An 86,986-nucleotide genomic window follows, 5' to 3' on the forward strand; every position below is an offset into this window, starting at 1 on the left:
GGCGAAGCGTTGGCCGTCCTCGTGGCTAATCCCGGTCAGCGCGGTGGCCAGGTTCGTCCCGGCGGTGTAGGCGGACTCGCCATAGGCATACGTGCGGGGCGTCGTGATACCGGGATAGGTGACCGAGGACAGACGGCCACTGCTGTCATAGCCGTACTGGTAGATCGCACCGCCGGCGTCGGTGATCTTGTTGATGCGGCGATTGCTGTCGTACTCGAATACCAGGGCGCGACCGTCCTGTGTTTCTACCCGGGTGAGGCGCAGGTCGTTGTCGTTGTTCTCGGTGAGGCCGTTGTTGTAGGTCAGCACGATGGAGGTGCCATCGCTGCGACCGATGCGCACCAGCCGGCCGAGGCTGTCGTACTCCTCGACTTCGCGATTGTCCTGGGGCGCGTAAGTCCAGCCGCCGCTGGTTTGCGTCAGCGTTCCGGTTATGTCGGCATCGGCGCTCCACGCGCTGTTTTGGTAGCGGAATTCGATTGTCCTGCCATCAGGCCGGGAGAGGACGGCCGTCGGGTTGGGCGAGGCGTTGGGCGAATACACCAGCTTGTGGCTATAGGTGTGCGACCACAGCGGTCCCAGGCCGCCTACAGCCACGGACTGGCTGTTGTAGTAGCGACTAAAGCTCAAGCCCGCGGCGATGTCGTGCTCGACCTGGAACTTGTTGCCGGTGGCGACGTTGATCGGGTTGCCGCAGTTGTTACCCGACTTCTCGTCGATGGGAAATATGCCCTGCCCTAGATTCTTCGCAGGGACAAAATCCACGCAGGCCTTGATGCCCTCGTCCCAGGTGGCGCTTCCAGCGCAGCCATAGAAGTCGTATTGAAGCGGAACGATATATCCCGCGTAGTGGGTACCGTTGGCCGCCCACTGCAGATACCAGACGTAGCTGCCTCGGCCCCATGGCGAGAGGGTGACCGTACATGAGGACGACGCGGAATTGATGGGATTGCCGTTGGCAGCGAGCGTAGCCAGTTGCGCCTGGTAATCCGCATTGCACTCGGCATACGCCTGCTGCCGGTCGCACGGGGATACCCAACTGTTAGCCGTCGTCTGGCGACAGAAGGGCGGCTGCGAGGCCTGTGCGGGCGCGGTGCCGTCCACAAACAACAGCGCGATACCCAGCAATCCCAGAAGCAGCGGCACTAGGCCGTATGCACGATGACTCGCCTGGCCGAACGGCGCGGACCGATCCCACATTGCAACGCCCTTCCTTTTCGATCCACGCGAGCCCTACTCCGTGGTTCTCAGGAAAGGCTTCTAACGGACCGATGCAGACAAGGGCATCGTCAAAATTGTGGATGGCACTGCATCAAGGTGATGCGTTGTCTTTTTCCAAACCTGCTGTTGCGTGCCCCCTACTGGACATGCGGGCGGGCGCGACTTACGTGGCTTTGCGATACTGCGCCAGCCAACGATCCAGGTCATTGGCCCGGCGTGCTACGGGACATCAATCCCATGCCCCCTTGCATAGGCCTCTCCTTCAGCAACCGACTGATCAATTCTCGATGCCGTATTCCTCGGCAGATCAACCGTCGGTGCTACCGCCTTAACCATGACCAGGGATGACTGGACCTGTCCTTCCAGAAGAGCTTTCGCATCGACAGATTTTCCCTCGTCGAGAAGCGAAAGGACATCAAGCGCAGTTTGTAGCTCGCCTGCCTTTGTCTCGACCTGAAGTCGGAGCGCAGCTGCTGTTGCCTCGCCCTTCTTAGGACAGAAGTAGGTTCTTCCCAGGGCAAGCCCTAAGACAAACGCAACAAGCAGGAGCGCACCCGTCACCACCTTGGTCATCATCTGCAGGATCTCTTATGACTTGAACTTTTGACTGCGCCGACTTGAATGAATGGCTAGATATACGCCCACGCCAGCAGGCAGCCCAATGGCAGGACCGCGAACCATGCCACGACCCCCAGGCAGCCGGAGCTGGAAGCAGAACCCGGTCGAAAACTCCCCCGCTCCTGCGGCGGGCGCGACTGTAGCCATTTGGCATGGCAGGCCTGGCAAAAGAATCGGGTCTTGCCGCTGCGCCATGCCTCGATGGTGCGGTCATTGTGGGTAGCGCTCGCACCACAGCGGGAGCACTTGAATACCTTTGCCGTTGGCTGGCGCCTGGGTATGAGTTTGGCGACGACGCCGACCACCACCGCGGCAGCCAACGCGATGCCGAACAGAGCTTCCGGTGCCATAGGTTCCCTTCTCTCAACCGCCTGATCGGCCGTCCCCTGGAGGGATCATACAAAGGGCCGGGCGTGCTACCCAATGACAGCGAAAAGGCCGCCCTTGGGCGGCCTCTTCTTAGCGGACATCGATGTAAACCGGCTCAGGCTGGCTTGCCGGAGCGATAAATCAACCTGACCCCTTTACCTCTTCGGCGTCAGCCCGCGGCGCACTACGCCGTACACGGCGCCGGCGATAAAGGCATAGGCCGAAATCAGCACGAGTCCCAATGCAGCCCGGGTCAGATTCACTGGCGGCGGGTTGGTGGTGATCGGTTCGAGATTCAGTCCGTGCACCCACGTAGAGAAGATGTCCAGCACTACGCCGGGAGCCACGAGCATGAGCAAGAGACAGGCGACATAGAGGACCGCGATGGTTAGCGCAAACGCAGTGCCTGTTCGCAGGGGTGAGAGTGGCATGGCAGGGTCCTCCCGTTGATGTCGTAGCCATCCTGGCACGCGGGCCGGAGCGCACCTTGATCGGGATCAAATCGCCCTAGCTGATTCACCTCAGCGGCATACAGGGGGGACGTTTATCCGACACGGCTCATGGACCCATTTGCCACCGCGGAACCACTGAACCCGACCCGCTACTTACGTGGGCCTGCGACGCTGCGCCAACCACCGATCCAGCTCATTAGCGAACGATTGGCGATCCCGCGCATGAAAGGCGGAGGGGCCGCCGGTTTGCACTCCGGCGCCGCGCAACTCTTCCATGAAGTTTCGCATCGACAGGCGCTCTGCCATGTTGTCCGTGGTATGTCGCTCGCCGCGCGGACTTACCGCCGCGCCGCCTTTCGCTATGACGCGTGCGGCCAGCGGGATGTCTTGCGTGACGACAAGGTCGCCGGGGCGCATGCGCTCGACGATCTCGTTGTCGGCCTCATCGAACCCGCCCTGCACCTGGAGCGCACGGACATAGCGCGAAGGTGGGCAGCGCACCCACTGGTTGGCGACGAAGGTGACATGGACCTGCGCGCGCTCGGCGGCGCGGAACAGGATTTCCTTGACCGCGCCGGGGCAGGCATCGCCGTCCACCCAAATCTGCGGCGGGCCGGCGTCGGGGGTACTCATCGATGCCCGGCGGGGGGATCGCGATCCGGCTCGGCGGGCTTGGCGCTTTCGCGTACGGCCTTCTTCTTGGCCTGCTTCTCGTCCTGCTGCTTCTTCTTCGCGATTTCGCGCTGACGCTTCTCAAATGAATAGTTCGGCTTTGCCAAGACAGGCTCTCGTCGGGGATGAGAAAGAAGGGTACCACCAAGGCCTTAGCGAAGGCCCTGATCACCCGGCCACCAGGCGACGCGGACGATGTCGTCCAGGTCATCGGCCAGCCGCTGGAAGCAATTCGTGTCAGCTTTCGACCAAGAGCGGACATGGAGCCAGGATGGCCCCGTGGAGTTGGCGCCACATTCAGCATCACCTTCGAGTGCGGCGCGATGGGCTACGGCACATCCGCTCCCTGGCCATCTAAAGACACCCCCAAATTACACGCGGAATCCACCCGCCCGGGTGATCGACATGGAGCGCGACGACCGCCTGTATATCTCCTATGACCGCCAAGGAGAACTTACCGAGATGTCCGTGGCGGAGACACCGTCCTTCGGCGCCAGCCCAGATACTTCATCCCTGCAATGGAACGCCTCGGTTCGAACTGATCATTGCTCACGAAGCAATACGCGTTGCTCATGAGACGAGATGTGGTCGGTCATATCCTCCGTTAGAGTCTGGCGAAACGTCACCTGGGCCGACACGCACCTGCACCGCGCAGGCCTGTTGCCGGGCTGTTACGAAGCACATTGACAGTACTTCGGCCCATTTCATCTTTCATTGCGCAAGTCGAGGCTGCATCCGGAGCCCCGGCTTCGGATGTTGCCTCCTTGAAGCTTAGACCGATTGGACTCATGCAACTAACTGGCCTCAAGTATTTTGTCGCCGTCGCCGAACACGGCAGCTTTTCAGCCGCTGGTGAATGGCTGGGCGTTTCGGTTTCGACTTTGACCCGAAGCGTGACGACACTGGAGGAAGATCTGGGTCTGAGCCTGTTCGAGAGAAGCAAGCAAGGCGTTGCGCTTACTCCTGCTGCCGGACCGGTACTTACTGAAACCAGACGAATGCTTGCCAGTCTGCAGACAGTGACGGAGGTCGCGGCGGGAGCGGCGCGGGGCACTGCAGGAGAGCTTCGCTTGGGTGTTCGATCGCCTCCATTGGGCGAGCCCCTGCGCGACATGCTCGCGCGCTGGCGCGAGGGTCATCCCGCCGTGCGCTTGGTCGTCCACGAACTGCCGGATCTGGAATTGTTCTCTGAGCTCGTGGCGCGACGTATCGACGTCGCGCTGATACCTAGCTACGCGCCATGGCCGCGCATCGTCATGGAGCCGCTCTATAGCGAGCGAATGGTGGCGGCGGTGCCCAAAGAACATCCGCTCGCCCAACGCACATCGCTGCGCTGGAGCGATTTGCTAGGCGAAAACATTTACGTCCAAGACTGGGCGCAAAGCCACGCCATGCGCGAGTTCTACGCCAGGATGATGGGGCCAGGCATGCCGCTCAATCCCGTTCCTGCTGGAAAGCAAACCATCTTCAGCCTGGTGGCGGCGGGATTCGGCGTGACGCTCGCGCAACAAAGCCAAGCGGAAGTGAGCTTTCCGGGCGTGGCCTTTGTTGCCATCGACGAGCCGAGCGCGCAGGTGGAGTTCTCACTAGCGTGGTCGCCGCATTCGGAGTGCTCAATCATCGGCCGATTCTTGTACTCGATGCGTTCAAGCGCCAGGAGCAAAGGCGCCGCGCCGAGGGACAGATGCGCATTGTGAAAGAAGACTTCGAAAGAAGCCGCTGGCAGCACTCTCGATGCCTCGCGGAGCACCAACACTTCAATCAATCTCTTATAGGAGGTATCAGCAATGCCTACGATCACCACACCGGACGGCGTAAAGATCTTCTACAAGGACTGGGGGTCCGGTCAGCCGATCGTCTTCAGCCATGGCTGGCCCCTGTCGGCCGACGACTGGGACGCCCAGATGATGTTTTTCCTTCACCACGGCTATCGGGTAATCGCCCATGACCGGCGTGGGCACGGTCGGTCCGAGCAAGTCGGCACCGGCAACGACATGGACCACTGGGTCGCCGACCTCGCTGCACTGACCGAACACCTCGACCTCCGCGACGCGATCCACATCGGGCACTCCACCGGCGGCGGCGAGGTGGCCCGCTACGTCGCTCGCCACCAGGAGCGAGTCGCCAAGGCAGTGCTGGTGGCCTCGTTGACGCCGAACATGGTGAAAACCGACGCGAACCCTGCCGGTCAGCCGCCGGAGTTTTTCGACGGGGTCAAGGCAGGCGTGCTTGGCAACCGGTCGGAGTTTTTCCGGGCGGTCCCGGAGGGCCCGTTCTACGGATTCAACCGTCCAGGCGCCAAGCCGTCTGAGGCGGTGATCGCGAACTGGTGGCGCCAGGGCATGGCCGGCGGCGCCCTGGCCCACTACGAGACCGTCTTCTCCTGGCTGGAGGACTACACCGAAGATCTGAAGAAGATCACTGTGCCGGTCCTGGTCATGCATGGCGAAGACGACCAGATCGTCCCGTTCGCCAGCTCGGTGCCGCGCGCCGTCGACCTGCTCGCGAAGGGTTCGCTGAAGGCATACCCCGGCTTCCCGCACGGCATGCTGACCACCCACGCGGACGTCCTCAACCCCGACCTTCTCGAGTTCATCAAATCCTGACGGGACAATTCGAGTGGCGCGCTCCACGGGTGCGCCACTCGACCTACGTGTCCGCTTAGGGTCGGAAGCGGCCTGGCGAAGGCCGCTTTCGTGGGACAAGCTACGTTTCGGTTTGCTCGGCAAGCAGCAGGGCGTCATCCACCTCCACCCCAAGGTAGCGGACGGCACTCTCAATCTTGCTGTGCCCCAGCAACAGCTGGACGGCGCGCAGATTCTTAGTCCGTTGATAGATCAGGGATGCCTTGGTCCGACGCATGGAGTGCGTACCGTAATTCACGGGGTCCAGATCGATACTGGAGACCCAGGCTTTTACTAGACGGGCGTAGTGGCGCGTAGAAAGGTGAGAAGAACCGCCCTGCCTGCCGGGAAAGAGGTGATCGTCCAGCTGGAGTTTCTGACTATCGATCCAAGCAGCTACTGCATCCCTGGTCTGCGGCGTTATTTCGAACTGAACAGGACGCTTGGTCTTCCGCTGGATGACGCATCTTCCGAGCCAATATGCGCGCCAAGTACAACGTCGCGGACGCGGAGTCCAACTAGGTCGCAAGCTCGCAGCTTGCTATCAATTGCCAAATCAAAGAGGACCAACTGGCGCTTATCGCCCCTGAGCTGGAGCCGGACACGAATCGACCATATCCTTTTGCTTTAGAGGTGCCTTCTGTCCGACCAGCTTGCCCTGGTTCCACGCAGGATGTTGCCGCTGAGCGACCTGAACTTCGCTTCATAGCTTCCTCCTATCCCGAGATATGAGGAAAAGGCTCAAGTTGCGTATGTATCGCCGTAGTTAAGCCGTTCGGGGCAGCCTCGCTAGGCTGCTTACGACCCAAAGGCACACCGCATAAATGTACTACTCGATCTTCAATCGATCTGTAGATAGCTTCGCGATCTGCCAGAACAACAATGCGTTGCCCGTAGCCCGTGCCGAGAGCATCGCCCCGTGGATAGAGGCCATGAACATGGCTGCTTCTCTCGCAGGCGCTTCAGTCAGGCGCATAACGCCCTTGGTCGCGCCCTCCGTCATGGTCTGTGCGAGCCAGCTTTGGAGGTCGTTGAAGTGGCCCGTGACCTCTTCCGCGACCTCGGCCGGAATGGCAGGCAGTTCGGCGGCCAGTAGAGCGCAGATGCAGATCGGAGGATTCGACTCCTGTATGCAGTCGGCCCAATAGCGACTGTAGGCGACCAGTCGCGCGTAGGGATCGGGAATCGATTGCTGGAGCGACTGCAGTCCTTGCCGCATGGCGTGCCGGTGTTGGGCGACGGTCGCCTTGACCAGATCCACCTTGGCGGGAAAGTGGTGGTGGATGCTCGCCTTCCTCACATCCACCAGTTCGGCAATGTCGGCATAGCTGAACCCGTTATACCCACCCGAAGCCAGCAGCTCATTGGTCCGCTGCATGATCTCTTGGGCCTTGGCTGAATACTGGGGCCGGGCTTCTGCGGACGACATCAACGGGCTACCTGGTCTCGATGGACGCGCTGCTTATACAGCGCTCGTACCTGCAGCGGGATGCCTACAATCAACGTCAGGAAGAGCACGCCTTGGACGCCCAGCAGCAGCGGGTCCTTCAAGTCTGTCACCAGCGGATCGCCGACAGGAAGCCTGCGTAGGCTTTCACTCACCGTTGGGATCATCAGCAGGAATACGGTGATGCTGAGCGCAACGGTCTGGAGGTACGTCCACAGTCGTTTCGCCGGCCGCCACAGCGCAATGCCATATCCGACCAGGAGAACCACCAGGGTAACGGTAGCGACGATGGAGCTCACCGGCTGGTGCGCGATGGGATAGACCGTGAGTACGCCCAGCAGCATGAACCAGAAGTAGGCGCGCCCTGCTTTGGTCTCAGGGACGATCCGCCCATGCTTGACCAGCATGTAGACCGCGAGCGGGATCGCGGGAAGGCTTCCCAGCGTGTGGAGCCAGCCGATTGGAGAGATGCCCATGAGGTGTTCCTTTCTGAAGTTAGGTGAATTTACCTACCAATAGGTAGATGCGCAACTGTTTGTGGGGTCAAATGTTTGAAGCTCGGCGGAGCGGCGACAGCCCGCCACCCGTTATTCACTCAACAGCGGTCCTGTTCGCATCGATTCGCCCTGCGGACGGGCATCCAGATAGCTCCACACTCGAACTAGTGCTGACCGATGGATCGTCGGCGCTGTGAGAGCCAGCTTCGGGTTTGGCGCCCCTCATCGCGGTGGTAACCGCGAGCCTGCTACTGAGAATCGCGGCCATCGCGATCGCAGTGGCGATCATGAGGCAGGCGACCGCGAAGCCGGATTTGACCTCCTCGGTATTTGCCCCGTCGGGTGCAAGCGAGAAGAAGACGCCGCCGACTAGGGCGACGGAGAGCGCGGCGCCGAGTTGCATCGCGGCGCTGACAGTACCCGCTGCCAAGCCCGCCCAGCGCGGTTCCACCAAATCGACGTTCAGTCGCACCAGCGCCGGTAGGGCAATTCCCTGTCCGGTACCAATAACCAGTAGAGGAACCGGGAGCCAAGACGGTTTGTTGATCGCGGCCACGCCTGCCGCCAAGACCAGGCCGATGGCTTCCAGACTCATGCCAAACGTCGCTGCGCGCGAACCCAGCCATCGCGAGAGCCGGAGGCCGCACGTTGGCCCAAGCAACTGTCCGATACCGAGTGGAAGAATCGCCAGCCCCGCCGCGAGCGCATCGCGACCCAGTCCCGCCTGCTGGTACACAGCGAACGTCAGGAAGAACGCCGCCAGGGCATACAGCAGGACCGCCGCCAGCAAACCAAGAGGTAGCCCACGGGTTGCCGACACGACCGAGGGTGGAACCAGCGCTGACGCACCCGAGCGTTCCCGATGCTTCTCGTAGCGCCAGAAGATGACGAGGAGTGCGGGACTCAGCGTCAGCAAGCCCAGGCTCCACCAAGGCCACCCCTGCTCGCGACCTTCGATCAGTGGAACCACCAGCGCGAGCACGCCCAGCGCCAGCAGGATTGCACCGGTGACATCCACTCCGCCCGCTTCCTCTGCCCTGGTTTCGCGCACCAGTATCAACGCGGCAGGAATGGCCAAGGCGATGACGGGAATGTTGATCAGGAAGACGCTGCGCCAGCCCATATCCCAGAGATCCGCCGACACCAGCAATCCTCCCAGAAGCTGTCCACCGACGGAGGCCAGCCCGAACGTCGCCCCATACAGGCCGAGCGCGCGACCCTTCTCGCTCGTCGGAAACAAGGCATGGATAGACGCCAGCGACTGCGGTGCCATGACGGCAGCCGAGATGCCCTGCAGCAATCTGCCGACGACGAGCACACTTGGTGACGCTGCCAATCCACAGAGGGCCGAAGCCAGCCCAAACCCGAACATGCCCGCCACGAAGGTGCGTCGGCGTCCATAGAGGTCTCCTAGGCGCCCGCCCAGGATGAGGGTGACGGCGTACGCCATCGCATAGACCGACACCACCAACTGTGCGACGTCCGCCGATGCATGCAGATCGGACCGGATGCTGGGCAACGTGACGTTGACGATGAAGAAATCAAGCGGAGGCAACAGCGTGCCGGACAGGAGAACGCCCAGGGCGGCCCAGCGGCGGGAGTCCGTCGCATTCGGATTCGAATTGATGCTCAACAGGTTCATCCTCGGAATGCTGCTGGTCAGCGCATGCCGCCCGAGCCGATGATGTGTTCGCCCGTTACCCAGCCTGCGTCGTCAGACGCGAGGAACGAGACGATCGAAGCAATGTCCGTTACCTGGCCAATCCGGCCGAGGGGCGTCTGTTGCTCGTTCCTGGCCTGGAAGTCCGAGCCCATCACGCCGTTGGCATGCGTACCTTCTGTCTCGATCAGCCCGGGGTTCACAGCGTTGACGCGGATTCCCCGTGGCCCGAGCTCGCGCGAAAGAACGCCCGTAATGGCGTCGATCGCCCCTTTCGTTCCGCTGTAGATCGCGCTTGGGGTTGGCAGAATCCGCGTGACGAAGGAACTGACGTTGATGACGCTGCCGCCTTCGCCCAGAAAGGGCACGGCGGCACCAGTGACGAGGAGCGGGCCGAGAACATTGAGGTCGAACTGCTGGCGATACAGTTCCTCGGTGGTGTCCTCGATCTTTGCGAACTGATAGATGCCTGCGTTATTGACCAAGATATCCAGCCGACCGAAATGGTCGACGGCCGTTTGGACGAGCGATGCGCCCGTTACGAGGGCGACCTTCCCGTTCAACTTGCTCATGTCGTTCGACTCCAGATGAGGCTGACCCGGTATGGGCCAACCCGCCAGGGATGGCTTCCACCCATCCACCAGATCTGCCGGACTTCCGCCGGAGTCGCCCGCGGGTGGAACCGCAGACTGCAGACCATCAGTGCAGGGGCGGGCATGGTGACGTCAACAGGATTGTTTGTGGACTGCCATTCCTGCATATTCCGCGTACAGTTTTGAACGGATACCCGTGGCGTGGAATGGAGTGATATCCGGATATTCCTCGCGGTCGTCCGCGGCAGATCGCTCGGCGAGGCTGCTCGCAGCCTTGGCGTGAGCCACCCCACCATCGGTCGTCGGATAAAGGCGCTCGAGGATGAGGCCGAGCAACCGCTCTTCCGCAGGACGAAAGACGGCCTTGTGCTCACGGATGCCGGAGACGCGGTGCTATCGCTCGCTGAATCCATGGAGGCCTCGGCGCTGTCCATGGAAAGGCGCCTTGCGGGTAACCATGAGAGGCTCGAAGGCATCCTGCGGATATCCTCGGCGGACTGGTTCGCTGCCTATGTCCTGGCGCCCATCTTTGTCGAACTGGGGCGCCTTCATCCTGCCGTAGTGCCCGAGGTCATCGCGAGCTACCGCCTTCTCGACCTCTCCCGTCGCGAGGCCGATGTTGCCTTCCGCATCGTCCCGTTCAGCGAGCCGGACATCGTCCAGCGCCGACTGATGACCATGCCTTACGGTCTTTACGGATCGGCGACGACGGTGCGCGCAGTGAGTAACAACCCCCAGTCGGTGAGCCTGATTCTCATGAACTCAGCCCAGGCTCACTTCCCGGACGTAGCTTGGCTGCTGGACCGATTCCCGCACTCACGGCGCGCCTTCACCAGCACCAGCCGGAGCGTCCAAGCCCAAATGTGCCTTCGAGGACTTGGCGTTGCGGTACTGCCCAGACCCCTTGGTGAGGAAATAGATGGGCTCCATCGCATCGATCTGCTCGGCGAACCTCCCGGTAGGGATGTCTGGGTGGGTTACCACCAGGACCTTCGCCACATGGATCGGCTACGAGCGCTGCTGGATATCACCGACAGGACGCTCCTGCATCCTGCGATGCCTCCTATATAAACCGGCCGACTAGGACGCCGGCCGGATGAGAGGATCTTGAACCCAGCCAGATAGCCACGTCCTTGTTGCTTGTCCAGCGTGGCCCTTTGGCAGCAGTGACTAGCCGTCCGTGGACCGGGTAAGGGGTTCCCAGTAGGCCAGGTCCGTGAGCAAATCGGCGACCTTTTGGCGAACCAGGGTCAGCGCATCGCTTCCCAGCAACAGATGGGCGGGAGGGGCGTCGCTTTCGATCACGTCAAGCATGGCTTTGGCTGCCTTGAGGGGATCCCCCAACTGCTTGCCGCTCGCCTGTTGCCGCTTCTGGCGAATGGGATCGAACACCCCGTCATAGTCACTGATGGAGCGCGGCGATCGCACCATGGAGCGTCCAGCCCAGTCCGTTCGAAAAGAGCCAGGCGCTACTGCAGTTACGTTAATGCCGAGATCGCGTACTTCCTTGCCCAAGGCTTCGCTTATGCCTTCGAGCGCAAACTTGCTACCGCAGTAGTAGGTGATGCCAGGCATCGTGATGAAGCCACCCATCGACGTGACATTGAGGATGTGGCCAGCGCGACGAGCGCGCATGCCAGGCAGCACCGCCTTCATCATGGCCACTGCCCCGAAGACATTGACGTCGAACTGGCGTCGCAGTTCTGTCAGGGGCGACTCTTCCATTACGCCCTCGTGGCCATAGCCGGCATTGTTCACCAGCACGTCGATAGGGCCGACCGTCGCCTCGATCTCACCCACGACCTCCTCGATCCTTCCCGTTTCGGTGACATCAAGCAGGTGGCCATGGGCCCGTGCAGGCGCCAGCCGTTGGAAGGCCTCGGCATCGTCGGGTCGGCGTACCGTCCCCACGACTCGGTGTCCTGCCGCCAATGCCTCGCTCGCCAGTGCACGACCAAAGCCACTGCTTACGCCTGTTATCAAGATCAGTTTGGAATGCCTCACGCCGTGCTCCAGAGGAAAGGTGGGTGCACAATACGAAGGGTCCGCCTTCCTATGAAGGCGAAAAAGCCTCGCAACGTTGCCTATTCCTATGGCGCCACCCAAGCCCGATCACCCCGAATCAGCGAGCCTCGCCTCGCTGGCCCCGCTTGTGCGGGCCTTGGCGCCAGATGAGGGCTACAACCTCACCGCGCTCCCCACCGTTCGGCTGCTCAGATCCAACCGTCCGCTGGCACGCACGCCCGTTCTATACGACCCAGGTATCGTCATCGTGTGTCAGGGCAGCAAGCGGGGTTACTTCGGCGATCGAACCTATGTCTACGATGCGCACCAGTACTTGGCGGTCTCTGTGCCTGTGCCGTTCACGATGGAAACCGATGCAAGCGCCGAAGCACCCTTGCTAGCGTTGTATCTGCATCTGGACTTCCAATTAGCGGCAGAGTTGATGCTGGAGATAGATCGTCACCCCGGCGACAGACACCAAGCTCAGCCCCAGAGCATGATGTCTAGTCCACTGGACGTCACGACGCACTCGTCCGTTCAACGACTCCTGCAGGCGCTGGCGGATCCTTTGGAAGCTGCCGTACTTGGGCCTCAACTACTACGGGAGTTGTACTACCGCGTTCTCACCGGACCGCAGGGCGGAGCCATACGCGCTGCTCTGGGCATGCAGGGCCAGTTCGGAAAGATCGGTAGGTCACTTCAACGCATCCATGCCTGCTATGCAGATAAGCTCGATGTCGCAAAGTTGGCTCGAGAGGCGGGGATGAGTTCGCCCTCGTTCCACAGTCACTTCAAAGCGGTGACGTGCACGTCACCCATGCAATACCTAAAGTCGACGAGATTGCATCAGGCACGTCTGCTCATGGTGCAGGAAGGCATGACGGCTGCTGCCGCCTGCCATTCGGTGGGGTTTGAGAGCACTTCGCAGTTCAATCGAGAGTTCAAGCGCCTATTCGGCCTGACGCCTGCAAAAGAAGTGCGGCGCATGAGAGATAGTTTTGTTCTGCCTCAAAGGCCACCCAACTCCCCCTACGTTTCTTCTCACTGATCGATGCTGGATCGAGACGAAGAGGCTGGTGATGTCCGCTTCCGGCCAAAAGCAGACATCCGCAAACGGCACGGTGGCTTCACCGCGCTACTTCCGGCACGCTCACAGGCCCATGTTCGAGGTCTGGCGTGGCGGCGCATCGACAAGCGCAAACGGTGGGCCGATTACTGCCTCTGCCGTGTTTTCGACATGCAGCGGTCTAGATGAGATCGGGAAGGAAGTCTCGAAGGACATCCGCAGTAGCGTCCCAAAGCACCCGTCGCGAATCGGCATCGTCACCCGGTGAAACGGGAGAGATCGGTGTCGCGCGGCCGACCGAATAGTACTTGCCGGATATGGCTTCGAACTCCGGCGCCTTGGCCAGTTGGACGATGAGTGCGGCACCTCGCGCCGGCGGGCCAATGCGCAAGGTCTTGAGCAAGAGCGCCAAAGGTGTGGCGAAGGGCAACTCCCGCCCCAGTCCGGTGACGTTGAAGCCAGGATCCAGACAGTTCACGGCAACGCCGGTACCGGAAAGCTGCCGCGCCAACTCCATCGAAAACATGATGTTCATCAGCTTCGTTCGGCCGTATACGACCGAGGAGCCTCGCCATGAGAAAGGAGCCGTGTCGACAAGATCGAACTGGGGCCTTATGCCCTGCGCGCGGCGCGATGCCTCGGATGCCACGGTGACGATGCGTGAAGGGCTAGAGGCGACGATGCGGGCACGCAGGAAGGCAGTCAACAACCACGGCGCGAGATAGTTGACGGACATCATCTCCGCAAAACCGTCTCCGGTGACGCGTTGCTCGAACGCATGAAGGCCCGCGTTGTTGATCAGGCAATCGATGCGCTCGTACCTTGCCGCGACCTTAGTCGCGGCCGCTGCCACCGACGCGAGATTGGCAAAGTCGGCGTAGACGAACTCGATCTCGGAGGTGGCGCCGGATTCAAGGATTTCGGCTCGCACTGCCGCGGCCTTTGCTTCGTTACGCACGATCAAAACGACTCGCCCAGCCTGTTTGGCCAGGCTTCTGGCGGCGATCTTTCCGATGCCGTCGGTAGCGCCGGTGATGACGGTAGTAGAGAGGTTGGGCATGGTTGGATTATCCAATTGATAGACAAATATCCATTACAATGCTGGATATATGATGGATAATTGTCAATCAGTCCCCATGAGAGCAGGCGGATGGCAAAAAACACCGACACCGACCGGATCATAGAAGGGGCAGCCAAGAATCGGGCACTGCTGCGGGATCTGGGCACAGAGCTCAATATCCTGATGAGTACGGCCCGGGCATTCGCGGTGCATGCCGCTGCAAGCTTTCAACCCGAGCTTTCAAGTTCGGCTTTCCAGATCCTTCAGTGGCTTCACGCCCGTGGCCCGACGCGAGCGAGCCAGCTCGCGGAAGGGCTCGCGATGGATCGCAGCGTGATCAGCCGCTTGATCAAACAACTTCGGCAGCTCGAGCTTGTCGCTGTGTCGCCAGATGACGGAGATCGCCGTGGCGTGACCGTTTCGATCAGCTCCTCCGCGCAATCTAAAGTCGCCGCAGCCATGACCAGTAAGGGAGAACTGTTCGAGGCTCGCTTTCGCGGATGGTCAGAAGGTGACGTGCGGAAGCTCACCGAGCTTCTCCATCAAGTCAATTCAAAGATCACCTGAGCGAGGTCGCTGCGGCGATCGATTCGCTGCGCAGACAAACGGTTCACGGTCCTGTCGCCAAACGTCCGCCCCCGGCCAGAAGCGGACACTCGGAGCCGTCAGCATCACGCTCTGGAACGTAGCCCTCAGCCGAAGCAACGCGGCGATGGCTCATCGCGACACGCTCACGACGACGATCGACTTCGGCGGTAGTTCGAGTGCCAGCGGCGCCTCCTTCGCTCCCGCACTGTAGGGGGCCGGCACCAGCGCATTCGGCTGCGCAAAGGTATTGTGTGCATCCATCGCGCCGGCGGTCAGGATCCGGCCCCGCACCGCACCGTTGAGGTTGGTCTGCACGCGCGCGGATCGCTTCGGGTCGAGGTTGACGAGTGCGAGCACTGTGCTGCCGTCCGCCGCTCGCGCCACCGAAACATCCACGGCCGGCAACTCGACTTCGCCCTCATGCCAGCGCGGGGTTTCGAGTGTCGCCCTCAGCGGGACCGCACCGCGGAACGGCTTGTAGAGATCGAACACATGATAGGTCGGCGTGAGCGCCATGCGCGGCCCATCCGTCAGCGCCATGGCCTGCAGCACGTTGACCATCTGCGCGATGTTGGCCATCTTCACCCGCTCGGTGTGGCGGTGGAATACGTTGAACGTGAGCGCGGCGACCAGTGCGTCATACAGCGAGTTCTGCTGCTGCAGGAAGCCCGGGTTGGAGCCCGGCTCCGGTGCGTGCCAGGTGCCCCATTCGTCGACGTAGAGCGCGACTCGCCGCTTCGGATCGTGCTTGTCCATGATGTTGGATACCGCGGCGATGCGCTTCTCGATGCCCAGCGCGGACTCCAGCCCCTTCGCCCAGCGGTCGGCGCCGAAACCGGTGGCCGGCCCCTTGTCCTCCCATTCGCCGGCGGTGGTGTAGTAGTGCAAGGTGAACGCATCCATGTGGGCGCCGGCGCGTTCCATCAGCACTTTGACCAGATGATCGTCCTGCTGACCGTCGCCGGAAGCTACGCGCAGCGTGCCCTGAAGGTAGGTGGCGTACCGGTTATGCAGGTCGGCCTGGTATTCGGGGCGCATGTTGCCGCCGCAACCCCAGCTCTCGTTGCCGACGCCTACGTACTTCACCTTCCAGGGCCGGTCGCGCCCGTTGCGGCGGCGTTCCTCGGCGAGCGACGACTTGCTGTCCGAGGTCATGTATTCCAGCCATTGACTGGCATCCCGCGGCGACATCGAGCCCATGTTCGCGGCGATGTAGGCCTGGCTACCGAGCATTTCGACCAGGTCCATGAACTCGTGCGTGCCGACGCGGTTGGTCTCGGGCACCCCGCCCCACCAACGGTTCAGCCGCACCGGCCGCTTCGCCGGATCGCCGATGCCGTCGCGCCAGTCGTAGTCGTCGGCGAAGCAGCCGCCGGGCCAGCGGATCACCGGTACCTCGATGCGGCGCAACGCCTCGACCACGTCGTTGCGCCAGCCGCGTATGTTCGGAATCCTCGATTCCGGCCCCACCCACAACCCCCCGTAGACGCCGGTGCCGAGATGTTCGACGAAGTGGCCGTAGACCTCGGGCTCGATGCGCGGGCCAGCGGCTTCAGTCGAAATCGTCAGGCGTACGTCGGCGGGTTCGGCGGCGATGGCCGCGGAGCTCACGGACAGTGCCAAGGCTGCAGCGTGCAGCAGATGCTTCATCTTCACGTTCATCGGGTCGCCCGTCGTCAGTCAGTGTTTTTCAGTTCGTCCGCGGCATGGGCCACGCCCTTGGGCTGTTCCATGTCGCGAGCGTCAGCGACCGCCCGCCTCCGGCGTCAGCGTCACCAGCACGACATCGTTGCTGCGCATCGGAAACTCCAACCTGTACTCGCCAGCAGGTCCGATTTCGATCCGGCGATCGGTCTCCGGCAAGTCGCGCGTCAGTTCGCGCAGCCTGTCGAGCTGACTGCCGCTCAGGGAAGCGGGAGCTCCCATCTCGATGTAGGCCGAGTACGCGTCGTTGGCGCGAAACCCGGTACGCCTGACTTCAAGCCGGTACACGCCCGCCGCGAGGTGTTTGAACGCGAGCTTCGCCGCCGGCACCGGCGAGGCGGGAACGAGCCTGGTGTAGAACGGTCGATTGCTGACGTTCTGCTGGGGAGAAGTCCAATTCCAGATCAATGCGGAAGTTCGGGAGCCATCCGTCGCCAGCAGCGACTCGGCATCGGAGGATGGAATCTCCTTGCCGCGGAGGGCATGCAGATACTTGTAGGCGAAGAACGCCGGCTTGCGGACGCCTTCGCGATTGATCAGCCCGAAGCCGCCATGAAACGGGGTCGGCGGCGGACCCGGTTCCTCGAACAGATCGGTGTAGGTCCAGTAGCTCATGCCCTGCACCATCCCCTGCGTCGCCTTGAGCTTGCTGAGGATGTACGGCGCACTGACATACGAGTCGTGCACGGCGTCGCGCGGCGTATAGCTGGTGCTCCATTCCGTGAAGTACAGCGGCAGCGACGGGAACGGCGATGCGCCGATCTGTTCCCTGACCCTGCGCACATCGCCGACGATGGCGTCCGGCGACGGCGAAAGCTTGGTGTCGGCTTCGCCTTTCTCGTCCAGGAAACCGCCGTCCACGCCGTAGCTGTGAGTGGTCACGAAATCCACCGGCACGCCGTTCCTGTGTGCGTATTCGAGGAATTCCGGAACCCATGCAGCGCCCGCAGTGGCGGGGCCTCCGACTTGCAGCGTGGGATCGATCGCCTTGATCGTTCTGGCAGTGACATCGTAGAGCCGGAAATAGGCCTGCTGGTCGGCCCGCTCCCAGAATCCGTCGAGATTCGGTTCGTTCCAGACCTCGAAGTACCAGTGCCGTACTTCCGCCACGCCGTAGCGGTCGCGCAGGTGGCGAACGAACGCGTCGACGAGATCGCGCCACGGCTCCAGCCTCGGATGCGACGTATTGCCTTTCCAGTAGAAGATGGTCTGCTCGGACGTGGCCATCGCCGTGGGTGCGAATCCCAGTTCGATGAAGGGCTTGATCCCTTTCGACAGCAGATCGTCGTAGAGCCGGTCGATCCTGGTCCAGTCGTACACGGTGCGCCCGTCGACGACCCGCACGGTGCCCAGTACGTCGTGAAAGATGTCGTGGAATCGGATGTAGCGGAAGCCCAACTCATCGACGGCGAGCTTCAGGTGCGCCTGACTGTCCGGCCGTATCAAAGTGCCCGGAAAATCCGAACCGATCGACAGGTCGAAGAATCGTTCCAGCGGACGTTCGGCTCGCGCAAGGTCGATGGTGATTTCGCGCGGTGGAGCTTCGGCGGCGATGGCCACGGTGCATACGAATAGCGCCAGGGCTACGCCATGCAGCAGATGCCGTGACTTCATTTTCCATCCCATGCAGTTGTTCGTCGTCGTTCGTGCCAGTTCGGTTCAGCCCAGTGCCGCCATGGCCTGCTGCCAACCGCTGCCCGGCGCGACGCGGGCGAAGCGGTAGGCGATACGGCGCACGTACTTCTGGCCCGGAGGCAGGATCGCGTTGGGAAACCCGCGACGGTTCGGCGCATCGGGGAACCCCTGCGGCTCCAGGCACACGCCTCGGCCGAGGTGGGGATGGTGCGCGTCGAGGATCTGGCCTTCGTAAAACACCACCGCCGGAGCGTCGCTCGATACGCGCATTGCCACGCCGCTATGCGGCGAGTACAGCTCCGCGCTGCAGTCGGCGCCGTCGGCCAGCACGAGGCAGTGGTCGTAGCCCTTGCCCATCAGGATCTGCGGATGCGCCGGGTCGGCGTTCCGGGCCGGCGTCACCGGGCGACGAAAATCGAACGGTGTGCCGCCCACGCGGGCCGTTTCCCCCAGTGGGATCAGTTCGGCATCCACCGGCAGATAGCGGTCGGCCGGCACCCGCAACAGTTGCTCGGCCGCCGGCACGGCGGGATCACCGGCCAGATTGAAGTAGGGATGATGGGTCGGGTCGAACGGCGTGGCCGCATCACAGTGCGCCATGTACTCGAGTTGCAGGGTCGTGCCCTGCAGGCGAAATTCGGCGCTCACTTCCAAGCGGCCCGGATAGCCGTCTTCGCCGTGTTCGAACGTACAGGTCAACCGTGCGCGCCTGGCATCCTGCTCGACCACGCGCCACAGGCGCTGGCCGAATCCTCCCATGCCGCCATGCAGGTGATGGCGACCATCGTTCACGCTGAGCGGGTACATGGTGCCATCGTGCTCATAACGGCCGTGCGCGATCCGGCCGCCGCAACGGCCGATGAGCCTGCCCAGGTTGACGCTGTCGGCCAGGTACGCGGGCAGGTCGTCCAGACCCAGCACCAGCGGCACGGGCCTGCCGCCCGCGTCCAGGCGCAGCGCGCGCAGAATGCCGCCATAGGTCAGCACTTCTGCTTCCAGCCCTCCCTCGCTGCGCAGGGTGAGCAAGTGGACGCTTCGTCGGTCGGGCAGCATCCCGAAATTGCGTTTCATCAAAGCACCGGCGTGATCCGCAGCATGATCACGCCGTGCGGGGCGACCGTGCCGCCGTAACTGCCGCGCACGTTCTTCGAGATCTTCTTGCTCCACAAGTCCTTTACGTCGGCCTTCTGGCCGGCAGGCAGTTCGAGCTGATTCCAGCCCACCTTCATGTCGGACGGCTCCTTGCCGCGGTTGAACAGCACCACCGCGCGCCCACCGCCTTCGAGCGGGCGCGCCCAGATCTCGATATCGCCCTCCTTCCAGATGCGCCGCGCCTGCTGACCCAACGGGTCCCGGTCAACGGCGATGACGTCGGTGTTGGTGAGGATGCGGCGGGTGTCCGCGTCCATCGTCGACAGGTCGTTGCCGGCGATCAGCGGTGCCGCCAGCATTGCCCACAACGAGAAGTGCGACTCGTACTCGGTGGTCGTCATGCCGCCGTTGCCCACTTCCAGCATGTCGGGATCGTTCCAGGCGTTGGGCCCGGCGTCGCGCCAGCGCTCGACCTGCATGTCGAGGATGTTCGTCATGCCGTGCAACCAATCCTTCTTGCCTTCCCAGGCGTCGTAGATGTCGCCGGTGGTGCGCCACAGATGGCCGACCGTGGGACCCCAGCGCTCGGGCTGGTTGGTGCCCCATTCGCAGATGGACAGCACGATGTCGCGCCCCGACTCGCGCAGGGCCTTGGCCATGATGGTGTAGGCAGCCTCCGCGTTGCGGGGGCCGGTATAGCACCAGTCGTATTTCAGGTAGTCCACGCCCCACTTCGCGTATTGGCGCGCGTCCTGGAATTCGTGGCCGGCGCTGCCGGGGCGGCCGCCGCAGGTGAGCGCGCCGGCGTCGGAATAGAGGCCGAACTTCAGCCCCTTCGAATGCACGTAGTCGACCAGCGCCTTGATGCCGCCGGGGAAGCGTTCGGGGTCCGCGACGATGTTGCCGTCGGCGTCACGGCTCTTCTGCCAGCAGTCGTCGATGACGATGTACCGGTAACCGGCATCCTTCATGCCGGACGCCACCATCGCGTCGGCTTGCTTGCGCACCAGTCCTTCGGTGATGTTGCAGGCGAACTTGTTCCACGAGTTCCAGCCCATGGGCGGCGTGGGTGCGAGCGGCGGTTTGGGTGCTTCGAGCTTGAGCGTCTCGTGGGCGTATGCAGGTGCCGCGGCGATGAAGCCGAGCACGGTGACGGCCAGCAAAGCGTGTCGGACAAGGTGGAGCATGCGGAGGACCTTCCAGGGTGATGTCTGATGGGTTCGATTCATTGCCGACTGCTCACCGGGGGCTTCATGGGGCGGGTTCCAGGATGACGGCAGCGCCGCTCGGCGATGCGACGGTTTGCGTGCCGGCGACGGCCGATCCCGTCGTGACGGTCCAGGACCGCGCGACGATCACCGCGAACAGCCTCTTGTGCATCTTCATGGAGTGACCTTCATTTTCTTCATGGAGTGAAGCGAAGTTCGATCGGCTCGCCGTCGAAGTGCACGGTTTTTGTCTGGATGCGACTACCGGGACGCGACGGCATCAGACGTACCTTCAGCGTGCGCTGCTTGGCCATGCCGCGGAAACCACCCTCGCGCGCACCGATGCGCAGCGTGCGCCGCGCCTCGTCCCACGCGAGCGCGACCGTGGCGTACTCGCCCTTCTCGTAGCGATAGGTCTCGCCGTCGTCGTCGTACAACGTGAAGCCGCCGTCGGCGCCGGAATAGACGCGGATCTCGCAGGGCGCATCGGGCTGCTCGTCGGCGTACTGGACCACCGGGCCCAGTGGCACGATCGAGCCCGCACGCACGAAGAGCGGGAACTCATCGATCGCATAGTGCCGCGTGGTACTGGCGCCGCCCGCGTGGCGCTGGCCCGTCCAGAAGTCGTACCAATAGGTGCCCGCCGGCAGCAACGTAGCCTGCCGCAGATCGAGCCGCCGCTGGCGCTCGGCGAGCTCGCTGCGTTCGTGCGGCGTGCGCCAGGCCAGCCGCATCAGCCGGCCGCCGCCCTTCTGGAAGTAGTCGATGCGCACGCGCACCGCCTGCCCCTTGCGCAGCACGACACGCGCTCCTGCGAAACGCGCGCCGGATTCCTTCCATTCGTCGACGACGAGCTTGTCGTCGAACCAGACGCGGAAGCCGTCGTCGCCTTCGACGCCGATCTCGTGCTCGCCGTCTTCGGCGGCAACGATCTGGCCTTGCCAGCGCACCGAGAAATTCTGCAGTCCGTCGAGGCCGGGCGGCACGCTGCCCAGCGGCGGGTCGGGCCAGTGATGTTCGGCCTGCGTGTCGACCGTGCGGCTGGCGAGCCGCTCGAAGTTCATGCCGCGGTAGTACTCGAGCTCGAGGCCCGGTTGACCGCCTGGCGTGCGCAGCTGCGCCGCCGGCACCGTGGGCGGCGGCGGCAGTTCGGCGTTGAACATCGGCTTCGTGATCGGTTGCACCAGGAACGCCGGGCCGAACATGTAAGTGTCGTCCACGTCACGCAGTGCCAGTTGGTCCGGGAAATCCATCGCCAGACCGCGCATCATCGTGTAGCCGTCGTGCGTGCTGGCCCAGGCCAGACTGTAGATATAGGGGAGCAGGCGATAGCGCAGCTCGGCGGCGCGGCGGATCGAGCGGTAGACCGCCGGGTCGAGTGCCTTGAACGTCCACGGCTCACGCTCGATCGAAGTGCCGTGGATGCGGTAGATCGGATTGAAGATGCCGAACTGGTTCCAGCGTGCGAACAGTTCGCGGTAGGCCGGGTCTCGTTCGCCGCCGGGCGCGTTGACGAAGAAGCCGCCGGTATCCTGGGTCCAGTACGGCAGCCCGGCCATCGAGACGTTCAGTCCGCCGGCGATCTGTGCGCGCAGTGCGGCCCAGCTGGCTGTGGTGTCGCCAGACCATGGCATTGCGGCATAGCGCTGCTGCCCGGCCCAGGCGGAACGGGTGAGCGTGACGACGCGCTTGTCACCGAGGTCGGCGCTCGCGCGCTGGCCTTCGTAGACGCCGCGCGTCGTCAGCAGACTGTAGACGTTGAGGTAGCGCCCGAAGTCGCCCATTGCATTGCGGCCCAGACGCTTGATGTCGGCCTCCACCTCGGCCGGGTCGTGGGCGGCACCGCCCACTTCCACCTCGGTGCCGTCCATCCACAGCGCGTCGACGCCGACGTCGAGCAAGCCCTTCTTCACGTGCTTGAAGTAGATGGCTCGGCCTTCGTCACTGAAGGCGTCGTAGATGCGTGCCCGCTTGGAAATCCAGTGCAGCGGCTCGAAGCGCAATCCGCTGGCATCGAGTTCGCTCGCCAGCGCTGTGTCGTTGCCGATCGATGGCCAGATCGACACCATCAGCCGGGTGTGCAGATCATCGTGCAGAGTGCGCGCCATGCTGGCGGGGTCCGGGTAGCGCTGGCGGTCCCAGACCATGCCGCTCCAGTTGCCGTCCCACTGGCCGTTTTTCTCTCCGCCCCAGTACTGCCAGTCCTGCACGATGACGTCCAGCGGGAAGCGCTCACGGCGAAAGCGCCGCGCCACTTCCAGCAGGCGCTGCTGCGTGGCATAGCGCTCCTTGCTCATGAAGAGCCCGAACGCGTATTTCGGGAACATCGGCGCGGCGCCGGTGAGGTGGCGGTAGCCGGCGATCACCTCGTCCATCGTGTCGCTGGCCACGAGGTAGTAGTCGACCCCGGCGGGCGCGCTTTCGGAACGCAAAGCCATGCCTTGCGGGCCGTCGGAGAACGTGGTCTTCGAATACGTGTCCCACAGCAGGCCATAGCGGCGCGTCGACACCAAGAACGGCACGACGATGCCGATGTTGGTCTGCACCATCAACACGTCGCGGCCGCGGTAGTCCATGTACGGCTCGTTGTACTGGCCCAGGCCGTAGAGCGATTCATCGGCCGCCAGCGCGAAGCGCTGCTCGACGGCGTAGGTCGCGGTTCCCGACGGTTCGGTACTGGGCGTGAGTACAGGCGCCTCCTGCTCGCGGACCAGCGGGGTGCCATCGCCTCGTTGGAAAGCGATGGTCCCGCTTCGCTTGTCGATGACGACGCGCAGTCCGGGCGCGGCGATGGTGAGCGCGTCGGCGGACTCCGCAATGTCCAGTTGCGGCGCCTGCGGCGACGCCACCACGACCAGGCTGGGCTGCCGGGTGTACGTTTCGCCTTTGTGCGCCGAGACGCGCACGACGCCGTCGCCGTAGAAGAGCACGCTCTTGGTGGTGCCGTTCACCTGGAACACGACGCCGCCCGTCGCACGCACCCATCCGAAGCCGGCATGGACCTCGACAGGCAGCCGTTGCAGTTGTCCCGCGGCGTCGAGCGCGCTGGGCAGCTCTGCAGCGCGTGCCATCCCGGCGCCGGCCAGCGCGACACCGACGAGGATTCCGACGAACGTGCGGCGAGCGAGCGCGCGGATCATCCTCGAAACGCCTCGGCCGATGCTCATGCGAGCCCTGGCCCCCTCAACTTCAGCGCGATCGCCGCTTGTCCGGCGAGACCGGACGGCAACCTGATTTCTAGGCCCGTGCGGCTGCGCGTGAACGACAGGCTGTCAGTCGACCCGAGCGCCTCGACCCGTTCGATGACACCCGGCGCCAACGCCGATTCCTCCGCCAGCGACGCGATGCGCAGCACTCCGTCGCGCGGCCAGCCCATAGCGATGGCATGGAGCGCGCCATCCTTGGTGGTGAAGCGGATGTCTTCGGCAGTGAACGCCTGCGACTGGCCCTCGCTGAACATGCCACCGGCCACGCGCGTGGGCCCCTCGCCGAACGTGCGCCAGGGCCGCGTGCCGTGGATGGCCTCACCGTTGCGTCCCATCCACTCGGCGATCTCGTCCAGGATCTTACGCTCGTCCGAATCGATGGTGCCGTCGCCGCGCAGCGGCACCGATAGCAGCAGGTTGCCGTTCTTGGAGACGATGTCGCACAGGCGGTGGATCACCGTCGTCGCCGACTTGTAGTAGTGGTTGTCGAAGGTGGAGCGGTTGTAGTGCCAGTCGCCCAGGCAGGTGTCGGTCTGCCATGGCAGCGGCTCGATCCCTTCGCGGAAGCCGCGTTCCACGTCTTCCACCACGCCGGCGCGGCGCTCGGGCGGCAACACCTTGGCGTTGACCACCGCCTCCAGCTTGCCGCCGTGCCAGGCCATGCTGGCGTTGTAGTAATGGGCTGTGATGTCCAGGCCCGCCTGCCCCAACGGCAGGCCGGAGTTGTCGAAGTACACGAGGTCGGGGCGGTAGCTGTCGATCAGATCGCGGCAGCGCAGGAACCATTGACGCACGAACGCCGGATTCTGCAGCGGCGGCTTCTCGTCCCAGAAGCGCGTGTTCTCCTCGTGCCAGGCGCTGGCGGCGCGGGCGGTCCTGAAGCCATCGGGCATCACGATGTTGCGTCCGGTGTAGAGCTGCTGCGGATCCAGCCCTTCCCACCATTTGCCGCGGCCATCGGCCTTGGTCAGCGTGTACGCGTCGTAGCGCTGGCCGGCATGCGGGCCCTCGGGGTCGTAGCCGTAGGCCGTCTGGTACCAATGCCAGGCATGCGCCGAGTGATTGCTCACGCCGAACCGCAGGCCGCGCGCGCGCGCCGCCTTCGCCCAGATGCCGATGAGGTCGCGCTTGGGACCCACGCGCATGCTGTTCCAGCCGTGGTACCTGGAGTTGTAGTTGTCGAGGTTGTCGTGGTGATTGGCGAGCGCGACGAAATACTTCGCGCCGGCCTTCACGTACAGGTCGAGCAGCGCGTCGGGATCCCAGTTCTCGGCCTTCCAGCGGTTCTGCATCTCCATGAAGCCGACCTTCGTTGGATGGCCGTAGGTCTTCAGGTGATGCTCGTACTGCCAGTTGCCCTGGATGTACATGTGGCGCGCGTACCAGTCGCCCATCTCGGGCACGCATTGCGCGCTCCAGTGCGCCCAGATGCCGAACTTGGCATCGCGGAACCAGTCGGGCGCGCGGTAGCCGTCGACCAGCGAATCCCAGGTCGGCGCGAACGCGGCCGCAGAGGTCGCTGCTCTCGCTCCCAACCAGGGAAGCGATGCGACTGCGGCTGCGGACTGGATAAATGATCGACGGGATAGATTCGTGGACACGGGAATGGCGGATTGTCCGAAGAGGTCCGTTGCAAGGCGCAAGGGGCGCTCCGCTTGCGCGAGTACGACGAGCGGCCCTTCCATCGCCACCAGTGAGCGGCAGCAGGAGCGTGTCTATGCCTCCCTTTGAAAGTGCGGTCGCCGCGGGCGGCAACTTCCTTAATCCTGCAGGCTGCGCGGGTATGCCACAAATGCATTAATAACAATCATCTATATACAAATCGATATAGATACAGCCGTGCTGAACTGGCACGTGATGGCATCGCCTACGTGCCATTTTTCCCGCTCGGCGGGTCTCGCCGCTGCAGTCGTCCACCCTGACCGACGTCGCCGCGCAGGTAGACGCGACGCCGATGCAAGTTGCTCTCGCCTGCCTGTTGCGGCGTTCGCCGAATGTCCTGCTGACTCCGGGTACCTCGTCGGTGAAGCACCTGCACGAGCACCTCGCAGCCGTGGATCTGGTTCTGTCCGATGACGCGGTGACCGCACTTGACGGAATTGCTGCGCAGTAGCGACTCCCCGACGATAGGGTAGTTGGAGGGCGCGAGGCTCGGTACTGTCGATTTTCGACCTGCCCAGCGGTGTTTTCACACCTGATCGCATTGCCGCGATCCGTGAGGCGCGGCAATAGCCTGGCGATCTTCGGACGTGGCGGCAGCCACCCCCTGTTTCTCGGACGGCCTTGCAGAGGCCGGCTAGTATTCAGTCTATTTACGCAGTGCTTTGGATTGCATCAGCGTTAGCGATGTCTGCTTTGGGTCGGAAGCGGACATTGCCCGGCGCTGATCGGCGGCGGGCAGATGATCGCCCTGGGTCGATCTGGCCGATCAATCTCATCAGTGGACGACGCGCTGACCGTGACCCTGGGCTACTACCATCCCAAGGCGGTTCCTGACATCACCGTCACCCGCACGTTTACCTGCAAAGGTGGTGTGATCACTGAGGTCGTGAACAGTGATGTCACGAACAAGTTCGAGGCCGACCGCTCGGATTGGGAGGAGTTCCCCCTCAAGGCGCTGGAAGGGCAAATGGCCGACGCCGACATCACCTTTGGATACCGTGACGACGGACGGCTGAAGTCGATTAATTCCACCTCGACCGGCCAAGGTGGGGAGATCCTGAAATCAGTCATCACCATGGTCACCTCCTTGAAGGCCTCGGTCTTCAGAGACGGGAGGGAAGTGCCCGATGTGAAGAAGACGGCAGACGCCTGCGCTGAGATCCAGAACCTCAACGAAGGCAAGGCAGTGACGATTGGCTATTCGGACAAGCTCACGCTGGATGGCAAGCCGCAAACACTCTCGGTTAATCGGGAGAGTGAAGTAGCAGCAGCCACGCTTTCTGACTACATCGGAGAGGTAGAGGTCAGGTCCCAGTCGTGCCTCGGCGAGCTGGTAGGCATTCACTATATTGATGTTCCCCAGTTCGGAACTGAGTACCCATTACCCATTCCGGTTGCCAGGGTGTTTGGAAAGCAAACGTTCGCTCTGGAACTTGCCGAGTCGGGAATGATTACCAAGCTGCAATACGCCACCGAGAAAGGAACCAATCAAGCCATGGGTGTCGCCAATGCCGCAATCCCGAAGGAGAGCAGCGCCGCCGAGCGTGCCAAGTCTGCCAATGACCAAGCGGACGAAATTGCCGCCAACATTCGATTGGCGAAGTGCCTGGCGGACCCTCCTAAGTGCGAGTAGGCAGCGGACAACCACGACCCGGGCCGATCATCTGGCGCTGCTGATCAGTGGCACTCAGGCAATGTCCGCTTCCGGCCACTTGTTGCCACTCGATCAAATGCTGAGCAGTTTTCATAGGGCGCATTAGCCGCAGGCGTAATGCGCCGGATGCGATCGCCTCATCGCAGCCATGCGACGCACTACATTGCACCCGACGGCCCTGCAACACGCCGATGTGCCCTTCACTGGCGGCCGGGCCGCGCGCGTCTTCCATCGTTGCGTTGCGCAGTCGCGCGACTGTGCGCGAACTCCGGGAAAGTCTCCGTTAACGGCGCCGCTTCCGGCAGGATGTAGAACACCCCGCCCCGCTCGAACGTCGGCTGGATGATCTGCTCGTAAAACTCGGGCGCGACGTTGATGCAGCCATGAGTGATGCGGTTGTCCTTCGGCGAAGGCGATGCAAGGCGTTCGGCACGTCTCTCGGCCGGGATGCCAGTAGCGGTGGGGTGTATGGAGACAGCGGAGTCGTAGTCCACCCACAGCACACGCCCAGCGTCGATTGACGGGCCGAAACCGCCCACAAAGCGACCCGCAGGTGTCGTGCGATCCCGGCCCGGAATCTCGCGAAGCGCGAGACCGGCGATGCCGGGGGCCGCGTGATCGCCAATCGCCGATCCAAACAGTCCCGGTGCTGCGCCGCGAAGCCGGCCGTCGCCGCCGAACACCAGGATCTGTGCAGCGGCCTTGTCCATGATCGCGAACGGATAGCCTTGGCTGTCCCTGGTTGCGACAACCCAGCCCGCGAGCTCAATCACCGTATCGGAAACCTTTTGGCGTGGCGGAAGCTGGTCGACGGCGGCTGCCTGCGCGGCGGCATCCCCGGCGCTCGCCACGCCGAAGCTCGCAAACGCCAGCACCAACGTCATCGCCCTGATCGCAGGGTGTATGTACGTACGTATGGGACGGTTCCTCAGATCGAAGACTGGGGTGAAGAGACCGGTGGCCAGCAAAGGTCCACCGGTCCGGTTCAGGCCGTTTGTCGCGAATCGCGCAAGAGCCACTAACCGCGCGGCTTGCGGCGCGGCGCAGCTTCGAGCTGCTGGACGCGGCCTTCAATCTGATCCAGCCGTTGGTTGGCCTGCTGCGCAGACTGATTGGCGGATTCGGCACTTTGGGCCGCGCCCTGCACCTTTGCGTCGAGTTGATCGAGGCGTGAGTTGATCGTTGCAAACTCGTCTTTATAGGTGGCGCAGGCGCCAAGGCCCAAGGCAACGATCGCCACGCCGAGCGTACGCGTCATCACCCATTGTTGTCTCGTGAGAAACATTTCCAATCCTCCTTCGTCTGGGGTATTGGGACTATAGCGGCCATTTGCCCGAGTCATGAATCCGAATTCAGGTGAAGTTGGAATACGTAGATGGATTGTGAAGATGTGGAGTTGCAGCTTGAATCCATCGGTCTCCACGCAAGCATTTGATCAGCCTCCAATGGCCTAGGCCGGTCGATACAGTCTCTCCACAACAATCACTTGCACCGCGCGCGGTGTCCGCTTCGGGTCGAAAGCAGCCCGTTGCGTTGCAACCGGCCTTATCCGCCCGGCCACCAGGCGACGCGGACGATGTCGTCCAGGTCATCGGCCAGCCGCTGGAAGCAATTCGTCAGCGCGAGGGGCGAGATCGGTAGATCCTGGTCGTCGGCGAAGTTGCGCGGTTCGGTCAGGCGGGCGAGCAGACGCAGGTGGTCGCGGGCTCGCTGCAGGGCGCGGTATTCCTCTTCGGGCAATTGGTACGCCATTGCGGCGGCTGGCTTGCGGCGCATCAGGAATCCTTTCGGCGGGCGCGATCGCGCCAGAGGACACCGCGGAGTTTGGATGCTCGCCATGTGGGCGGGCCACGGCCTATAGGCACGTCCTGATCGTCGATCTAATCCCAGCGCGTGGCGTTCTTTGGAAATCCAGGCCGCTGAACTCGAACGACGCAGAAGCGCTGCCCAGTCGGAGCCTGCATCACGACCCAGCGTTCCAGGCGGTCAACCACCTGGGCACCCAACGCTTCCAGACGTGCGACCTCCGCAGGTATATCGTCGGTTTCGATGTCGATGTGGACACGACTCTCATGCTCGACGCGCTGGATCTGGACGATGGGCTCATCGGGAGGCGTTTCCAGCATGCGGTAATTGCCGCGAGTGCCGGGATGATCGAGATCTACCTCGCGGCCCAGCGCATCGGCCCAGAACTTGGCCGCCTGATCGACATCGGACACCTGGCAATCAATCAAAAGTGCGCAAAGACGGGAGTGGTGCATTGCAGGCTCCTTGCAAATCTGAGGAAAGTCGACCCTGACCCCTGTTTGCCCCACCCTGACCTCGGAGACAAGGGAGACGGCTTTTTGGTCTCGCTGAACGACCGTCAATTTGTGACAACCGCAAAAAGCCCCGCCCTTGGCCCGGGGCAATTACGCTTGCCTTGAAAGAGCCCGAAATAATCCAAGCAAATTCAGCAAGTTACAAAATCTTGTTCAGCAAACTAGCCTGAACAGATGTGACCAAAGTTCACCGCTCTTACGGAAAAAACTTGCTATAAAGGACGCGTGGATTGGACTGGCCGAACTTCAAGGCTCTTTTTCGTGTCAATCCATGAGGCAACGCAGCGTTCTTTTTTGCTGAGTCTGCTGAGGGCATTACGGCGTAGAATTTCGCCGCAAATTAGGGGTGACCATTTATGAAGACTGGTGCAGAAGAATAAGCTGGCAAGCAAAAAAGGGCCCCCGAAAAGGGGCCCTTTGCTTTGGGGGGAAGCCAAATGGAACGGATTTTTACGGACCTGAAAGAGGGTCCATTGTGGGCTTGGTTTGCGGCACTCGCCTCCTTTGGGCTTGTGCTTTCACTCGTGCTCTACAGTGGCTACACGCCGCTCTGGCAATCAATCGTAGCCTTTGCTGCGTTTGCCGCGTTGTGCCTATTCCTGGGGCCCACAATCATTCAGAGTGGCAAAAAGGGCCACAAGCATGTGCCGACGGTATGTGCGTGGGTAGTGGTCTTGTTACTGGCATTCGTAGTTGCCTTTTACTACTGGTACTTCCGCTGGGTTGCGCCGGGAACTGATCAGCCACACGATCGCATTCTCAATGTTGTTCCCGTTCTAACAGCGGTCGTTGCTGCAGGGCTTGGCTGGTTTGTCCATTACCAGTACTCCAGCAAGGCACACCGAACGAACAACGCCTTTTCCATGGTGATGGAAATGCGGAAGAGTTCCGAATTCCTGAAACGCCAAGAGATCGTCGTCAAGCATTTCCCTGTCACCCTAGATGACATCCCTGCGGCCTACGAGCCATATTTCAGCGGCGGCTCGCTCCGTAAATTGCGCACGGAAATTGGTGGCGGAGAACCCACTGCAGAGCAAAAGGAAGCGCTTGAGCATGCAGAGGCTATTTCTGCTCTGAAGTACCTGCTCAATTACTATGAATTCATGTCCGCAGGCGTTAAGGCCAATGATCTTGACAAAGATCTTTTGCTTGACACGGTGAGCGAAATCGTAATTGGCACATACAAGCGATCACAAAAGCTTGTCAAATTCGTCAACGATCCAAAGCCGACGGGCCAGGGCCAACCCTTGGCTTATCAGTGCCTAAAAGAAATAGTCGCTGACTGGGATGACATCATCACTCAACGCGAAGCGGACTGTAAGAAAGGAAACGGCAAGCGGTAAACTGATTGCCGTGAGCCGCAAAGCAAAAGCCCTGCGAAATGCAGGGCTTTTTTGCTAGGAGTAGGGGCCACGATGTCACGTCGCTTGAACGCGGCTCATCTATGCGCCCAGCCTCATTCTGCAAGTACAGGTCGACCGAAAGAAACAAGGGTCAAGAAACAAGGGTCAGAGTCGACTTTTTTCCCCGGCGCAATCTAGGCAAACGGTGAAAGACGACTCTGACCCCTGTTTTCACAGTGCATCGGCCCAGAACCTGGCCGCCTGATCGACATCGGACACCTGGCAATCAATCAAAAGTGCGCAAAGACGGGAGTGGTGCATCGCAGGGTCCTTGCAAGGCTTGGTTACTGCCCCCCCTGTTTCATTCCCCTTTGAGCTCAGAAATGGTTCTCAGGCCAAAATCTCTCAGGGAGATATCTGCGGATCATGTCCGCCTGTGATTGATATCCCCGCACCTCAAGCTCTCGAACGAAGTGCGGCCAGGGCGGGATGCTACTCATGTAGGGGTTAGAGTCCGCGCCCGTGTACATGCCGCCCCCCACGCCGGTGTACAGGCCACCACCTACTCCAGTGTAAAGACCGCCGCCGACACCCGTGTAAAGACCTCCCCCAACACCGGTGTACATACCGCCACCAACGCCGGTGTAGAGACCGCCTCCAACACCGGTGTACATGCCACCACCGACACCCGTGTAGAGCCCGCCTCCTACGCCGGTGTATGCACCGCCACCGACGCCCGTATACATGCCGCCACCAACTCCGGTATAGGCCCCGCCGCCAACACCGGTGTACTGGTTTCGTGGCCATTTGTTTTTTGTCACTTCGCACCTCCTGATTGGCGTGAACATGCCCAGGGCAAGACCGCAGGGCGCATCGCGGAGTCGATCACGCGGAGTTACACGAAAAAAATGGGGTCAGGTTCATTTATCAACGAAGTGAAGCTTGAGCCCTTTGAGGATCGCCCTGCTTATGGCACCGTCTGCGCGTCGATAGCAATCATCCAGCGGATGAAGCCCGCACCCGAGGTAAGGAATTGAACCGTTAGGCCGGCCGGCGCATGAACTTCATCATCGGCGTCTTGGCCGTGGCGATACTGATGACTTGCATTAACCCACTCTGCGAGGGCCTTCAACATCAAGGCCGCCGCGTTTGTCGCTACTTCGTCACCTTGATAAGCCGCCTCAATCTTTGGACGCAAGAAACGCTGCACTTCGACTGGACCGAGACGCGCCATCCCGTTAGCAGCAACGACTTTCGCACAAGATTCAACAGCTGCGGCAATAGCGCGGACAGCCCCATTTGTATCTTGCGTTTCACCATCCATTGCCGCGAACGCGCGCTCAAATTCAGCGCGACATGCACCCCATTTGTCCGCCTGCAGTCCAGCCAAGGTTGCCTTCCTGCTGGTTGCATACTGCTCATCGACTGCAAATCTGACTTGGCAGCGATCATCGACGACGTAAGTCGTATGTTCTTCCGCAAACACACGGGCTACAAAGGATTGCCATTCTCGTGGGCGAGGCCACCCACTGTACCCGTCCCTAGTTTTTTCAAAAAGAATATTGAAAACATGGGTTACGGAATCTAAGACATCCCTCAATTCCGCATTCTTGTAGAACTTTCGCCAATCACGCCCCGACCCCATCCAAGGAACGCTCACTCCGCACTCGATTTCGATTCTCTGTGCAATCTCGTGATGAGATTGGAAGCCCGCAACAAAAGTCCCCAGACGAAACCTGAGCCGTTCGCTGTCCTTGTTGGCGGAATCAGGGACGCAATAGACGCGAGAAAATGGGCCAGACATTAAATGTCGATCACCCGCACTTGCTGTAACCGCAGTTGAGACAAGTAGCACACCCATCCATGATCACCACCGCCTTGGTGGAGCACTTGTGGCACATGGTGGCCGACGGCGGGAAGGACGCGCCGTCGCCGGTGACTTCGATGACTTCTTCGGTGCGGCTCATGGCGCCGCCCATTTCCCCGGCGACGCTTATTTCAGCGTTTTTTTTTGCGCGGTCTTCGTACACCTTGCGCTTCTCGGCGATGAGGGCGCGGGTGGCGTCGCTCATTTCGGGGTCGTGCATCAGGCCGATGGACTTGAGGTGCTCTTCGACCACGGCGCCGATTTCGGCGACCAGGGACGGCATGTACACGCCGCCGGCCTTGAAGTAGCCGCCGCGCGGGTCGAACACGGCGCGCATCTCGTCGACCAGGAAGGTGACGTCGCCGCCCTTGCGGAACACGGCGGACATGATGCGGGTCAGGGCGACGATCCACTGGAAGTGGTCCATCGACTTGGAATTGATGAAGACCTCGAACGGGCGGCGCAGTTCGTGCTCGGTGCCCGGGTTGAGGACGATGTCGTTGATCGTCACGTACATGGCGTGTTCGACCAGCGGCGTCTTGATCTTGTAGGTGGAGCCGATCAGCACTTCGGGGCGCTCGACGCGCTCGTGCATCTGGATGACGTCGGCCACCGGCAGCTCGGCCTGGGCGGCGGCGCGGGTGACGGATTCGGCCTTGATGGCTTCCTTGGCCTTGTCGTCGGCGGTGACGACAGCGTAGCCCTTGATCTTCTTGTTGATTTTGACGGTCATCGCCTGGGTCTCTTGGTGTTGCTTCAGTGCTAAATGTCGGTGCTAGGTGAAGCAGTGCGGTCACCGCGCCCGCGGGGGGCGCGGTGACCAATCGGGGCTTTCTATTCTGGTTACTGCTTTTACTGCTTCTGTACTGCTTACTTGCGAGCGGCCTTCTTCGCTGCCTTCTTCGCCGGGCGGCGGGTGGCCGTCTTTTTTACTGCTTTCTTTGCTGCTTTCTTTACTGCTTTCGCCGCCTTGCGGACGGTTTTCTTCGCGGCCTTGCGGGCCGGTGCCTTGCGCGTGGCGGCTTTCTTGGTCGCCTTGCGTGCGGTCTTCTTGGCGGCCTTCTTCGCTGCCTTCTTGGTCGCCTTCTTCGCAGCCTTCTCGGCGGTCTTCTTGGCCGCCTTGCGGGTCGCCTTCTTGCCGGTGACCTTGGCGCGCAGGGCGGTGGCTTCCTTCTTGGCGGCGGCGGAGACCGAAGCGAGCTTCTTCTTCGCCTTGCTCACGGCCTTGGTCGCGGCCTTGCGGGCCTTGGTCGCGCGCTTCTTGACGGCTTTCACTGCGCCTTCGGCCGTGCTGGCCACGGCGCTGGCGGCGTTGCTGGCGGCTTCCTTCGCCGTTTCGGCGGCCTGCGACAAGGTCGCGGTCACTCCATTCCCGTTGCTCATGTGCCCTCCTCGCGGGCGCTATGCCTGGTTGGTTCTTATCGGGACAAACAAACTGGTGAACAAACTGGTCAACCGGGGTGTTGCGATTCGATCCTATACCTGTGCGGCGTCGAAAACATCGTGAATCAGACGCCGCTCAGGCTGAATCGTTTTGAAGCGATAGGGTCGCGCTTCGCGCTCGCCCCTCATCCGCCCTTCGGGCACCTTCTCCCCGCTGCGCAGGGAGAAGGGAGAATCGTTAGAACTTGCCGTAATAGCCTTCCTTGAGCGCGTCGAAGAGGTTGGCGGCGGTGTGCATTTCGCCGTCGTATTCGATCTGCTCGTTGCCCTTGACCTCGACCACGCTGCCGTCTTCCAGCTCGAAGCGGTAGGTGGTGTTTTCCAGGTCGGCTTCCTTCACCAGCACGCCCTGGAAGGCGGCGGGGTTGAAGCGGAACGTGGTGCAGCCCTTCAGGCCCTGCTCGTGGGCGTAGCGGTAGATGTCCTTGAAGTCTTCGTACGGGTAGTCCGTGGGGACGTTCGCGGTCTTGGAGATCGAGGAGTCCACCCACTTCTGCGCGGCGGCCTGGACGTCGACGTGTTCCTTCGGGGTGATGTCGTCGGCGGCGATGAAGTAGTCGGGCAGGCGGGCGTCGGCCTCTTCGCTGAAGGGCATGGCCTTGGTGTTGACCAGCTCGCGGTAGGCCAGCAGTTCGTACGAGTAGACGTCGACCTTTTCCTTGGTCTTCTTGCCCTCGCGGATCACGTTGCGGCTGTAGTGGTGGGCGAACGACGGCTCGATGCCGTTGGACGCGTTGTTGGCCAGCGACAGCGAGATGGTGCCGGTCGGGGCGATCGAGCTGTGGTGGGTGAAGCGGGCGCCGACTTCGGCCAGCTCGTCCACCAGCTCCGGCGCGACGGACGCAATCCGCTGCATGTAGCGGCTGTAGCGCGCGTGCAGGGTGCGGCCTTCGATTTCCTGGCCGATCTTCCAGCCGTCCTTCACCATTTCCGGACGCTTGCGCAGCATTTCGGCGGTGACGCTGAAGCGCTCGTCCATGATCGGGGCCGGGCCCTTCTCCTTGGCGAGCGACAGGCCCATTTCCCAGCCGGCCACGGCCATTTCGCGGGCGATGCGCTCGGTGAATTCGCACGACTCCTTGGAGCCGTACTTCATCTTCAGCATGGTCACGGTGGAACCCAGGCCGAGGAAGCCCATGCCGTGGCGGCGCTTGCGCATGATTTCGTTGCGCTGCTGTTCCAGCGGCAGGCCGTTCACTTCGACGACGTTGTCGAGCATGCGGGTGAACACGCGCACGACTTCCTTGTATTCCTCCCAGTCGAAGCTGGCTTCATCCGTGAAGGGCTTGCGCACGAACTTGGTGAGGTTCACCGAGCCCAGCAGGCAGGCGCCGTACGGCGGCAGCGGCTGCTCGCCGCAGGGGTTGGTCGCGCGGATGGACTCGCACCACCAGTTGTTGTTCATCTCGTTGACGCGGTCGATCAGGATGAAGCCCGGCTCGGCGTAGTCGTACGTCGAGACCATGATCATGTCCCACAGATGACGGGCACGGATGTGGCCGTAGATCTTGCAGGCGACCAGGCCGTCGTCGCGGGTGATGTAGTTGCGGTGGCTCGGCCATTCGCGCCAGACGACCTGCTCGGCGTCGGCCAGGTCGATGCCGTCGCGTTCCTTCTCGTTGACGGGGAAGACTAGCGGCCAGTCGGCGTCGGTCTTGACCGCGTCCATGAAGCCGTCGGTGATCAGCAAGGACAGGTTGAACTGGCGCAGGCGGCCGTCTTCGCGCTTGGCGCGGATGAAGTCCTTCACGTCCGGGTGCGACACGTCGAAGGTGCCCATCTGCGCGCCGCGGCGGCCACCGGCCGAGGACACGGTGAAGCACATCTTGTCGTAGATATCCATGAAGGACATCGGGCCGGAGGTGTACGCACCGGCGCCGGCGACGAAGGCGCCGCGCGGACGCAGCGTCGAGAATTCGTAGCCGATGCCGCAGCCGGCCTTCAGGGTCAGGCCGGCTTCGTGGACCTTTTCGAGGATGCCGTCCATCGAGTCTTCGATGGTGCCCGAGACGGTGCAGTTGATCGTCGAGGTGGCGGGCTTGTGCTCCAGCGCACCGGCGTTGGACGTGATGCGGCCGGCGGGGATCGCACCGCGGCGCAGCGCCCAGACGAAGCGCTCGTACCAGTAGGCCTGCTTCTCGGAGTTCGGCTCGGCATCGGCCAGGGCCTTGGCGACGCGCTGGTAGGTGCCGTCGATGTCGGCGTCCACGGCGGCGCCGGACTTGGTCTTCAACCGGTACTTCTTGTCCCAGATGTCCTGGGACGCCGGCTGCATCGGGATTTCCTGTTCGGCCATGGGGGTCTTGACTGCCTCGAGGCGTACCGTGCTCATGCCTGTCCTGTCTCCTTTCTATCGGGGACCGGTTCGGGCACCGGCCGCCCATGCTGTTCTTATGGTTGTGTGCTGCCTGTCACATCACCCCACTCCACCGACGACGCAGCGCGCGATCGCATGTCCTGAAAGGCTCCTTTGGAGTTCCGGATCGCGTCGCGCTGGTTCTTCGGTTGTGTGTGGGTCCTCGGGTCGGTGCCGTTGAAATACGTCTTGGAAGTGATGCTTCTCAAGCGCCCTTTCGAATACAGCCCCGACCCGGTCTATTCCCGCCGGTACACGCCCATCCCTGCGTCTACTAGCCTGGTCCGACCATCCAAGCCTACCCCTAAGCTTGGGCTCTTCCCGCCAAACCAACCACAAGATGTTGTGGCCGTGCGGGAGCCAAACCTAAACCCGGCCCTACCCCAAGTCAACCTGTTTTTTGTGAATTGCGATGGCCTGTGAAGTGCCTCATCGCGCAAGCCCAGGCGCCATGCGGCTTGGCGTGCAACTTGCGTTCAAACTTCGGTTGGCGGGCACGCAACGGCGAAACTTCATGGACGGTTGGGCGCACTGCGCGGACACTCAACCGGTCCTCGGCTTAGCGCAGCCTTTCGGAAGCCTCAGCTCCGCAAGGCCTTGAAACCGCGCTCGCCGCCGCGATCCTTTCGTCCACTTGTTCACGCCTGCCCGACCCATGCGCCTGTCGAATTCCCACAAGACCCTGATCGCTCTATCCGCCGCCGCGGCCTTCGGCGCTTTCGCCGCGACCGCGATGCGCGATGTCTTCGATACGCCGGCCGAAGCCGCGCCGCTGGCCGCCGCCCCCGCCGTGCCCACGACCGCCGCCCTGCCGGCCGCGGTGGGCACCACGCCCGTGCCCTCGCTGGCGCCGATGCTGGCGCGGGTGACGCCCGCGGTGGTGAGCGTGCACACCAAGCAGCGCGTGCAGGTGGGCGTGGGGCCGTTCGCCAACGATCCGGTGTTCCGCCGCATGTTTCCGCAGCTCACCCAGGAGCGGATCAACGAGTCGCTGGGCTCGGGCGTGATCGTCGATGCGGCGCGCGGGCTGATCCTCACCAACCACCACGTGATCGAAGGCGCCGACGAGGTCTCGGTGACCCTGTCCGACGAGCGCACGTTCAAGGCCGAATTCGTCGGCTCCGATCCCGACACCGACGTGGCGGTGATGCGGATCAAGGCGAGCAACTTGAGCGCGCTGCCGCTGGCGGACTCCTCGCAGCTCAAGGTCGGCGACTTCGTGGTCGCGGTGGGCAATCCGTTCGGCATCGGCCAGACGGTCACCTCCGGCATCGTCTCCGCGGTCGGGCGCAGCGGCCTGCGCGGGCTGGGCTACCAGAACTTCATCCAGACCGACGCCTCGATCAATCCGGGCAACTCCGGCGGCGCGCTGGTCAACCTCAACGGCGAGCTGGTCGGCATCAACACCGCCAGCTTCAATCCGCGCGGCTCGATGGCGGGCAACATTGGCCTGGGCTTCGCGATTCCGATGAGCATCGCGCGCGGGGTGATGGACCAGCTGGTCGCCACCGGCGAGGTGCGCCGCGGCACGCTGGGCGTGGAGACGCAGGACGTCGATCCGCGCCTGGCCGCCGGCCTGAAGCTGGGCGAGGCGCGCGGCGCGGTGGTGACGCGCGTGTTCGCCAATTCGGCGGCCGCCGCGGCCGGGCTGAAGGCGGGCGACGTGATCGTCGGCGCCAACGGCCAGCACATCGACGACCGCAATTCGCTGCGCAACTTCGAAGGTCTGCAGTCCGTCGGCAGCCGCGCCTCGCTCGAGGTGATCCGCGACGGCAAGCCCCTGCAGCTCACCGCCAGCCTGCGCGAACAGCCGCGCGCGCTGGCCGGTGCCGAGATCGATCCGCGCCTGACCGGCGCCACCTTCGCCGAACTGCCCGCCTCGCTGCGCCAGTCCGGCGCCGGCGGCGTGCTGGTCGAGGACGTTGCCCGCGGCAGCCGCGCCGCCCGCAACGGCCTGCAGAAGGGCGACGTGGTGGTGGCCGCGACCAGCGGCGACTTCGACGACCTGCCCGGCTTCCGCGCCAGCTTCACGCGGTCACCTGCAAGGTTGGTGTTCCGCGTGATCCGTGGTGGCGATCGCGGCGAGATCGAGATGCAGTGACCCCGCCCCCTGCTGCGACCGCTTCGCCCAACCTCAAGGAGAACGAGCATGTCCCCGACCCACACTGATGGCATGAAGTCCAACCTCGGCGAAGCCGGCAGCCACATCAAGCAGGCCGCGCTCGATACCGGCGATGCCTTGCGCAACGCCGCCGGTGCCGCCGCCGACGAACTGCGCTTGGGCAAGGCGAACGTCAAGGCCGATCTGGCCGATGGCGCCTACGCCGGGCTGAGCGCCGCCGAGCAGGCCGGCGGTGCCGCGCGCGAACAGATGGACGTGCTGATGGACAAGGGCCGCGATCTGATCGACAGCGCGGCCGAGCTGATCCGCGAGCGTCCGCTGGCGTCGTTCGGCATCGCCTTCGCGGCGGGCTGGATCATCGCCAAGCTCGCCCGCGGCGGCGGCGACAAGTAAGCCTTCGCATGTAGCCCGGGCGAGGCCGGCGACCCGTCGCGAAGGGACGTTGTCGGGAACGTCCTCGCGCAGGCCGCGCTTGCCCGGGCTACTCTTCGCGCATCCCCTCCCGACACCGGCTCGCCTGACGATGGACGAACCGCGCAGCGACGACACCTCTCTCCCGCCCGGCGGCAAGCCTGCGCCGAACGGCGAGCCTCGCGCTGCGCCGCAGGGGCCCGCGCCGGATCTGGCCGAATCGCTGCGCGAGATCCGCGACGCAGGACGCGCCGGGCTGAGCGCGGCGAACGATGCGGCCAAAGCGCTGCGCATCCTCATCAGCGCCGATCTGTCGCTGGCGCGCAGTGCGTTCGGCCGTGCGCTGGCTTACACCGGCGTGGCGGTGGCCTTCGGCGGCTCGGCCTGGATGCTGCTGATGGCCGCGCTGACGGCGGTGCTGCACGATGCGCTGGGCTGGTCGTGGACGCTGTCGCTGGCGATCTGTGCGTTGCTGAGCATCGCGGTTACCGCGTTCGGCGTGTGGCGGGCGATCCACTACTTCGAACACACGCGCATGCAGGCGACGCGGCGACAGCTGGCGCGGCTGGGGATCGGCGAGCTGGCCGACTTCATGCCCGATCCGGGTTCGCACAAGTCGACCGAGCAGGTGGCCGAACGCGTGGCCGATGCGACCGACGAAGACAAGCCGCCGAAGAAGGGGCTGGGCGTGGACGTCACTCCGCCCTGACACGCGACAACCGATACACGAGGCAGCGGGAGGAAAGCGTGGCGACACGGGAAGAACTGGTCGAACACTTGTGGCAGTCGGTGATCAATCCGCTGCGCGAGCCGCAGTGCCTGGAGAACATCATCGAGAACTGCCGGCGCGCGCCGGACAGCGGCTTCGGCGATGTCGGCCCGGCGATCGAACGCGCGCTCGCCTCCGGCGTGACCGCGCGGGATCTGTGCGCGCTGATGCACATGACCGCGTACGAGGCCGTGTTCGGCACGCTGTACGCGCTGGGTGATCCGGGTGTGGATGGCGACGACGTGTTTGGGCTGTACGAAGACATGGCGACCGCGTCGAACGCGGACTTCGGTCCGTCGGCGTAGCCACCGCAGGAATTCCATGGGCTTCAAGCAACTGCAGACGAAGGTGCAACAGGCCGAGGCCGCGCTGGAAGCGCGCGAGCGCCGCGTGTCCGCGCAGTGGCAGCACCTGAAGTCGACGTGGCAACAGGCGTGGACGCCGGGGCGCGTCGTCATTGCGGGGCTGGTCAGCGGCTTCCTGGTCGGCCGCGCGCAGCCGCTGAAGGCGGTGGCGCGCAGTGGACAGTGGATGCAGCTGGTGACGATGCTGTCGGGGCTGTTCGCCGGCGGTAGCGCGCAAGTCGCCGCGGCCCAAGCCGAAGAAGCCGCGGAGACGGCCGAAACCGTCGCCGATGTGGTGGCGCCGGGGGCGGTGCCATCGCCTTCACCGGACGCTGCGTCCACACCTTCTTCAACCTCGTCTTCCGCGCCTACTGCCAGGTCCTGATCCGTGCCGCTTCCCGAATCCGCTTCCGAATCCGATCCCGACGGCCCCGGCGCCGACTCGGATCACACTGCCGACGACACGCAATTCCCCAATGCGCCGCCGGCTGCCCCGCGGCCGCGTGCCTCCGCCGCCGCGGTGGTGATCGCCACCGTGCTCATCGGCACGGTGTTGTGGGCGGCGCAGGACCTGATCCTGCCGGTCCTGCTGTCGATGTTCTTCGCCCTGATCGGCAACCCGATCATCCGCGTGCTGCAGCGCGTGTGGATTCCACGCTACCTCGGCGCGTTGATCGTATTGGTCGGCGGCCTGGTGCTGGCCGGCGCGCTCGGCAACCAGCTGGTCGAGCCGGCCGGCGAATGGGTGCGCCAGGCGCCGCGTGAACTCAAGCAGCTCGCGCCCAAGCTGCGCGAGATGGTGAAGCCGGTGCAGGAGGCGAACCGCGCCGCGGAGAACTTCGCCCGCGCCGCGGGCGGCGAATCCAAACCGGTGCAGGTGGTGCGCACCGAGATCAACGATCCCTACCGTGTGTTCACCACCACGCCGCGCAAGCTGGCGGCGGTGCTGGCGGTGGTGCTGCTGACGTTCTTCTTCATGGTTTATGGCGAGACGCTGCAGCGCAACGCGATCGCGCTGCTGCACAGCCGCCAGCAGAAGAAGCTCACCGTCGACATCCTGCAATCGATCGAGGCCGAGCTGTCGCGCTACGTGCTGACGATCAGCCTGATCAACGGGGTGGTCGGCCTGGTGTACGCGATCGCGTTGAACCTGATCGGCCTGCCGCTGCCGGAAGCCCTGCTATGGGGCACGATGGCCGCGCTGCTCAACTACGCGCCCTACGTCGGCCCGCTGATCGGCATCGCGGTGATGCTGCTGATCGGGTTGACCGAATTCGACGGCCTGAAGGCGCTGCTACCGGCGGGCATCTATCTGCTGCTGCATACGCTGGAAGGACAGCTGGTCACGCCGATCGTGCTCGGCCGGCGGATGCGCTTGTCGCCGCTGGTGCTGATCCTGGCGTTGATGGTGTTCGGCGCGCTGTGGGGGATCATCGGCCTGTTGCTCGCCGTGCCGCTGCTGGTGTGCGTGAAGCTGATCCTGGCGCGCACCGAAGGGATGGAGGGGTGGGCGCGGTTGCTGGAGTAGTCGGCAGCACGAATCTGTACCAGTCAGATAGCTGACTAGGGCAAACCCAGGCCCTACGCCGACACCGTTAGAATGGGCGCCGTGAATCCGTTTCCCGTCCGCGCCATCACCCTCGACCTCGACGATACGCTCTGGCCGTTCGCGCCGATCGGCGCGCGCATCGAGCACACCCTGCACGCGTGGATGGAAGCGCACAGTCCGCAGACCGCGGCGCGCTTCCCGATCCAGGAAATGCGCGCATTGCGCGAGCGTGTGGTCGCCGAGCATCCGCAGCACGCGCACGACCTGAGCCTGCTGCGCCGGCTGACCATCGAGCGCGCGCTGCGCGACAGCGGCGGCGATGTCGAATTGGCCGAGGCGGCGTACGCGATCTTCTTCGCCGAGCGCAACCGCGTCGACTTCTATCCCGATGCGCTCGACGCGCTGCAACGCATCGCCGCGCGCGTGCCGATCGCGGCGGTGAGCAACGGCAATGCCGATCTCGGCGCGATCGGCATCGACCAGCACTTCCGCTTCGCCCTGGGCGCGCGCGAACACGGCGCGGGCAAGCCCGACGCCGGCATCTTCCACGCCGCCTGCGCGCGCCTGGAGGTGCCGCCCGCGCAGGTGCTGCACGTCGGCGACGATATCGAGCTGGATGTGGTCGGCGCCGCGCGCGCGGGCCTGCGCACCTGCTGGGTCAACCGCCTCGACCTGGAGTGGCCGCACACCGATGTGCGGCCCGATCTGCATTTCGATTCGCTCGCCGCGCTGGCCGATTGGCTGGAAGCGCAACCACCGTCCGTACAGGAAGACGTCGCCGCATGAGCTTGCCTGCTGGTCTCACCCTCGACTCCACCGATGCCCTGCCGCTGCATGTCGTCACCCGCGCGGATTTCGCCGAATGGCGCGCGGCGCAGCCCGGGCCGGTGGGTACGTGGCTGGACGCGCAGAACTTCGACGGCAGCGCGTACACCGCACTGCTGGTGCCGGACACCGACGGCCGCATCGCCGCCGGCGTGATCGGCGTGGCCGACCGCCTCGACCCGGCCGCGTACGGCCACGCGCCCTTCGCCCTGCCGGCATGCAGCTGGCGCCTGGTCGATCCGCTCGACTCCGCCGAGACCGCCGCGCTGCGCCTGGGCTGGGGTTTGGGCAGCTATCGCTTCAGCCGCTACAAGCAGCCGCTGCGCGCGCCGGCGACGCTGGCGATCGACGGCGACACCGACGCGCTGCTGGCCGAACTGGCCGCGTGCCTGCGCGTGCGCGATCTGATCAACACGCCGACCGAGCACATGGGCCCGGACCAGCTCGAACAGGTCTGCTGCGAATTGGCGGAGCGTCATGGCGCGCACATCGATGTGGTCAGCGGCGACGATCTGCTGACGAAGAATTTCCCGGCGATCCACGCCGTCGGCCGCGCCTCGCATCGCGCGCCGCGGCTGATCACGCTGCGCTGGGGCAACGTGGCGCACCCGCATATCGCGATCTGCGGCAAGGGCGTGTGCTTCGACACCGGCGGTCTGGACCTCAAGCCGGCCGACGGCATGCGCAACATGAAGAAGGACATGGGCGGCGCGGCGCACGCGATCGCTCTGGCCGAATGGATCATGTCGAACGAGCTGCCGCTGCGGATCAGTCTGTTCGTACCGGCGGTGGAAAATGCGATCGGCCCGAACGCCTTCCGCCCGGGCGAAGTGATCGCCACGCGTGCCGGCCTCAGTGTCGAGATCGACAATACCGACGCGGAAGGCCGCGTCGTGTTGTGCGATGCGCTCGTCTATGCGGCGGAAGATCAGCCGGAACTGCTGCTCGACTTCGCCACGCTCACCGGCGCGGCGCGCATTGCGCTGGGGCCTGATCTTCCGGCGGTGTATTCCAACGACGACGCGGTCGCCGGCGCCTGGCTCGACGCCGGCACGCGCCTGCGCGATCCGCTGTGGCGGATGCCGCTGTGGCGTCCGTACTGGCGCTATCTGACCAGCAACGTCGCCGACATCGCCAACGCCGGTCCGTCGCGAATGGCTGGCAGCGTCACCGCGGCGCTGTACCTGGAGCGCTTCGTCCCGGCGCAGCAGAAGTGGGCGCACCTGGACGTCTACGCCTGGAACGACAGCGACCGCCCGGGCAAGCCGACCGGCGGCGAGGCGCAGGGCCTGCGCGCGGCGTATGCGATGTTGAAGGCTCGCATCAACGGCTGAAGCCAAAGGCCAAAGCCCAAAGCGGCTTGCAGGCATTGCGGGCGGGCAGGCGGCGCCGGTGGGTAGGCGCGACACGCCGTGAATCCATCCATGGAGGCTTGGTCAGCGGCATCCATGCCGCTGACAGTCGCGCCTACCCACCAGCACCGCCTGCCCTCCACACATCTCGGGTGCGGTAGCAAAAGCATTCGGGCGCTCACCGCAGCAATAGCTGCTTCAGCACACACGCTCTTCTTCTCCCCGCATGCGGGGAGAAGATGCCCGAAGGGCAGATGAGGGGAGCGAGCGCAGCGAGTTGCCTTCGCTTTTTCGCCAACGAGCCAGAGATGTCTGGAGGGGCCGGCGGTGCCGGTGGGCCTGCGTGACTGTCAGCGGATGGATGCCGCTGACAAGCCTCCATGGACGGATTCACGGCGTGTCACGCAGACCCACCGGCGCCGCCGGCCCCACTAGTAACAACAGGCGCCCAGCGCTTTACCCCCGTCACCCGCGAGAAACTTACTTCCGGCAGGTTGGCGCCGGGACCCGCCAACGTCCACACTGGCGCCCGCTTTGCCGATCCGGTCGAATCGCACGTCGAATACGGCCGCTCCCGCTCGTCGTAACACATAGCGCGGCAACACAAACGGGCCCCGCCCGCCCCATCAAGGACTTAAGGAAGAAGGCTGTCCGGATGAACAACTCCGATCTGCTCAAGGAACTCCGCATCGACCGCAGCGCCCCGCCGCCGGCGCCTTCGCGCACCGGCCTGTGGATTGGCCTGGGCGTGGCGGGCGCCGTTCTCGTGCTGGCGCTGGTGGCCTGGGCCGTGTTCGGCCGCGACAAGGCCATCGAAGTCCAGACCGCCGACGTCGTCGCGCTCGACAGCGCCGGCGGCAGCGCCTCGGTGCTCGACGCGACCGGCTACGTCGTCGCACGGCGCATGGCGACGGTGTCCGCCAAGATCACCGGCAAGGTGCGCGAAGTGCTGATCGAAGAAGGCCAGCGCGTCGAAGCCGGACAGATCATGGCTACGCTCGATCCGATCGACGCCGACGCCCAGCGCGACCTCGCCGCCTCCCAGCTCTCCGCCGCACGCAGCGAGATCACGGCGGTGCAGGCACAGCTCAAGGAAGCCGAAGCCAACGCCAACCGCCTCAGCAGCCTGACCCAACAACAGCTGGTGTCGAAGTCGCAGTACGACCAGGCCATCGCCCAGCGCGACGCACTGCGCGCGCGCCTGCAGACCGCGCAACGCAACGCCCAGGTCGCCAACGGCGGCCTGCGCATCGCCTCGCAGGGCGTGGACAACACGATCGTGCGCGCGCCCTTCGCCGGCGTGGTGATCGCCAAGGCCGCGCAGCCGGGCGAGATCGTCTCCCCGCTGTCGGCCGGCGGCGGCTTCACCCGTACCGGCATCGGCACCATCGTCGACATGGATTCGCTGGAAGTCGAAGTCGACGTCTCCGAGGCCTACATCGGCCGCGTGCTGCCCAAGATGCCGGTCGAAGCCGTGCTCAACGCCTATCCGGACTGGCGCATCCCCGCCGAGGTGATCGCGATCATTCCGACCGCCGATCGCGCCAAGGCCACGGTGAAGGTGCGCATCGCACTGAAGTCGAAGGACACCCGCATCGTCCCCGACATGGGCGTACGCGTGTCGTTCCTGGAGCCGGAAGACAAGAAAGCGAGCGCCGTGGCCCAGGCCGCGCCACGCATGCAGGTGCCGGCCGCCGCGCTGCGCAAGGACGGCGATCAGGACATCGTCTTCGTCATGCGCGACGACAAGGCCGAACGCCGCGCCGTGAAGCTGGGCGGCACCATCGGCGACAGCCGCCAGGTACTGGCCGGGGTGAGCGCGGGCGAACGCGTAATCACCGAAGCACCGGCGACATTGAAGGACGGCGACAAGGTACGGCTCGCCGAAGACAAGTAACCCGACATCCAACCCGTATGCCGCGTCAGGAAAGACGCCGGCCTGCGAACAACGCATAACCCGTCGAAAGGATCGAGGCAGGCAATGAACGACATGAGCAAGCACGACGACACGATGATCCGGATCCGCAACGTCACCAAGTCGTACGAACGCGGCAAGCAGAAGGTCGAGGTACTGCACGGCCTGAACATCGACGTGCCGCGCGGCGATTTCGTCGCCCTGATGGGCCCGTCGGGCTCTGGCAAGACCACCCTGCTCAACCTGATCGGCGGCCTGGATACGCCTAGCGCCGGCGAGATCAGCGTCGACGGCCAGCGCATCGACCAGCTCCGCGGCGGCCAGCTTGCGCGCTGGCGCAGCCACAACGTCGGCTTCGTGTTCCAGTTCTACAACCTGATGCCGGTGCTCACCGCCGAAGGCAACGTGGAACTGCCGCTGCTGCTGACCAAGCTGTCCTCGGCGCAGCGCAAGAAGTCGGTGGAGATCGCGCTGAAGGTGGTCGGCCTGGCCGATCGTGCCAAGCACAAGCCGCGCGAACTGTCCGGCGGTCAGGAGCAGCGCGTCGCGATCGCCCGCGCGATCGTCTCCGATCCCAACCTGCTGGTCTGCGACGAACCCACCGGCGATCTCGACCGCGCCACCGCCGACGAGATCCTCAAGCTGCTGCAGGCGCTCAACCGCGAACACGGCAAGACGATCGTGATGGTCACCCACGACCCGCTCGCGGCCGAATACGCCAATCGCACCCTGCACCTCGACAAGGGCCGCCTCGCCGAACAGGCTGTGGGCGCGTGATGCGCATGCCTAACCGGAGGAATGCATCATGACCAAGACCGGATTCGTCATCGCCAACCTGTTCCGCAAGAAGACCCGCACGACGCTGACTTTGCTGTCGGTGATCATGGCCTTCCTGCTGTTCGGCCTGTTGCAGTCGGTGAACCACATCTTCGACGCGGGCGCGGACTTTATCGGCGCTACCCGCCTGGTGACGCAGGCGCGCGTTTCCTTCACCCAGCCGATCCCGCTGAGCATGCTGCCCAAGCTGGAATCGGTGCCGGGCGTGGAACGCGTCGCCCACATGCAATGGTTCGGCGGCGTATGGCAGGAGAACACGCCGCTGTTCGTCTTCGCGGTCGACCCGATGCGCCAGCACGAGGTCTACCCGGAGTGGGTGATGCCCGACGCGCAGTGGAAGGCGTTCGCCACCACCCGCACCGCGATGATCGCGGGCCGCAACGTCGCCAACCAGTACGGCTGGAAGGTCGGGCAGAAGATCCCGATCCGCTCCAACATCTATCCGCAGAAGAACGGCAGCAAGGCCTGGGCCTTCGACCTGGTCGGCATCTACGACGGCAGCGATGAGAACTGGCAGAAGCAGACCAACACGGTCTTCATCAGCCACGACTACTTCGACGAGGCCAACCAGTTCAGCAGCGGCCGCACCAACTTCTTCATGCTGAAGCTGGGCAAGGGCGCTGACGGCGCGAAGATCAGCGCGACCGTCGACAAGATGTTCGAGAACTCGCCGGACGAAACCAAGACGCAGACCGAGAAGGATTTCAACGTTGGTTTCATCAAGCAGATCGGCGACATCGGCATGATCGTGCGCTGGATCCTGTTCGCCGTGTTCTTCACCCTGCTGCTGGTGGTGGGCAACACCATGGCGCAGAGCGTGCGCGAGCGCATCCCGGAGCTGGCCGTGCTCAAGACGCTGGGCTTTTCCGACGGCACCGTGCTGGGCTTCGTCCTGGCCGAGGCGACGGCGCTGGTGTTCTTCGGCGGCGTGATCGGCATGTCCATCGCCACGCTGTTCGGCGCCCTGATCGAGAAGGGCACGGGCGGTCAGTTCGCGTTGAGCGTGAATGGCTGGGTGTGGTCGACGGGTCTGATCGCGATTGCGCTGATGAGCCTGGCGGTCGGTCTGCTGCCGGCATTGCGGGCACGCCGTCTGAAGATCGTCGACGCGCTGGCCGGACGCTAAGGAGAACAAACATGCTGAGTCAAATCACCGCCATCACTGGGCTGAACCTCAAGAGCATTCCCGAGCGTTGGGCCTCCTCGCTGGTGATCGTCGTCGGCCTGGCCGGCGTGGTCGCCGTGTTCACCGCGTTGCTCGCGATGGCCGCCGGCTTCGACAAGACGCTGGCGGCCACGGGCCGCACCGACAACGCGATCATCCTGCGCGGCGGCTCCGATGCCGAACTCAACTCGGGCCTGGGCCGCGATTCGGCCACGCTGATCAAGCAAGCCCCCGGCATCCGCAAGGGTGTCGACGGCAAGCCGCTGGCCTCCGGCGAGATGATCGTGATCGCCGAACTGGTGCGTCAGGGCGACCAGAAGAACGGTGCCAACATCACCGTGCGCGGCGTCGAGTCCAATGCGTTCGCGCTGCGTCCGCAACTGAAGATCGTCGCCGGCCGGATGTTCCGCACGGGCTTGCGCGAATTGATCGTCGGCCGCGGCGTCACCCGCCAGTTCCAGGGCGCCGAGCTGGGCAAGACTCTGCGCATGCGCGGTTCGGACTGGACTGTGGTGGGCATCTTCGAATCCGGCGATGCCTACGACAGCGAACTGTGGACCGACGCGGAAGTGGCGCAGACCACGTTCAACCGTCGCGGCTACAGCTCGGTGCTGGTCGGCCTGGACGGCGCCAACGGCCTGAAGACGCTGCAGGACAATCTGAAGACCGATCCGCGCCTGGAAGTGGACGTGAAGAGCCAGCAGGAGTACTTCAGCGGGCAGACCAAGAACTTCCGCAAGCAGATCGGATTCCTTGCCAGCGTGGTGACCTTGATCATGGCGTTGGGCGCGATCTTCGCGGCACTCAACACCATGTATGCGGCCGTGGCGACGCGAGCGAAGGAAATCGCCACGCTGCGTGCGATCGGTTTCGGCGGCCTGCCGGTGCTGATGTCGGTGATGATCGAGTCGCTGGTGCTGGCCTTCGCCGGCGGCGTCCTCGGCGCGATCATCGCCTACCTGCTGTTCAACAACTTCTCGGTGTCGACGCTGGGCGAGAACTTCACCCAGGTGGTGTTCGCCTTCAAGGTCACGCCGCCGCTGGTAGTCACCGGCCTGGTCATCGCGCTGGTGATCGGTTTCATCGGCGGCCTGTTGCCGGCGTGGCGTGCGGCGCGGATGCCGGTGACGACGGCCTTGCGCGCGGCGTAAGCCTCAGGCGATTTCGTCGGATGGATCGAGCAGGCCGCGAGCGATCGCGGCCTGTTCGTTTTCAGGTGTGTCGATATCGTATTGCAGCTCGTCCGCGGCCAGGCGCCATACCGCGCCCGCGGGCATCGCACTCAGGTGTCGGCCGAAGCCTTGTTCGCCTTCGAGCTCGTGCGCGTGCTGAAGCAGGTCCGCAGTCACGACCGCAGGCAGGCCCAGGTGCGCGTCGTGAATGGTGGCGGCGCAGCGGGATGCGACGCTTGCCGCGCCTGCCAGCAGTTCGCGCAGATGTGCGACTTCGAGCGCCGGCTGATCGCAGCCGAGTATCAGGACGGGACCGGCATGCGCGCGCAGCGCTTCCGCACCGCACTGCAGGCTCGTCGACCGGCCCACGGTCCAGTGCGGATTGACCGCCGTTTGCGCGTCGAAGTCGGCGATGGCCCCCGCCATCGTTTGTGCGTAACCACCCAGGACGACGACGATGCGTGACGGCAGCGTTTCCTGGGCCAGGCGCACTGCGCGATGCAGCAGGGTTTCTCCATTTCGCATCAGCAGTTGTTTCGGTCGCCCGAGGCGACGGCTACCGCCTGCGGCCAGCACGATTGCCGCGTGTTCGTTCATGGCGAATGGCGGTACGCGTGCAGCTGCGCGGCGATGCTCAACGCGATCGCTTCGGGACCGTGTCCACCCAGATCCAGGCCCACCGGCGAATGCAGGCGGCTCGCCAGCGATTCGCGCTCGTTTGGCGACAGCACGCGGAACAGATCATCGCGGCGGCGTGTCGGTCCGAGCAGGCCGATGAAGCCGATGTCGGTGCCGGCGAGTGCGGCGAGCGCCTCTCGATCGAGTTCGAAGTGGTGGTGCATCACCAGGGCGGCGTCGAAGCGTGCCTGGGGCCACGCTGCGATCGCGGTCTGTGGCGACGCCGCGATGGCGTCGTCCGCTGCTGCAGCCAGCGGTGCCCAGCGCGGACGCTGTTCGATCAGCGTCGCGATCCAGCCCAGGCCACGCAGCGCCGGCAGCAAGGACGGCGTTTCCGGTCCTGCGCCGAAAATCGCCACCGTCGGCGGCGATGCGACTTCCAGCGACCACGCGCCCGCTTGCGTCACACTCTCGTCCAAGACCGCCAGCTGCCAGCGCTGCTGCAGCAGACCGACTTCGGCGCGAACGTCGCCGCCGGCGGCGAGGTCGATGCGCAACGGCGCTTCGGCGCGCCGCCAGGCTTGCATCAGCTCACTCCATCGGGGCATTGACCGCAGCGGCAGCAGCGCCATGCGCAATTTCCCGCGGCAACCGAGCGCGGAGCCGGAGAACAGATCCTCGTCGTCGCGCGTGTCGACTTCGAACCAGCTCATCTTCCCCGACGCCGCGACCTCGCGGGCGTGGCGTTCGATCTCCGGCTCCAGGCAACCACCGCTGAGCCAGCCGACCTGTCCCGCATCGCGCGTGAAGAGCGCCATCGCGCCGGGCCGGACGTAGGTCGATCCTTCTGTCGCCACCACCAGCGCGAGCACGGCGGCGACGTCCTCCGACGCCTGTGCGGAAGCCTCCAGCACGGCGCGCGTGCCGCCGGGAGGTGAACGGGTGACCGCGACCTGGATGTCCATGACGACACAATCCGGAAGCATTCGACACGCAGAGTCTATGCCTGGTTACCCCCGCCGTGCCCCTGCTGCGGCGTGCCATGCACACCGGCGGGCGCAGGAGTAGGCTCGGCCTTCCCCAACCGGGAGAGCGCGCCATGAAGCTGCACGTCAATGGCACGGAGCATGAAGTGGCCGCACCGGCCGACATGCCCCTGCTTTGGGTATTGCGCGATCTGATGGGCATGACCGGCACCAAGTTCGGCTGCGGCGTCGCGCAGTGCGGCGCTTGCACCGTGCATGTGGACGGCATTCCGCGGCGTTCGTGCGTGACGCCGGTGGAGAGCGTGGTCGGTAAGCAGATCACCACGATCGAAGGCCTGTCGAAGGACGGCAGCCATCCGGTGCAGCGCGCGTGGGCGGAACTCGATGTCGTGCAATGCGGCTATTGCCAGTCCGGCCAGGTGATGGCAGCGGCCGCGCTGCTGGCGAAGGTGCCGCAGCCCAGCGACACCGATATCGATCAGGCGATGTCCGGCAACATCTGCCGCTGCGGCACGTATCCGCGGATTCGCGCGGCGGTGCATCGGGCCGCGGAACTCGCCAAAGCTTGAACGTTCTTCTCTAGCGCCGCCTCTCGGCGCGTCGTGTTGTGTTGCGCAGTGCATCGGAGGTTCCCGTGAACGCCGTGCCCCGTAAGCTTTCCCGTCGCGACTTCCTCAAGACCGGCGCCGTCATGGGCGGCGGCCTGGTCGTCGCCTTCGTCATTCCCGGTGCGCATCGGCTCGCTTCCGCCGCATCCATGCCGACCGCTGCGGCCTTCACGCCCAACGCGTTCCTGCGCGTGGGCAACGACGACAGCGTGACCGTGCTGATCGCGCATTCGGAAATGGGCCAGGGCATCTGGACGGCGCTGCCAATGCTGATCGCCGAGGAACTCGACGCCGACTGGTCGAAGATCCGCGTCGAACACGCGCCAGCTGCACCTGCTTACGCGCACACGCAGTTCGGCATGCAGATGACGGGCGGGTCGACTTCGACCTGGTCCGAGTTCGACCGCTACCGCCAAGCCGGCGCCGCGGCGCGAATGATGCTGATGCAGGCGGCTGCCACGCGTTTCAGCGTGCCGCTGGAGCAGGTTAGAACCGAGAACGGCGAAGTGATCGCCGGGAGCAAGCGCCTGCGCTACGGCGCGCTCGCCGACGACGCCGGCAAGCTCAAGACGCCCGATCCGGCCACGCTCAAGCTCAAGGACCCGAAGGACTGGAAGTTCATCGGCAAGCCCACGCGGCGACTGGATACGCCGGAGAAGATCACCGGCCGCGCGAAGTTCGGCATGGACGTGCAGTTTCCCGGGCTGCTCAGCGCCGTCGTTGCGCGCGCGCCGGTGTTCGGCGCGAAGGTGAAGTCGTTCGATGCCGACGCGGCCAAGCAGGTCGAAGGCGTGCGCAAAGTGGTGCAGGTTCCCACCGGCGTCGCCGTGGTCGCCGATCACTACTGGGCGGCCAAGCGCGGCCGCGACGCGTTGAAGATCGACTGGGACCTCGGCGAAGGCGCGGCGATGGACAGCGGCGCCATGCGCGCCGAGCTTTCCAGACTCGCCGCTACCGCGGGCATGCCCGCGGCGCAGGCCGGCGATGTCGATGCCGCCCTGCCGAAGGCGAAGAAAACCGTGGCCGCGGTGTATGCCCTGCCCTATCTCGCGCACGCCCCGATGGAGCCGCTCAATTGTTCTGTGAAGGTCGGCGCCGACGGTTGCGAGATCTGGACCGGCACGCAGTTCCAGACGCTCGACCAGACCGTCGCTTCGAAGATCCTCGGCCTGAAGCCGGAGCAGGTGCAGATCCACACCACCTTCCTCGGCGGCGGCTTCGGCCGACGCGCTACACCGACCTCGGACTTCGTCAGCGAAGCGGTGCACGTGGCGAAGGCCGCGGGCGTGCCGGTGAAGACGGTGTGGTCGCGCGAGGACGATATCCGCGGCGGCTACTACCGCCCCGCCTACGTGCACGACGCACGCATCGGCGTCGATGCGAACGGCATGCCGACCGCGTGGCGGCACGGCATCGCCGGGCAATCGATCCTCGCCGGCTCGCCCTTCGAAGCGGTGCTGGTGAAGAACGGCATCGACGGCACCTCGGTCGAGGGCGTCGCCGATTCGCCCTACCTCAAGGACATCGCCGATCATCGCGTCGACCTGCACTCGCCGCGCACGGCGGTGCCGGTGCTGTGGTGGCGTTCGGTGGGGCATAGCCACAGCGGTTTCGTCATGGAGAGCCTGATCGACGAACTCGCGCATTCGGCCGGGAAGGATCCGCTGGCGTACCGGCGTGCGCTGCTGCAGAAGCATCCGCGCCATCTGGGCGCGCTGAATCTCGCCGCCGAGAAAGCCGGTTGGGGCAAGCCCTTGCCCAAAGGCCATGCGCGCGGCATCGCCGTGCACGAATCGTTCGGCAGCTACGTCGCGCAGGTGGCGGAGATCTCGATGGAGAAATCGGCGCAGGGCGAGCCGCACATCCGCGTGCATCGCGTGGTCTGCGCGATCGATTGCGGCATCGCGGTGAATCCGGAAACCATCCGCGCGCAGATGGAATCCGGCGTCGCCTTCGGCCTGAGCGCGGCGCTGCACAGCCGCCTGAGCTTCCGCGACGGGCGCGTGGAGCAGTCGAACTTCCACGACTACCCGGTGCTGCGCCTCGCCGAGATGCCGAAGGTGGACGTGCACATCGTCCCGAGCACGGAGAAATCCGGGGGCGTCGGCGAAACCGGCGTGCCGCCGATCGCGCCGGCCGTCGCCAACGCGGTGTTCGCGCTGACCGGCGAACGCCTGCGCGAACTGCCGCTGCAACCCTCGGCCGAACGGCCGGCCCGCGCCTGAGGTGATGCCATGCGAATCCTTGCTTCGATCGAATCGGGCTTTGGCTGGCGAATCGGATCGCTCGACCTGCGCCTCGTGGTCGCGCTATGCGGCGTGTTGTTCGTCGCCGGCTGCGAAACGCAGGCGGCGCCGGAACGGCAACAGGCCGGAAAGGCGGCGTTCGCGACCATCCACAGCGTGTTCCAGCATCCGCGCTGCGCCAATTGCCACATCCCCGGCGACGGACCATTGGTGACCGATGCAGCCGTGCCGCATCCGATGGGCGTGGTGCGCGGCCCGGAAGGCCATGGCGCCGTCGGCCTGCCCTGCGCGAGCTGCCATGGCGACAGGAATTCGCCCGCGAGCTACGGACCGCATGCACCTCCGGGTGCGCCGCATTGGGGCTTGCCGCCGCCGAATCGGAAGATGGCGTGGATCGGCCTGTCGCCCAAGGCGACCTGCGAGATGATCAAAGACAAGAAGAGCAACGGCAACCGCGATCTGGCCGCGCTGCTCAAGCATGTCAGCGATGACAAGCTGGTGCTGTGGGGTTGGGAGCCGGGCGGCGAACGCGCGCCGGTGTCGGTGCCGCACGATGAGTTGGTGGCGGCGTTCAAGACTTGGGTGGATGCGGGTGGGCCGTGTCCTGATGCATGACGGCCCCTCACCCTGAGTCGTTGCGCGACTCTGTCCCTCTCCCCGCAAGCGGGGCGAGGGGTAGACACCCTCTTCTCCCCGCTTGCGGGGAGAAGATGCCCGAAGGGCAGATGAGGGGGAGCGAGCGCAGCGAGCTGCTTGTGCTTAGCGGGAGTCAGTCGAGCTCCGCGCGAAAGTGAAAGCACTCGATTCCGAATCCCTCGCGGAAGTAGAACCGATGCGCACCTTCGCGCTTCACGTGGGAGATCAGCTGGATCTGGCTGCAGCCGCGGGCGCGCGCTTCTTCCTTCAAACGCGCGATCAGGCGTGAACCGCAGCCGCGCGAGCGTCCGCCTTCGTCGGTAACCAAGTCGTCGACGTACAACAGCCGGCCGCAATAGAGCATGTTCATCACCCGGAACGTCGCCACCGCGCGCACTGTGCCGCCATCGCGCAGGGCCAGCAGCTGCAGGCCGTCGCTGTCGTGCAGCGCGCGCATCGTCGCCACGTAATCCTCGCGGCGCAGATGCGGGCGCAGCTGGTTCATGACCACGAAAGTCGCGGCGATCTCGTCGTCGCTTTGCGCCAGCGCGATCTCGACGCCGGCCATCACGCGCTCCGTGCGGCGGTAGCCGCGATGGCAGCGATCTGGCGCCGCGCCCGCAGCGCGCCATCGAGCGCGAAGATCGCCAGTCCGATCCAGATGAAGACGAAGCCGATCAGGCGATTGCGGTCGAACGCCTCATGGAAGACGAACACGCCGGTGAGGAACTGCAAGGTCGGCGCGATGTACTGCAGCAGACCGACGACCGACAGCGGCACGCGCCGCACGGCAAAGGCGAAGCCGATCAGCGGCAAGGCCGTGAGCGCGCCGCCGAAGATGAGCAGCGCATCGACGCCGAGGCCCCAGCCGGGTGCGCCATCCGCCGGCAGAAAGCCGCCCTGCCCATGCGACGCGCCCCACAGCATCACCGCGAGCGCCGGCAGGAACAGGTACACGCTCTCCACGCCCAGCCCCGCCACCGCATCGATCGCCAGCAGCTTGCGCAGCAGGCCATACAGCGCGAACGACAAGGCCAGGCAGATCGCGATCCACGGCGGCTGGCCGAACTGGATCGTCAGCCACAACACGCCGGCGGCGGCCAGGGCCACGGCGGCCCACTGCGAGCGCGACAGGCGCTCGTGCAGAAAGGCGACGCCCAGCACCACGTTCAACAAGGGATTGATGAAGTAACCCAGGCTGCTTTCGACCACATGGCCGGCGTTGACCGCCCAGATGTACAGGCTCCAGTTGAAGCCGATCAGCGCGCCGCTCAAGCCCAGCATCCAGGCCGCGCGTGGACGCGCCAGCGCCGCTCGCAGCCAGCCGCGGCCCTGCTTCCACAACAGCCACGCGACCACCAGCAGCGTGCTCCATATCACGCGGTGCGCGACGATCTGCAGCGACGGCACCACCTTGAGCAGATGCCAGTACAGCGGCATCAGCCCCCACAGCACGAACGAGGCGATCGCGACCCACAGGCCGGCGCGGTTTTCACTGTGCGGATTCATGCGGCGGGCTCGCTGCTGGAGGCGTTGGCAATGGGGGCCGCAGCGGGTGCCGACGATCGCGTCTTCGCCAGCGTGATGATCACCACGCCGACCAGGATCACCGCCATTGCACCCAGGTCGTGCGCGGTGAAGCTCTCGCCGCCGAGCATGAAGCCGAAGAACACCGCGATCGGAGGATTGACGTAGGCATAGCTCGTCGCCAGCGCCGGGCGCACGTGATGCAACAGCCAGATGTAGGCGGTGAAGCCGAAGATCGAGCCGGCGACGACGAGGTAGAGCATCGCCGCGGTGGCTTCCATGGTCGGCACGTGTGCGAAGCGCTCGCCGGTGACCAGCGCCGCGGCCAGCATCCACAGACTGCCGACCAGCATCTGTCCGGCGGCCATCATGAAGGGCTCGGGCAGATCCAGGTCGCGGCTCCAGATCGAGCCCCAGGCCCAGGCGATCGCCGCGATCGCAAGGCACACGCCGCCCAGCAGCGACGACGACAGTTCGCTGCCCGCGTTGAGCCAGATCACGCCGAGGAAACCGATGATCGTGCCGACCCATTCGATCTTGCTCGGATGGCGCCCGCGCAACATCGCGAACACGCCGGCGAACAGCGGCATCGACGCCACCGCGATCGCGGCGAGGCCGGAGCCGACCTGGGTCTCCGCCAGATTCACCAGGCCGTTGGACAACAGCACCATGAAGAGGGACAGCACGCCGAGCGTGCGCCATTGCTTCCTGGTCGGCGCCTTGGCACCGCGCCAGCGCAGCACCGCGAACATCAGTGCGCCGGCGATCGCCATGCGGATCGCGCCGAGCAGGAACGGCGGATAGCTCTCCAGCGCAAAGCGGATGGCCAGATAGGTCGATCCCCACAGCACGTACACCGACGCCAGCGCGAAGGCGATGGCGAGCGCCGAAGTGCGGTGAGAGGTGGCAGCGATGGCGGTCATGGGGGAGGAGGCGTGAGGTCGTTAGGAAGCGGGAGAGTGGGCGCGCGAGGCTTCGATCTGGCCGAGCAGCCATTGCAGGCCCGCCAGATGCTGCTGGTCGTGGCTGCACAGATAGTGCATCAGGCCGCGCACGGTGACCGGGCCGTAGCCTTCGAACTCCGCCGTGCGCGCGAGAGCGTCAGCTTGCAACGTCGACAACAGCGCAACGGTACGCGCCCGTGCAACGCGGAATTCCACCAGCGCTTTGTCTGCGTCGTCGTCGCTGGCGTAGCCGCGTTCGGCGGCCAGCGCATAGCTGTCGATGTCGGCGAGCAGCGGCCGCTCTTCCTGCAGGGTGCGTGCGAATCGCACGTGATATCCCTCCAGCTCGATGTCGCGCACGTGCAGGATCTGTTCCAGCGGCGTGAAGCGCTCGCTGGGTATGCCCTCCCAGGATGGCGGCGCCCAGCGCGCGAAGCCGGCGGGCACGGTCGCGTAGTGGGCTTCCAGTTGCGCCGGGAACGCGGCCAGCGCCTGCAAGGTGGTGGCGATCGCCGGATCGTGAGCAGCGGCGGTATTCGTCAACAGCGATGGCTCGAGCAAGGTCATGGCTCGCATCGTCAACGTGGGGATGGGAACAGCGTATCGGCGCGCCAAGCATCGCGCTTGAAAATACATGCGCGTTGGCGCAAAAATTTTGCATGCCCGCCGCACCCCTCCCCCTCGACGAATTCGACCATCGACTGCTCGACTTGCTGCAGCGCGATGCCGGTCTCACTTTGACGGCCCTCGGGGAAACCGTCGGCCTGTCGGCCAGCGCGGTGCAGCGACGGATCAAGCGTTATCGCGAAAGCGGGTTGATGCGTACCGTGGCGGTGTTGAATCCGGCGCAGCTCGCCAACGTAACCCTCGCGACCGTGCTGGTCGCGCTGGAGCGCGAGTCGGCGCGCCACCACGCGACCCTGCACGCGCGCCTGCGTTCGGCGCCGGAGGTGCAGCAGTGCTACGTGCTCGCCGGCGAGTGGGACTATCTGGTCGTGCTGGCGACCAACGGCCTGGCGCACACGCGTGAAGTCGCCGAGCGTCTGTTCGGCGGCGACGAGAACGAGTACCTCAAGCGCTACGAAACCCGCATGGTCTTCGAAGTGGTGAAGCAGGGACTCGCGCTGCCGACGCGGTTGCCGGGGCGGCGCAAACGCTGAGGCGTCGCGCCGTCTCGACCGTCACAGCGTGACCGGTTACATGCCAGGCAAGGGCAGGCACTCCATGACCTCGACGCCGTCGCCGGGGAAGATCGTGAAATGCGGGTGCTTCTCGAACAGGCGCGCGGCCGCCTCCTGCGATTCCGCCTCGACCACCGTGTAGGCGGCCAGGTTGTTGCGGGTATCGGTGATGCCCGCGCTGGTGATGCGCTTGGTCCTACCCAGCGGTGCGCCTTGGTCGACGATGACCTGGGCATTGGCTTCGGCCCACTGTTTCCAGGCCTGCATGCCTTCGCTCTCGCGGCGCTGGCGTTCGGCGGCGTCGAGTGCTTGCCAAGCGGCCATGGACTCGGGGGCTCCGGTGAAGACAGCCATGAACTTTTTCATTCGATTCTCCTGGTAGCGGCAGTGAGGCCTCGTTGGCCTTACCTGGACGACGAATCGGGAGCGTTGAATTCGACACTACGCCCCGGGCCGCGCAGGAAGCGTAAGCACAACAGCGTCGGCTTCGTTGCGGCGCGCTACCCGACGCGATGGGGGTGCTCCGCCCCTCCGGACGGCATCCCTGCCTTTAGTCGGGGCCGCGGACCATCCTGGTCCGCTCTCCGCACCCCCATCCCATCGGGCAGCGCTTACCGCGAGCGTTGTGATCGCCGCTTCGGCATCAATGCTCTTCTTCTCCCCGCGTGCGGGGAGAAGATGCCCAAAGGGCAGATGAGGGGAGGCGAGCGCAGCGAGTTGCTTTTGACGCGCCCGAGACGCGTGGGAGGGCACGCGGTGCCGGTGGGCAGGCGCGACTGTCAGCGGCATGGATGCCGCTGACCAAGCCTCCATGGACGGATTCACGGCGTGTCGCGACTGCCCACCGGTGCCGACTGCCCGGGCCGGGATAGCTACCGCCGACACCTCCCCTCACCCTGCTTCGCTGCGCGAAGCTGTCCCTCTCCCCGCAGGCGGGGCGAGGGATGGTTCAGGCGGCGCGTTCGCGCTGCAGCACCTTTTCCTTCAAAGGAAGTCCCCAGCGGTAACCACCGAGCGAGCCGTCGCCGCGAACCACACGATGGCACGGCACGACGATCGCCACGCGGTTGTGCGCGCAGGCGCTCGCCACCGCGCGCGCACCGCGCGGTGCGCCTAACTGCGCGGCGACTTCCGCGTAGCTGCGGGTTTCGCCGCGCGGGATGCGCATCAACGCGTCCCACACCTTTTTCTGGAAGGCGGTACCGATCAGATCGATGTCCACCTGAGCCTGCTTGCCAGCCAGCGCATCGGCCACCGCGCGCAGCCGCGGCGCGAGGAAATCATCGCGGCCGGCGTCGACCCGTTCGAGCGATGCGCGCGGGAATTCGCTGCGCAACTTCGCCTCGAGGAGCGCGGCGTCCTCGCCCAATTCGATCATGCAAATGCCACGCTGCGTGGTCGCGACCAGCGCCGTGCCCAGCGCGGTGTCGAGCAAGCTCCAGCGGATCTGCTCGCCGTCGCCGCCGGCGCGGTAGCGCGCCGGGGTCATGCCCAACTTCGCCGCACCCAGCTCGTAGACGCGCGAAGGCGAACCATAGCCCGCGTCATAGAGCGCGGCGCTGACGTCGCGGCCCTCGCGCAGTGCGGATTTGAGCGTGCCGAGTTTGCGCTGGGCGAGGTATTCGGCCGGGCTCAGGCCGTAGCATGCAGTGAAGCGGCGCTGCAGGTGCGAGGGGCTTAAGCCGACGGCTTCCGCCAGTTCCGTGAGCGAAGGCTCACCGGCATCGAGCAGCGTGCGCACGTGCTCGAGCTTGTCGCGGGAGGCGCTGTCCCGGGGCGGGAAGGCCTGGCTGGGGAATTTTTTGACCATGGCGTTCATGGCCTCAAGGGTAGGAGCACTGGAAGGTACTCGCTATCCGGATCTTGCGGTGACGGCCCCTCACCCTGCGTCGCTAGCGCGACGCGGTCCCTCTCCCCGCAGGCGGGGAGAGGGAGAAAACACGTCAGTCGGCCCAATGCCCCGGCTTCGCCGCCTGCGGCAGCACCTGCACGGATAGCTGCTTGTCGCCGTTGAGCAGTTGCACGGCGTCGGCGAGGATCGCCGCCGATTCGCGCAGCAGCGGGTCCGGGCGCTGATCGGCCAGCTTCTCGCGCGCGGCGTCCTTGGCGATGTCGCGTTCGCTCGAGGCCAGGCCGTCGTCGGCGATGTCGTCCGCCAGCGGATCGATGGCGAGGCCCAGCGCCTTGCGCTGTTCCTGACGTTGCTTGCGCTTGGTGTCGTCGCGGTCGCGCTCGGCACGGCGCTCGGCCTCATTCAACGACACCGACTTCTTGGCGCGCTCCTCGCGGAACTGCGCCACGTCTTCGCTCCACCACTGGAATTCCTTGTCCTTGGAGATGCGCGCGGTGTGCATGCTTTCCAGCTTCGGCAGCAGCGGGGCGAAGTTGCCGTAGCGGGTGTGCGGAACGCCAGCGATGCGCGTCCACGGCAGCGCGTTGTCGTAGGTGCTTTCGCCGAATTCGCTGGCGTCGACCGAGACCGGGAAGGCGATGTCCGGCACCACGCCCTTGTTCTGCGTGCTGCCGCCGCTGACGCGGAAGAACTGCGCGATGGTCAGCTTGACCTGGCCGAAGCGCGCGGTCTCGTTGGCCGGCCAGCGGTCGAGGTCGACCAGGTTCTGCACCGTGCCCTTGCCGAAGCTGGTCTCGCCGATGACGAGGCCGCGGCCGTAGTCCTGGATCGCGCCGGCGAAGATTTCCGACGCCGACGCCGAGCCACGATTGATCAGCACGGCCAAGGGGCCTTCCCAGGCGATGCCGGAATCCTCATCGCCATACACCTGCACGCGGCCGCCGGATTCGCGCTGCTGCACGACCGGACCGCGATCGATGAACAGACCGGTGAGGTCGATCGCTTCGTCGAGCGAACCACCGCCGTTGTTGCGCAGGTCGAGCACGACGCCTTCGACCTTTTCGCCGCGCAGCTTGGTCAGCAGCTTGGCGACGTCGCGCGTGGCCGAGGCGTAGTCGCCATCGTTGCGGCGGCGGCCTTCGAAGTCCTGATAGAAGCCGGGCAGCTTGATCACGCCGACGCGGCGCGCGGGCGCACCGTTCGCGGCAGGCAGGGTGATGATTTCCGACTTCGCGGCCTGGTCTTCCAGGCGCACCTTGTCGCGCACCAGCACGAGACGGTTGGGATGGCTGTCGAGGCCGGCTTCGGCCGGGATCACGTCCAGACGCACCTTGGTGCCCTTGGCGCCGCGGATCTTGCCGACGACGTCGTCGATGCGCCAGCCGATCACGTCTTCCATCAGGCCGCTGTCGCCCTGGCCGACCGCGACGATGCGATCGCCCGGCTTGAGCTTCTGCGACTTGCCGGCCGGGCCGCCGGGCACGATCTCGCGGATCGCGACCACGTCGTCCTGCTTCTGCAGCACCGCGCCGATGCCCTCGAGCGAGAGCGACATCGTCATGTTGAAGTTGTCGGCCGAACGCGGAGTGAAGTAGTCGGTGTGCGGATCGATCGAATTGGCGTAGCTGTTGAGGAAGGTCTGGAACACGTCCTCGCCCTTCAGCTCGGCCACGCCCTTGGACATGTTCGCGTAGCGCTTGTCGAGCGTCTTGCGGATGTCTTCGGGCTTCTTGCCGGCGAGCTTCAGGCGCAGCCAGTCGTTGCGCACGGTCTGCTTCCACAGCGTGTCGAGCGCGGCTTCATCGCTCGCCCACGGCGCCTTCTCGCGGTCGTATTCGAAGCGGTCGTCGCCGGTGAAGGTGAAGATGTCCTGCTTGAGCAGGTTGCGCGCATACGCGACGCGCTGATCGAAGCGCTGGCGGTACGCGCCGAAGATCGCGTAGGCGGGATCGAGCTTGCCGTTCTTGATCGCGTCGTCGAACTGGAACTTGAACGCGTCGAACCGGGCGATGTCCTGCGCGGTGAAGAACTGCTTGTTGCCGTCCAGCGCTTCGAGGTAGCGCTTGTACATGTCCGCCGACAGCGTGTCGTCGAGCGGACGCGGACGGTACGCGTAGCGACTGTCGGACAGCAGACCGTAGACGAGCTTGGCGGCGGTGGTCTGGTCGGTGGTAGGCGCGTTGGGCAGCGTCTTCGCATCGACCGACTTCAGCAGCACCTTGTCGCTTTGCGGCGGCTGCGGCAACTGCGCGGTCTTGGAACCATCGGCCGCCAGCAGCGCCAGAGGTGCGGTGAGCAGGAAAGCGGCCAGCACAGTGGCGCGTGGAGTCTTGATTTTCATCGCGGGGTCTTCGCGGACCGTTGTGGTCCGGGGCAAGGATGTCGCGGGATTCGACCGGTCCACAGTGCCGGAAGTTGCAGCCCCTGTCGACTGCGTGCAACACGCCAAAGTGTGCCGATTACCCGATTAATCGAGGATCGCCGCGCACCCTCGGGGAAAGGTTCAGTTTGGTGAGCGGTGTCTCACGGCGACGGCCGTAGGCACGCGTATTGCGTAGCCGCCGGGTTCGGCGGCGGCCTGAACAGTGCTCAGGCCGCGACGAATCCCGCTTCGGCGGCGGAACGGTCGGCGTGGTACGACGAGCGCACCAGCGGGCCGGAGGCGACGTGGTTGAAGCCCAGCTCGTAACCGTAGGTTTCCAGCTGCTTGAACTCGTCCGGCGTCCAATAGCGCAGGACCGGATGGTGGTGCGCGGTCGGCTGCAGGTACTGGCCGATCGTGACCATGTCGACGTCGTGCGCGCGCAGGTCGCGCAGCGTCGCCTGTACCTGCTCCATGGTTTCGCCCAGGCCGAGCATGATGCCGCTCTTGGTCGGCAGCTCCGGATGCTGTTGCTTGAACTTCTGCAGCAGGGTCAGCGACCACTGGTAGTCGGCACCCGGGCGCACGTTGGTGTACAGGTCCGGCACCGTCTCGATGTTGTGGTTGAACACGTCCGGCGGATTGACCTTGAGGATCTCCAGCGCGCGTTCCATGCGGCCCTTGCCGCGGAAGTCGGGGGTGAGGATCTCGATCTTGGTGCGCGGGCTGAACTCGCGGATCGCGGCGATGCAGTCGACGAAATGGGACGCGCCGCCGTCACGCAGGTCGTCGCGATCGACCGAGGTCACCACGACGTACTTCAGGGCCATGTCCTTGATCGTCTGCGCCAGATGCAGCGGCTCGGCCGGATCGGGCGGCTTGGGCCGGCCGTGGGCGACGTCGCAGAACGAGCAGCGGCGCGTGCAGACCTCGCCGAGGATCATGAAGGTCGCGGTGCCGTGGCTGAAGCACTCGTGGATGTTCGGGCAGCTGGCTTCCTCGCACACCGTGACCAGGCGGTTCTCGCGCAGCTTGGCCTTGAGCTGCTGCACGGAATTGCCCGATGGGATGCGCACGCGGATCCAGGACGGCTTGCGCAGCACCGGCGCGTCGGCGAACTGCACCGGCGAACGGCCGATCTTGTCGCCGCCGAGCTGTTTCACCCCGGGTTGCAGCGCCGCGGGCGCGTCGCCGGCCACGACCTCGAGGGGAATGGTCTTGGGGGAATCGGATGCGGACGACATGGGCGACTCAGGCGACGACAGGGAGTTCAGGGGCAACGGCGGGCTGCACCGACAACCCGAACAAACGGGCGATGTGCTGCACGAGCACCGGCTTGACCGCATCCAGGCTGGAAGGGCCGCCCAAGTCTAGCATCGAGGTCACCTGCAACCCCGCGTATCCGCAAGGATTTATCCGCATGAAGGGCTCCAGGTCCATGGCGATGTTGAAGGCCAGGCCGTGGAAGGTGCAGCCGTGGCGGACGCGGATGCCCAGGGCGCCGATCTTGGCCCCGTTCACGTAGACGCCGGGGGCGCCGTCCTTGCGCGCGGCATGGATGTTCCAGTCCGCGAGGGTGTCGATCATCGCCTGCTCGATCTTGCAGACGTATTCCTTCACGCCGACCTTTAGCCGGCGCAGGTCGAGCAGCGGGTACAGCACGATCTGGCCGGGACCGTGATAGGTCACCTGGCCGCCGCGATCGACGTGGATCACCGGGATGTCGCCCGGCATCAGCACGTGCTCGTCCTTGCCGGCCTGGCCCAGGGTGAAGACGGGATCGTGTTCGACCAGCCACAGCTCGTCGGGCGTGGCGTCGTCGCGCGCGTCGGTGAAGGCCTGCATCGCGCGCCAGACGGGTTCGTAGGGCTGGCGGCCGAGGTCGCGCAACAGCGCCGGACTCGCCGTCGTTGCGTCCGCCGCGGACGAGACGCAGGCCGGATCGCCTGCCGAAACGGTTACAGCGTCCACTTCACAGCGTCCACTTCACTTCTGGATGATCGCGCAGCACCTGGTGGGCGCGGTCGTACTGCTCGCGGTTTTCGGCGCGAAAGCTGATCCGGACCGAGACGTACTTGCCGTTGGACGAGTGCTTCCACTGCACGGTCTCGGTTTCCACCTCGATACCGGCGTCGAGCAGGCGTTGCGGCAATTCACGCTCGAGGCCCGCATCGGCGGCGCCCATGGCGCTGAGTTCGAAGCTGCCGGGGAACTGGAAGCCGTGTTCGGGGTTGTCGGACTTGATTTCCATGGCCGGGAAAATGGGGACGGGGCCGGATAACCCAAGGGAGCGTAGGATGCGCCCAATCCCGCCGCCGGACCACTTCGATGGATGTCGCCGCACTGTTCTGCGGAGTGTTGTTCAGCTCCATCGGGCTGGGCTTCTTCATTTATGGCAAGCGCCAGAGCGCCCCGGTCCCGCTCGTCTGCGGGCTCGTGCTGATGGTGTTTCCCTATTTCGTATCGACCGTCTGGATCATGGTGCTGCTGGGCGCGGCGCTGATGGCGATTCCGTATTTCCTGCGGATCTAGTGACAGTGGCCTAGTCGTCGCCCCGAATAATTGCACCGAAACAAAAAGGGCTGCCGATGGCAGCCCTTTTGCTTGGTGTCGTGCGCGCGGCGCTTACTTGGACAGCCCCAGCAGGGTCGACGAGACCCAGCCCTTGTTGCCCAGCTCGTCCTCGACTTCCCACATCACGCCCTGCTTGGTGCCGGTCGGGTACAGCATCATGCCGACGTCGAGCGAGCGGACCGCCTTCTTGCCATCCGGGCCGGTGAACAAGCGCGCCGGCTTGTTCACGGTCACCGCCTGCTGGGCGTTGGCCGCGGAGGCGTTCTCCGGCAGCCCGCCAAGCTGGGCGACGACGTCGTTGTAGGCCTGCAGGTAGGCCATGGTGATGACCTGGCCGATCTCGGTGTTGGCATAACCGCCGACGCCCGCGCCGCCCAGGCCGCTGCCGCCCCATAGGCCGGCGCCCGCGCCGAAGCCGATATCGGTCTTCTTCGCGCTGCCTTCGGCCATCGCCACCTGTTCGGACGAACGCACGTCGGTGATGGTCAGCACCACGTCGGCGGTCTTCTTCTTGAAGTTGAGCGCACCGCCCAGCGCGGCGCCGCGGCTGCCGCCCAGCAGTCCGCCGACCAGCGCGCCCACGCCGGTGCCGCCGGCGTTGCTGTTCTGCGCGACGAGGTCGGGAACCATCACGTAATCGGCCGCCTTGATCTGGCCCTTGCCGACATTCGAACGACCGCGCAATTCACCGCCGTAGGAGAGCTCGCGCTCGCGCATCGCCGCGTCCATGCCAGCGCCGCGATCGACCAGAGTGAAGCACTTGGACTTGTTGACGAAGACCTTGATCAGCTTGGACGGCGCGGGAAGCTGCTGGCCGGTCCACCAGTTGGTGGCGTCTTCCGGTTCGAGCACCGAAATCGTGCCGAGCTTCTTCGCGCAGACCGGGATCTGCTGCATCTGATCCTTGCGCATGTCCTGCGCGCTCTGGCGTTGCGCCAGCGCGGGGCTTGCGGCCATCGCCAATGCGGTGCCGATAAGGCAGAGACGGAAAAGCGTGCGATGGGGGCTGGTGTTTTTCATGTGCGTTCCTTGTGGTGAGCTCAAAAAACGCGATGGCCGGCTTGGTGCTCGCCGGCCATCGGTTCGATGCCACTAGGAACGGGAATGCGGATGCATTCCGGACAAGCAAGCTCGCTTCGCTCGCCGCCCCTCATCTGCCCTTCGGGCATCTTCTCCCCGCTATGCGGGGAGAAGAGCACTTAATCAGTTCGACTCCCACCACATCCAGAATTCATCCCACAGGCGCTTGAAGAAACCGCCCTCTTCCACTGCGTTGATCGCCACCATCGGACGCTGCGCGATCACCTTGCCGTCGAGCACGACCTTCACCGTGCCGATCTTCTGGCCCTTGGTGATCGGTGCCACCAGCGTCTTGGGCACGTCCATCGACGGCTTGAGCTGGGCGTAGCGGCCGCGCGGCACGGTGACCAGCAGCGGCTCGGCGACGCCGAGGTTCACTTCGGCGGTCGCGCCCTTCCATACCTTCTGCTTGGCGATCGACTTGCCGGCGTCGTAGAGCTTGTGGGTCTCGAAGAAACGGAAGCCCCAGTTGAGCAGCGCCTGGCTGTCGCTGGTGCGCTGATCGTCGGAGGTCGAACCCATCACCACGCTGATCAGGCGCTGGTCGCCGCGCTTGGCCGAAGCCATCAGGCAGTAGCCGGCGCCGGAGTGGTGGCCGGTCTTGATGCCGTCGACGGTCGGATCCAGCCACAGCAGGCGGTTGCGGTTGGGCTGGGTGATCGGACCGACGGTGAATTCCTTGACCTTGTTGTAGGCGTAGGTACCGGGGAAGTCGCGGATGAAGGCGCGGCCGAGCAGCGCCAGATCGTGCGCGGTCGAAAAGTGCCCTTGCGCCGACAGGCCGGTCGCATTGACGAAGTGCGAGTTCTTCATGCCGATGCGTGCGGCGTAGGCGTTCATCAGCGAGGCGAAAGCGTCTTCGCTGCCGGCGACGTGCTCGGCCAGTGCGATCGCGGCATCGTTGCCCGACTGGATCGCCATGCCCTTTTCCATCTGCTCCAGCGGCGCGGTCTTGTTGACCTCGAAGCCGCTGTAGCTGCCGTCGGTGCCGGCGCCACCGGTGCGCCAAGCGTTCTCGGACATCATCACCTGATCATCGGCCTTGACCTTGCCGCCGGCGACTTCCGCGGCGATCACGTAGCTGGTCATGACCTTGGTGATGCTCGCCGGCTCCAGCTGGGTGTCGTAGTTGTCGCCGGCCAGGACGTTGCCGCTGGCGGCGTCCATCAGCACCCAGGCGGTCCCGGTCACCTTCGGCGGCGGCGGTACCGGCAGCGCGTCGCTGGCGGGCGGCAATGCGGGCTTGGGGGCGGGCGTCTGCGCCAGGGCGAGGCCGAGCGTCGACGTGAGCAGGAGGGCGGCGAGGGCGAAACGGGATTTCATTGCGGGAGTGGCTCCGGCGGCCGGGGTCTGGCCTATGTGCTGCGGAAGGAAAAACGTCGACGACTAAGAAAAGTCGGAAAAACTGGGCGAATCGTAGTGCAGTGTGGCGTTCGGCTCCACGTCCGATGTGAAGACGGGCCGGATCGGGGGTTCTACAACAGCCTGTCGCTTGCCTTTCTCGGCCGCGGGCGCGGCATCACCCTTACCGTGTCTCCAGGTCTACCGCGGGCCCCCGCACGCGTTTTGGCGCGCCGAAGCCCAGGCCGGCGATCCGTGCCGCCAGTTCCGGGGCGACGCCGGCCGCCAGCGGTCCCACGCGCAGGCGCCAGACCTTCTGCCCGTTGGCCTCGCCGTCGGCCAGCGAGGCCGTGTCGATGCCGGCCCCCTGCAGCACGGCCAGGGCGCGGTCGGCGTTGGCGCGGGCGGAGAACGAAGCCACTTGAAGGAAGACGCGCTCGCCGCGCGGCTCGGGCGCGGCCGCGCCGGCCTTCACAACCTCGGCCGAAGCGATGGAGCTCTTGTTCGTATCTGCCGCGGCGATCGGAGCCTTCACCGTATCGGGCACGCCCGGCTTGCCGGTCGCGATGCGCACCTGCCGCGACTTCATCCACGCGTCGAATTCGGCCGCGCTCATCGTCCGGCCATCTTGACGCATGTCGAAGCGTTGCTCGGTATTGGCTTGCGCACCGCCGCGTTCCGCGGCGGCGACCGTGGCGACGGGCATCGCGGCCACCAGGCGGTCGATGGCGCTGGGCGCGGCCTCATGCTTTGCGGGTTCCGGCTTTTGTCGGGATTCTCGTCCCGCCATCGCGCGCTCGTCCTGCATGTCGCGCGGTGTCAGCGCGCGCACTTCGACGCGCGCCGTACCGCGGCCGACATAACCGAGCTTGGTCGCTGCTGCGTAGCTCAGGTCGATCAGCCGGCCTTCGTGGAAGGGCCCGCGATCGTTCACGCGCACGATCACCGACTTGCCGTTGTCCAGGTTGGTCACGCGCGCGAAGCTGGGCAGCGGCAGCGTCTTATGCGCCGCGGTGAAGGCATACATGTCGTACACCTCGAGGTTCGAGGTGCGGCGGCCATGGAACTTCTTGCCGTAGAACGAGGCGATGCCGGTTTCGACGTATCCCTGCGGGTCGTCCAGCACTTCGTATTTCTTGCCCAGTACCGAATAGGTCTTGCGGTTGCCCACGGACGAACGCGGTTCGTCGGTGATTTCGGGCTCGGGAATCGCGTCGACGTCGGGAATGTCGTCGGGCACGCTGTCGCGCTCGCCGGGCGCATACAGTCCGCCGGCTACGTAGTTGCCGCGCTTGCTCGGATCTTCCTGCGCCGCGGCGTAGGGCGATTTCTTGCGCGACGACTGCGAGGCTTCGCTCTGCGCTTTCGCTTCCGCCCGCGCCGTTGCCGGCGGGGGTGCGGATTTCTTCGGTGCGCCCGCGCAAGCCGCGAGGGCCAGTGCCAGGACTGCGGTGAGCCAGGCCTTCATGCGCCGGGCTGTCCGTTCGGGTTGTCGGCTGGCGCCACCGGCGGTGGCGTCACTTCCGCGGGCTGCGCGATCAGTTGCGCGAGTTGGTACACGGCGGTCGCGTAGCGAATGGAGTTGTTGTAGCTCCAGATCGCGCGGAAATTGCGGAACGTCAGCCAGTATTCGTCGCTGTCGCCGTCGAGCATGATCGGCGCGCCGGTGATGGCGGGCGGTACCGGCTCGAGCGGTTTGTAGCCGGCCTGTTCCAGCGTCGCCCGTGTGTGGATCGGATCGCCGTTGGAATCGGGCAGCGCGATCGCGCCCGGCGTGTAGCTCGCGCGCACCATGATCGGTTCGCCGCGAACCCAGCCGCCTTTCTTCACGAAGTAGTTGGCGACCGAGGCGAAGACGTCGTCGAGATCGTTGAACAGATCGCGCATGCCGTCGCCATCGCCATCCACGGCGTAGGCGCGATAGCTGGAAGGCATGAACTGGCCCCAGCCCATCGCGCCGGCGTAGCTGCCGGTGAGCGTGGTGACGTCGAAGCCGGTTTCCTTGCCCAGCTTCATCAGCTGCGCGAGTTCGTCGCGGAAGAAGGCTTCGCGCTGGTTCTCGCGCTCGATGCGGTCGGGGGCGTTGGTACGCGGGTAGTTGAAGGCGAGCGTGTACAGGGCATCGAGTACGGGCGCCTTGCCGGTGTTGCCGCCCCAGTTGGTCTCGACGCCGAGGATGGCGACGATAACTTCGCCGGGTACGCCGTACTGCGCTTCGACGCGCGCGAGTTGCTCGCGATGTTCGGCGATGAAGGCGCGGCCGCCGTCGATGCGCTGTTGGGTGATGAAGATGGGGCGGTAGTCGCGCCAGGGTTTGGTCTCCGCCGGGCGGGCCATCGCGGCGACGGTGCTTTCGCGGATCTGTGCCTTGGCCAGGACGGATTCGATGTATGCCGGATCCAGGCCGTACTTGGTCGCGGTTTCCGCCACGAAGGCCGCGCGTACTTCATCGCTCGGGGGTTGCGGCGGCGGCAAGGACGCGGTGATCGCGTCGGCGGCGGTCATGCCGGGTGCTGCAGGCGTCGCGGACGCCGTCGCAGCGGCCCGCTTGTGCTTAGGCGCGGTGGTTGGGGACGTCGGCGCCTGGGTGGCGCAGGCAGCAAGTGCGAGGGTCAGCGCGCTGGCCAGTGCGAGTCGCACCGGTTCGATCCACGCGCTGCCAGGGGACGGGCATCGGGTCATCGCGGCCGAGGGTAGCAGCGAAGCCGTGATTCGTGAATCGTGCGGCGAAATTCGTTCAGTCATTACTACGGCCTTTTCTAACCTCCCTCGCCCCGCTTGCGGGGAGAGGGACAGCTTCGCGCAGCGAAGCAGGGTGAGGGGATGTGCGCTTTCGGCGGCAGCGATCCCGGCACCGCCTGCCCTCCCACTCATCTCGGCGCTTTGATAAGAGCGAAGGCAACTCGCTGCGCTCGCTCCCCCTCATCTGCCCTTTGGGCATCTTCTCCCCGCAAGCGGGGAGAAGAAGAGCATTGACGCCGAAGCGGCGGTCTGCACGCTCGCGATAAGCGCTGCCCGATGGGATGGGGGTGCGGAGAGCGGACCAGGATGGTCCGCGGCCCCGACTAAAGGCAGGGATGCCGTCCGGAGGGGCGGAGCACCCGCGTCCCATCGGGCAGCGCGTCCTACCGAAGCCGGCCGCTCTTAAACCCACGGAGATAAAGCCAAAGTCGCTGGATCCCCGCCTTCGCGGGGATGACGAGCAGATGACGAGCAAAGGCGTCAGCGCGCGTGCACCGGTCGGTGCGCGTGCACCGCCATCACTACGCCGAGGCCGGCCAGCAGCGATACCGCCGAGGTTCCGCCATAGCTGAGCAACGGCATCGGCACGCCTACGACCGGCAACAGGCCCGCGATCATGCCGCCGTTGACGATCACGTACACGCAGAAGGCCAGGCCCAATGCGCCCGCGACCAGACGCGAGTAGCCGTCGCGGGCGCCGGAGGCGATCCACAGGCAGCGTCCGATCACGAACAGGTACAGCGTCAGCACCAACAACACGCCGAGCCAACCGAACTCCTCGCTCAACACCGCGAAGATGAAGTCGGTGGTGTGCTCCGGAATGTAGTTGAGGTGCGACTGCGACCCCTCGCCCCAACCCTTGCCCGTGAAGCCACCGGCGCCGATCGCGATCTTCGACTGGATGATGTTCCAGCCGGTGCCCAGTGGATCGGATTCGGGATTGAGGAAGGTGAGGATGCGGTCCTTCTGGTACGGCCGCAGCAGCCAGAACCACGCCGCCGGCGCGATCGCCGCGATCGCGCTGAACGCGGCGCCGAACCACCACCACGGCAGGCCAGCGAGATACAGCACGAAGGCGCCGCTGATGCCGACCAGCATCGCGGTGCCGAAGTCCGGCTGCAGCAGGATCAGTCCGGTCGGCACGCCGATGATGACCGCCGCCATCAGCACGACGCCAAAGCGCGGCGGCAAAGGCCGGCGATTGAGATACCAGGCCACCATCATCGGCAGGCTCAGCTTGAGCACTTCGGCCGGCTGGAAATAGAAGACGCCCAGGTTGATCCACAGATTGCCGTGCTTGCCCTGCCCGATCGCCAACACGATCAGCAGCGGAATGATCGACAGCCCGTACACCCACGGCGTCCAGTTGCGCAGCTGCGTCGGCGGCAGGCGCGATAGCGCCCACATCACGCCCAGGCCCATGGCGAAACGCGAACCCTGCGCGATCACCAAGCGCATCGACTGATCGCCGGCGCTGTAGAGCACGGCCAGGCCGATCGCCATCAGCGCCAACAAAGCTCCCAGCAACGGCAGGTCCACCGTGCGCAGGAAGCGCATCAGCAGTTCGAACAGCCAGCGCAGCAGGAACTTCATCGCGTCGGCTCCGTTTGTTGCGGTGCCGGCGGCGTCGGCGGGACGTCTTGCTCGGGAGCGGCCTCTGGCGGGGGCGTCGGCTCGCTGGGCGCAGGTCCACTCTGCTTCGGAGCGGTTTGCTTCAAGGCGGGTTGTGCCGGACGGATTTGCGGCGCCGCGCTCGGCTGGCCAGGCGCAGGAGTCGTCGCGCTATTCGCCGCACCCGCCGGCTGCAGCGGTTGCACCGGCGGCGGCGGCGCGCGGCCGGCCATCAGCACACCGCCCTGCGGCGAACGCGTCACGCCTTCGACCGGTTCCGGCATCTTGCCGAGCAGCCAGGCATCGAACAGCTTGCGCGCGATCGGCGCCGCAGCGGTGCCGCCGAAACCACCGTGTTCGACCGAAATGGCGACGGCGATCGTCGGGTTGTCCGCGGGCGCGTAGCCCACGAACAGCGCCTGGTGGCGCAGGTTGTACGGCAGCGAATGCGGATCGAAGCTCTGGTTGCCCTTGCGGCTGATCTTCTGCGCGGTGCCGGTCTTGCCCGCCATCATGTAAGGCGCGCCGTGGGCCATCGCCGCACCGGTGCCGCCGCCGTGGATGGTCGCGATCATGCCTTCCTGCACCGCGCGCAGGTTGCTCATGTTCTCGGTGATGCGCACGGGCGTGCCTTGCGGCAACGGCGTCCACGGCCGGTCGTAGCCATCGCGCCGGTCGTCGACCAGATGCAGCCGGTTGAGCGAACCGCCATTGGCGATCGCACCGGTGCCGCGCACCAGCTGCAGCACGGTCGCGACCCAATAGCCCTGACCGATGCCGGCGTTCACCGTCTCACCGGGATACCAGCCTTCCTTCGAACGCTTGCGCTTCCACTCCGGCGAAGGCACCACGCCGATGTTCTCGCCGGCCAGGTCGATGCCCGTCTTCGCGCCGAAGCCGTACTTGTACATGTACTCGTCGAAGCGCTGGATGCCCATCTCGTAGGCGAGCTTGTAGTAGTAGAAGTTCACCGACTGCGCGATCGACTTGCGCAGGTCGGTCCAGCCCGCCGCGCCGTGCGCGTCGCGCCAGCCGCGGCGCTGCCCCGGAATGTAGAACGTACCGGTGGAGAACACCTTGTACTCGGGCGTGCGCAGCCCGCTGTCGAGGCCGGCCAGCGCGATCAGCGGCTTCACCGTCGAACCCGGCGGACCGCCGCCCAGCACGTTGCGGTTGAACAGCGGCCGCGACGGGTCGTCCATCAGCGCGCGGTAGTCGTTGTGCGTGATGCCGTTGACGAAGAGGTTGGTGTCGTACGCCGGCAGGCTCACCATCGCCAGGATCTCGCCGGTGCGCGGATCGATCGCCACCGCCGAACCGTCCATGTCGCCGAACGCCGTCACCATCGCCTGTTGCAGGTCGAGGTCGATGCTCAGGCGCAGATCCGCACCGGGCTGCGCCGGCACGCGTCCGGCCGAGTACATGGGACGGCCGTCAACGTTCGTCACGATCTTCTCGTAACCGACTTTGCCGCGCAGATCCTGCTCGTAATAGCGCTCCAGGCCGGTCTTGCCGACGTGGCTCAGCGCCGCGTCGCTCTCGCTCATCGTCTTCAGATCGTTGGCGTCGACGCGACCGACGTAGCCGATCACGTGCGAAAGCAATTCGGCATAGAGATAGCGGCGATTGAGATAGGACTGCAGCTCGATACCGGGAAAACGCCAGCGGTCGACGGCGAAGCGCGCGGCTTCCTCCTCGGTGAGACGCAGCTTCAGCGTCACCGGCTTGTAGCCGCGCGCGACGTGGCGGTTGGCCTCGTAGCTGGCGATGTCCTCGGGCGAGAGCGACACGATCTTCGCCAGCTCCGGCAGCCACTTCTTGCTGTCGCCGGCGTCCTTCGGCGTCACGTCGAGGCGGAACGCCGGCACGTTGTCGGCGAGAATGCGCCCCTTGCGGTCGTAGATCAGGCCGCGCGCCGGCACCACCGGACGCAGCTTGATGCGGTTCTCTTCCGAGCGGGTGACGTATTCGCTGTGCTGCCAGACCTGCAGGCGGAAGTACCACAGCGCCAGGCTGCTCAGGGCGAGCAACACCCCGGCGAAAGCGAGGAAGGCGCGGCGGCGGAACTGGTCGGCCTCCAGCGCGGCATTCTTCAGCACACGGCGGCGCGGGCGGAAACTCATCGCCTCCGCCAGCCGCCCATGCGCAGCCCGTCGAGCAGCATGAACACCGGAATCCACAGCAGCATGCCCACCAGCGGCGAGAGCCACGAGGTCGACATCGGCGTCGGCTCACCGACGGCCAGGTGCACGGCCGTCGTCACGATGCGGTCGTTGAGCAGCAGCGCACCGATCGCCAGCGCCTGCTGCGACATCGGGAAGAAGCGCAGGCGCGCGCGGAAGCGCTGCAGGATGAAGGTGATGACCACCAGCCGCAGCGCCTGTTCGCCGAACAGGCTGCCGATCACCAGATCGGCCGCCAGCCCGACCAGGAAGGCGAAGCCCAGGCCCACGCGATCCGGATCCTCGATCACCCAATAAGCCATCGCCAGCGCCAGCCAGTAAGGACGCAGCGTCTGCAGCACCGGCGGCATCGGCAGCAAGGCCAGCAGCAATGCGACGAGCAGGCTGACGGGCAGAATCCAAGGCGAACGCGAGCGCATCAGCGTTGCTCCTGCTCGGGCGGCGTGGCCGGTACGCGCGGCGGATTGGCGGGCGTAGCCTCGTCTTGCTTGGGTTCGGGTTTGCGCTCGTCCGTCCGGGTGCCGGTCAGCGGTGCGGCACGCGAAGGCGACGGCTTGGGTGCCGTGCTCTTAGGCGGCGTCGTACCCGATTTCGCGCCGGCAGCCGTCGCCGCTTTCTTCGCGTCGGTGGTTGCCGCGGCCGTTTCTGTCGTCGACGGAACCGTCTGCGGCAGACCGCCGATCACGGGCCGCACCGGCAAGGTACGCAGCAACAAAACGTCGCGGCCGCGATCGAGCTGCGCGGCCGGCTTCACGTCGCCGACCAGGAAGGCGCGGCTTTCGTCCGGGCGCAGGGCGGTGACCGTGCCGACCGGGAACCCGGCGGCGAAGCGGCCGCCCAGGCCCGACGTGACCAGCATGTCGCCGACCTTCACGTCGCTGGACAGCGGCACGCTCGCCAGCGCAAGCCGGTCGGCGCGACCGGTGCCATAGGCGACCAGGCGCACCCCGTTGCGCGCGACGGCGACGGGAAGGGCGTGATCCGGATCGGTCAGCAGCAGCACGGTCGACTGCAGTTGCGCGACTTCGATGATCTGCCCGACCACACCACCTGCATCGATGACGGTCTGTCCGACCTGCACGCCGTCGCCGCTGCCCGCGCGCAGCACCAGGCGCTGGCGCGTGGGATCCAGGTCGATGTCGAGCACCGGCGCCAGCTGCACGTCGAGGCTGCCCTGCTCGGACGCGCCGAGCAGGCCGCGCAGGCGCGCGTTGTCGGCATTCACCGTGGCCAGGCGCGCCATGCGGGCACGGGTGACGAGCAACTCGTTGCGCAGGCGGCGGTTCTCGGTGGTGAGCTGGCTGAGCGTGCCGGCGTCGTTGGAGACGGCGTGGACCACGCGCCCCGGCAGGCCGGCGACTGCACGCACCGGCTGGATCATCACCTGCGCCTGTTGGCGTGCGCGCGCGAGCCAGCCGCCGCGGTGGTCGAGCACGATCAGGACGACGGCCAGGGCGAGATACGCCAGCAGCCGCAGGGTCTCGGCGATGTCTCCAGAGCGGTTTGCGGAAGGACCGGCGTAGGGAGGCACGTCAGGGGCCGAAGGAAAAAGCGCAAATAGGGAAAGGGAAATGGGGAACGAGGGTTCCCGCACGTCGCGCCGGACTGCACCGGCGCGCCGGAAAAAACGGACTATCCGCCAAGTCGGCCGAAGCTGCTGGAAGCGGCATCACAGGACGCATCGAGAGACGTTCGCTCCCCCTTCCTGTGTCCGCTCCCCGCTACCTTCAGGTGTACTCCGGCGCGAAGAACTCGTTGCCGTGCATGTCGACCAGTTCCAGCGCACGACCGCCGCCGCGCGCCACGCAGGTCAGCGGATCGTCCGCGACCTGCACGTGCAGGCCGGTCTCTTCGCTGATCAGGCGGTCCAGATCGCGCAGCAGCGCGCCGCCGCCGGTGAGCACGATGCCGCGCTCGGCCACGTCGGCACACAGTTCCGGCGGGGTCTGTTCCAGCGCCAGCTTGATCGCGGCGACGATGCCAGCGAGCGGTTCGCGCAGGGCCTCGTACACCTCGTTCGAGTTGATCTTCACCATCTTCGGCACGCCTTCGGCGAGGTTGCGGCCGGAGACCTCCATCGAGCGCGGGTCCTTCTGCGGCACGGCGCAGCCGATCTCGAGCTTGATGCGCTCGGCGGTGGTTTCGCCGATCAGGGTGCCGTAGGTGCGGCGGACGTAGCTGATGATGGCTTCGTCGAAGCGGTCGCCGCCGATGCGCACCGACTGCGAGTAGACGATGCCGTTCAGGGCGATGACCGCGACTTCGGTGGTGCCGCCGCCGATGTCCACGACCATCGAGCCGCGGGCCTCGGTCACCGGCATGCCGGCGCCGATGGCGGCGGCCATGGGTTCTTCGATCAGGTAGACCTCGCGGGCGCCGGCCTCTTCGGCCGACTCCTTGATCGCGCGGCGCTCGACCTGGGTCGAGCCGCAGGGCACGCAGACCAGCACGCGCGGGCTGGGGCGCAGGAAGCGCGACTTGTGCACCTTGCGGATGAAGTACTTGAGCATTTCCTCGGTGTAGGTGAAGTCGGCGATGACGCCATCCTTCATCGGCCGGATCGTGTTGATGTGGCCGGGGGTACGGCCGAGCATCTGCTTGGCCTCGGACCCGACCGCCGCGACCGAGCGGTTGCCGCCGACCAGGCGGTCCTGGCGCACTGCGACCACGGAAGGCTCGTTCAGGACGATCCCCTGCCCGCGGACATAGATGAGGGTATTGGCCGTGCCCAGGTCGATGGACAGGTCATTGGAGAACATCCCGCGGAACTTCTTGAACATCAGGAAATCAGCCGTTTTGCCGAATGGGGGAAGGGGCACAGAGAGCCCGGTAGACTACGCCCAGGCCCTTGTCCAGACAAGGAAATATTGCCCAAAAAGCACTTAGGCGCTGGCCGGTCGCGGGTCCAGCGGCTACCCTACGCGCCGCGCGGCTCCCAGCCGCCTCCGGGCAGGCCCCAGGCACGCCCGCTTCGGTTCCCAGTTCACATTCCAAATTTCGGCCCCGGCCCCGGGGCTCACGACTCAGGACGACTTCCCCGATGGCAGCCTTGATCTGCGGCTCGCTGGCCTACGACACCATCATGGTGTTCCCGGACCAGTTCAAGAACCACATCCTTCCGGACAAGGTGCACATCCTCAACGTGTCGTTCCTGGTCCCGCGCATGCGCCGCGAGTTCGGCGGCTGCGCGGGCAACATCGCCTACAACCTCAAGCTGCTGGGCGGCGAACCGATCCCGATGGCGACGGTCGGCCAGGACTTCGGCCCGTACCGCGAGCACTTCGAGCAGATGGGCGTGCGCATGGACCGCATCAAGGTGATCGACGAGTTGTTCACGCCGCAGGCCTTCATCACCACCGATCACGACAACAACCAGATCACCGCCTTCCATCCGGGCGCGATGATGCGGTCGTACGAGAACCATGTGACGGACGTGCCGGGTGTCACCTTCGGCATCGTCAGCCCCGACGGCCGCGAAGGCATGCTGCAGAACGCGAAGGAATTCGCCGAGACCGGCATTCCCTTCATCTTCGACCCGGGCCAGGCGATGCCGCTGTTCAACGGCGCCGAGCTGCGCGACTTCATCGAGCTGGCGGACTATGTCACCGTCAACGACTACGAGTCCAACCTGTTGCAGGAACGCACCGGTTGGAGCGAGAAGGACATCGTCTCGCGAGTGAAGGCCTACATATGCACGCGCGGCCCCAAGGGCGCGGAGATCCACACGGTGGAGCAGAAGTTCGACGTGCCGCCGGCGCACGAGCGCCGCGTCACCGACCCGACCGGCTGTGGCGACGCCTTCCGCGCGGGTCTCATCTTCGGCATCGAGAAGGGCTACGACTGGATGACCATCGGCCGCATCGGCAACCTGATGGGCGCGCTGAAGGTGGAGCATCCGGGCACGCAGAATCAGCGCTTCGATTACGAAGAATTCGCGGAGCAGTTCAAGCAGCAGTTCGGGTACGCGCTTTGAGCTTGCCTCTTGTTTGACTTGCGAAGAAGGCCGCCGAAAGGCGGCCTCTCTTTTTGTCTTTCGCTGTTGCTCGTCATCCCCGCTTAGGCGTGGATCCAGCGACTTTGCATTTGTTTCTGCAGGTTGAAGAGCGGTCGGCTTCGGTAGGACGCGCTACCCGACGGGACGGGGGTGCTCCGCCCCTCCGGACGGCATCCCTGCCTTTAGTCGGGGCCGCGGACCATCCTGGTCCGCTCTCCGCACCCCCATCCCGCCGGGCAGCGCTCACCGCAAACGTGCAGACCGCCGCTTCGGTCGCGCGCTCTACTTGCTCCTTCTTCTCCCCGCGTGCGGGGAGAAGATGCCCGAAGGGCAGATGAGGGGGGCGAGCGCAGCGAGTTGCTTTCGCTCTTTTGCCAACGCGCCCGAGATGTATGGAGGGCAGGCGGTGCCGGTGGGTAGGCGCGACTGTCAGCGGCATGGATGCCGCTGACCAAGCCTCCATGGATGGATTCACGGCGTGTCGCGACTGCCCACCGGCACCGCCTGCCCTGCTGATAGCAACGACGAGCCGCTCGCAAAGAAAAACAAAAGTCAAAATGGACACCAGCTTGCGCTGAGATGACGGGCAAGGTCCTTCAGTGCGATCCTGATAGGCGAAGCGCGCGCGAGGCTCCTATGCACGACATGACCCAAGGCTCCATCCCCAAGCACCTGATGCGGATGGCCATACCGATCGCGATCGGCATGCTGTTCCAGACTCTCTACGTGCTGATCGACCTGTACTTCGTCGCCCACCTCGGCGACGCCGCCATCGCCGGCGTCAGCACCGCCGGCAACCTGCAGTTCATCGTCATGGGCCTGACCCAGGTGCTCGGCGTCGGCACCATGGCGCTGATCGCGCAGGCCGTCGGCCGCAAGGATCAGGCCGATGCCAACCTGGTGTTCAATCAAAGCCTCCTGCTGTCGGCCGTCTGCGGCGTCGTGGTGCTGCTCGGCGGCTATGCGTTCGCCGCGGCATTCATGCGCAAACTCGGCGCCGATGCCGCGACCACGGCCGCGGGCATCACCTACCTCTACTGGTTCCTGCCCGCGCTGGGATTGCAGTTCGCATTGATCTCGATGGGCTCCGCGCTGCGCGGCACCGGTATCGCCAAGCCGAGCATGCTGGTGCAGGTGGTGACGGTCGTGCTCAACGCGATTCTCGCGCCGGTGCTGATCGCCGGTTGGGGCACGGGCCGGCCGATGGGCGTGGCCGGTGCCGCTTTGGCCTCCTCGCTGGCGATCGGCGTCGGCGTGATTTTGATGACGCTGTACTTCCTGCGCCTGGAGCACTACGTCGGTTTCGATCGCAGCCAGTGGCGCGTTCGCCTCGACGTGTGGCGGCGCATCCTGCGGATCGGCTTGCCGCCCGGCGGCGAATTCGTCCTGGTGTTCCTCTACCTGGGCGTCATCTACTGGGTAATCCGCGATTTCGGCGCAGCGGCGCAAGCCGGGTTCGGTATCGGTTCGCGCGTCATGCAGGCGATTTTCCTGCCGGTGATGGCGATCGCGTTCGCCGCTTCGCCGGTGGCCGGACAGAACGTCGGCGCCGGGCATGCCCAGCGGGTGCGGGATACGTTCAAGTACGCCGCGCTGTACGGCGGTGCGATCATGCTGACGCTCACGCTGCTATGCCAGTGGCGACCGGAACTGCTGGTACGCGGCTTCACCCAGGACACCGCGGTGATCGCGATAGCAGGCGAATTCCTCGGCTACATCTCCTGGAATTTCCTTGCCTCCGGCTTGGTCTTCACCTGCTCGGGCATGTTCCAGGCATTGGGCAATACGTGGCCTGCGCTGGCCAGCACCGCGACGCGGCTGCTGACCTTCGCGCTGCCCGCACTGTGGCTGTCGACGCGGCCCGGCTTCCAACTGCGACAGATTTGGATGCTGTCGATCGCCACGGTCGCGTTCCAGGCGATCGTCAGCCTGCTGTTGCTGCGGCGCGAGTTCCGCCGGCGGCTGGCGACGCCGGCCGCGCCGGTAACGGCGACGCCGCAGCCAGCGGACTGACTACGCTCCGGACGCGCCGCCCCGTGCGGCGCTACGGCGTGTATGTGAACCGGCTGATGATCACCTCGACCGGCTTCTTGTTCGACGGCACCGCGATCAACCACAGATTTATGTGCACCGGCATCGCCGAATGCGCGATGCGCTTGGCGTAGTCGGCAGGGGCGAACGTCCAGTCCGCGATCGGGAAGCGGTTGTCGTCGTAGTGCCCGTGCGTCGATTGGAAGCGAATGAACGTGGGCTGCCAGATGAAGCGATGCGTGCTCCAGTCGCCGCTGAGCGCGAGCGGAAACGTATTGCCCCATGGCCCCAGGGAAGACTGCACCGGCCACGCGGTGTAGTTGAGCATGTCGGCGCGTGCATCGCCCCACTTGGCGAATTCGATGTCGATCTCGTTGGTGCCGTCGGCTCCGACGTCGGCCGTCGGATAGTTGAACAGCCCCAGCACCACATTGCGATCCAGCAGATCGACGCGGCTCTTGAGCTGGAACTGATACGTGCCGTAAGCCATCCGCGTGTCGCTGACGATCTCCGCCGCGCACCATTTGCCCTTCGAATAGGTGATCCGCAAATGCAGGTCGCCGATCGCATCGACGTAGGCGTTGTTCTCGCACCAGTTGTTGTTGCGCGGGCCGCCCTGCCCGTTCGGACGTACCGTCCAGGTCATGCCGGAAAACAGCAGCGTCTTGGCTTCGCATACCGATGCGGTGGCCAGTCCCGCGGCGCCGATCAGCGCGGGTGCAATCCAGTCTCTGAGTACACGGTCCATCGTTTGCTCCTTAGTTCTGTGCAGCTATTTCCCTCGGGTCGAAAGGCACAAAAAAACTGCGCGCGCTGCGCATCCCAGCCACCGGATCGGCGGCAAGCTTCATCACCTCGGACGATACGCCGACGGGAGAGCGCGAGCGGCTCCCCCGCAGCGTCCGCTCACATCACATGCGCGAGCCAGAGCAGTTCCGGTTGCGCCAGCTTCTCGAATTCCTCGTATGGCATCCGCACCGCATCAGTGTGGGAGCCGGCGTTGAAGGCGATCTCCGGCTGCTGCGCCAGGCGCGAATCGACATACACCGGCATGCCGTAGAGATGGCCGAACGGCGGCATCGCGCCGACCTCGCAATCGGCGAAGGCGTCCTTGAATTCGGTTTCGCTGGCGAGTTCGACCATGTCGCCGCCGAGCGCGCGCGACAAACGCGTGAGATCGACGCGATAGGCCGCCGGCATCACCATCATCGCCAGCTTGCCGTCGACCTTGAGCATCACCGTCTTGGCGAACTGCTGTTGCAGGACGTGGGAAGCGGCGGCGGTCTCGTGCGCTGTGACGGTGCGGTCGTGGACGAGGGTCTGGTAGGGCGAATGGTGCTCGTCGAGCAGGTTGTGCAGGCGTGGGGACAACATGACTCCCTCCGCGAGGCATCCGCCTATTGTCCAATACGGCGGCGCCGCTGGTGGACGCGGCGCGCGCATCCTGCGGCGCCGGCCGGGCACCGCTGGCCTGCAGGCTTCGGGCGCCGTCGCGGTTGAGCTTACTCCGCTCGCAGCCGCGCGGCGTGAAACGCTCGTTGGAGCGCTCGTTGGAGCCGTCGCCGAATCACCACTTGGGCAACTTGCCCTTGTCCAACCCACCGACTTCGAACACCGCGGTGCGCTTGCCGCCCATCTTGACCGGGAATTCGATGGTCATCGTCTTCGCGCCGCTGCCGGCCATGCGCCACAGCACGCGCTCGTCCTCGATGAACATCGCGATCGCCTCGTCGGTCTTGGGACGCGACGCCGCCATCGGTTTCGGCGCCTTGTCATCGAGCGTCACCTGCACCTTGCAACCGCCGTAGCAGTCGAAATCGCCGTTCGCCAGGACCAGGTAGCTGCTGCGTCCCCACGATGGGTGATCGCGGAAGATCAGGCGCACCGGCTGCGCAGTGCCCACGCCGGTGTCTACCGGCTTCTTCGAATAGATCGCGGCGGAAAGCTGGTGGCCGCCCTTGACCTCGACGCTCTGGTATTCCCACAGCGCGACCATGCGCTGCTGCTCGCGCGCTTGCTCGGCCTTGGCCTTGGCTTCCTCGTATTGCGCTCGGATGCGCGCGGTGACCGGGCTGTCGGGGTACATGACTACCAGTTCTTCGCCATGCGCGCGGGCCAGCACCCAGTTGTGCTGCGCGTACTGGGTGTCGAACTGCTTGCCCAGCTCCTGCGCCTTCTGTTCCTTGGCGGCGGCCTGCGCGGTGGCGGCGGCTTGCGCGGCGGCCTTCTGCTGTTCGGCGGAGTCGCAGGCGGCGAGGGTCAGGGCGGAGGCGAGGATCAGGGCGAGTCGGTTCGGTTTCATCGCTTCGATGCTTTGGAGGTAAGGGGTGTCTGGATCAACGCCTCTACCGCGGTCGCGACCGCATCGGGACGTTCCATGAGAGACATGTGGCCGCAGCCGTCGAGCATCACCTGCTCCGCCTGCGGGATGCGCGCAGCGTACAGCCCAAGCGCGCTGGGATCGATCACGGCGTCCTGCCGGCACCACAGCAACAAGGCCGGCTGATGGATCTGCGCGGCTTCCTCCCCCGGCAGGAAGCGCTCGAGGCCGCGACCGATGTGGTCGAGCACGGACTGCTCGAAACCCGCATCGCCGCGGCGGCGCTCGATCAGGCCGACGGACGCGGGCCAGGGAACGGCGGGCTTGACCCGCGCGTCGTAGTAGACCGTGTCGAGGTAGCGTTGCAGCGATGCAGCGTCGGTGACGGCGAACGGATTTTCTCCCGCCAGCACTTCGCGGCCGAAGCGGTTGTCCTGGAAGCGGACGCCCGCGGCATCCAATAGCGCAACGCGCGCGATGTCCTCGGGATGACGCGCCGCGGTGAGCGCAGCGATGCCGCCGCCCATCGAATGCCCGAGCAGGACTACCGGCCCCTTTGGGGACAACGCGCGCACGAACGCATCCACGCGTTCGCTCTGCGCGATGAAGCCGTAATCCTCGCCCGGCCTGCGCTGGCTTTCGCCCCAGCCGGGCAGATCGGGAATCAGCAGCCGGTAGCGGCCGCGCAGACGCTCGGCCAGCGGATACCAATTTTCCTTCATGCCGGTGAAGCCGTGGATCATCACGACGACCGGCGCATCGGCGGGCGCATCGTCGCTGTAGGCGTAGACCCAGCGGTGGCCGGCGACGTCGATCTGGCCGCGCGACAGCCCCGCGTCGAGTCGTTGGCGAATGAATTCCGCGCGCACCAGCCGGTACGGATCGAGCGCGATCGCGACCGCCATGATCGCGATCAGTGACGCAAGCAATACGGCCGCCACCAGGGCGGCCGTACGTGCTGGACGACGCAGGCGCATCGCTTAGTGCTTGCCGGCCTTGGCCTCGGCAATGGTCGCTTCCACCGAGCCCGTGGTGATCGGGTGATAGCCCGGCTTCGCCTTGGCCAGCACCTCTTCGGCAAGCTTCAGCCCTTCCGGCGTTTTCACCAGCTCCTTGTAGGTCGGCATGATCAGCTTGCGGCGGCCGACGCGCTGCAGGAACTTCGCGATCTCGGCATTCGCCTGGGTGTAGCCGCTACGCACCGCCAGCGGGTACCAGCGCTGCGCGATCTCGCCATTGGGCGTGCCGGTGAAGTGGAACGCGGCATCCAGAGCAGCCAGCTGTTCGGGCTTGAGCGTTTCCGGCATGCCTTCGATGAAGTGCACCCATTCCTGCGTCGTCCACTGTTTGGTGGCGTCCGCGGCAGGCAGCGCGCCGCTGTCGAGGAAGGCCTTGCGCGCCGCATCCACCGCGTCGAAGCGCGCCGAGGTGACCTGCGGCGCCGTGGCCGGGATACCCGGCTGGTGCAGCCACTCATCGAACTCGGCCTGCGTCACCTTGCCCGGATACTTGTCGAGCAGGTTGGCCTTGGCGTAGTCGGCGAACTGCTGCGAGGAGATCGACTGGAACGCGAAGTGGTCGAAGTAGCCGCGCAGGAACGCGTCGAAGTCGGCACGGCCAAAACGCTGCTCGAGGAACGACATGAACCACGCGCCCTTGGTGTAGACGGTCGACGTCAGGTTGTCGTCCGGATCCTTGAGTTCGCCTGGCTTGCCGGCGAGCACCTGCAGCGGCTTGTTCTCCTCGGTGAACTCCTGCTTCAGCTCATTGATGGCGATCACGCGCTCCATGTCGGCGCGGTCCTTGCCGTACAGCTCTTCGTCGATGCGGCCTTCGACGTAGGAGGTGACGCCTTCGTTGAGCCACGCATCCTTGGCGGTGGAGAAGGTGACCAGGTTGCCCGACCAGCTGTGCGCCAGTTCGTGCGCGATCAGCGAGACCAGCGACTTGTCGCCGACGATCGCGGTCGGCGTCAGGAAGGTCATGCGCGGATTCTCCATGCCGCCGTACGGGAACGACGGCGGCAGCAGCAGCATGTCGTAGCGTTCCCAGCGGTACGGGCCGTACAGCTTCTCCGCGGTCTGGATCATCTTCTCGGTGTCCGAGAACTCGTTGGCGGCACGGCCGACCGCGGCCGGCTCGGCCCATACGCCGCTGCGCTGGCTGATCGGCTTGAACACCAGGTCGCCGACGCCGATCGCGAGCAGGTACGAAGGGATCGGATTCGACATCTTGAACGTGTAGTCGCCGTCACGCTTGTCGCCGCTGGCGTCGTTGCCGGGCTCCATCGCGGCGCTCATCACCACCATCGTGTCGGAGGGCGCGAGCACGTGCGCGGTGTACGTAAAGCGCACGCTGGGCGTGTCCTGCAGCGGCACCCACGAACGCGCATGGATCTGCTGCGACTGGCTGAACATGAAGGGCGTCTTCTTGCCCTCGGTCATCGCCGCGGTCAGCCACTGCAGGCCGGAGGCGTTGGGCGAGGTGGTGTAGGTGATGCGCACGCGCGGATTGCGCGTGGGCGTTTCGATGGTGAGCTTGCTGCCGAGGATCTTGTCGGCCGGCGCCAGCGTGAACTTCAGGTCGTCCCACTTGCCGTCGCTGCGCTCGCCCACGATCTTGCTGATGTTGAGATCGCGCGAGTCGAGGTTGAGTTGCGTGGCGTTCTTGTCCAGCCAGTCCAGCGTCAGGGTCGCGGCGCCGTCGATGACCTTCTTGTCGAAGTCGACCTTGAGTTCGAGGGCGAGGTCCTTGACCTTGACCTTGTCCGGTTCGGCATAGGAATGCTCGTCGATCATCTGCGCGGCGGCCGTGGGTGCGGTGGCGGTAGCGGCCGGGGCATTGCCGGCCGGGGCGGCGTCGCGCTGGCAGCCGGCGGCAGCGGCCAGCACGGCCGCCAGGGACAAGGTGAGAAGGGTGTGGCGCATCGAACGGGGCCTGCGGTTGTCGGAATTCGCGGAGTGTAGCGCCACGCCAGCAAGCCCTCCCCGGCCACCCCCCGGACTTTCGACAGGGTCGGCAAAATCGCCAGTCCTGGACAATAGCCGGATGCATCCGACCCGATTCCTTGGCGGCCTGCTCGCGCTGGCTGCCCTCCCCGCTTTTGCGTCCGCTCCCCTCAGCATTCCCCGCATCGATGGCGACATCGTGGTCGACGGCAAGCTCGACGACGCGCTGTGGGCGCAGGCGGCGCCCGTGGATATCGCCTACGAGGTCTCGCCCGGCGACAACCTGCCTGCGGCGGTGAAGACCACTGCGCGCATCGCCTATACCGACGACGCGGTGCTGATCGCCTTCCATGCAGAAGACCCGGACCCGACGCGGATCCAGGCGTTCCTGCGCGATCGCGATGCGCTGTACAGCGACGACTTCGCCGGGATCATGCTCGACACCTTCGACGACCAGCGTCGCGCCTACGAGTTCTTCGTCAATCCGCTGGGCGTGCAGGCCGACCTGATCAAGGAGGAGGCCACCGGCAACGAGGACGATTCCTGGGACGGGCTGTGGTCCAGCGCGGCGCAGATCACCGATAGCGGCTACGACGTGGAGATGCGCATTCCGTTCGCGACGCTGCGCTTCGCCGCGACCGACGGCCCGCGCCGCTGGGGCATTACCTTCCTGCGCATCCGTCCGCGCGAATTCCGCTATCAGTACTTCAGCAATCGGGTTCCGCGCGGTTCGCGCTGCCTGACCTGCACCTTCGACAAGGCCGAGGGCTTCGCCGGGGTGAAGCAGGGCCGCAATCTGGAAATCGTTCCGACGCTGACGATGGTCCACGCGGAGCATCGCGACGGGCCGGATGCGCCGTGGACCAGCGAGGGCACGGACATCGAGCCTGGCCTCGACGTGGCCTGGGCGCCCAGCCCCAACCTCACGCTCAACGGCACGCTCAATCCGGATTTCTCGCAGGTCGAGACGGATGAGGCGCAGCTCGATCTCAACACCAGCTTCGCGCTGTTCTTCCCGGAGAAGCGGCCCTTCTTCATGGAGGGTGCGGACTACTTCACCACGCCGCTGCAGGTGCTCTATACGCGCCAGATCGCCGATCCCGATGTCGGTCTGCGTGTCACCGGTCGCAACGGTCAGCAGGCTTATGGTGTGATCGCCGCGCGCGATGCGACCACGCAACTGCTGGTGCCGGGGGTGCTGGGCTCGTCGTTCCGGGATCTGGACCAATCCGTCGATGATTTCGTCGGCCGCTATCGCTACGACGTCGATGCCCACACCAGCATCGGTGGGGTCGCGACCTGGCGCGGCGGCGGCGATTACCGCAATGCGCTGGCCGGCGTCGACGCGCGCTGGCAGAAGGACGAGCACACGTTGCGCGGGCAGTGGTTGCGCAGCGATTCGCATTATCCGGATGGCTTCAACCTGGCCGACACCGCGCCGGCGGGGAATGCGCTGTATCTCAACTACAGCTATGGCAGCCGCAATTGGCGCGGCAATGTGGGGCACTACGACATCGATCCGGGCTTCCGTTCCGACTTGGGTTTCATTACCCAGGTCGGCTACCGCAAGTCGGTGATCGGCGGCGGCCACACCTGGTTCCGTCCGAACGGTTCGGCGATCAGCCGCATCGAGTTCAACGGCGACTGGGACATCACGCATCGTTTCGACGGCCGATTGCTCGAACGCGAGCTGGAGGGTTATCTGAGTGCGCGTGCTTCGCGCCAGGGGTACTACGAACTCGGTGGTCTCACTCGCGTGCGCTTCTGGAACGGGCAGATGTTCGATGAGCGCTGGGGCACGTTGTACGGGGAGATCGTGCCGGTGTCGGGGCTGAAGCTGATGTCGTTCGTGCGCGTGGGCCAGCAGCTCGATCTGTTGGCGTCGCAGACGGGCGATGTCGTGGAATGGGAGCCGTCGCTGCAGTGGGACGTGGGCACTGGCGTCAACATCAATCTCAACTACACGCGGCAGCGTCTGCGCCGCGGCGGTGGGACTGCGTTCGTCGCGCAGGTGCTCGATGGGCGCTTGAGTTGGCAGTTCGATCCGCGCCAGCGTTTGCGGCTTTCGCTGCAGGGCAGCCACATCGAGCGCGATCAGTCGCTGTATACGCGCAGCGTCGATGAGGACTTCCGCGATATCGCTGCGCAGTTGCTGTATTCGTACAAGCTCAATCCGCGTAGTGCTTTGTATGCGGGTTACTCGCAGGGTGGGTACTCGGATGACGAGTTCCAGCAGCTCTTCAGTAGTGATCGCAGTTTGTTTTTGAAGCTTAGTTACGCCTGGCAGCCGGGGGCTTGACCATCGGCGTCCCCTCGCCCCGCTTGCGGGGAGAGGGAAAGCGTCGCGCTAGCGACGCAGGGTGAGGGGGCGTCGCGTCA

Annotated in this window: 82 protein-coding genes and 1 pseudogene; 28 read left to right on the forward strand and 55 right to left on the reverse strand. The window is 65.0% G+C overall.

The genetic code is table 11. The features are described from left to right. The 6 genes from ACYVJ8_RS16510 to ACYVJ8_RS16535 form a co-directional block, all read right to left on the reverse strand. Positions 1 to 1,200 (reverse strand): DUF6531 domain-containing protein (locus tag ACYVJ8_RS16510; protein ID WP_460714439.1); only part of this gene is annotated, 1,200 nt, incomplete at its 3' end. 240 nt (positions 1,201 to 1,440) lie between these two features. Continuing rightward, complete coding sequence (locus ACYVJ8_RS16515) at positions 1,441 to 1,794, reverse strand: hypothetical protein (protein WP_460714441.1); 354 nt, start codon at positions 1,792 to 1,794, stop codon at positions 1,441 to 1,443. A 56-nt stretch (positions 1,795 to 1,850) separates the two neighbouring features. Further along, positions 1,851 to 2,189 carry a hypothetical protein gene (locus tag ACYVJ8_RS16520; RefSeq protein ID WP_460714443.1) on the reverse strand — a complete coding sequence of 113 codons (339 nt, stop codon included), beginning with the start codon at positions 2,187 to 2,189 and terminating at the stop codon, positions 1,851 to 1,853. A 174-nt stretch (positions 2,190 to 2,363) separates the two neighbouring features. Next, positions 2,364 to 2,639, reverse strand: coding sequence for a DUF5676 family membrane protein (locus tag ACYVJ8_RS16525; RefSeq protein WP_460714445.1), 276 nt, complete (start codon positions 2,637 to 2,639; stop codon positions 2,364 to 2,366). Between the two features lie 174 nt (positions 2,640 to 2,813). Beyond that, positions 2,814 to 3,293 carry a YaiI/YqxD family protein gene (locus tag ACYVJ8_RS16530; RefSeq protein ID WP_460714447.1) on the reverse strand — a complete coding sequence of 160 codons (480 nt, stop codon included), beginning with the start codon at positions 3,291 to 3,293 and terminating at the stop codon, positions 2,814 to 2,816. Beyond that, positions 3,290 to 3,439, reverse strand: a complete 150-nt coding sequence (locus ACYVJ8_RS16535; RefSeq protein ID WP_460714449.1) for a hypothetical protein — start codon at positions 3,437 to 3,439, stop codon at positions 3,290 to 3,292. The genes ACYVJ8_RS16530 and ACYVJ8_RS16535 overlap by 4 nt, the downstream gene beginning before the upstream one ends. Positions 3,440 to 4,120: 681 nt before the next feature. Here ACYVJ8_RS16535 and ACYVJ8_RS16540 point away from each other — a divergent pair. Together ACYVJ8_RS16540 and ACYVJ8_RS16545 are read left to right on the forward strand one after the other, a co-directional pair. Further along, positions 4,121 to 5,029, forward strand: a complete 909-nt coding sequence (locus ACYVJ8_RS16540) for a LysR family transcriptional regulator (protein ID WP_460714451.1) — start codon at positions 4,121 to 4,123, stop codon at positions 5,027 to 5,029. Positions 5,030 to 5,119: 90 nt separating this feature from the next. Continuing rightward, entirely contained in the window at positions 5,120 to 5,938 is an 819-nt protein-coding gene (locus ACYVJ8_RS16545; RefSeq protein ID WP_460714453.1) for an alpha/beta fold hydrolase, read from the forward strand. A 100-nt stretch (positions 5,939 to 6,038) separates the two neighbouring features. Here ACYVJ8_RS16545 and ACYVJ8_RS16550 read toward each other — a convergent pair whose 3' ends face one another. From ACYVJ8_RS16550 to ACYVJ8_RS16570, 5 genes are all read right to left on the reverse strand, one after another. Beyond that, entirely contained in the window at positions 6,039 to 6,485 is a 447-nt protein-coding gene (locus ACYVJ8_RS16550) for a tyrosine-type recombinase/integrase (RefSeq protein ID WP_460714455.1), read from the reverse strand. Positions 6,486 to 6,785: 300 nt separating this feature from the next. Continuing rightward, positions 6,786 to 7,385 (reverse strand): TetR/AcrR family transcriptional regulator, encoded by a 600-nt coding sequence (locus ACYVJ8_RS16555; RefSeq protein ID WP_460714457.1) that lies wholly within the window; start codon positions 7,383 to 7,385, stop codon positions 6,786 to 6,788. Next, complete coding sequence (locus ACYVJ8_RS16560) at positions 7,385 to 7,879, reverse strand: hypothetical protein (protein ID WP_460714459.1); 495 nt, start codon at positions 7,877 to 7,879, stop codon at positions 7,385 to 7,387. Before ACYVJ8_RS16560 ends, ACYVJ8_RS16555 begins: the two co-directional genes overlap by 1 nt. 115 nt (positions 7,880 to 7,994) lie before the next feature. Beyond that, entirely contained in the window at positions 7,995 to 9,542 is a 1,548-nt protein-coding gene (locus ACYVJ8_RS16565; RefSeq protein ID WP_460714461.1) for an MFS transporter, read from the reverse strand. 17 nt (positions 9,543 to 9,559) lie between these two features. Beyond that, positions 9,560 to 10,132, reverse strand: coding sequence for an SDR family NAD(P)-dependent oxidoreductase (locus ACYVJ8_RS16570; protein ID WP_460714463.1), 573 nt, complete (start codon positions 10,130 to 10,132; stop codon positions 9,560 to 9,562). Positions 10,133 to 10,354: 222 nt separating this feature from the next. Here ACYVJ8_RS16570 and ACYVJ8_RS16575 point away from each other — a divergent pair, with 222 nt between their 5' ends. After that, entirely contained in the window at positions 10,355 to 11,224 is an 870-nt protein-coding gene (locus ACYVJ8_RS16575) for a LysR family transcriptional regulator (RefSeq protein WP_460714465.1), read from the forward strand. A 99-nt stretch (positions 11,225 to 11,323) separates the two neighbouring features. Here the strand turns inward: ACYVJ8_RS16575 and ACYVJ8_RS16580 are convergent, their stop codons facing one another. Beyond that, positions 11,324 to 12,157 (reverse strand): oxidoreductase, encoded by an 834-nt coding sequence (locus ACYVJ8_RS16580; RefSeq protein WP_460714467.1) that lies wholly within the window; start codon positions 12,155 to 12,157, stop codon positions 11,324 to 11,326. Between the two features lie 88 nt (positions 12,158 to 12,245). Between ACYVJ8_RS16580 and ACYVJ8_RS16585 the strand changes: the two genes are divergently transcribed. Then, positions 12,246 to 13,205, forward strand: coding sequence for an AraC family transcriptional regulator (locus tag ACYVJ8_RS16585; protein WP_460714469.1), 960 nt, complete (start codon positions 12,246 to 12,248; stop codon positions 13,203 to 13,205). Between the two features lie 199 nt (positions 13,206 to 13,404). Here the strand turns inward: ACYVJ8_RS16585 and ACYVJ8_RS16590 are convergent, their stop codons facing one another. Next, entirely contained in the window at positions 13,405 to 14,283 is an 879-nt protein-coding gene (locus ACYVJ8_RS16590; protein WP_460714472.1) for an SDR family NAD(P)-dependent oxidoreductase, read from the reverse strand. A 90-nt stretch (positions 14,284 to 14,373) separates the two neighbouring features. On the opposite strand from ACYVJ8_RS16590, the gene ACYVJ8_RS16595 reads away from it, so the two are divergent. After that, positions 14,374 to 14,850 (forward strand): MarR family winged helix-turn-helix transcriptional regulator, encoded by a 477-nt coding sequence (locus tag ACYVJ8_RS16595; protein WP_460714474.1) that lies wholly within the window; start codon positions 14,374 to 14,376, stop codon positions 14,848 to 14,850. A 150-nt stretch (positions 14,851 to 15,000) separates the two neighbouring features. Here ACYVJ8_RS16595 and ACYVJ8_RS16600 read toward each other — a convergent pair whose 3' ends face one another. The 7 genes from ACYVJ8_RS16600 to ACYVJ8_RS16630 all read right to left on the reverse strand — a co-directional run bounded on the left by ACYVJ8_RS16600 (position 15,001) and on the right by ACYVJ8_RS16630 (position 25,251). Then, positions 15,001 to 16,533: an alpha-N-arabinofuranosidase gene (locus tag ACYVJ8_RS16600; protein WP_460714476.1), complete on the reverse strand. Its 1,533-nt coding sequence runs from the start codon at positions 16,531 to 16,533 to the stop codon at positions 15,001 to 15,003. Positions 16,534 to 16,614: 81 nt separating this feature from the next. Next, positions 16,615 to 18,189 (reverse strand): GH39 family glycosyl hydrolase, encoded by a 1,575-nt coding sequence (locus ACYVJ8_RS16605; protein WP_460714478.1) that lies wholly within the window; start codon positions 18,187 to 18,189, stop codon positions 16,615 to 16,617. Positions 18,190 to 18,234: 45 nt separating this feature from the next. After that, the gene (locus ACYVJ8_RS16610; protein WP_460714480.1) at positions 18,235 to 19,281 is read right to left on the reverse strand and encodes an aldose epimerase family protein; all 1,047 of its coding nucleotides are present in this window, start codon (positions 19,279 to 19,281) and stop codon (positions 18,235 to 18,237) included. Then, the gene (locus ACYVJ8_RS16615) at positions 19,281 to 20,489 is read right to left on the reverse strand and encodes a glycoside hydrolase family 27 protein (RefSeq protein ID WP_460714482.1); all 1,209 of its coding nucleotides are present in this window, start codon (positions 20,487 to 20,489) and stop codon (positions 19,281 to 19,283) included. Before ACYVJ8_RS16615 ends, ACYVJ8_RS16610 begins: the two co-directional genes overlap by 1 nt. Positions 20,490 to 20,553: 64 nt before the next feature. Next, positions 20,554 to 20,688: a hypothetical protein gene (locus ACYVJ8_RS16620; RefSeq protein WP_460714484.1), complete on the reverse strand. Its 135-nt coding sequence runs from the start codon at positions 20,686 to 20,688 to the stop codon at positions 20,554 to 20,556. A 19-nt stretch (positions 20,689 to 20,707) separates the two neighbouring features. Beyond that, positions 20,708 to 23,650 (reverse strand): glycoside hydrolase family 31 protein, encoded by a 2,943-nt coding sequence (locus tag ACYVJ8_RS16625; RefSeq protein ID WP_460714486.1) that lies wholly within the window; start codon positions 23,648 to 23,650, stop codon positions 20,708 to 20,710. 23 nt (positions 23,651 to 23,673) lie between these two features. Further along, complete coding sequence (locus tag ACYVJ8_RS16630) at positions 23,674 to 25,251, reverse strand: alpha-L-fucosidase (RefSeq protein ID WP_460714488.1); 1,578 nt, start codon at positions 25,249 to 25,251, stop codon at positions 23,674 to 23,676. 309 nt (positions 25,252 to 25,560) lie between these two features. Between ACYVJ8_RS16630 and ACYVJ8_RS16635 the strand changes: the two are divergent. Beyond that, positions 25,561 to 25,829, forward strand: a pseudogene (locus ACYVJ8_RS16635) (aldo/keto reductase); the annotation flags it as partial. A 327-nt stretch (positions 25,830 to 26,156) separates the two neighbouring features. After that, complete coding sequence (locus ACYVJ8_RS16640) at positions 26,157 to 27,011, forward strand: hypothetical protein (protein WP_460714490.1); 855 nt, start codon at positions 26,157 to 26,159, stop codon at positions 27,009 to 27,011. A gap of 221 nt (positions 27,012 to 27,232) precedes the next feature. Here ACYVJ8_RS16640 and ACYVJ8_RS16645 read toward each other — a convergent pair whose 3' ends face one another. The 4 genes from ACYVJ8_RS16645 to ACYVJ8_RS16660 all read right to left on the reverse strand — a co-directional run bounded on the left by ACYVJ8_RS16645 (position 27,233) and on the right by ACYVJ8_RS16660 (position 29,293). Continuing rightward, complete coding sequence (locus ACYVJ8_RS16645) at positions 27,233 to 27,910, reverse strand: hypothetical protein (RefSeq protein ID WP_460714593.1); 678 nt, start codon at positions 27,908 to 27,910, stop codon at positions 27,233 to 27,235. Positions 27,911 to 28,050: 140 nt separating this feature from the next. Then, positions 28,051 to 28,317 carry a hypothetical protein gene (locus ACYVJ8_RS16650; protein ID WP_460714595.1) on the reverse strand — a complete coding sequence of 89 codons (267 nt, stop codon included), beginning with the start codon at positions 28,315 to 28,317 and terminating at the stop codon, positions 28,051 to 28,053. Positions 28,318 to 28,577: 260 nt separating this feature from the next. Further along, positions 28,578 to 28,808, reverse strand: coding sequence for an XAC0095 family protein (locus ACYVJ8_RS16655; protein ID WP_460714492.1), 231 nt, complete (start codon positions 28,806 to 28,808; stop codon positions 28,578 to 28,580). A gap of 104 nt (positions 28,809 to 28,912) precedes the next feature. Next, complete coding sequence (locus ACYVJ8_RS16660; protein ID WP_460714494.1) at positions 28,913 to 29,293, reverse strand: VOC family protein; 381 nt, start codon at positions 29,291 to 29,293, stop codon at positions 28,913 to 28,915. Positions 29,294 to 29,790: 497 nt separating this feature from the next. Between ACYVJ8_RS16660 and ACYVJ8_RS16665 the strand changes: the two genes are divergently transcribed. Continuing rightward, positions 29,791 to 30,696 (forward strand): DUF4760 domain-containing protein, encoded by a 906-nt coding sequence (locus tag ACYVJ8_RS16665; RefSeq protein WP_460714496.1) that lies wholly within the window; start codon positions 29,791 to 29,793, stop codon positions 30,694 to 30,696. Positions 30,697 to 31,073: 377 nt separating this feature from the next. Here ACYVJ8_RS16665 and ACYVJ8_RS16670 read toward each other — a convergent pair whose 3' ends face one another. The 5 genes from ACYVJ8_RS16670 to ACYVJ8_RS16690 all read right to left on the reverse strand — a co-directional run bounded on the left by ACYVJ8_RS16670 (position 31,074) and on the right by ACYVJ8_RS16690 (position 36,338). Continuing rightward, positions 31,074 to 31,544: a hypothetical protein gene (locus tag ACYVJ8_RS16670; protein WP_460714498.1), complete on the reverse strand. Its 471-nt coding sequence runs from the start codon at positions 31,542 to 31,544 to the stop codon at positions 31,074 to 31,076. A gap of 119 nt (positions 31,545 to 31,663) precedes the next feature. Then, positions 31,664 to 32,500 carry a hypothetical protein gene (locus ACYVJ8_RS16675; RefSeq protein WP_460714500.1) on the reverse strand — a complete coding sequence of 279 codons (837 nt, stop codon included), beginning with the start codon at positions 32,498 to 32,500 and terminating at the stop codon, positions 31,664 to 31,666. 10 nt (positions 32,501 to 32,510) lie between these two features. Beyond that, on the reverse strand, positions 32,511 to 33,296 hold the full coding sequence (locus ACYVJ8_RS16680) for a TSCPD domain-containing protein (protein WP_460714502.1): 786 nt from the start codon (positions 33,294 to 33,296) through the stop codon (positions 32,511 to 32,513). 137 nt (positions 33,297 to 33,433) lie between these two features. Next, a complete protein-coding gene (locus ACYVJ8_RS16685) occupies positions 33,434 to 33,946 on the reverse strand; it encodes a hypothetical protein (RefSeq protein ID WP_460714504.1) in 513 nt (170 codons plus the stop codon). Between the two features lie 238 nt (positions 33,947 to 34,184). After that, positions 34,185 to 36,338 carry an adenosylcobalamin-dependent ribonucleoside-diphosphate reductase gene (locus ACYVJ8_RS16690; RefSeq protein ID WP_460714506.1) on the reverse strand — a complete coding sequence of 718 codons (2,154 nt, stop codon included), beginning with the start codon at positions 36,336 to 36,338 and terminating at the stop codon, positions 34,185 to 34,187. Positions 36,339 to 37,017: 679 nt separating this feature from the next. On the opposite strand from ACYVJ8_RS16690, the gene ACYVJ8_RS16695 reads away from it, so the two are divergent. From ACYVJ8_RS16695 to ACYVJ8_RS16750, 12 genes are all read left to right on the forward strand, one after another. Next, complete coding sequence (locus ACYVJ8_RS16695; protein ID WP_460714508.1) at positions 37,018 to 38,463, forward strand: Do family serine endopeptidase; 1,446 nt, start codon at positions 37,018 to 37,020, stop codon at positions 38,461 to 38,463. Between the two features lie 48 nt (positions 38,464 to 38,511). Continuing rightward, a complete protein-coding gene (locus ACYVJ8_RS16700) occupies positions 38,512 to 38,877 on the forward strand; it encodes a hypothetical protein (RefSeq protein WP_460714510.1) in 366 nt (121 codons plus the stop codon). Between the two features lie 130 nt (positions 38,878 to 39,007). Then, positions 39,008 to 39,604 carry a phage holin family protein gene (locus ACYVJ8_RS16705; protein WP_460714512.1) on the forward strand — a complete coding sequence of 199 codons (597 nt, stop codon included), beginning with the start codon at positions 39,008 to 39,010 and terminating at the stop codon, positions 39,602 to 39,604. A gap of 38 nt (positions 39,605 to 39,642) precedes the next feature. Continuing rightward, positions 39,643 to 39,969, forward strand: coding sequence for a hypothetical protein (locus tag ACYVJ8_RS16710; protein ID WP_460714514.1), 327 nt, complete (start codon positions 39,643 to 39,645; stop codon positions 39,967 to 39,969). Between the two features lie 16 nt (positions 39,970 to 39,985). Continuing rightward, the gene (locus ACYVJ8_RS16715) at positions 39,986 to 40,393 is read left to right on the forward strand and encodes a hypothetical protein (RefSeq protein ID WP_460714516.1); all 408 of its coding nucleotides are present in this window, start codon (positions 39,986 to 39,988) and stop codon (positions 40,391 to 40,393) included. Between the two features lie 3 nt (positions 40,394 to 40,396). Then, positions 40,397 to 41,536: an AI-2E family transporter gene (locus ACYVJ8_RS16720; RefSeq protein WP_460714518.1), complete on the forward strand. Its 1,140-nt coding sequence runs from the start codon at positions 40,397 to 40,399 to the stop codon at positions 41,534 to 41,536. An 81-nt stretch (positions 41,537 to 41,617) separates the two neighbouring features. Then, positions 41,618 to 42,343, forward strand: coding sequence for an HAD family hydrolase (locus ACYVJ8_RS16725; protein ID WP_460714520.1), 726 nt, complete (start codon positions 41,618 to 41,620; stop codon positions 42,341 to 42,343). Continuing rightward, complete coding sequence (locus ACYVJ8_RS16730; RefSeq protein WP_460714522.1) at positions 42,340 to 43,716, forward strand: leucyl aminopeptidase family protein; 1,377 nt, start codon at positions 42,340 to 42,342, stop codon at positions 43,714 to 43,716. Before ACYVJ8_RS16725 ends, ACYVJ8_RS16730 begins: the two co-directional genes overlap by 4 nt. Positions 43,717 to 44,389: 673 nt before the next feature. Beyond that, on the forward strand, positions 44,390 to 45,631 hold the full coding sequence (locus ACYVJ8_RS16735) for an efflux RND transporter periplasmic adaptor subunit (protein ID WP_460714524.1): 1,242 nt from the start codon (positions 44,390 to 44,392) through the stop codon (positions 45,629 to 45,631). A 93-nt stretch (positions 45,632 to 45,724) separates the two neighbouring features. Beyond that, complete coding sequence (locus tag ACYVJ8_RS16740; RefSeq protein ID WP_460714597.1) at positions 45,725 to 46,426, forward strand: ABC transporter ATP-binding protein; 702 nt, start codon at positions 45,725 to 45,727, stop codon at positions 46,424 to 46,426. 28 nt (positions 46,427 to 46,454) lie between these two features. Continuing rightward, positions 46,455 to 47,612, forward strand: a complete 1,158-nt coding sequence (locus ACYVJ8_RS16745) for an ABC transporter permease (RefSeq protein ID WP_460714526.1) — start codon at positions 46,455 to 46,457, stop codon at positions 47,610 to 47,612. An 11-nt stretch (positions 47,613 to 47,623) separates the two neighbouring features. After that, entirely contained in the window at positions 47,624 to 48,802 is a 1,179-nt protein-coding gene (locus ACYVJ8_RS16750; RefSeq protein WP_460714528.1) for an ABC transporter permease, read from the forward strand. 3 nt (positions 48,803 to 48,805) lie between these two features. Here ACYVJ8_RS16750 and ACYVJ8_RS16755 read toward each other — a convergent pair whose 3' ends face one another. Both ACYVJ8_RS16755 and ACYVJ8_RS16760 read right to left on the reverse strand, forming a co-directional pair. Continuing rightward, positions 48,806 to 49,420, reverse strand: a complete 615-nt coding sequence (locus ACYVJ8_RS16755) for a nucleotidyltransferase family protein (protein ID WP_460714530.1) — start codon at positions 49,418 to 49,420, stop codon at positions 48,806 to 48,808. Beyond that, entirely contained in the window at positions 49,417 to 50,406 is a 990-nt protein-coding gene (locus ACYVJ8_RS16760) for an XdhC family protein (protein ID WP_460714532.1), read from the reverse strand. The genes ACYVJ8_RS16755 and ACYVJ8_RS16760 overlap by 4 nt, the downstream gene beginning before the upstream one ends. Before the next feature lie 134 nt (positions 50,407 to 50,540). On the opposite strand from ACYVJ8_RS16760, the gene ACYVJ8_RS16765 reads away from it, so the two are divergent. The 3 genes from ACYVJ8_RS16765 (at position 50,541) to ACYVJ8_RS16775 (ending at position 53,896) form a co-directional block, all read left to right on the forward strand. Beyond that, positions 50,541 to 50,996: a (2Fe-2S)-binding protein gene (locus ACYVJ8_RS16765; protein ID WP_460714534.1), complete on the forward strand. Its 456-nt coding sequence runs from the start codon at positions 50,541 to 50,543 to the stop codon at positions 50,994 to 50,996. Between the two features lie 65 nt (positions 50,997 to 51,061). Then, entirely contained in the window at positions 51,062 to 53,260 is a 2,199-nt protein-coding gene (locus ACYVJ8_RS16770) for a xanthine dehydrogenase family protein molybdopterin-binding subunit (RefSeq protein WP_460714536.1), read from the forward strand. Positions 53,261 to 53,269: 9 nt separating this feature from the next. Continuing rightward, entirely contained in the window at positions 53,270 to 53,896 is a 627-nt protein-coding gene (locus tag ACYVJ8_RS16775; RefSeq protein ID WP_460714538.1) for a hypothetical protein, read from the forward strand. Between the two features lie 154 nt (positions 53,897 to 54,050). Here the strand turns inward: ACYVJ8_RS16775 and ACYVJ8_RS16780 are convergent, their stop codons facing one another. From ACYVJ8_RS16780 to ACYVJ8_RS16795, 4 genes are read right to left on the reverse strand one after another with little or no spacing between them, the layout of a single operon-like run. After that, entirely contained in the window at positions 54,051 to 54,485 is a 435-nt protein-coding gene (locus tag ACYVJ8_RS16780) for a GNAT family N-acetyltransferase (RefSeq protein WP_460714540.1), read from the reverse strand. After that, complete coding sequence (rarD, locus tag ACYVJ8_RS16785) at positions 54,485 to 55,426, reverse strand: EamA family transporter RarD (protein WP_460714542.1); 942 nt, start codon at positions 55,424 to 55,426, stop codon at positions 54,485 to 54,487. The genes ACYVJ8_RS16780 and rarD overlap by 1 nt, the downstream gene beginning before the upstream one ends. Continuing rightward, positions 55,423 to 56,367 (reverse strand): drug/metabolite exporter YedA, encoded by a 945-nt coding sequence (gene yedA, locus ACYVJ8_RS16790; protein WP_460714544.1) that lies wholly within the window; start codon positions 56,365 to 56,367, stop codon positions 55,423 to 55,425. The genes rarD and yedA overlap by 4 nt, the downstream gene beginning before the upstream one ends. Positions 56,368 to 56,388: 21 nt before the next feature. Further along, on the reverse strand, positions 56,389 to 56,955 hold the full coding sequence (locus tag ACYVJ8_RS16795; protein WP_460714546.1) for a DinB family protein: 567 nt from the start codon (positions 56,953 to 56,955) through the stop codon (positions 56,389 to 56,391). Positions 56,956 to 57,047: 92 nt separating this feature from the next. Between ACYVJ8_RS16795 and ACYVJ8_RS16800 the strand changes: the two genes are divergently transcribed. Further along, positions 57,048 to 57,548: an Lrp/AsnC family transcriptional regulator gene (locus ACYVJ8_RS16800; protein WP_460714548.1), complete on the forward strand. Its 501-nt coding sequence runs from the start codon at positions 57,048 to 57,050 to the stop codon at positions 57,546 to 57,548. 36 nt (positions 57,549 to 57,584) lie between these two features. Here the strand turns inward: ACYVJ8_RS16800 and ACYVJ8_RS16805 are convergent, their stop codons facing one another. The 6 genes from ACYVJ8_RS16805 to ACYVJ8_RS16830 all read right to left on the reverse strand — a co-directional run bounded on the left by ACYVJ8_RS16805 (position 57,585) and on the right by ACYVJ8_RS16830 (position 64,034). Further along, positions 57,585 to 57,935: a YciI family protein gene (locus tag ACYVJ8_RS16805; protein ID WP_460714550.1), complete on the reverse strand. Its 351-nt coding sequence runs from the start codon at positions 57,933 to 57,935 to the stop codon at positions 57,585 to 57,587. 583 nt (positions 57,936 to 58,518) lie between these two features. Next, positions 58,519 to 59,388, reverse strand: a complete 870-nt coding sequence (locus ACYVJ8_RS16810; protein ID WP_460714552.1) for a methylated-DNA--[protein]-cysteine S-methyltransferase — start codon at positions 59,386 to 59,388, stop codon at positions 58,519 to 58,521. A gap of 124 nt (positions 59,389 to 59,512) precedes the next feature. Next, entirely contained in the window at positions 59,513 to 61,762 is a 2,250-nt protein-coding gene (locus ACYVJ8_RS16815) for a carboxy terminal-processing peptidase (protein WP_460714554.1), read from the reverse strand. Positions 61,763 to 62,010: 248 nt separating this feature from the next. Then, positions 62,011 to 63,027 (reverse strand): lipoyl synthase, encoded by a 1,017-nt coding sequence (gene lipA / locus ACYVJ8_RS16820; RefSeq protein WP_460714556.1) that lies wholly within the window; start codon positions 63,025 to 63,027, stop codon positions 62,011 to 62,013. Between the two features lie 7 nt (positions 63,028 to 63,034). Beyond that, positions 63,035 to 63,676, reverse strand: a complete 642-nt coding sequence (lipB, locus tag ACYVJ8_RS16825; RefSeq protein WP_460714599.1) for a lipoyl(octanoyl) transferase LipB — start codon at positions 63,674 to 63,676, stop codon at positions 63,035 to 63,037. A 79-nt stretch (positions 63,677 to 63,755) separates the two neighbouring features. Further along, positions 63,756 to 64,034 carry a DUF493 family protein gene (locus ACYVJ8_RS16830; protein ID WP_460714558.1) on the reverse strand — a complete coding sequence of 93 codons (279 nt, stop codon included), beginning with the start codon at positions 64,032 to 64,034 and terminating at the stop codon, positions 63,756 to 63,758. 77 nt (positions 64,035 to 64,111) lie between these two features. Here ACYVJ8_RS16830 and ACYVJ8_RS16835 point away from each other — a divergent pair, with 77 nt between their 5' ends. Then, positions 64,112 to 64,315: a hypothetical protein gene (locus ACYVJ8_RS16835; RefSeq protein WP_460714560.1), complete on the forward strand. Its 204-nt coding sequence runs from the start codon at positions 64,112 to 64,114 to the stop codon at positions 64,313 to 64,315. Positions 64,316 to 64,408: 93 nt separating this feature from the next. Here ACYVJ8_RS16835 and ACYVJ8_RS16840 read toward each other — a convergent pair whose 3' ends face one another. From ACYVJ8_RS16840 to ACYVJ8_RS16880, 9 genes are all read right to left on the reverse strand, one after another. After that, positions 64,409 to 65,377, reverse strand: coding sequence for a CsgG/HfaB family protein (locus tag ACYVJ8_RS16840; RefSeq protein WP_460714562.1), 969 nt, complete (start codon positions 65,375 to 65,377; stop codon positions 64,409 to 64,411). A gap of 183 nt (positions 65,378 to 65,560) precedes the next feature. After that, positions 65,561 to 66,760, reverse strand: coding sequence for a D-alanyl-D-alanine carboxypeptidase family protein (locus tag ACYVJ8_RS16845; protein WP_460714564.1), 1,200 nt, complete (start codon positions 66,758 to 66,760; stop codon positions 65,561 to 65,563). Positions 66,761 to 66,962: 202 nt separating this feature from the next. Next, on the reverse strand, positions 66,963 to 68,246 hold the full coding sequence (locus ACYVJ8_RS16850) for a septal ring lytic transglycosylase RlpA family protein (protein ID WP_460714566.1): 1,284 nt from the start codon (positions 68,244 to 68,246) through the stop codon (positions 66,963 to 66,965). Next, on the reverse strand, positions 68,243 to 69,460 hold the full coding sequence (gene mltB / locus ACYVJ8_RS16855; protein ID WP_460714601.1) for a lytic murein transglycosylase B: 1,218 nt from the start codon (positions 69,458 to 69,460) through the stop codon (positions 68,243 to 68,245). Before mltB ends, ACYVJ8_RS16850 begins: the two co-directional genes overlap by 4 nt. A gap of 540 nt (positions 69,461 to 70,000) precedes the next feature. Beyond that, entirely contained in the window at positions 70,001 to 71,113 is a 1,113-nt protein-coding gene (gene rodA / locus ACYVJ8_RS16860) for a rod shape-determining protein RodA (protein WP_460714568.1), read from the reverse strand. Next, positions 71,110 to 73,254: a penicillin-binding protein 2 gene (mrdA, locus tag ACYVJ8_RS16865; RefSeq protein ID WP_460714570.1), complete on the reverse strand. Its 2,145-nt coding sequence runs from the start codon at positions 73,252 to 73,254 to the stop codon at positions 71,110 to 71,112. Before mrdA ends, rodA begins: the two co-directional genes overlap by 4 nt. Then, a complete protein-coding gene (mreD, locus tag ACYVJ8_RS16870) occupies positions 73,251 to 73,736 on the reverse strand; it encodes a rod shape-determining protein MreD (protein WP_460714603.1) in 486 nt (161 codons plus the stop codon). Before mreD ends, mrdA begins: the two co-directional genes overlap by 4 nt. After that, a complete protein-coding gene (gene mreC, locus ACYVJ8_RS16875; protein WP_460714572.1) occupies positions 73,733 to 74,845 on the reverse strand; it encodes a rod shape-determining protein MreC in 1,113 nt (370 codons plus the stop codon). Before mreC ends, mreD begins: the two co-directional genes overlap by 4 nt. 196 nt (positions 74,846 to 75,041) lie before the next feature. After that, positions 75,042 to 76,094, reverse strand: a complete 1,053-nt coding sequence (locus ACYVJ8_RS16880) for a rod shape-determining protein (protein ID WP_460714574.1) — start codon at positions 76,092 to 76,094, stop codon at positions 75,042 to 75,044. A gap of 260 nt (positions 76,095 to 76,354) precedes the next feature. On the opposite strand from ACYVJ8_RS16880, the gene ACYVJ8_RS16885 reads away from it, so the two are divergent. Next, entirely contained in the window at positions 76,355 to 77,287 is a 933-nt protein-coding gene (locus ACYVJ8_RS16885; RefSeq protein ID WP_460714576.1) for a carbohydrate kinase family protein, read from the forward strand. Between the two features lie 666 nt (positions 77,288 to 77,953). Next, the gene (locus ACYVJ8_RS16890) at positions 77,954 to 79,321 is read left to right on the forward strand and encodes an MATE family efflux transporter (protein ID WP_460714579.1); all 1,368 of its coding nucleotides are present in this window, start codon (positions 77,954 to 77,956) and stop codon (positions 79,319 to 79,321) included. Positions 79,322 to 79,352: 31 nt separating this feature from the next. Here the strand turns inward: ACYVJ8_RS16890 and ACYVJ8_RS16895 are convergent, their stop codons facing one another. From ACYVJ8_RS16895 to ACYVJ8_RS16915, 5 genes are all read right to left on the reverse strand, one after another. After that, positions 79,353 to 80,087, reverse strand: a complete 735-nt coding sequence (locus ACYVJ8_RS16895) for a glycoside hydrolase family 16 protein (protein ID WP_460714581.1) — start codon at positions 80,085 to 80,087, stop codon at positions 79,353 to 79,355. A 158-nt stretch (positions 80,088 to 80,245) separates the two neighbouring features. Next, a complete protein-coding gene (locus ACYVJ8_RS16900) occupies positions 80,246 to 80,713 on the reverse strand; it encodes an aminoacyl-tRNA deacylase (protein WP_460714583.1) in 468 nt (155 codons plus the stop codon). Between the two features lie 193 nt (positions 80,714 to 80,906). Continuing rightward, positions 80,907 to 81,641: a hypothetical protein gene (locus tag ACYVJ8_RS16905; protein ID WP_460714585.1), complete on the reverse strand. Its 735-nt coding sequence runs from the start codon at positions 81,639 to 81,641 to the stop codon at positions 80,907 to 80,909. Continuing rightward, positions 81,638 to 82,636 carry an alpha/beta fold hydrolase gene (locus ACYVJ8_RS16910; protein ID WP_460714587.1) on the reverse strand — a complete coding sequence of 333 codons (999 nt, stop codon included), beginning with the start codon at positions 82,634 to 82,636 and terminating at the stop codon, positions 81,638 to 81,640. The genes ACYVJ8_RS16905 and ACYVJ8_RS16910 overlap by 4 nt, the downstream gene beginning before the upstream one ends. 3 nt (positions 82,637 to 82,639) lie before the next feature. Further along, on the reverse strand, positions 82,640 to 84,586 hold the full coding sequence (locus tag ACYVJ8_RS16915; RefSeq protein WP_460714589.1) for a M1 family metallopeptidase: 1,947 nt from the start codon (positions 84,584 to 84,586) through the stop codon (positions 82,640 to 82,642). 121 nt (positions 84,587 to 84,707) lie between these two features. Between ACYVJ8_RS16915 and ACYVJ8_RS16920 the strand changes: the two genes are divergently transcribed. Further along, positions 84,708 to 86,906 carry a carbohydrate binding family 9 domain-containing protein gene (locus ACYVJ8_RS16920; protein WP_460714591.1) on the forward strand — a complete coding sequence of 733 codons (2,199 nt, stop codon included), beginning with the start codon at positions 84,708 to 84,710 and terminating at the stop codon, positions 86,904 to 86,906. The last annotated feature ends 80 nt before the right edge of the window (positions 86,907 to 86,986 follow it).

The sequence above is a fragment of the Lysobacter terrae genome (assembly GCF_054782215.1).

Bases quoted from the DNA above. Each gene is read 5' to 3' on its own strand.
- ACYVJ8_RS16735 (WP_460714524.1), top strand. From the start codon at position 44,390: ATGAACAACTCCGATCTGCTCAAGGAACTCCGCATCGACCGCAGCGCC.
- mrdA (WP_460714570.1), bottom strand. From the start codon at position 73,254: ATGAGTTTCCGCCCGCGCCGCCGTGTGCTGAAGAATGCCGCGCTGGAG.
- ACYVJ8_RS16815 (WP_460714554.1), bottom strand. From the start codon at position 61,762: ATGAAAATCAAGACTCCACGCGCCACTGTGCTGGCCGCTTTCCTGCTC.
- ACYVJ8_RS16910 (WP_460714587.1), bottom strand. From the start codon at position 82,636: ATGCGCCTGCGTCGTCCAGCACGTACGGCCGCCCTGGTGGCGGCCGTA.
- mltB (WP_460714601.1), bottom strand. From the start codon at position 69,460: ATGACCCGATGCCCGTCCCCTGGCAGCGCGTGGATCGAACCGGTGCGA.
- ACYVJ8_RS16830 (WP_460714558.1), bottom strand. From the start codon at position 64,034: ATGGAAATCAAGTCCGACAACCCCGAACACGGCTTCCAGTTCCCCGGC.
- ACYVJ8_RS16890 (WP_460714579.1), top strand. From the start codon at position 77,954: ATGACCCAAGGCTCCATCCCCAAGCACCTGATGCGGATGGCCATACCG.
- ACYVJ8_RS16595 (WP_460714474.1), top strand. From the start codon at position 14,374: ATGGCAAAAAACACCGACACCGACCGGATCATAGAAGGGGCAGCCAAG.
- ACYVJ8_RS16895 (WP_460714581.1), bottom strand. From the start codon at position 80,087: ATGGACCGTGTACTCAGAGACTGGATTGCACCCGCGCTGATCGGCGCC.
- lipA (WP_460714556.1), bottom strand. From the start codon at position 63,027: ATGTCGTCCGCATCCGATTCCCCCAAGACCATTCCCCTCGAGGTCGTG.
- ACYVJ8_RS16525 (WP_460714445.1), bottom strand. From the start codon at position 2,639: ATGCCACTCTCACCCCTGCGAACAGGCACTGCGTTTGCGCTAACCATC.
- ACYVJ8_RS16835 (WP_460714560.1), top strand. From the start codon at position 64,112: ATGGATGTCGCCGCACTGTTCTGCGGAGTGTTGTTCAGCTCCATCGGG.
- ACYVJ8_RS16660 (WP_460714494.1), bottom strand. From the start codon at position 29,293: ATGCACCACTCCCGTCTTTGCGCACTTTTGATTGATTGCCAGGTGTCC.
- ACYVJ8_RS16685 (WP_460714504.1), bottom strand. From the start codon at position 33,946: ATGAGCAACGGGAATGGAGTGACCGCGACCTTGTCGCAGGCCGCCGAA.
- ACYVJ8_RS16730 (WP_460714522.1), top strand. From the start codon at position 42,340: ATGAGCTTGCCTGCTGGTCTCACCCTCGACTCCACCGATGCCCTGCCG.
- ACYVJ8_RS16590 (WP_460714472.1), bottom strand. From the start codon at position 14,283: ATGCCCAACCTCTCTACTACCGTCATCACCGGCGCTACCGACGGCATC.
- ACYVJ8_RS16675 (WP_460714500.1), bottom strand. From the start codon at position 32,500: ATGTCTGGCCCATTTTCTCGCGTCTATTGCGTCCCTGATTCCGCCAAC.
- ACYVJ8_RS16805 (WP_460714550.1), bottom strand. From the start codon at position 57,935: ATGAAAAAGTTCATGGCTGTCTTCACCGGAGCCCCCGAGTCCATGGCC.
- ACYVJ8_RS16810 (WP_460714552.1), bottom strand. From the start codon at position 59,388: ATGAACGCCATGGTCAAAAAATTCCCCAGCCAGGCCTTCCCGCCCCGG.
- ACYVJ8_RS16610 (WP_460714480.1), bottom strand. From the start codon at position 19,281: ATGAAACGCAATTTCGGGATGCTGCCCGACCGACGAAGCGTCCACTTG.
- ACYVJ8_RS16920 (WP_460714591.1), top strand. From the start codon at position 84,708: ATGCATCCGACCCGATTCCTTGGCGGCCTGCTCGCGCTGGCTGCCCTC.
- ACYVJ8_RS16690 (WP_460714506.1), bottom strand. From the start codon at position 36,338: ATGAGCACGGTACGCCTCGAGGCAGTCAAGACCCCCATGGCCGAACAG.
- ACYVJ8_RS16880 (WP_460714574.1), bottom strand. From the start codon at position 76,094: ATGTTCAAGAAGTTCCGCGGGATGTTCTCCAATGACCTGTCCATCGAC.
- ACYVJ8_RS16555 (WP_460714457.1), bottom strand. From the start codon at position 7,385: ATGTCGTCCGCAGAAGCCCGGCCCCAGTATTCAGCCAAGGCCCAAGAG.
- ACYVJ8_RS16900 (WP_460714583.1), bottom strand. From the start codon at position 80,713: ATGTTGTCCCCACGCCTGCACAACCTGCTCGACGAGCACCATTCGCCC.
- ACYVJ8_RS16620 (WP_460714484.1), bottom strand. From the start codon at position 20,688: ATGAAGATGCACAAGAGGCTGTTCGCGGTGATCGTCGCGCGGTCCTGG.
- ACYVJ8_RS16545 (WP_460714453.1), top strand. From the start codon at position 5,120: ATGCCTACGATCACCACACCGGACGGCGTAAAGATCTTCTACAAGGAC.
- ACYVJ8_RS16515 (WP_460714441.1), bottom strand. From the start codon at position 1,794: ATGACCAAGGTGGTGACGGGTGCGCTCCTGCTTGTTGCGTTTGTCTTA.
- ACYVJ8_RS16655 (WP_460714492.1), bottom strand. From the start codon at position 28,808: ATGCGCCGCAAGCCAGCCGCCGCAATGGCGTACCAATTGCCCGAAGAG.
- ACYVJ8_RS16530 (WP_460714447.1), bottom strand. From the start codon at position 3,293: ATGAGTACCCCCGACGCCGGCCCGCCGCAGATTTGGGTGGACGGCGAT.
- ACYVJ8_RS16745 (WP_460714526.1), top strand. From the start codon at position 46,455: ATGACCAAGACCGGATTCGTCATCGCCAACCTGTTCCGCAAGAAGACC.
- ACYVJ8_RS16650 (WP_460714595.1), bottom strand. From the start codon at position 28,317: ATGTTTCTCACGAGACAACAATGGGTGATGACGCGTACGCTCGGCGTG.
- yedA (WP_460714544.1), bottom strand. From the start codon at position 56,367: ATGACCGCCATCGCTGCCACCTCTCACCGCACTTCGGCGCTCGCCATC.
- ACYVJ8_RS16915 (WP_460714589.1), bottom strand. From the start codon at position 84,586: ATGCGCCACACCCTTCTCACCTTGTCCCTGGCGGCCGTGCTGGCCGCT.
- ACYVJ8_RS16520 (WP_460714443.1), bottom strand. From the start codon at position 2,189: ATGGCACCGGAAGCTCTGTTCGGCATCGCGTTGGCTGCCGCGGTGGTG.
- ACYVJ8_RS16850 (WP_460714566.1), bottom strand. From the start codon at position 68,246: ATGAAGGCCTGGCTCACCGCAGTCCTGGCACTGGCCCTCGCGGCTTGC.
- ACYVJ8_RS16760 (WP_460714532.1), bottom strand. From the start codon at position 50,406: ATGGACATCCAGGTCGCGGTCACCCGTTCACCTCCCGGCGGCACGCGC.
- ACYVJ8_RS16775 (WP_460714538.1), top strand. From the start codon at position 53,270: ATGCGAATCCTTGCTTCGATCGAATCGGGCTTTGGCTGGCGAATCGGA.
- ACYVJ8_RS16750 (WP_460714528.1), top strand. From the start codon at position 47,624: ATGCTGAGTCAAATCACCGCCATCACTGGGCTGAACCTCAAGAGCATT.
- ACYVJ8_RS16600 (WP_460714476.1), bottom strand. From the start codon at position 16,533: ATGAACGTGAAGATGAAGCATCTGCTGCACGCTGCAGCCTTGGCACTG.
- ACYVJ8_RS16540 (WP_460714451.1), top strand. From the start codon at position 4,121: ATGCAACTAACTGGCCTCAAGTATTTTGTCGCCGTCGCCGAACACGGC.
- ACYVJ8_RS16680 (WP_460714502.1), bottom strand. From the start codon at position 33,296: ATGACCGTCAAAATCAACAAGAAGATCAAGGGCTACGCTGTCGTCACC.
- ACYVJ8_RS16885 (WP_460714576.1), top strand. From the start codon at position 76,355: ATGGCAGCCTTGATCTGCGGCTCGCTGGCCTACGACACCATCATGGTG.
- ACYVJ8_RS16570 (WP_460714463.1), bottom strand. From the start codon at position 10,132: ATGAGCAAGTTGAACGGGAAGGTCGCCCTCGTAACGGGCGCATCGCTC.
- ACYVJ8_RS16665 (WP_460714496.1), top strand. From the start codon at position 29,791: ATGGAACGGATTTTTACGGACCTGAAAGAGGGTCCATTGTGGGCTTGG.
- rodA (WP_460714568.1), bottom strand. From the start codon at position 71,113: ATGAAGTTCCTGCTGCGCTGGCTGTTCGAACTGCTGATGCGCTTCCTG.
- rarD (WP_460714542.1), bottom strand. From the start codon at position 55,426: ATGAATCCGCACAGTGAAAACCGCGCCGGCCTGTGGGTCGCGATCGCC.
- ACYVJ8_RS16695 (WP_460714508.1), top strand. From the start codon at position 37,018: ATGCGCCTGTCGAATTCCCACAAGACCCTGATCGCTCTATCCGCCGCC.
- ACYVJ8_RS16625 (WP_460714486.1), bottom strand. From the start codon at position 23,650: ATGATCCGCGCGCTCGCTCGCCGCACGTTCGTCGGAATCCTCGTCGGT.
- ACYVJ8_RS16780 (WP_460714540.1), bottom strand. From the start codon at position 54,485: ATGGCCGGCGTCGAGATCGCGCTGGCGCAAAGCGACGACGAGATCGCC.
- ACYVJ8_RS16705 (WP_460714512.1), top strand. From the start codon at position 39,008: ATGGACGAACCGCGCAGCGACGACACCTCTCTCCCGCCCGGCGGCAAG.
- ACYVJ8_RS16560 (WP_460714459.1), bottom strand. From the start codon at position 7,879: ATGGGCATCTCTCCAATCGGCTGGCTCCACACGCTGGGAAGCCTTCCC.
- ACYVJ8_RS16615 (WP_460714482.1), bottom strand. From the start codon at position 20,489: ATGCTCCACCTTGTCCGACACGCTTTGCTGGCCGTCACCGTGCTCGGC.
- ACYVJ8_RS16840 (WP_460714562.1), bottom strand. From the start codon at position 65,377: ATGAAAAACACCAGCCCCCATCGCACGCTTTTCCGTCTCTGCCTTATC.
- ACYVJ8_RS16700 (WP_460714510.1), top strand. From the start codon at position 38,512: ATGTCCCCGACCCACACTGATGGCATGAAGTCCAACCTCGGCGAAGCC.
- ACYVJ8_RS16765 (WP_460714534.1), top strand. From the start codon at position 50,541: ATGAAGCTGCACGTCAATGGCACGGAGCATGAAGTGGCCGCACCGGCC.
- ACYVJ8_RS16800 (WP_460714548.1), top strand. From the start codon at position 57,048: ATGCCCGCCGCACCCCTCCCCCTCGACGAATTCGACCATCGACTGCTC.
- ACYVJ8_RS16605 (WP_460714478.1), bottom strand. From the start codon at position 18,189: ATGAAGTCACGGCATCTGCTGCATGGCGTAGCCCTGGCGCTATTCGTA.
- ACYVJ8_RS16715 (WP_460714516.1), top strand. From the start codon at position 39,986: ATGGGCTTCAAGCAACTGCAGACGAAGGTGCAACAGGCCGAGGCCGCG.
- ACYVJ8_RS16755 (WP_460714530.1), bottom strand. From the start codon at position 49,420: ATGAACGAACACGCGGCAATCGTGCTGGCCGCAGGCGGTAGCCGTCGC.
- ACYVJ8_RS16845 (WP_460714564.1), bottom strand. From the start codon at position 66,760: ATGAAATCCCGTTTCGCCCTCGCCGCCCTCCTGCTCACGTCGACGCTC.
- ACYVJ8_RS16565 (WP_460714461.1), bottom strand. From the start codon at position 9,542: ATGAACCTGTTGAGCATCAATTCGAATCCGAATGCGACGGACTCCCGC.
- ACYVJ8_RS16795 (WP_460714546.1), bottom strand. From the start codon at position 56,955: ATGACCTTGCTCGAGCCATCGCTGTTGACGAATACCGCCGCTGCTCAC.
- ACYVJ8_RS16740 (WP_460714597.1), top strand. From the start codon at position 45,725: ATGAGCAAGCACGACGACACGATGATCCGGATCCGCAACGTCACCAAG.
- ACYVJ8_RS16905 (WP_460714585.1), bottom strand. From the start codon at position 81,641: ATGAAACCGAACCGACTCGCCCTGATCCTCGCCTCCGCCCTGACCCTC.
- ACYVJ8_RS16670 (WP_460714498.1), bottom strand. From the start codon at position 31,544: ATGTTCACGCCAATCAGGAGGTGCGAAGTGACAAAAAACAAATGGCCA.
- ACYVJ8_RS16585 (WP_460714469.1), top strand. From the start codon at position 12,246: ATGGCGCCACCCAAGCCCGATCACCCCGAATCAGCGAGCCTCGCCTCG.